This window comes from Neobacillus sp. BP17 (assembly GCF_059579525.1).
This window is the reverse complement of the sequence record NZ_CM184198.1, coordinates 3,935,236-4,050,578: the sequence shown is the minus strand read 5'-3', so window position 1 is coordinate 4,050,578 and position 115,343 is coordinate 3,935,236. Positions and strand designations below refer to the sequence as shown.

The window sequence follows — 115,343 nt, the reverse complement described above, 5'->3', positions numbered from 1 at the left end:
CAACGTCTATCCTTAAGCATTAAAGAACTACTTGAAAAAGAGTATGAGGAAAACCAAGACTATGAACTTCCTGAAGAGTCAAAAGGCTTTCAGCTAGGAGAAGTTATTGGTGATAAATTAAAGAATTTAGGAAAATAATGGTGATATAAGTGTCTAGATCTGAACGAAAATGGGACCATATTCGTTTTGCCCTTGAAAACAGGCAAAATCATTCTTCAGCTTTCGATGATTTTAAATTTATTCACCAGGGCCTACCCGATATCGGTGTATTCGATGTTGCAATAGACCATGAAATTGGCGGACTTTATTTAAGTTCGCCTATTTTTATCAACGCCATGACTGGTGGTGGTGGTGATAAAACATATCGTATCAATAAAGAACTGGCTATCGTCGCTAAAAATACCGGATTAACGATGGCTGTTGGGTCACAAATGGCTGCAATAAAGGATAATTCGCAAAAATACACATATGAAGTTGTACGGAAAGAGAATCCCTCTGGCGTTATCATTGCAAATTTAGGAAGCGAAGCATCAGCAGAGGATGCAAAGGCCGCGATTGATATGATAGAAGCAGACGCTCTGCAAATACATTTAAATGTTATTCAAGAACTAACCATGCCCGAAGGAGATCGCAATTTTTCTGGAGCACTTAAAAGGATTGAAACAATTGTTAAAGAGATAAATGTGCCTGTAATTGTAAAAGAAGTTGGTTTCGGTATGGGGGTTGAGACGGTCAGAAAGCTATCATCCATTGGAGTTAAAGTGGTTGATGTTGGCGGCGCTGGCGGGACAAATTTTGCTGAAATTGAAAATAAACGCAGAGATAAAGCATTATCTTTTTTTAATCATTGGGGAATCCCCACTGGTGTTTCTATTCTTGAGGCATCATCTGTTTCGAAGCATCTTTCAGTTATTGGTTCAGGAGGATTTAAGTCAGGACATGATATTGCAAAAGGATTAGCTCTTGGGGCGAATGCAATCGGCATGGCAGGCTATTTTTTGCCAATCCTTATTAAGGAAGGGATAGAGGTCTTACAACAAGAAATTGAAAACCTTCATAATGAATTGACGATTATCATGACTGCATTAGGTGCAAAAACGATTTCAAATTTAAAACAAGCTCCATTAATTATTTCAGGCGAAACTTATCATTGGTTACATCAACGTGGCATCGATACCAAAGAGTTCGCCCAACGTTCCATAAAATAAAGCTCTCGCAATTTTTTGCGAGAGCTTTATTGTTATTGCTGTCTAGCTCCAGCGCCTTAGCGCATCCGCTTTATTATTTTTTACCATCGTTTAATCCCCGTGCCTCTTCAGGTCCAGATAGCTTCGTGGCACCTGGATAGTGCAATGCCTGATCGCGATCTGATTCCACTCTTCCACTCGCACGTAACTTTTTTTCTTGTCGGTCTTTTCCCATTTAAACACACCTCCTCTTAATAAGATGATTCACACAGAAAATATTATTCAAGGAAGTATGAAAGTACATAAAGATTACCAATAATGAAAATAATAGGAGGTGTATGAGTTGGAAGGAGCAATCTTTTATTGGGTCTTTTGGGGTTTTTGGATCTACTTGACCTTTATTGTGGAAAAGCAAAACCCATATCGATTAAAACTGGCTGCAATAGTATTAATAGTAGTAATATTAACGAATGTCCGGTTTGCTGTAGGAGGGTTTGATATACAGGCAAGCGGGTTATTTATGTTAGGCATTTGTTATTTTTTTATAAACCAAGAAAAACGAGGAGCACTCATTTATTTTTTCATTTGTTCATTCATCATTTCAATTGCCTACGTGACCTTCCATTTATTTGAGATATTTGATCCGGTTTGGATTATTTTTAAAAAGGAATGGATGATGGGGATTACCTTGTGGTATTTAGCCTTATTATTGCAGAAATCTTTAAAAGGGAGATTACTCATCATTTTTGCTGGTGCCATGCAAGGGGACATTTTATATGCGTTTATATTAAATAAATTCGATTTTCCATATGTAATAGGGACGTTTGCATACCTTGATGTTTGCTCACTGACAGCTCTATTACTTACAGGTTGGACCGCGTTAGAAAATCTAGGACCTATCCTCCAAAATCATTTTCATTTTTTGGAAAAAGGGAAGCAAAAATCATCTTGAAAAAGATTTAAAATTCTTGATGTCAGGTTTTCAGAAATCCGCTTTTCGGTTTTTTCCATTGCGGGAAAGGATTAACATTGATAAAATAACATAGTTAGGCCCTTCTAGAACACAGAAGGGTTTCTTTACTTAATAAGAACAAAGGGAATGACCCCTCATTATCGGGGAGGATGCCCCCACTGATGTAATTTTCACTCTATGCTAACATACTAATTCGTATTTAATTATAAGAAAGAAAGGATGGCGATTGTAATTGGTTAAACCTGTTATTGCCATTGTAGGACGGCCCAACGTAGGAAAATCAACAATTTTTAATCGGATTGTCGGCGAAAGAATTTCTATTGTGGAAGACATCCCTGGAGTTACAAGAGATCGTATCTATAGCTCTGGTGAGTGGTTAACACATGACTTCAACCTTATTGATACAGGTGGAATTGATATTGGTGATGAACCGTTTTTGGAACAAATTCGACAACAGGCTGAAATAGCCATTGATGAGGCAGATGTCATTATCTTCTTAACAAATGGACGTGAAGGGGTTACAGCAGCTGATGAGGAAGTGGCTAAAATATTATATCGGTCTAAAAAGCCTGTAGTATTAGCTGTTAATAAAATAGATAACCCAGAAATGCGTGATCAAATCTATGATTTTTATTCATTGGGATTTGGTGAACCAATTCCAATTTCAGGCTCACATGGGCTTGGTTTAGGAGACCTTTTAGATGAGGCTGCAAAACATTTCCCAAAAAACAAGACAGTTGAGTATGGAGAAGATGTAGTAAAGTTTTCACTAATAGGACGCCCCAATGTAGGGAAATCATCATTAGTCAATGCTATTTTAGGAGAGGAACGTGTAATCGTCAGTAATATTGCCGGTACAACTCGTGATGCCGTCGATTCTCCCTATACATATAATGGGGGAAAATATGTCATAATTGATACTGCGGGAATTAGGAAAAAAGGAAAAGTTTATGAAAGTACAGAAAAATATAGTGTACTTCGTGCTTTAAGGGCAATTGAACGTTCTGACGTTGTTCTTGTTGTCATTAATGCTGAAGAAGGCATCATTGAGCAGGACAAAAAGATTGCTGGGTATGCACACGAAGCGGGTAGGGCTGTCGTTATCGTGGTCAATAAGTGGGATGCAATTGAAAAAGATGAAAAAACTATGAAAGAGCTCGAACAAAAAATAAGGGAACATTTCTTATTTCTTAGTTATGCTCCAATTGTGTTTTTATCTGCAAAAACAAAAAAACGTGTTCATACGTTGCTCCCAATGATTAATACCGCTAGTGAAAACCATTCAATGAGAGTTGAAACAAGCGTGCTTAATGATGTGATCATGGATGCAGTCGCGATGAATCCGACACCAACAGACAATGGCAGACGTTTAAAAATATATTATACTACACAAGTGGCAGTTAAACCGCCGACCTTCGTTGTATTTGTAAATGAACCTGAATTATTACACTTTTCATATGAACGATTCTTAGAGAACAGAATCAGAGAAGCTTTTGGATTTGAAGGAACCCCTATCAAAATTTATGCAAGAGAAAGAAAATAAAGATAAGGTGGGTGTGATGTAAAGTGAAGGATACTAAATCAGCAATAGCCGTTATTGGAGCTGGGAGCTGGGGTACTGCTTTGGCAATCGTGCTAGCAGACAATCGGCATGAAGTTCGACTTTGGAGCCATAATGAAGGGCAAATCAAAGAAATTAATGAAGAGCACACCAACAAGAAATACCTTCCAGAGATTGACCTTTCAGAAATGATTGTAGGATACTCATCATTAACTGATGCCTTAGCGGGCGTAGATACACTTATATTAGCCGTCCCGACAAAGGCAATACGTGAAGTAATCGGTAAAATTCGTACTGTACATGCAGAACCATTGACAATTGCGCATGTTAGTAAAGGGATTGAACCTGATTCATTACTTCGCATCTCTGAAATTATTCAAGAGGAAATGCCTAAAGATTTATTAAAGGATGTTGTTGTTTTATCCGGTCCAAGTCACGCAGAAGAAGTTAGCCTTCGCCACCCAACAACGGTTACCGTAACTTCTGAGAATATGGAAGCAGCGGAAAAAATACAGGATTTATTTATCAACAATAATTTTCGTGTTTATACTAATTCAGATGTCATTGGTGTGGAAATTGGTGGTGCATTAAAAAACATAATTGCACTTGCAGCCGGTATTACTGATGGTTTAGGTTATGGTGATAATGCTAAAGCCGCATTAATGACACGAGGGTTAGCAGAAATCGCTCGCCTTGGTACGAAAATGGGTGCTAATCCATTAACATTTTCTGGACTTGCAGGTATCGGTGATTTAATTGTGACATGTACAAGTGTCCATTCAAGGAACTGGAGAGCAGGAAACCTATTAGGTAAAGGGAAAACCCTAAATGAGGTTTTGGACAATATGGGGATGGTAGTGGAAGGTGTTCGAACCACCAAGGCTGCTTATCAGTTGGCCAAAAGGTATGATGTGAACATGCCGATTACCTTTGCCCTATATGATGTCTTATTTAATGGGAAGAGAGCAGCGGATGCTGTAGATGTTTTAATGGCCCGCGGCAAGACGCATGAAATGGAAGATTTGGTTAATGTCTTAGAGGAACGAAATATTGAAGATTAAAAAAATATAGCATAGCGGAGAAATAGGGCCTCATGCTTTGAAAAGTTTTTCTTAAAAATGGGCGTTCGGTGAGACGCTTTGTGTCTAGATTGCATACAATGCAACGAAGCAACCTAGAAGTTATACGCAGGTATGGGTTATTTAGTCGTTAAAGCTGAAGTAAAGAATTCGCCCCTCTTTACTTCAGTTTTTTTTTTTTTTGTTTAAAATTTTTCTAGAAAAGTTATCGCTTGTGATATAATTAATCTTCGAAAAAGGGGGAGTTAAGTTTGTCGCCAGCTATGCTTAAAATGTGGATCTCAATTGCAGGAATGGGTTTTATGTTCTTGGCAATTATCACAATTTATCTAAGTAGATATAAGCTAAAAGGAGTACTCAGAATTGCTACTGCGATTATCGCTTACTTATTAATGATTATTGCCGGAATAACGCTTCTAATTGTTTTTTTCACATAATGGGAGTTAATACATAATAAAAGGTGATTGTATGAAATGGAACGTACTCAGTTGTTTTCTAGTATTTACTGCTCTTTTCCTATCGGGCTGCATGTTTCCCGAAGAGGAATTAGCAAAAAATCAAATCCCATATAAAGATCAAATTTTAGCTGTTCAAACAGCAGTAGATACCTTTAAGGAGGATAATGGCGGGATTCTTCCGATAAAAACCAAAGAAGCAGAAACCCCGATTTATCAAAAGTATCCTATTGATTTTAAAAAAATTACACCAAAATATATCGCTGAGCCTCCTGGTAACGCATACGAAAGCGGTGGGATCTTCCAATATGTCCTTGTGGATGTTGAAACCCAGCCAACTGTAAAATTATTTGATTTAAGAATAACAGAAGCCATACGTGATATTAAATTACGAATCAAAACAAAAGGGTATCCTCCCTATAAAGAACAAATCGCAAAGAATGTTTTTACTCTTGATTATAAACAATTAGGGTATAAAAAACCCCCTTTTGTAGCAAGTCCATTTACAAATCAAAATTTATCCTTTGTCATTACAGGCAGTGCTGAAGTATATGTAGATTATCGCCCCGATTTATATCAAGCCATGGAAAATAAAGATATGAAGGTAAAACCCGGTGAAGATATTCGGCCAATTTTAGTGAAGGATTCCATGTTTGTGCCTGCATATTCCTTACCATATACCTGGGATTCTAAGACGAAAGAACCAGTATTTTTAGAAGAATAAATAGTCATAACCCTTTTCCGATGAAATATATTGTAGGAGAAGGGTTTTTTTTGGCTATTCCCAAAAGAAAACATATATTGAAACCCTCCATAATATCAAATGTTCAGACACTACAGATACAAGAGAACCTAGTGAATTTTTAATAAGGGGGGTAAAAAATTTTTATAAAAGTGTCATAACATTGTAGGACAACATCATAAACATATAGTGTCCAAAAATACCTAAAATGGATGTTTAATCCCACTTTACTCAATGATCGGGAGGGGATCACTTGGAAAAGGTTGATATTTTTAAAGATATTGCCGAGAGAACAGGCGGTGATATTTATTTAGGCGTAGTAGGTGCAGTACGGACTGGAAAATCAACATTTATTAAAAAATTTATGGAGCTTGTTGTTTTACCGAATATAAACAGTGAAGCTGAGAGGTCACGTGCACTGGATGAGTTACCTCAAAGTGCTGCAGGAAAAACAATTATGACAACCGAGCCAAAATTCGTACCAAATCAAGCAGCCACTGTCCATGTTGATGATGGATTAAATGTCAATATCAGGCTAGTTGATTGTGTAGGCTATACGGTGCCAGGCGCGAAAGGCTATGAGGATGAAAATGGTCCAAGAATGATTACCACTCCTTGGTATGAGGAACCAATCCCATTTCATGAAGCTGCTGAAATTGGCACAAGAAAAGTGATCCAAGAACATTCAACTATTGGGGTTGTTGTAACGACTGATGGGACGATTGGAGAAATTCCAAGAAGTAATTATATTGAAGCAGAAGAAAGAGTTATTGATGAATTGAAAGAAGTTGGCAAACCGTTTATCATGGTTGTTAACAGTGCACAGCCATACCATCCAAGCACTGAAACACTAAGATCGAGTTTAGCAGAAAAATATGATATTCCGGTAATTGCTATGAGTGTTGAAAGCATGCGGGACAGCGATGTTCTTAACGTTCTCCGTGAAGCACTCTACGAGTTCCCAGTCCTTGAAGTCAATGTGAACCTGCCAAGTTGGGTGATGGTCCTTAGAGAAAACCATTGGCTTCGTGAAAGCTATCAAGAGGCTGTTAAAGATACTGTAAAAGATATCAAGAGATTAAGAGATGTTGACAGGGTTGTTCAACACTTTAGCGAATTTGAATTCATTGAACGAGCTGGCTTAGCTGGAATTGAAATGGGCTCGGGTGTCGCTGAAATCGACTTATATGCACCAGATGAATTGTATGATGATATATTAAAAGAAATCGTTGGAGTCGAAATTCGCGGAAAAGATCATCTTCTTGAATTAATGCAGGATTTTGCTCATGCAAAAGCAGAATATGACCACATTGCCGATGCACTAAAAATGGTTAAACAAACGGGTTACGGTATTGCCTCACCAACCCTTTCAGATATGAGTCTTGAAGAACCAGAAATTATTCGTCAAGGTGCACGATTTGGTGTAAGGCTGCGAGCTGTAGCACCATCCATCCATATGATAAAAGTGGATGTGGAATCGGAATTCGCGCCAATTATTGGTACTGAAAAACAAAGTGAGGAACTAGTGAGATACCTAATGCAGGATTTTGAAGATGATCCGTTATCCATCTGGAATTCAGATATCTTTGGCCGCAGCTTAAGTTCTATTGTTCGAGAAGGGATCCAAGCAAAGCTTTCATTAATGCCAGAAAATGCACGATATAAATTAAAAGAAACATTAGAGAGAATTATTAACGAAGGTTCAGGTGGCCTAATTGCCATTATACTTTAAGCTATGGACTCCAATTCGGAGTCTTTTTTCTTTGAAAAGAAAGCCTGAATTATGTGACAAATTGCCATTATTTTAAAATATCTACTAAATAGGATCAAATTAAGTAGAATTTTGTTGAAACAAAGAAAAGATTACCATAATTTCATGAATTCTTCTTGATAAGCTGTTTTGATTATGATAATCTTTTAACTGAATTACATTATAGCGTTTGAACCCTTATTTCATAAGGGTTTTTCCTAAAAAAATAGATTCTAGTTACCAATTTAATCATTTATGGTAATTTTGGTAATAAAACCGCGCTATGACGTATAGAAATTAGAAAAATTGTTTAGAAATGTAGATAAGTAATCTTATTTACGAATCTTGATAATTTCTTTGGGAGGAGGTGAATGGCATGAACAAGACAGAACTTATTAATGCAGTTGCTGAAGCTAGCGAACTTTCTAAAAAGGACGCAACTAAAGCAGTTGATGCTGTTTTTGATGCGATTTTAGATGCTTTAAAAAATGGTGATAAAGTACAATTAATCGGTTTTGGAAACTTTGAAGTACGTGAGCGTGCAGCTCGTAAAGGTCGTAACCCTCAAACAGGTGAGGAAATCGATATCGCTGCTAGCAAAGTTCCAGCTTTTAAACCAGGTAAAGCGCTTAAAGACGCAGTAAAATAATTACATAAATTTATTGCTTTAAGCGAATGCTTAAGCAAAAAGGTCATGGCTATGTCCATGGCCTTTTTTCTATTTTTTTTGCTTGAACTTTAATGATTGTGCTAATATGTATTTGTCATATATACTTGACTGAACATTAGGAGGAATTTTTATATGTCACAAGTAAATCGTGCCCAAATTGAAGATGCGGTACGTTTAATATTAGAAGCAATCGGGGAAGACCCAAATCGTGAAGGTCTCCATGACACACCAAAACGTGTAGCAAAAATGTATGAAGAAGTTTTTAGCGGGTTAAATGAGGATCCAAGGAAGCATTTTGAAACAATCTTTAGTGAAGACCACGAAGAGTTGGTATTGGTTAAAGATATACCGTTTTATTCCATGTGTGAACATCATCTTGTACCTTTCTTTGGAAAAGCGCATGTAGCATACATTCCAAGAAATGGTCGTGTGACCGGATTAAGTAAATTAGCAAGGGCAGTGGAAGCAGTAGCAAAGAGACCTCAACTTCAAGAACGGATTACTTCCACGATTGCCGACAGTATGATGGAGAAATTAGAGCCTCATGGGGTCATGGTGGTCGTCGAAGCAGAACATATGTGTATGACTATGCGTGGAGTTAAAAAGCCTGGCTCTAAAACAGTAACCACGGCTGTCCGCGGTATTCTATCAGATGATGCGGTTGCACGGTCTGAAGTGCTCTCGTTAATTAAATATTAGTCCTATTTCTAAGAATATTTGAGGTGTTTATATGGAGAAGAGAGAAAACCAAAACAGTGAGTACGTAGTTATTAAGGCAATCGAAGATGGAGTTAATGTGATCGGTTTAACAAGGGGCTCTGATACCAAATTTCATCATTCAGAGAAGCTTGATAAAGGAGAAGTCCTAATTGCTCAATTTACAGAGCATACTTCGGCGATAAAAATCAGGGGAAATGCTAAAATACTTACACACCTTGGTGAAATTGAAAGTGAAATAAAAAAATAATTCTAATCACACTGTTTTCATCTTATTTCATATTAGCTAAAATGATTATTTTGTGAATATCTGCCTTAAGAATACCTTTTATGTTATAATGGTGTTTGCCTTGTTTTTAGAATGAATGATTAATTATTTTTCATTATTAAAGGCTAAACGGCATGAATTTTACTATGCAAATAGGAAATAAGAATACATAAAGACATTACTAGGGGAAGCAAGGGTGATTTAATTGCTGGACATTCGACAAAAATTCACAAATATTCGAGAGCAGGTCGAACAAAGAGTTTATGATACATATCTGCTCAAATATATTGAGACTCCAATTATTGATGAAGATAAACTTCTTATCCTGGTCTCAATTATGGAACGCCTCGAATTGTCATTCAGCGATATGCAAAATTACGCCTTATCATCAATGTTAATACAAATCGCCCTTGATACACATGAACATATTTCAGATGCATCTGTTGACGAAAAAAATCGTCAATTAACTGTTCTTGCTGGGGATTATTTCAGCGGTCTTTATTATAAACTTCTTGCAGAAGCAGAAGATATTTTGATGATTAAGGCACTTTCAAAAGGAATTAAGGATGTAAATGAAAATAAAATTTCTGTTTATCACCATGAATTTGTTTCAGTTGAGGAATTAATGATAAGCATAAAAAGGATAGAAAGTTCCTTACTAGCTCGTCTTTCTGAGTATTTTAAAGTTGACCTCTGGAACGAATTTCTTGAGAATTTGATGTTGTTTAAACGGTTACTGGATGAAAAGAGTCAATTTATTAAAACAGAAAGATCCGTCTTATTCGAAGCCTTGACCTCAATTGTTTTCCCAATCCATAACTTTAAATTGAAAAAATTATCTAGTGAACAGAAGAGTCATTTATTTCAATATTGTGACCAGTATCTTGAAAGTTCAAAAAAAGTAATAGAAAATGGATTAGAGCAACTTCCTTACTTAAATGAACTGCTTGAAATTAGAATTATATCGCTCTTAAACCAATACCAGCCATATGCGAAAACTTTTGTGGAAGAAGGGTAATAAAAACATGCAGGAATCGAAAGAACAGCGGGTTCACAATGTGTTTGAAAAAATTTCCGATAACTACGATAAAATGAATTCTGTTATCAGTTTCCAACAACACATAAAGTGGCGGAAAGACACAATGAAAAGAATGGATGTAAAGCCGGGCTCACGAGCTCTTGATGTTTGCTGCGGGACCGCTGATTGGACTATAGCATTAGCTGAGGCAGTGGGTCCGACAGGGGACGTTACAGGTTTGGATTTTAGCCAAAACATGCTTAATGTGGGGATTGAAAAGGTTAAGGACCTGGGATTAAAACAGGTGAAATTAGTACATGGTAATGCAATGGAACTCCCTTTTCCAGATAATAGTTTTGATTATGTGACGATTGGTTTTGGCTTAAGGAATGTCCCGGACTACCTGCAAGTATTAAAAGAGATGCATCGTGTTGTAAAACCTGGCGGTATTGCTGTCTGTTTAGAGACATCACAGCCTACTTTAATCGGCTATAAACAGCTCTATTATTTTTACTTTCGTTATATTATGCCGATGTTTGGTAAATTACTCGCAAAAAGTTATCGCGAATATGCATGGCTGCATGAATCAGCACGTGAGTTTCCAGGGATGAAGGAACTTGCTAAAATGTTTGAACAAGCCGGCTTTAAAGATGTAAAATATAAACCATATAGCGGCGGCGCAGCAGCTGTTCATATTGGCAGAAAAAATTAATTTATTGTACTTGAAGACAGGATGAAAAGCTGGGTGAATACAAATGAAATTAAAAATGATGTATTCATTTTTGAATTCGGATATTAACTTGATTGAAAAAAAGCTAGAAGAGACCATACATGCGGAGTCCCTTCTGCTTAAACAAGCTTCTATGCATACATTACAAGCCGGAGGAAAAAGAATTCGTCCTGTTTTTGTTTTGCTTGCTGGTAAATTTGGAAATTATGATATACATGTGATGAAAAATGTTGCTGTTGCCCTTGAATTAATTCATATGGCATCACTTGTCCATGATGATGTGATTGATGATGCGGATCTACGGCGAGGGCAGCCAACCGTGAAATCTAAATGGGATAACAAAATTGCTATGTATACTGGTGATTTTGTTTTTGCTCTTGCGATAGAATTAATGACTAACATTGAAAACCCAATTGCTCATAAAATTTTATCTAATACCATTGTTGAAGTGTCATTAGGGGAAATTCAACAAATAAAAGATAAATATCGATTTAATCAAAATCTCCGAGATTATCTTCGTAGAATTAAGAGAAAGACTGCACTATTAATTGCTGTAAGTTGTCAATTGGGGGCTATTGCTGCTGATGTAGAAGAATCTGTCCATAAAAAACTATACCGTTTTGGTTACTACGTTGGAATGTCATATCAAATTATCGATGATATTTTAGATTTTACATCTACTGAGAAGGAACTAGGAAAGCCGGCAGGCGGAGACTTGCTGCAGGGGAATATTACCGCACCTGCACTTTTTGCAATGGAAAAGGCTGAAATACGCGCAGAAATTGAAAAGGTGCATGAATCCATGACTCCTTCAGAGATAAAGAAGATTATCACTATTATTAAAGACTCAGATGCAATTGAAAAATCAATCGCTCTTAGTGATCTTTACCTTAAAAAAGCTTTGGCTGAATTAGAAGGGTTACCTGCAAATAGAACAAAAAAAACCCTTCATGACTTAGCAAGATTCATTGGGAAACGAAAATTTTAAATCAACTTGTTAAATTTTCGAAAAAATGATAATATTTTTCATGGATTGTTTTCTAAAAAACATTCAATATACATAATAATTTTTATTAGGAGTGGAATTCATGGAAAAAACTTTTTTAATGGTAAAACCTGATGGTGTACAACGTAACCTAATTGGAGAAATCGTCTCACGTTTTGAAAGAAAGGGCTTTCAATTAGTAGGAGCTAAATTAATGAGCATTCCTAATGAACTAGCTGAAGAACATTATGGAGAACATAAAGAGCGTCCATTCTTCGGAGAATTAGTCGATTTTATTACTTCTGGACCTGTTTTTGCAATGGTTTGGCAAGGTGAAAATGTGATTGCTACTGCTCGTCAAATGATGGGTTCTACCAATCCAAAAGATGCTGCACCTGGAACAATCCGCGGTGATTTTGGATTAACAGTTGGGAAAAATGTTATCCATGGGTCTGATTCACCTGCTAGTGCTGAGCGTGAAATTGGCTTATTCTTTAAAGATTCCGGTGTAGTAGAGTACAATAAACTAGTAAACGAATGGATCTACTAATTGAAATAAAAGAAAGGCATTTGTATAAGAAATTATACAAATGCCTTTTTTTATATGAAAAATTTATTCCTTTTTTTCTGAATAGTTATACTATGTTTATTGCGCAGTATATGGTATATTGATACAAAATTCTTTAATGAGTTGAAGGGGGAAAGTAATATGGGAATGAGATATTTAACAGCAGGAGAATCCCATGGGCCGCAATTAACAACGATTATAGAAGGCCTCCCTGCGGGTATGCCAATATTATTGGAAGATATAAATGAAGAATTATCAAGGCGCCAGAAAGGTTATGGGCGTGGAAGAAGAATGCAAATTGAAAAGGATACAGCCCAAATTGTTTCCGGTGTCCGTCACGGGTACACTCTCGGCTCACCCGTTGCATTAGTAGTTCAAAATAATGACTGGAAGCATTGGACAAAGATTATGGGAGCAGAACCTTTAGAAGAAGGACAAGAAGATGAGGTAAAACGGAAGGTAACGCGTGCTCGTCCAGGTCATGCAGATTTAAACGGCGCTATTAAATATGGACACAGGGATATGAGAAATGTCCTTGAACGATCTTCTGCACGTGAAACAACCGTCAGAGTTGCAGCAGGTTCTGTAGCGAAAAAGCTTCTATCATTAGTGGGTGTTGAAATAGTGTCCCATGTGGTTGAAATAGGCGGAATTAAAGCTAGTATTGATCGCTCCATTTCTATTAATGAATTGAAGGAAAAGACAGAACTATCCCCTGTACGATGCGCTGATGCTGCCGTGGAAAGTGATATGATGGCTGCTATTGATGAAGCAAAGAAAAATGGCGATTCAATAGGGGGAGTTGTAGAAGTAATCGCTACGGGTATGCCAGCAGGTGTAGGAAGTTATGTACATTATGATCGTAAATTGGATGGAAAATTGGCAGCCGCTATTATGAGTATAAATGCCTTTAAAGGGGTCGAAATTGGTATTGGCTTTGAGGCTGCAAGGAAACCTGGAAGTGAAGTTCATGATGAAATTGCATGGGACCAAGAAAAAGGTTACTACCGGAAGTCTAATCGACTTGGTGGATTTGAAGGTGGGATGACAACAGGCATGCCGGTTGTGGTCAGAGGTGTAATGAAACCTATCCCAACTTTATATAAACCTCTTATGAGCGTTGATATTGATACAAAAGAGCCGTTTGCAGCAAGTGTCGAGCGTTCTGACAGTTGTGCAGTGCCTGCTGCAGCTGTTGTTGCAGAACATGCGGTGGCATGGGAACTTGCCAATGCTTTGGTTGAACAATTTTATAGTGACCGCTTTGACACTTTTACGAAGGAAATTAAAAGACAGCGGGAATATGCGAGGGAATTTTAATGGAAACCATTCAAATCCATACAGATTCTAAAAATTATAATGTCTATGTGGGAGAAGGGGTAAGGAAAGAAATTGGTCCTTTTTTAGCGAGACATTTTGACGGCCTAACTCGAATATTAATTATTACCGATGAAACGGTTGCAGCGCTTCATCTGGAAAAATTATTGTTTGAGCTGAAATCGTTAAATCCTGTAATTTTTACTGCTCCTAGTGGGGAAAAAGCCAAAACCTTTGAAGTTTACTACGCTGCGCTTTCAACAGCACTTGAAAACAAACTAGATCGGAAATCTGTTATTCTTTCCTTTGGAGGAGGGGCTGTTGGGGATTTGTCAGGATTTGTTGCAGCATCCTTTATGAGGGGCATTCCATTTATTCAGGTGCCGACTACTATATTAGCTCATGACAGTGCAGTTGGCGGCAAGGTAGCCATCAATCATCCGCTCGGGAAAAATATGATTGGGGCTTTCCATCAGCCAGAAGCTGTTTTTTATGATTTAGCCTTCCTTAAAACACTACCAGTTCATGAAATTCGTTCTGGTTTTGCTGAGGTTATTAAACATGCACTTATTGATGATGTCGATTTCTATAATTGGTTAAAAGATAATGTGCAAAACCTTCAAACCTTACCAATGGAGATGTTATCGGAATCTTTAATAAAAGGTATAAGGATAAAAGGTAAAATTGTTGGTCAGGATGAACGAGAAACGGGGATTAGGGCTTTCTTGAATTTTGGCCACACACTGGGGCATGCCATTGAATCGGAGATGGGTTATGGGAACTTTACACATGGGGAAGCAGTGATGATAGGAATGCTTTATGCCCTAAGGCTAAGTAACCAATTACTAGGTCTTAACTTTGATATAAAAGAATTTACAAATTGGATTGAAAGACTAGGTTATGAATCTAAAATTCCAGAAATTCTATCCCATGAAAGATTAATCAACAAAATGAAGCAGGATAAAAAATCAGTTAGGGATGCTATTCACTTTGTTCTACTTGAACAATTGGGTCAGCCTACTGTTAAGGAACTATCTGAAAAAGTACTATACGAACAATTAAACAGTAATTAATAAGGGGGACTTTTCTTGATTAGAGGGGTAAGAGGAGCAATTACGATTGACCAGAATTCCGAAGAGGAAATCATCTCTGCAACAGAAGAACTTTTTGTACGGTTAATTGAAGATAATCATATTCAACCAGATCAAGTTGGGTCAATTTTCATTTCTACAACAGATGATGTTAACGCTGCATTCCCTGCAAGAGCTCTTCGTAAATTTGAGGGGTGGACCTATGTCCCTGTGATGTGTATGCAGGAAATTCCTGTTCCCAATTCGTTAAAGAAGTGTGTCAGAGTCATGATGCATGTGAATACGAACAAGTCACAAGAAGAGATTATTCATGTATACTTAAAAGGTGCAACTGTTCTGAGACCCGACCTTGGCAGCAGTCTAGCAAAATAGGTAAAAACGATAAAGCTGTAATAGAATAACTTATTACGAACGGAGTGAATTAATATGAGATGGAAAGAGCAGTTATTACAACTGACACCTTATCAACCAGGGAAATCAATCGAAGCTGTGAAGAGGCAATATAAACTGGACAAGATAGTAAAGCTGGCATCAAATGAAAATCCTTTTGGATGCTCATCTCAGGCCTTGGATGCACTTCAATCAAATCAAACAAGTTTGGCAATTTATCCGGATGGCTATGCCACTATTTTACGAGAGACCCTTTCAACCTATTTGCAGGTTGATGAAGAAGAATTAATCTTTGGAAATGGCTCAGATAACTTAATTCAAATTATTTCAAGGGCACTGTTACATCCGAATGCTAATACAATTATGGCTACACCTAGCTTTTCACAATATAAGCATAACGCAGTGATTGAAGGCGCGGTCTGCAAAGAAATCCCACTTGTAAACGGAAACCATGATTTAGATTCCATGTTGGCAGCCATTGATGATCAGACCAATGTCATTTGGCTATGCAGTCCTAATAATCCTACTGGTACCTATATACCTGAATCTAAGTTAAACGCCTTTCTTGAAAAAGTTCCTGCTGATATTCTGGTCGTACTAGATGAAGCTTATTATGAATATGTTGTTGCAGAAGATTACTATGATTCCATTAAATTAGCTCAAAAGTATGAAAATTTAATTGTCCTTAGAACTTTTTCAAAAATATACGGTCTCGCTGCCTTAAGAATTGGCTATGGGGTTGCCAATCCTTCAATTATTAAAGCACTTGAACCTGCTCGGGAGCCATTTAATGTTAATTCTTTAGGCCAATTAGCGGCGTCAGCAGCCATAAAAGATCAGCAATTTATTAACAGCTGCAAAGAAAAAAATAGGCAGGGACTAGAACAGTTCTATGAATTCTGTGGGAAGTATGAACTCGATTATTATCCATCACAAACCAATTTTATATTAATTGATTGTAAAACAGATGGGGACGTGGTGTTCCAGAATCTAATGCAGAGAGGCTATATTGTTCGCTCTGGGAAAGCTCTTGGTTTTCCTACAGGGGTTAGAATTACAATAGGGTCATTTGAACAAAATGAAGGTGTTCTCCATGCATTAGGAGAATTTTTATCACAAAAGTAAAACAGTTCTGCTTTGTTTTTAGGGGGAGTTATCATTGAAAGGCCGTGTTTTTGTTATAGGGTTAGGATTAATAGGCGGTTCTCTAGCCCTATGTATAAAAAAGGAACATGAGGATGCAACGATTGTAGGATTTGATATTAATAGTGAACAAGCAAGACTAGCAAAAATGCTTGGGGTTATCGATGAAATAGCTGAAGATATCCAAAGTGGCGCTATTGATGCTAATTTAATTATTATTTCTGCACCTGTAAATGAAACAGAGGAAATTATCAAGTTCCTTGCGGGTCTCCCTCTTCATCCAGAGGTAATCGTGACAGATACAGGTAGTACAAAAAGCAAGATTGTTGGAAGTGCCAAAAGCCTAAAAGAGAGAGGAATCACCTTTATCGGCGGGCATCCAATGGCGGGATCACATAAAAGTGGTGTTTCTGCTGCCAAAGAAATTCTATTTGAAAATGCGTTTTATCTGTTAACACCAAAGGAACATATCGAAGATTCAAAAGTAAAAATATTAAAATCATGGTTAATTGGAACTAAAGCCAAGTTTTTAACTATCACACCAGAAAATCATGATTATCTTACAGGGATTGTCAGTCATTTTCCTCATATCATCGCTGCCTCAATTGTTCGCCAAACTGAAAAGTTAGCTGAAGCAGAGAGTTTAATTCCGCGTCTTGCAGCAGGCGGGTTTAGAGATATTACCCGGATTGCCTCCAGCAGTCCGAAGATGTGGAAAGATATTCTCCTCCACAATCGTGAGATATTAATTGAATTGCTCAATCAGTGGCAAGATGAGATGAATGATGTCAAAATGCTGCTTGAAGATGAAAACAGTTCGGCAATATTTGACTATTTTCACCAAGCAAAACAATTCCGTGATGGTCTGCCTCAAAAAGATAAGGGTGCAATTCCGGCATTTTATGATTTATTTGTTGATGTACCGGACTACCCAGGGGTCGTTTCCGAGATTACTGGTTATTTAGCGAAGGAAGAAATAAGTATCACAAATATTCGAATTTTAGAAACACGTGAAGATATAAATGGTGTCTTAGTAATTAGTTTTCAAACAGAAGAGGACCGTCAAAAAGCGGAACAATGTATTGGCTCCTATTCTAGTTATGCTACATCTATTGGATCTTAAAATGATAAATAAAAAAGGTGATTTTTCATGACGTCTCTAAAACTGAAGACAAACATAACACACTTAAACGGCGAAATAACAATTCCTGGGGATAAATCAATTTCACACCGGTCAGTTATGTTTGGTTCGATTGCTCACGGTGAAACCAAAGTAACCAATTTCTTACCTGGGGAAGATTGCTTAAGCACAATATCGTGCTTTCGAAAACTCGGAGTTACCATCGAAGAATCTGATGGCCAACTTCACATTATTGGAAAAGGATTTGAAGGGTTAACCGAACCAAATGAAGTATTAGACGTTGGTAACTCTGGAACAACAATCCGTTTATTAATGGGGATATTGGCAGGTAGACCATTTTTCTCTTCTCTTGTTGGTGATGAGTCAATCGGTAAACGTCCAATGACGAGGGTAACGAACCCTTTATCGGAATTGGGTGCAAAAATAGATGGTCGTAACAACGGTTCCTACACACCCATCTCTATTCGTGGGGGTGAATTAAAACCTGTAAATTATCAACTTCCGGTTGCAAGTGCACAGGTTAAATCTGCCTTAATTCTTGCAGGCCTGCAAGCAGAAGGTCAAAGTGTGATTATTGAGCCGGAAGAAACTCGTGATCATACAGAAAGAATGATTATTAAATTTGGCGGGGAAATCCACAAGGATAACCAAATGATTATCGTCAATGGCGGTCAAAAACTAGTCGGAACGACAGTCCATGTTCCTGGGGATATATCGTCTGCAGCATTCTTTTTAGTTGCAGGTGCCATAATTCCTGGAAGTGAAGTTGTATTGAAAAATGTCGGGCTGAATCCAACAAGAACGGGAATTATCGAAGTAATGAAAAAGATGGGTGCGGACTTAGAAATTGTCCAGAACGAGGAATCATCATTTGAACCAATGGGGGATCTAATTATTAAGACTTCCAGTCTGAAAGGTACCGTGATTGAAGGAGATTTAATTCCAAAATTAATTGATGAAATCCCAATAATTGCCCTTTTAGCGACCCAGGCAGAAGGTACAACAATTATCAAGGATGCCGAGGAACTGAAAGTAAAAGAAACAAATCGAATTGATACAGTTGTTCATGAGCTAAAAACTTTAGGTGCTAAAATCGAAGCAACTGAAGATGGAATGATTATTCATGGAAAAACCAAATTAGTTGGTGGAACTGTCGCTAGTCATGGTGATCATCGAATTGGAATGATGCTGGCCATAGCTGCACTTCTTTGTGAAGAAAAAGCAGTTCTAGAAAACCCAGAAGCCATTTCCGTTTCATATCCGAACTTCTTTGACCATTTAAATAGTCTTATTAAGTAAAGCTGCATATCGATGCAGCTTTTTCTATTTTATATCCCGAATTGAATGGCATAGTTTTTGGAATTTTCGCATAGCTTGTCTTAAAGAGAATAGTCAAAAAAGAAAATAGGACACAATGAAATGGTGGTGGATAATGTATATTATTGAAAATGCCAATCTCCTAAAAGACAAGCAATTAAAAACTTGTTCACTATTAATACGTAACAATCGAATAGAAAGGATTGACTCGCATTTCAATTATTATCGGTTAATAAGAATGAATGCCGAACCATATATTATGACCCCCACCTATGTTTTATTTAATTCAAATATTCCACAAATTAGGGCCTTTCAAGAATTAAAAAAGTGTTTGACTGAAGATTTTTTGTTGAAAGGTTGCACCACCTTGTTCACCTATGTTAATGTTTCCTACGAAAATGAATTAACCACAAAAATATCTGCGCTTAAAACGGCTCTCTTAAGCAGCCCAATAGACTATCTTATTGGGGTAAGAATACCAGTTCGATTGATTTCTCCATCGTTTATTAGGAAATGTAAGAAAGAAAAAGTACCAGCTATTTTTGTAGACCTTCAATCACATGAAGAATTAGAACAAGTTCCATGGGGTTGGATTAAAGAAGCAATGTTTCCTTTCAGCAGTCCGTTCATCCCAATAATTTCTTCGGTTCACAAGAAGGAAGTGAAGGGTGTTTTGTCGAAATGGAATGGTATCATGAATAGAGAGAATATACCCGCTCTTTATGAAGAAATTGAAGAAAATATCCCATTGGCTGTTTCTGTATTAAATAAAATTGGTGTATATCCGCAAAAAGGTAGTTTAATGTGTGGTACAGAAGTGAGTTATAATTTGTATACAAAAATAAATGAAGGCCAGAATGTTGATGATGTGAATATATTTCATTATCATAGTGATAGACTCGTAGTAACCGTCCACAAGGGGGAGGTTTTACGAGCAAGTGGTAACGTGATATTTAAACCTGGAAATGGAGAACATGTTAGGGTGCGAATCCCATCCTATTTTTCTCTGTCAATCTAGGAGAACGAGAGGTAAGAGTCAATGGAACGAGTGAATAAAATTATTACCATGTTAGAAAATGGTCAACATAATGAGGCCTTAATTGAATATAATGATGTATTACAAAATGGTATGCCCGATGAAAAGTTTCTTCTTAGCGAAGAAATGTATCAATATGGTTTCCTAGAAGAGGCAAAGTCACTAATAGCAAATTTATTAGAAACATTCCCTGAGGAAGGTGAGCTTCTTGTCCTATTAGGTGAAATATTAGTTGAAGCCGGTGAAGACGAAGAAGCAATTCTTGTTCTTGAAAAGATATCAGAACATGATGCGAATTATGGACAATCCCTACTTTTATTAGCCGATCTTTATCAAGTTCAAGGTTTGTATGAAGTTTGTGAAAGAAAACTTTTGAAGGCAAAGGAATTGTTGCCAGATGAAATCATTATAGATTTTGCTTTAGGCGAACTTTACAGTGAACAAGGTGAAGTGACCAAGGCACTGGAAGCCTACGAAAAGGTTTTAAAAGAAGAAAATGAAATAGCTGGTGTAAATATAGATCAACGGATTGCAGATCTCTTAAGTGTATCTGGAATGTTTGAGGATGCATTAGTTTATTATGAAAAGGCAATGAATGAAAAATTAGAGATTAACACTTTATTCGGCTATGGTTTTACGGCACTTCAGGCGGGGTATTACAAGACTGCTATCGTAAAATTCACTGAATTGAAAGAGCTGGATCCGGAATACCATTCTCTATATTTACACCTTGCTTTAGCATATGAAAGGGAGGGAGAACTTGAAAATAGTTTACTTACCATTCAAGAAGGCATAAAACAAGATGAATATAATAAGGAGTTATTTTTCTTTGGCGGGAGAATAGCAAACCAATTAGGAAAAGTGGAAGAAGGAGAACAGTTTTTCCGTGAAGCACTTGCCTTAGACCCAGGATTTATTGAAGCAGCACTTACATTAAATAAACTCTTTTTACTTCAAGAAAGATATGAGGACATCATTGATTTAATTACTGAACTTGATATTAAAGAAGATGAAGAACCCCAACTTTTATGGGATGCTGCAGTAAGCTATCAGAAGTTAGAAAAATTTTCTTACGCATTAGACAAATATGAAAGTGCATATACTTTTTTTAAGAAAAATGAAACATTTTTACAGGATTACGGTTATTTTCTAATTGAAGAAGGAAAAAGTGACCGCGCCGCCGAAATTTTTAAACAGTTGCTAAATGAAGATCCAACAAACGGGGAGTATATGGATTTACTTGAACGTCTTACAGGGTTGAAAGATTAAAAAAAGCTGAATTTGCAGAGGAGGGAAACTATCATGGCAACCCCTGTTTCTGTCAACGAGAAGAAGGACTTTATTCGCTGGTTTTTAAATCATTATCAATTAAAGAGAAGAGAATGTGTTTGGATTCTTAATTATCTAATGAGCCACGATCAATTAATGGAGAAGGTCCATTTTGTGGAGCAAGCACAGTATTGTCCGAGAGGTTTAATTATGTCTACACATTGCGTCGATAAGGTACCATTTAGATTCTATAAAGAAAATGTGATGACTACAGATGCTGAAAAATCCTTTCACGACATTCGCTTAAATCGTGATGAGGATATTTTTATCCAATTAAACTTTCATGCTGCTAATCAGGCACACCAGTATGCTGCGGTTCTTGAAGAGAATTTATACGTTCCCAAACACCTGCAAGTGAATGAGAAGGATGGAATTATTGCAGAACAATTATTGCAGCGCAGTATTGAACATTTTCAACGTGAGAAAATCCTTCAATTAATCGATGAGGCCCTTGATAATCAAGATCGAAAAGCATTTCAAGTTCTTACACAAAAGCTTAATCAGTTAACCATGTCAGAACAAAAAGGAAGCGTGCGATAAGCAGCTTCCTTTTTGTTTGGGATTTTCTAAATATTGCACTATATCTTTTATTGTTTCTGTAGAAAATGATATTATGATAATAGTGAAATCAAAAGGTTGGTGCATAAATATGAAATGGACACCTCAAGATATTGAGACGTATTTGAATGCAAAGGAATATGTAGACACAGCTGTTGTGCCATTACTGGCTGTATCTGTGGGGGGGGAGATGAAACAGTCTGCGACAGCTGCGGAATTTATCACATTACTTACTGGACATCTAGAAAGGCAATTTACGGGAAGATTATTATTATTACCTCCATATACATATTTGAAGTCCAAAAATGGAGAAAATATCATTAGTGATTTGAAGGAATGGGAGGCTAGCCTTCAAAAGGGGGAATTTAAACACATATTTTACATTACATCCGAAATTGATTGGAGATCACGAGAAGAAGAACTTTCTGGAACGATAATATGGCTTCCATCAATCCCGCTGGAACACATGAATGATTCACAGAAAATGGCGGTTGTTGATAGTCAAGTAAAACAATTATTAGACCTTTTTACGCAAAAATGGCATGAAAATGAGTAAAACCACCTTTTAAGCATGTTTTTAAAATAGTATGATATTGACCTAACTTGCAGATTGATATATCATTGTTATGTCCTAGTTTTATATGTGTTTAAATTTGTCCGTCGGACTTAACTTCGTGAATAGAGGGGGGGATATAAGCATGAGTAAGCAACGCGTTTCAAGACGTCAATTTTTAAGCTACACATTAACAGGAGTAGGCGGCTTTATGGCAGCTGGTATGTTAATGCCAATGGTAAGATTTGCAGTTGATCCAGTTTTAAAGGCTGAAGAAGGCGGAGATTTCGTCGCAACAAAACAAAAGGTTTCTGAAATAACTAACGAGCCGGTTCGAGTTGACTTTAGCTTTAAACAAAAGGATGCATGGTATGAGTCAGAGGTTACGGAGACTGCCTGGGTTTATAAGAATGATGCAGGTAAAATTGTAGCCCTTTCACCTGTGTGTAAACATTTAGGCTGTACTGTTAACTGGAATACGGACAAGGAACATCCAAATCAATTCTTTTGTCCATGTCACTATGGCCGTTACACAAAGGATGGAACCAATGTTCCAGGTACACCACCACTTCACCCGCTTGATGTATATCCATTCAAGGAAAAAGACGGTTTTCTTTATTTAGGTAAAGCTGAACCACGGAAGGAGGCGTAACATGTTAAACAAGATTTACGATTGGGTAGATGAACGTTTAGATATTACGCCTTTGTGGCGCGATATCGCAGACCATGAAGTACCTGAGCATGTTAATCCAGCGCATCACTTTTCAGCGTTTGTATACTGCTTTGGAGGTCTAACATTCTTCGTAACAGTCATTCAAATTCTCTCTGGTATGTTTTTAACTATGTACTATGTACCAGATATTAAAAATGCATGGGAATCGGTTTATTATCTTCAAAATGAAGTTGCTTTTGGACAAATTGTACGTGGAATGCATCACTGGGGTGCAAGTTTAGTACTTGTAATGATGTTTTTACATACACTACGTGTTTTCTTCCAAGGTGCTTACAAGAAACCTCGTGAACTAAACTGGGTAGTCGGAGTGCTTATTTTCTTCGTTATGCTTGGCTTAGGATTTACTGGTTACTTATTACCATGGGATATGAAAGCGTTATTTGCAACAAAAGTAGGTCTGCAGATTGCCGAAGCAACACCGTTTATCGGTACACAGGTTAAGGTTTTACTTGCAGGTCATGAACATATTGTTGGTGCCCAAACATTAACCCGTTTCTTTGCGATTCACGTGTTCTTCCTGCCAGGTGCATTGCTTGGATTAATGGGAGCCCACTTCTTAATGATTCGTAAACAAGGTATTTCTGGACCACTATAAAAAACGTTTTTTCACAATCGATGTTTTTTCTACTAACTACGGAAAAAGGAGGGGGATTGCTCGATGCATCGCGGTAAAGGATTAAAGTTCGTTGGTGATTCACGTGTTTTAGCACCTTCTGAACGAAAAAAAATGATTCCGAAAGATTACTCTGAATACCCTGGTAAAACAGAGGCGTTCTGGCCTAACTTCCTTTTGAAAGAATGGATGATAGGAGCTGTATTTCTTGTCGGCTTTTTATGTTTAACTGTTGCCCATCCGGCTCCGCTTGAAAGGATAGCGGATCCGACTGATACTGGTTACATTCCATTGCCAGACTGGTATTTCTTATTTTTGTATCAATTACTAAAATATTCATATGCATCCGGACCGTATACAGTTATCGGAGCTATGATTATGCCTGGACTTGCATTTGGAGGCTTACTATTAGCTCCATTCCTGGATAATGGTCCTGAACGTCGTCCAATGAAGCGTCCGATTGCAACTACAGCTATGCTTTTGGCATTAGCTGCCACCGTATTTTTAACTTGGGAGTCTGTTGCGACACACGACTGGGAACAAGCTGAGCGCCAAGGTAAAATTGTTGAAAAGGTTGATATTGATAAGTCGAGTGCCGGCTACAAAATTGCTAGTGCGAATACATGTATTACTTGTCACGGTGAAGATCTTTCAGGAGGTGCCGGTGCTCCTGCATTAGTTGGAACTGGTCTATCTGCTGAAGAAGTAGCGAAAATTGCTAAAGAAGGTAAAGGTGGAAAAATGCCACCCGGAATCTTCAAAGGTACTGACGAAGAACTTAAAACACTTTCAGAATTTATCTCAGGCCTTGGTAAGTAATAATCGAATTATTGAAAAGCTGACGAACGATCGTCAGCTTTTTTCTTCATGAAAAAAACAATCCTGGAAGGAGCATGCTTGTGAGTTGGATTTATCCTCTCTTGGCCCATAGGTCAATTATAAAGCTGCTATTATTTATAAATATAGCTGGAACTATATATGGGTATTACTGGTATGGGTGGCAACTAAAAGAAACTCCTGCAATTTTCCTCCCATTCGTTCCTGACAGCCCTACTGCTAGTTTATTTTTTGTTTTCGTTTTGATTGCCTTTCTATTACGGAGAAACTGGCCTTTAATAGAGGCTCTTGCGATTGTCACACTTTTTAAATATGGAATTTGGGCAGTGGTGATGAACATTCTAGTCTACTTTGTCCAAGGGGAACTTGATGCAGTTGGCTATATGCTAATATTTTCCCATTTTGCAATGGCTGTACAAGGGATTTTGTATGCTCCATTTTATCGTTTTAAATGGTGGCATTTAATCATCACAGCTGTTTGGACATTACATAATGATGTGATAGATTATGTATTTTTCATGTTGCCGAGCTATCATATGCTTGATCGCTACACTCAGCAAATTGGCTATTTTACATTCTGGCTTTCGATTTTTTCTATTGCCCTTGCTTATTATTTTTCCATTCGGTCAAATCGGTACAAGCTTGAAATAAAATAATCCAAAATGGTCTAACCTTGTCCACCCCTACATACATTTTATTAGTAATGAAAGGGGGGACAAGGATTGAAAATCAAATGGTTATTTTTATTTGCAATTATCATGATGCTTACTCCCACATCTATTTATGCAGAACAACAATCGCCAATGGAGAAGCTTGATGATATTTCAGATGAAGCACTCCAAATGGTGAAGTTTCATAGATATGAAGATGCGAAAAGACTACTTGATTATTTTTCAAATCAGTTCACAAGTATTGCTGGTACGGATCCACCATTAACCATGGATGAAGTGAGAATAATTAACACCTCCCATGATGAAGCAGTGGAAGCGGCAGTTAGTTCCAACATGAAATATGAGGAACGAATAAATAAATTAGTCAAATTTAGACTTGTTATTGATGCGATTGCTACAAGTCATCAACCCCTATGGGTTGAAATGGAAGATCAAATTATGACTGCTTTTCATCAAGCGAAAGATGCGGCTAAAAAAGGTGATTCTGGAAACTTTCATACAAACTTCAATTCATTTTTATCTTTGTACAATGTCATCTATCCAAGTATGAAAATTGATGTATCCGTAGAAAATGTACAAAGATTAGATGCACGGATTGATTTTATAAATGAATACCGTTCCCTAGTAGTAAGTGACACTAAAAGTCAGCAGGAATTGGATAAACTAGATACGGACTTAGTCAAACTCTTTTCTAACATGGAAGAGGATGAGGCAGATCCTAACATTTGGTGGGTTATTATATCCACTGGAAGCATTATTATCATGACATTATCCTATGTGGGTTGGAGAAAATATCAAGGTGACAAGAATCAGAAAAAAGACCGTTCGAAGGATTGATACTAAAAAAGCAATGTCAAACGACATTGCTTTTTTAATCTACTAACGGCATTTTATTTTCGTCAAGGGTAAATCCTTCTCCATGAACATCGTGAACAATAGTAATTGAAACAAAGGCATGTGGATCGACCGAGGTGATTACATTTTTTAACCGAACGATTTCATTTTTAGCCACAACACAATATAAAACCTCACGTTCACTTTTTGTATATGATCCATAACCTTTTAAGGCAGTAACTCCTCGGTCCATTTCCTCCATAATTTTTGCGGCAATTTGTTCGTTTTTTTCCGAAATAATCATTGCCCCTCTTGCAGAATAGGCACCTTCTAAGATGAAATCGATGACTCTTGCACCAATAAAAACAGCAACAAGTGTATACATTGCCTGTTTATAATTTAAATATGTAACTAGAGATAACGCGATAACACATGCATCAAATAAGAACATCGTTTTCCCCATATTCCAGCCTGCATATTTCTGGACGAGCCTTGCAATAATATCGACTCCTCCCGTAGTTCCACCATAACGAAAGATTACTCCTAAACCAACGCCTGTAAAAACCCCAGCAAATAATGCTGCTAATGTTAAATCACTTTCAAGTGGCATATCTATCGCATAGCGTTGAAATATCCATAAAAAAATCGATACTCCTACCGTTCCTATAATGGTATATAAAAATGTATTCCGTCCTAACAATTTCCACCCGATAAAAAAAAGTGGAATATTTAAAAATAAATTTGAATATGACGGATCCCACTTGAACAAGAAATAAAATAATAGAGCAATCCCAGTGAAACCACCCTCAGCCAACTTGTTTTGCATATTAAAATTCACAAGTCCAAACGACATGATTGCAGCCCCTAAAAGGATAAATAATATGTTTTTAAATTTAAGTCCTGATATCATTCATAAACCCCCTCTGCCATAAATTCTCTTATCTGGCGATTTTTATTATATCGAATTAAAAATGCTAGAGCAATGAGTAGTGAAAAAGACTAAAAATAATTGAAAACATTTGTAAAACCGAGATAATTTAGCTAACATAAACAATGAATAAGAAAATGGGCATTAGTATCAATCATATTAACGAGGTGAAGGCAAATTGGCCAATGAAAAGACAATGAAAGAACTTCAGCAAGAAGTAGATTTGTACATTAGTCAATTTAAAGAGGGGTATTTCAGTCCACTGGCAATGCTGGCGCGACTTACAGAAGAACTAGGGGAATTTGCTAGGGAAGTAAATCATTATTATGGAGAGAAACCCAAAAAAACTAGTGAAACTGAAAAAGCGATTGAGGAAGAACTGGGAGACCTTTTATTTGTTTTAATTTGCTTTGCTAATTCCTTAAATATTAGCCTAGAAGATGCACATGATTATGTCATGGAAAAATTTAAAACAAGAGACAAAAATCGTTGGACTAGAATTAACGAAGAAAAAATGGAGTGAATGTGATGGAAAAGATTAAAATTATTATTGCAGGCCCTCGTGGAAGAATGGGGAGCGAAGCTGTAAAGTTAGTCACAAATACTGATAATTTTGAATTAGTTGCTGTTGTGGATCATAAGTATGACGGAATCATGTTAAGCGATTTGGAAGGTTTTCATTCAATACATAATGTGCAAGTTTATTCAAATATTGAAACATGTCTGCAAACAATCCAAGCAGATGTATTAATTGACTTAACCACACCTGAAGTGGGCATGCATCATACCAAAACAGCACTCTCTTACAATGTGCGGCCTGTTGTAGGTACAACAGGGTTTACCGCTGGTGAATTAGAAGAATTAGAGCGTATTTGTCAGGAGAAAGAACTAGGGTGTATTATTGCTCCGAATTTTGCTATAGGTGCGGTTTTAATGATGAAATTCTCTCAAATGGCAGCAAAATATTTTGAGGATGTTGAAATTATCGAATTACACCATGACCAGAAGTTGGATGCTCCGTCAGGAACAGCGGTAAAGACGGCCGAAATGATCTCAACTGTAAGAGAAGCAAAAAATCAAGGCCACCCAAATGAAAAAGAAACAATCGCAGGAGCGAGGGGGGCAAATTTTGATGGGATGCATATTCACTCGGTTCGATTGCCGGGATTGGTTGCACATCAACAGGTATTATTCGGTTCAGATGGTCAGACTTTAACAATCAGGCACGATTCCTACCACCGAGGGTCGTTTATGTCAGGGGTAAAAGTGGCAGTTGAGTCTGTGATGACACATAATGCCTTTGTTTATGGCCTTGAAAATATTTTAGGATAGGAGGAAATATAATGAATATTGCATTAATTGCTCATGATAATAAGAAAAATGATTTGGTGCAGTTCGCTATTGCCTATCAGAATATTTTTTCGAAGCACTCTTTATTTGCTACTGGAACAACAGGGCAAAGAATTAGTGATGCAACAGGATTGAATATTACACGGTTTCAATCCGGACCCCTTGGTGGTGACCAGCAAATTGGTGCGATGATTGCTCAAAATGAAATGGATGCTGTTTTCTTTTTTCGAGATCCATTAACCGCACAGCCGCATGAACCAGATGTTACTGCATTAGTAAGACTATGTGATGTATACTCCATACCCCTTGCAACCAATATGGGAACTGCGGAATTGCTTATAAGAGGTTTAGAACTCGGGCTGATTGAATGGAGAAATATAATTAAAGAGAATGGTGGACATAATGAATAATCAACACCTTCAAGTCCTTGCATTTGGTGCCCATGCAGACGATGTAGAGATAGGCATGGCAGGGACAATCGCAAAATTCACATCTGAGGGAAAACGTGTAGGTATCTGTGATTTAACAGATGCCGACCTTTCTTCAAATGGGAATATAGAGCTCAGAAAGTCTGAGGCGGCAAATGCGGCTGAAGTTCTAAAAGTTTCGTGGCGGTCATCGCTGGGTTTTCCGGATAGGGGCTTGTACCTTAATGAAGAATACATAAGAGAAATTGCAAGGGTAATAAGAATAAAAAAGCCTCAAATCGTGTTTGCGCCTTATTTTGAAGACCGTCATCCAGACCATGGAAATTGTGCTAGTTTAGTGGAAGAAGCAGTTTTTTCAGCTGGAATCCGAAAATATGAAACAGCTGGAAATGAACCTGCTCACCGAGTGGAAAGAGTTTATTTTTATATGATTAATGGTTTTCACAAACCTGATTTTGTTATCGATATTTCTCAATACATAGATTTAAAGCTCGAAGCATTAAGGGAGTATAAGAGCCAATTCCAGCAAACAGAAGAAACCCACAATACTCCACTTGTTAATGGGTATATTGAAACTGTCGAGGCAAGGGAAAGAATGTTTGGCAAGCTTGTTGGTGTTACATTTGCTGAAGGGTTCAAAACGAAAGTTCCCATTCTTTTGAATCGAGATTTGATAGGAGAATAACCATGAGGAAATTAAAAATTGGAATTACTTGCTATCCAACAGTAGGTGGTTCAGGGGTGGTAGCAACGGAATTAGGAAAAATGCTGGCTGAAAAAGGTCATGAAATTCATTTCATTTCATCAAGCATCCCTTTTAGGTTGAACAAAATTTATCATAATATTTATTATCATCAAGTTGAAGTGAATCAATATTCCTTATTTCAGTACCCACCCTACGATATTGCTTTAGCAAGTAAAATGGCGGAAGTTGCTAATCGGGAAAAATTAGATCTACTTCACGTTCATTATGCTATTCCTCATGCGGTTTGTGCTATATTAGCCAAGCAAATGAGTCACCGAGATTTTAAAATTGTCACTACCCTGCACGGAACAGACATAACCGTTTTAGGGTATGATCCTTCGTTGACAGATGCAATTAAATTTGGAATAGAAAAATCTGATGTGGTAACTGCTGTATCGAATTCGCTTGTGAATCAAACTTATGACCTCATCAATCCTGATAAAACAATCGAAACTGTCTATAATTTTATTGATGACCGCGTCTATAAAAAAACTGATGCACATGGTTTAAAGTCAGATTTTGAAATAAGGGAAAACGAGAAGGTAATCATACATGTTTCAAATTTCCGTCCAGTAAAGCGCGTAAAAGATGTAGTAAAATCTTTTTCAAAGATTGCATCTGCAATGCCTGCAAAATTACTATTGGTCGGTGATGGTCCCGAAATGACTATCGTTTGTAAGCTCGTCAGAGAGTTGGGCTTGGAAGATCAAGTCATTTTTCTTGGTAAACAAGAGAGTTTAGAGGAATTGTACTCTATTAGTGATTTAATGTTGTTATTATCAGAGAAAGAAAGCTTTGGACTTGTTGCACTAGAGGCGATGGCATGTGGTGTCCCTTGTATCGGGACGAATGTTGGCGGTGTTCCAGAGGTTATTAATCATGGTGTCAATGGATTTATTTGTGAAGTAGGTGACATAGAGGATATTTCTAGTAGAGCATTAGCAGTTTTAAATGATGCGAAGCTTCATCAGCAATTTTCTCTACAGTCCATTTACACAGCAAAAACAAAATTTAAAGCAGATCAAATCGTTGAACAGTATGAGCAAATATATTTTAATATACTGAATTAAGGTGAAGGAAATGACAGACCCATTCTTAACTGCAATTCCTGTCTTAGAAAAGTTAGAGGATGCCGGTTATGAGGCCTACTTTGTTGGCGGATCAGTTAGAGATTTTCTTTTAAATAGAGAGATAAATGACGTGGATATTGCGACAAGTGCAACTCCAGATGAAGTGAAAAAAATCTTTCCAAAAACAGTAGATATTGGAATAGAACATGGAACAGTTCTAGTCCTGGTTACTAATGGGGCATATGAAATTACTACCTTTAGGACAGAATCGGAGTATGAAGATTATCGTAGACCTAAAGAGGTTACGTTTATTCGGAATTTAAAGGATGATTTGCAGCGCAGGGATTTTACAATGAATGCAATTGCAATGGACAGAAATCGGAAACTGATTGATCCTTTTAACGGATTTTTAGCTATACAGAATAAATTAATTCAGACAGTCGGAAGTCCAAGTGACAGGTTCCAAGAAGATGCCTTAAGAATAATGAGGGCCGTACGGTTTGTAAGTCAACTTTCATTTCAAATAGAAGCGGGAACTATCACCGCATTAGCCAATCAGGTTCATTTACTTGAGAAAATTGCTGTGGAGAGAAAAAAAACAGAGTTCGAAAAACTGTTAATCGGTAAAAACAAACAAACCGCGTTAAATATCCTTCTAGATACAAGCATTTTTTTATATTTGCCTGGTTTAAAAGGAGAGAGGAAGTCTTTAGAGAAACTGATTCGCTTTGAAAGTATCCCTCTTAATATTAATGAAATGTGGTCATTATTAATTTTCTGTTTACAGTTTAAAGAAAAAGAGATCGAGGTATTTCTAAAAGACTGGCGGCTTTCAATTAAGGAAATAAGAGAAATTGGACGAACGGTCCATTTCTTATATAAAAGACTTGAACAAGAATGGTCTATTTATGATCTCTATGCTGCAGGTCGTGATACAATCCTTTCAACAGAAAGACTCTACCTTGTGATTAACCAAATAAAGGATATTCAATCAATTGAACATTGGGAAAAAATGTATGATTCTCTTCCGATTAAAGATCGTTCAGAAATAAATGTATCAGGAAATGACTTAATGGATTGGTTCAATAAAAGAGGCGGACCATGGCTAAAGGAAACCCTATTAGACATTGAAAATAACATCTTATCTTGTCAACTTCCTAATAACAAAGAAAAAATCAAGGAGTGGCTAATGAAGTGCAATCAGAAATAAGAAAAGAATTAATTGATGCCTTTACAAATGCCGGAGATGCCTTTTTGTCAGGTCAATATCTAGCTGAACTCATTGGCTGCTCTAGGACGGCAGTTTGGAAGCATATAGAGGAACTAAGAAAAGAAGGCTTTGAATTAGATGCAGTTAGAAATAAGGGTTATCGGATTCTAAAGACCCCAGAAAAAATAACTGCCGATGAAATAAGACTTGGTTTAACAACCCACTTTATGGGGAGGAATATCCATTATGAGGAGACTGTTGAGTCAACTCAGAAGATAGCCCATCGCATGGCTTCTGAAGATGCACCAGAAGGAACGGTCATCATTGCAGAAGAGCAGTTGTCAGGCAGGGGAAGAATGGCCCGTAAATGGCATTCTCCAAAATATTCAGGGATTTGGATGAGCATGATCCTGCGCCCCAATATACCTCTTAGTAATGCGCCACAATTGACATTATTAGCTGCAGTTTCCATTGTTCAAGCCATTGAAGAAATGACAGACTTAGTCCCAGATATTAAATGGCCTAATGATGTTCTAATTAGCGGAAAAAAAGTCACTGGTATATTAACTGAGCTACAAGCTGAGGCCGATCGAATTCATTCCATTATTATTGGAATTGGTATCAATGTGAATCAAAAGTTAGAAGATTTCCCAGCAGAAATTCAAGATATTGCTACGTCCCTTTTTATTGAGAAAAAAGACACTGTCTCGAGAGCGGAATTAATTAGAACGATCCTAAAGAACTTTGAAAATTTGTATACAATGTATCTGGAACAGGGCTTCTTGCCAATAAAGCTTTTATGGGAAGGTTATGCCAGCAGTATCGGCAAGTACATAAAAGCGAGAACATTGACAAATACCATTGAAGGTATTGCACTAGGTATCACAGATGATGGTGTGTTGAAACTGGAGGATCAGACTGGATTCATCCACCATATTTATTCAGCGGATATTGAGTTATAAGGCTTGAACTTTTCGAGAAATTTGCTATAATTCATTCCAATGGGCAGTATCCATAGTGAACTGCACCTAAATGAAGTAACCAACAATTAAAAAAGGTTTCTGCCTAGATCCGTTTACGGACCGGGACAGAGGGATGAAGCTTGAATTGAGTAATAGGGATCCTCTGCCTTCAGAAGGATCTTTTTATTTGCTCTTCGAAATCTTCATATCCCCTCTCCCAACAAAAAAGGAGGGAAAAATGGATGAAGCAAGCAACTGATTTTTTAAAAATGAAGGAAAAAAATGAAAAAATAGTCATGTTAACAGCGTATGATTACCCCTCTGCTAAACAAGCAGAAGAAGGTGGAGTTGACATTATTTTGGTGGGTGATTCCCTTGGTATGGTTGTCTTAGGGTATGACTCGACCATACCGGTGACACTTGAAGACATGATCCATCATACGAAAGCAGTAAAACGAGGTGCAAAGGATACATTTATTCTCGCGGACTTGCCATTCTTAACCTATCATTTATCCGTCCGTGATACATTAATGAATGCAGGCAGACTCATTCAAGAAACAGGCGCACATGCGGTGAAACTTGAGGGTGCAGATGATGTCCTAGAAAAAATAACTGCTCTAACGAAAGCAGGCATCCCTGTGTGTGCTCATTTGGGGTTAACTCCACAATCCGTTGGTGTATTAGGCGGGTATAAAGTACAAGGGAAAGATGCTGAGGCAGCAAGGAAATTAATAGATGATGCGAAGAAATGTGAACAAGCAGGAGCTTTCGCCATCGTTCTTGAATGTGTCCCAAAACAATTGGCTGAAGAAATTACACAAAGTCTTTCAATACCTATCATTGGTATTGGTGCCGGGATTGATGTGGACGGTCAAGTGCTCGTGTATCATGATATTCTTGGTTATGGTGTTGAGCGTGTACCGAAGTTTGTGAAACAATACCATTCCGTAAATCCATTTATGCTTGAATCTATTCAAGCTTATGCAGCAGATGTTAAAAATAAACAGTTTCCAGAAGATAAGCATTCATTCACAATGAAGGAGCAGGAACTGAAAGGGCTTTATGGAGGTATAAAATGAAGGTAGTTACCACAATTAAAGACATGCAAGAGTTAATTTTGAAACAAAAGTCCCAAGGAAAATCGATTGGCTTTGTTCCAACGATGGGTTTTCTGCACGAAGGACATTTGACGCTTTTAAATAGAGCTAGAAAAGAAAATGATATCGTCGTCCTTAGCATTTTTGTTAATCCGTTGCAGTTTGGTCCGAAAGAGGATTATGCTGAATATCCCCGTGACTTTGAGCGTGACCGTGCATTGGCTGAAAGTGAAATGGTAGATTTTCTGTTTTATCCAAGTGTAGAAGAAATGTATCCGACCAGCCCTTCAGTCAAAGTTACCGTACAGGAGCGCACAGATGTATTATGTGGAAGTTCACGCCCTGGCCATTTTGATGGCGTTGCAACAGTTATAACAAAATTCTTTAACATCATTATGCCAACACGTGCTTATTTTGGGAAAAAAGATGCCCAGCAAGTTGCGGTTATTGAAGGGTTAATTTCAGATTTTAATATTCCTGTAAATCTGGTAGCAGTAGATATTGTCCGAGAAAATGATGGACTGGCTAAGAGTTCTCGAAATGTTAATCTCTTGCCGACAGAAAAAAAAGAAGCACCTGTTCTTTATCAAAGTCTTCAAGCAGCAAATGCAGCGATTGATAAAGGAGAGAGAGATCCTATTAAAATAATTGATATGATTCGCGAAGTGATTGGCAATGAATCATCGGGTGTAATTGATTATGTCCAAATCTACTCCTATCCACAATTAAAACCATTGGAAAAATTAGAGGGTACAATTATTATTGCTCTCGCTGTAAAATTTACGAAGGTTCGTTTAATAGACAACATCATTACAAAAATAGATTGATAGGTAAGAGGAAATGGAGGAAGAGGATATGTTTCGCAACATGATGAACGGAAAGATCCACCGTGCCACAGTTACTGAGGCAAATTTAAATTATGTAGGAAGTATCACAATTGATGAAGATATTTTAGATGCAGTTGGAATGATTGCTAATGAAAAGGTTCAAATTGTTAATAATAATAATGGTGCACGCCTAGAGACTTATATTATTCCAGGTGAAAGAGGCAGTGGAGTTATTTGTTTAAATGGTGCTGCCGCCCGTCTTGTTCAAAAAGGTGATATCGTGATTATCATATCCTATGCGTTGATTGCTGAAGAAAAAGTAGCAGCACATAAACCAAAAGTGGCGATCATGGATGAAGGTAATCGGATTAAAGAACTGATCCATGCTGAACCAGCACTAACGATTATGTAATCCCCGTTTAGGGGATTTTTCTTTTTTAACGAGGGTTTTATATAATATATGTAGTAACAATAATCAAAAAGTTTGTGGTAGAATCAAAAGCTTATAGTAGTGTATACTTGTGTATACTTTTTCTTTTAAAGATTATGTGATACCGTTTGAATGAACGAAGGTTTGGGGTGTTAAAATAAATGTTAAATAAATTTGTCGTAATCGACTTGGAAACAACGGGAAACATTCCAAAAAAGGGTGATAAAATCATTCAATTTGCAGCTGTGGTCATTGAAAATGGGAAAATCACAGAAAAGTTTTCATCACTCATTAATCCCAAAAAATCCATCCCCATATTTATTGAAGAATTAACGGGTTTAAATGATGATATGGTTAAAGATGCGCCGCTTTTTTCCGAAATTGCGGAAAAAGTCATGTCTTTACTGGACGGGGCCTATTTTGTTGCACATAATGTTTTGTTTGATTTGTCCTTTCTTCAAGAAGAATTAATCCAAGCGGGCCAAGAAGGGTTCTTCGGTCCTGTTCTAGATACGGTTGAAATGGCTAGAATTCTTTATCCCACGGCAGATGGTTATAAGCTATCTGATTTAGCGGAGAGAGAAAAATTGAATCATGATCGCCCCCATCAAGCAGATAGTGATGCACAGGTTACAGCTGAGCTTTTACTGATTCTTTTAGAAAAATTGGCATCATTACCACTCACAACATTAAAACAGCTTGCACATTTATCAGGCGGATTGAAAAGCGACCTACAACAGCTGCTTGATGAATTACTGATTAATAAAGAAGAAACTGTCGAAGGCTTATCTGAGACATTGGAGATATTTAGGGAACTTGCTTTAAAAAGGATTCCAGACCAAATTAGGCTCCCTGCTGAAGAGAAAGAATATCATTTCCCTGCATCTGAGGCTGAAAAAATCAGAATGGTCAGTCAGGCATTTAAAGCTTTCGAGCAAAGAACGGGTCAATTTACCATGATGGATACAATCTATCAGGCTTTTCAAAATGAAAAACATGCTGTGATTGAGGCTGGTACAGGTGTAGGAAAGTCACTGGGCTATTTGCTGCCAAGTGCTTACTTTTCTAAGAAGAATAGGCTTCCAATCGTTGTAAGTACACATACTATCCACTTGCAAGAACAGATTTTAAAAAATGAAATACCGCTCTTGTCTAAACTTTTGCCCTTTCCATTAAACACTGTATTACTTAAGGGAAGAAATCATTATATTAGTTTAGAAAAGTTTCACCAGACGCTGGCAGATGATAACGATAATTACGATACCGGTTTAACAAAGATGCAAATTCTTGTTTGGCTGATTGAAACAGAAACAGGTGATCGGGATGAGTTAAACCTTTCAAGTGGCGGTCAAATTTTTTGGAATAAAATAAAGAATGAACCAGGAATTTTTTTACAGGACGAAGCGTGGCAAGAAAGAGATTTTTATTTAAGGGCAAAAAGAAAAGCGGAAGTTGCTGATATTATTATTACAAATCATTCTTTATTATTAAGTGATATTAAAGGTGAAGTGGCGATCCTGCCTGAATTCTCTTATGCCATTATTGATGAAGGGCATCATTTTGAGAAAGCCGCTAGTCAGTTTTTTGGACATACATTGGATTATTTATCGACCCGTCTCCTATTAGGTCAATTTGGACTGTATGAACAAAAACAGCTCTTTTATGATTTGGAAATGCTGCTGGATTCTGTACCAAGTAAAAATGAAGCCAGGACCAACACTACTAAGTTAAATCAACTTATGACAGATCTTACGTTTGAAATGGACGAATTTTTCCAATTGATTGCTCTTTTTGCGAGAGCCAAGATGGCGAATAAAAAAGGAGTTAATCGTGCCAAAATTCGCTTTTCACCCAATGACGAAGCAAGAGAAAAAAAGGCATTGATTCATAGTGCTGAGAGATTTGCCTTTTTACTAAAGGACCTTGATTCAGAAATTAGTGAACGGCTTGAATGGTTAAAAAATGCGAGTACTTCTTTTTCACGGATAGAAGAAAATAAATTGGAAGAAATCCTTCAATTTCAAAGCGAATTAGCAGATCTTAGAGATACGGTTACTAATTCCTTTCTTAAAAAAACGAATGATGTAAAATGGATTGAAATAGATATACGCTCACCGCAAAATGTTACTACCTTTATGGTTCAGCCAACATCCGTAGCAGGGAAGCTAAATGAACAATTCTTTCAATTAAAAAAAGCGGTAGTATTTACTTCAGCAACGTTGACTGTAAATAAATCATTTGATTATTTTATAAAGGAAATGGGTCTAGACCCTGAATCTACGGTCCAATTAAATATCCCGTCTCCATTTGCATATAATCAACAGGTGCAGCTTTTAATTCCTGAGGACTTACCAGAAATTAATACAGTTTCTTTAGATGATTATGTAATTTCAATTACGGAGCATATCATAACAATAGCTGAAGCAACTAATGGGAGAATGCTGCTTCTATTTACCGCCTATGACATGTTAAAGAGAACCTATGAATTAATCAAAGAGAGTGGTTTTTTACATGATTATGCAATGATTGCCCAAGGGATAACTAGTGGAAGCAGAACAAGACTAACCCGAAACTTTCAACGCTATGATAAGGCGTTATTGTTGGGGACAAGCAGTTTCTGGGAAGGTGTAGATATACCTGGAGAGGACTTGTCCTGCCTTGTTATTGTTAGACTTCCATTTAGCCCGCCAGATGATCCTTTAACAGAGGCGAAATGCCAGTTAATCGAAAAACGCGGGGGGAATTCCTTTTCAGAATACTCCCTTCCAGAAGCAATTCTCCGTTTTAAACAAGGTTTTGGGCGCCTTATTCGAACAGAAAGTGATCGAGGTATCATTGTGGTGTTTGATAAAAGAATTGTAACCACCAAATATGGGAAGGCCTTTTTGAAATCTATACCTCCCGTTCCTATTAATCGAGGAAAGATGGATGAATTAGTTGAAATTATCCACTCGTGGTTATGATTTGAGAGACATCAGTCAACTTAATCTGGATAAAAATTGGTAAATAAACACATCCTTAATATAGGAGGTGTGTCATGAGAACCTTACTAATTATCTTGTCATTATTTATTCAAACGACGCTCATGGTAGAGGCATCAGAGCCTTCATTAAATAATATTGAAAATATTAATTTAAATATTAAGGACCATGAAGTTGCAGTCACTTTTCTGGGTTTGTCGGAAGGGGAAGCAACACTGATTCAAGGCGCAAATAACGAGAATACCTTGATCAATACCGGAGGGAAAGAAACTGCTGCTGAATTAGAGGGTTGGCTATTCCTTTATGATGTAAAAGAGATTTCTAAATTAATCCTTACACATAACGGAACAGAACTTTCTAAACAACAATTAAATCGTCTAATCTCGAAATATAATATTAAAGAAATTATTTCAACACCTAAATTCTCTGCTAAAGTCAAAAAGGAACTAGATTCAACAAATAAGCCTGCAGTTGTCTCATGGGGGCAGGGTACAAAGAGGCCAATTCTGCCTGAGATGACTGCTGAAGTTCAATTTGTGGGAAATGATACGAATGAAGGTATGGATTTAACACTTGATTTTTTTAATCATCGAATATTCCTAATGACTTCATTCACGCCAAGGGCAGAAGAGACACTCTTGGAGAAAAATCTAGAGAATATTAATGTGTTTAAAATCCCTAATGGTGCACCGGAAGACTCTTTATCTGAGAAATTAATTCAATATCTAAATCCGCAAATTTCAGTCCTTTTTGCACCAGAAGAAGAGACGCATGATCCAGATATACTGGTTGATCTTCACGAAACTTGGTCAGAAATTTATTCAACGAAAAAACATGGAACTATAACAATAAAATTCACCGATTCAAATTATGAAATCATAACCATTCCGATTGAATCAGATGAATAAAATTTAATTAAAAAAATCATAGCATCTTTGACCCGCTTTTTGCTTCCACCTGTTATAATAATGGATAAGATTTATCAAATAATGTAGATAAACAGGAAAATATTGGAGGATAACGGATGGAAAGTAAAATAGAAGTTTTATCAACAGTGAAAATCCAACACAGTCCGGATCTGTATAAAATTGTTGATGCCCTTAATCGAACCTTGAAACAGGAAGACCTTATGTTTGGACTTGCACTGGATCAAGCAAATCAAAATACAGCGATTTTTACGATTTATCGTACATAAAGAAGTGAATTAGTAATGAAAAAGTGGATTATTGTTCTTTCAATAATAGTATTAGCCTTTTGTGGGTTATTGATAAAAGTTTATTTATCAGCATTGGATCCCGTGAAAACTGCAGAGACAAAAGCTGTCTCACGTGCTCAAGAGAAAATTTCACTAAAGGAAGTAGAAGATTTTCATATTTATAATGGTATTGAAACGATTAATGTCATTGAGGGGAAAAGTAAAAATGGTGACAAAATTATCGTATGGATGCCTGAGAAAAGTAAGGAAATTATCGTAAGAAAAGCTAAGAATGGGTTAACAAAGGAAGAAGCAATTCAAAAACTTCAACAAGAGAAAAGCCCGAAGAGGATTATCTCTGTTCGTCTCGGTATGGAAAAGAATATCCCACTTTGGGAAATTTATTACCGTTCTAATAATAATTTAATAAATTATTACTATGTTCACTTTGATACAGGTGAATGGCTAAAAAAAATTGAAAACCTATAAATAGATGGAGAGCGGAGGAATTGAAATGGTAGTGGAATTAGCTAATCGTGTAAAAGCACTTACACCTTCAACGACATTAGCGATTACAGCAAAAGCAAAAGAACTAAAGGAACAAGGGGAGGATGTTATCGGTCTAGGTGCTGGTGAGCCTGACTTTAATACCCCACAACATATTTTAGATGCTGCATTTCAATCAATGAATGAGGGGCATACGAAGTACACCCCTTCAGCCGGCTTGCCTGCATTAAAGAAGGCAATTATTAAGAAATTTGTTGAAGACCAGGGACTAGCTTTTAATCCTAATGAAATCATTGTTGGAAATGGCGCGAAACATGTCCTTTATACTTTGTTTCAAGTGATTTTAAATGATGGTGATGAGGTCATCATTCCAACCCCATATTGGGTCAGTTATCCAGAACAAGTAAAATTAGCTGGTGGAGTCCCAGTTTATATTGAGGGATTTGAGGATAATCAATTTAAAGTGACACCAGAACAATTAAAAAAGGCAATTACGAAGAAAACAAAAGCTGTTATTATTAATTCACCGAGTAACCCTACTGGAGTCCTATATACAGCTGAAGAACTTTTGGAAATAGGCAAAGTTTGCCTTGAGGAGAACATTCTCATTGTTTCAGATGAAATATACGAAAAGCTAGTTTATGGAGAAAATAAACATATTTCAATTGCTCAACTTTCTCCTGAATTAAAAGAGCAAACGATTGTTATTAATGGCGTTTCCAAGTCACATTCGATGACTGGTTGGAGAATAGGGTATGCAGCTGGAAATAAAAAAATTATTGAAGCGATGACAAACCTTGCAAGCCATAGTACATCTAATCCAACAACAACTGCCCAATATGCAACAATTGCTGCTTATACTGGTTCACAACAGCCAGTTGAAGAAATGAGGAAGGCATTTGAAGAAAGATTAGAAATTATTTTTACAAAGCTTGTTGCAATTCCAGGTGTGACATGTGTAAAACCACAAGGAGCTTTTTATCTTTATCCAAATGTAAAGAAAGCAGCAGAAATAACTGGGTACCAGAATGTGGATGCTTTTGTAGAGGCACTACTCGTGGACGCTAAAGTTGCAGTAATTCCTGGGTCAGGATTTGGAACGCCTGATAATATTCGTCTTTCCTACGCAACATCTTTAACATTGTTAGAAAAGGCAGTGGAGAGAATCCACCAATTTGTGGTTTCAAAGTCAAGTATGGTCAATCATTAATTATTTTGGCTGTGTTAAAGATTAATGTTGATTTTGACACTCTGTTGATTGGAGTGGAAGGCACGAAGACTCCTGCGGGAGTACGGGGCAGGGGAGACCCCGCAGGAGCAAAGCGACGAGGAGAAAGAAATGCGGAAGCGCCTTGTTCAGCCCCGACAAGCGCTGGAGGTCCTGTCGTTGAAGTCGTTCTTTGACTTCAGCGGCAGGACCGAAGCGACCTCGAGGGGCTAGGCGCTGTAGCTGGACAGGCTCCCCGGCACGCCCGCGAACCGCTTGTGCCTGGAACGGAAATCAACAGACAAGTTTAACACAGCCATTATTTTAAAAAGTCTGCGAATCGCTGCAGGCTTTTTGCTTTTAGTTACCAAAGATGGATGCCGTATACTCTTACTCGGATAGAATGTTCATGATATACTTAACAGGAGGTGTCCTGAATATGAAAACAAACTTATTAGCATGGATTCAAGAAGGAAACATTACTGTTCCTACATTATTATTTTCTGAATATCGCAATTTAAATTTAAATGAATATGAACTTGTTCTTTTATTAAATATTCTCACTTATTTAGAAAAAGGTCATGAATTCCCTACTCCGGATGAGCTTTCAGCAAGAATGACGATAACTATTTCTGAATGTAATGAAATGCTCAGGAGACTGATTCAAAGAGGCTTTATTCAAATCACCGATGGATATAATCATGATGGTATTCGATATGAGAAGTATTCCATTGAGCCTTTATGGGAAAGACTGATAGAACAGTTCTTAATAAATAATAAAATGAATAAAGATTCGGACAAGAAAGCTGATGAAACAGATCTTTATACATGTTTTGAAAAGGAATTCGGACGTCCGCTTTCTCCGTTTGAATGTGAATCACTTGCAATGTGGATGGATGATGACCATCATGACCCAATGATCATAAAAGCGGCTTTACGTGAAGCGGTAATGTCGGGGAAATTAAATTTCCGCTATATTGATAGAATTCTCTTTGAGTGGAAAAAGAGTGGAATAAAAACAATTGAGCAGGCCAAAAACCATGGTCTTAAATTTCGTCAAAAGCAAACACAAAAGGGAAGTATCAAAGACGAACCACACCAACCAACTGTCCCTTTCTACAACTGGTTAGAACAATAAATTCGAAGAGCGAGAGACATATCTCTCGTTTTATTTCATTTAAATAGAAGTAGGTGAAAGGTATGCTAAATAACAGCCAAATCCGTTATTGCCTTGATCAAATAGGCGAAATGTTTCCCGATGCCCACTGTGAGCTTAACCATTCGAATCCATTCGAACTGGTCATTGCTGTTGCACTATCAGCGCAATGTACCGATGTCCTTGTAAATAAAGTAACCAAATCATTATTTGAAAAATATAAAACACCCGAGGATTACCTAGCTGTTCCACTTGAAGAATTACAAAACGATATTCGTTCGATTGGCCTTTACCGGAATAAAGCTAAAAACATCCAAAACCTTTGTCGAATTGTATTAGAAGAATATAACGGTGATATCCCAACAGACCGTGATGAGTTAACAAAACTGCCTGGTGTTGGCAGGAAAACAGCGAATGTTGTGGTGTCGGTTGCTTATAATATACCCGCAATTGCAGTAGACACACATGTGGAAAGAGTTAGTAAACGATTAGGTATCTGCAGGTGGAAAGATTCTGTCCTTGAAGTGGAAAAAACATTAATGAGGAAAATTCCAAAAGAAGAGTGGTCACTCACACACCACCGCCTGATTTTTTTTGGGCGTTATCACTGTAAGGCACAAAATCCACAATGTCCAAACTGCCCTTTATTAGAGCTCTGCAGGGAAGGAAAAAAGAGGATGAAAGGGCAGGTCGCAAGCAATGGATAAAAAGGAAGTGGAGATTTCCAACCTTCTGACAGAATGGAAAAATAGTAAATTGCAATTGGAAGTACTATTTCGGGAACGTGAGTATAAAAATACAAAATTGTTGATGGATAAGGGGATTCAATTGTTTATTCAATTTCTGGCTTGGTCCAATGATTTGCCAGTTGCTTTGAATGAATCGCTTAATTTTAAACAATTAGAGTTTAAGCCGGTTAATGTTGAGGAACGATTGGCCTTTATTACCTCAAGGCCAGCATTATATCATTCTTATCGACAACTATCAGAGTTGATGATGGAACAGGAAAAATTGTTTGTAAAGAGAAACATATTAAAAAAAGCGTCTAAACCAAATGGTTAGACGCTTTTTAATGTTTTCTGATTGCTATTTAGCCAGGAGTCCCTGCAGCTGGCTGCTCTCCTGTCCCACTGTCAACTGGGATATCTGGTGGGGCGGTTCCTTCTCCATTTCCTTGTTCCCCGCCGTTGTCACCAGTGCCATCACCTGTACCAGTCCCGTTGCCAGTCCCGTTCCCGTTGCCAGTCCCGTTCCCGTTGCCAGTCCCAGTCCCGTTGCCAGTTCCGTTACCGTTACCATTACCGTTACCGTTACCGTTACCATTACCGTTACCATTACCATTACCATTACCATTACCATTACCATTACCATTACCATTACCATTACCATTACCTGGTGGGGTGGCTGGCTCATTACCCGTGCCAGGGTTAGTTTCTTGGGCAGGAATTTCAATGGTTGCCGTTACGGGATCGCTTTGTCTATCTCCACTAATCGCAATAATGGTGAAGGAATACTTCGCCCCCGGTACTGCTGGAATAATTAATGAAGTCTCTGATTGAGTATATTGTTTCTGTTCTGTACCACTAGACACTGTAATAGAGAAAGTAACATTGGATTTTTTAGAGTGCTTCCAAGATAATCCTATCGTATTACTTGCCTGATCATAGTTTGCTTTTAGATTTTTTGGAGCAGCTAGTTTGTCATACTTTGTGGAAACTCGATTAGGTGAGTGACCCTTCACAGCATACTCTGTAATAATTTGACTTGATGGTGTGTATTGACTTGCTAAAACTGGAGGCATTGAGCCTCTCTCAATCCTTACTCTTTGAACGCTGCTAGGCATTTTAAAGTCAGGTGTATCTGTATCCCTAGATACATGTTCCATGACGTTTTTAAAAATTAATTGGGCTAAACGTTGATTATTTCCAACTGCATTAATAGGGGTACTCCGGTCTTTATAACCAGTCCAAATAGATGCAGTGTAATTGGTCGTATAACCCGTGAACCATGCATCAGGAACGGATCTGCTGCTTGGAATATTCCATTTTTGAATTTCTTCATCTGTATAGTTAGTTGTACCTGTCTTACCGGCTATATCAAGTCCAGGAACATCCGCTCTTGTGCCTGTACCAGGATAATCGAGGACACTTTCCATCATACTTGTTATCATAAAAGCAGTAGAGTCTTTCATTACCACTTTCGGTTCTGGAGCAGTGCTTATCACAGTACCATCACGGAGTTTGATTTTCCTAATTGCATGAGGTTTTGTATAAATGCCTTTATTACCAAATGCACTGTAGGCACCTGCCATTTGCAGCGGTGATACACCCGTTTTAAAACCACCAATCGCATAAGATTCAAAAATTTCCTTTAAAGGGATACCTAAATCCACTGCAAAGTCTTTTGCTTTATCAAGGCCAACTTGTTGCAATGCTTGAACAGCAGGTGAATTTCGTGATAATTGCAATGCTGTTCTGATAGTCATAGCTCCCTTATAGCTTTGGTCCCAGTTCCCAAACTTTTTCCCAGAAGAATAAGTAATAGGCTTATCTTCTATCATTTGATAGGTTCCCCAGTTTAAATACTCAATTGCAGGAGCATAATCAAGAATGGGTTTGATAGTTGATCCAGGTTGACGCTGGGTATCAATTGCATAGTTAAATCCCCGTTTGACTTTTTGATTTCTACCGCCCCCAATGGCACGGATTTCACTCGTTTTCGTATCCAGAAGTGCTACTCCAGCTTGGAACTCATCATCCGGATAGTCGATCACATCATCTTTGTTAAGGATATCCTCAACATAAGATTGTGCATTCGGATCAAGTGTTGTATGAATGGTTAAGCCATCAGTAAAAATATCAAAATCAGATGTTTCTTTCACTTCATCAATTACTGCATCGACAAATGAATCAAAAGGTTTCTCTTTAACCTTTCGTTCTTTTTCATTTAATACGGTATCTTTAACTGATACTTTTTTCGCATCTTCCATGGCTTGTTTCGAAATAAATCCATGCTGGTGCATTAATGTTAAGACGATGTTGCGTCTTTTTTGAGCTAATTCAGGATGGTAGAAAGGATTATAATTATTGGGACTTTGCGGCATCCCAGCAATTTGGGCCGCTTCTGAAAGTGTTAAATCCTTTAATTCTTTTCCATAGAAAATCTTTGCAGCCGTAGCAATCCCATGACTATTTTCAGAAACATACACTTTATTTACATACATTTCGAAAATTTGGTGCTTTGTATATTGCTGTTCCAATTGATAGGATAGCCAGGCTTCTTCAACTTTTCGCTTTAAAGTTTTTTCTGGGGTTAAAAATGAGTTTTTAACTACTTGTTGTGTAATGGTGCTGGCACCCTCAGAACCAAAGCCATGTTTGATATTTGCGAGGACAGCCCCTCCTAATCGAATCGGGTCAATTCCATGGTGCTTGTAAAAACGATAATCTTCTGTTGCTAAGATCGCATTTTCGACTACCTGAGGAATATCTTTATAGTTTACATATTCCCGATTAACAGCACCCACTTCTGTTACAAGTTTGTCATCTTTATCTAAAATCTTCGAAGGGATTGGATCTTTTAATAATTTCGGGTCAAGTACGGGAGCATCCTTAACTAAGTACGCGAAAGTACCCACACCAGCCAGTATACCAATAATACCAAGGGCTACTATTGTTAGAAAAATTTTCTTTACAAGCCCCCCAGATTTTTTCTTGGCTTTTGGTTTACCTTTAGTTTGGATTTTCTTTCTGCGCTCCTCTCTTGATTGGTATTGTTCAGACATTGTAATATTCCTTCCTTTCGAGCCTAATCTCAATTGTAGAGCTTATCTATTATTTTAATATAGTCAATTCGGGGTTGAAAACCAAGTGGAATCAGGTACCCCTTTTGTTCCACTTCTTCTTTCGTGATTGATTTTCTTCCGCCATTTGTCATTCGCTCCCAAAAAGTTAACAAGTGCTTTGATTCAAGTAAGAAAACTTGCTCAAACTTTGTAAAACGGAGGATAACAAAACATATACCACCTTGATAAAGCACTTCTTCCATATGCTGTATCTGGTGTTGATGAAAATTCTTTAATGGAAATGAGGTAGGATTTTGTGTTTCCTTTGCTTCGAAGTCAATATACCTTCCTTTATAAACCCCATTATAATCCGTCGTAGATGCTAACTTAAAATAAGCTTCCTTAATCACAGCTGCACTCCGATTTGGATAATCAACTTGGACTATTTGAACAGGTGTTGGTTTCTTATGAATAACGGCTATCTTTCTCTCCCGGTAATATTCATTTGTTTCATTTAAATCTTCTTCCAGCGTCATACCTCTGTTACTATAAGAATCATTTTTCCTTTTTTTACTGGTACTTTCTGTGTCTGCGTCAAGGGCTTTAGGTATGTACCTTTTTCCGTTTGGATAGTTAAAATTCATCTTTTACACCTCTCAAGCTATTCCTTATCATACCAAATCTTAGCGAGATTGGGGTGTATAAAATACTTTTGCATACAAAGGCTAATAACAATTGTAACGATAATTCCAAAATTATACATGATGCATTTTTCATAAAGGAACTAAACGCTAAAATTGTACTAATAATCTATTAAAAAACACAAGGGAAGATGAATATGAATCATCTTACAATACAGGAACAAACAATCATTCGTCAAATTCAAGCAGAAACGAAGAAGAAAAATGTCGATAATATCTCAAGGACAGAAGCTTATTTATCTTATTTTAAAAAAAATCCTGATATCAGTTGGGCTTTTTTAGCAAGTATGGTTTCAAGAAATGGTGGATGGAATATGTGTGACCTGCAAGGCTCCATCTTTCCTCAATTAATCACAGATATGACGAGAAAACAGCTTTTTCTTACCTATGAACGGGCAAATTGGCTTATTTTTAATGATGTCTATCCTCAGTTGTTGGTCTATCAATATTCGACGAAAATGAATCGACAAATGTTTCATTTACTTCCTTATTTTCATGTATCAGCGTTTATACAAAAAGAATGGTATCGATATTGGAAAGAAAACGATAAGAATAGACTAACCACTTGTTTAATCATAAATGAGCAAAATGTCATTCAAACTCCTGTAATTGACCATCCTGTATATAAAAAAAAGATTTTCAAATCAAAGCTTTTTTCTTTTCAGGATTGGCTGCATTTCAGCTGCGTTTTGTTTCCAACATGCGGAGGAGAATTATACGGCGCTAGTGTCAATGGTTTCAAATCATTATCGAAACGAATCAATCTAGGTAAACGACTAGCCAGTATTCTTTTTCACCCGAGACTATTTCCTTACTTTTTTGAGTTTGCAGAGAAAACGCCTCATACTGGTTCAAGATATGATTATGAACAATATTTTAAAATAAAATCAGGTCAAAAAACACCGATTTTACGAGCAACCTTTCCAATTATAGAGCATAATCAACATAAATTTGAAGATTGGAGTTTGCGTCGAAGGGTCCCCCCTAGTTGGATGTATTTTCCGGTAGACAATCGTCACCCCATTCATCTGACAGATTGGTACTTTTCAAAATCAAATCAACTTCAGTTAATACTAGCGCTCCAAAAAACCTTGCAGTTAAAAAAGTGGAATTAGAAAAAGCAAGGGAAACCCCCTTGCTTTTTTGGGTATTATTCAGCCGGACGGTTTTCACCAACAAGCTTTTTATCACCATAGCCTGTCTTTTTTACTTCATCAGCTGGTCTTGATTGTTCCTTTTTATTTTGATTTTTATTTTTTGGCATTAATTGCACCTCCAATAATAGAATGTGCGCTTTTTTAATTTTCATGCAGGTTAAGTGGTGTCGAAACCTTAAGGGAAAAATGCCATTTTACCACTACCTTTGGCGAATAGAAACTAGTTTTGTCAAGGCAGAAGGAAGCAAAAAAGAGAAGGAGAATTATACTAAATAGAAAATGCTGGGAGGGGTTTGATTGATGAATAAGCCATTGTCCGATAAAGAAAAGTTGATTTCAATGCTTACGGAAATATATGATCAATTAGAAGACTTGGAAGTGGTGCTAGAAGCATCCTTCTCAGACCTGCGCAAAAGTTTAGATCAGGAAGAACAGGATAAGATAATGGAATCCAAACAAAAACTATTTGGACTAGAAAAAACAATGGAAAAAGTTAACTCTATTTCAAACGTAGAAATAGCAGGAGAGCCATACAACTTGAATTGGGCTTTTAATTGCCGTTAAAATAACAATATCAATGAAAGTAGCATGGAAAAAAACTTCATGCTGCTTTTTTATTTTTGGGTTATGTTAAAACTTATTAATGATTTTGGCACCCTGTTGAATGGAGAGGAAGGCACAAAGACTCCTGCGGGAGGACGGGGCAGGGGAGACCCCGCAGGAGCCCAGCGACGAGGAGGCTCGCCGGACCGCCCGCGGAAAGCGAAGTGCCTGGAGCGGAAATCAACAGGCACATTAACAGAGCCTATTTTTTGGGAGGAAGGGTTTTTTCGAGATGTCTGAAGAAATTATTGATTTAACAGAAAAACTATTAGCTTTTAACAGCTTATTCATGAAGTATTATCAAGAGGGGCGGACAACAGGGACTAAGTATGATTTTCATGAAGTCATAAAGCCATTTGCAAATGAAGTAAAGGAGATAAATGACCAATGGAAACTGGCGATGAAGAGGTGGCTTTCAGACTCAGACCATAAACATCTTCATTTAAAGCAAGTTGACACCACTTCTGAACATATTGATCAACTTTCAATCCAAGCCTTTTTCCCAGAGACCAGTAGAACAAGGTTTATTAATGCCAATCGCACGGTTGAATTTTTCCTTTTAGAAATATTAAAAGAGTTAAAAAAATAGAAAAGAGATGCATTTGCATCTCTTTGATGAGTATTAAGAATGTTCGATGAGGGAGTTTTCATTATCCGTTTCAGGTATGACTGCGCCTTGTTTTTCAAGCTCACAGACTAGAAGACGATATTCTTTAATATTTATATCGTTATGAATATACGCTTTCTTAGCAAAATCCATTAATGCATTTACATCATCAGTTGTATAATCCCTGCTTTGAATAAATTTGCTTTTTAATTCGCGAATGTCCATCTATTAGCTCCTCCTTCATCCTTTTTTCTATCGTAACACGAAAGTGATGATTTTCTAGTTTTTAAAATATTTAAACTTTAGACAAAATTCTTGTCATTATGACATTGGGAATCTTTTCAGGAGGAATCACCATTCCTTCCTTTTCTTCATAAAGTGTAGTAGATAAAATGCGGAGGAGATGTTTGCCCATGTTTGGAAAGAAAAGACCAACCAATTACTACTTCAATAATGGATATCCGGGGCAAATGATGCACCAAGGTCCAGTTGGTCAACAAAGAAATCAGCAGCATTTTACTAGTAATCCACCATACTTATATCAAGCACCACCTCAAAACTTTGATTGGACATTATACCAACAACAAAATCCACCAAACCCACCAAACCCACCAAACCCATATTATCAGCAAGCCTATCCGCCTTATATGCAAAACTATCAACCTGGCCATGTTCCACAAGGTTCTTTTAATAACCAGTCTTTTTCACAAGGGGATTCGCAATTCCTATTCCAAAATCCATTGCAACCTCAGGAAAAAATGGTTCAAAAACCACAGTATATGCCAATGAATGGTTATCCAGCGATGAATCCATATCCTAAACAAAGTGCAATCCCGAAACAGGCGGGAGGAGTCCAGTCCTTTATGAACTCTTTTAAGTCCCAGGATGGATCGGTAGATATTAATAAAATGGTTAACACTGCTGGGCAAATGATGAATGCTGTTAGTCAAGTAAGTTCACTTGTCAAAGGATTTGGTGGAATATTTAAAGCATAAGGAAAGACGGCTCGTCAGGAAGCCGTCTTTTTATTTGGAGAAATATAGATGTTTACTCCTCAATTTCAATCATTTTCCCTTTTTCCTGTGGAATTCGGACTTTTAATAAACCATCACGATAGGAAGCTTTGACATTTTTTTCGTTAATTGTGTGTGGAAAGGAAATAGTTCTGGATGATTTTTGTTGTAAGTATTTTCGCCGATAAATCTGGTTATGCTCATCTTCGGCTGTTTCAAGTTCTTTATTTTCTACAGAAATAGTCAAATAATTACCTGAGATATTTAATTGAATCTGCTCCCGTTTAACCCCAGGCAGTTCAGCTGAGATGATATATTCGTTACCTGTTTCAAGTGTGTCAACATGGAAGTTTGCCCCTGGTGGAAATGGACTTTTGAAAAAATCATCAATTGACTGTAAAAAGCCCTTAATCGGTTTTTCATGGAAAAATTCGTTCATCGTTTTCATTAAATCACCAAAAGAATCAGTTCTAGGCTTTTTTGAATTTTTATCATTCGGCACCAAAGATGACATATGGATTCCCTCGCTTTCCAGTTTTTCACTTGCCAGTATATGCGAATATAACTGGGTATGTGCCGTCATATTTTATCCTTGGGATTCAGGTAATTCAAATTGGTCCAAAAACGCCTGAATTTATAAATAAAAACCGCAGCCGATATGCTGCGGTTTTTTTCATATGATAAGAAGGTATAATTTTTTGAACTTAGATTACTGTCTTGCTCCAGCGCCCTAGCGGCTAGTGTCCTTCGCTCTCCGCCCTACGATAAGTCAACATCGAATCGCTAACGCTCTTCGTGTTTCCTTTATCTCAGTTGGAGCGCTCCAGGCCATACGTCGCTGAACAGGGCGCTTGCGCTTTTCTTATATTAAATGAATTTCTTCCATTAAAATTTTAATATCTACTATCATGTTGCCTTCATCATCTACTTCAATTAATTCATCTTTTTTCATTTTTGTCAGTGTTCTGCTAATGGTTTCCCTAGTAGTCCCAATCATATTAGCAAGATCCTTGTTCGTAAATTCCGATTTTAAGAGGATTGTCCCATCTTCTTGTTCTTTTCCATGATTTTGGGCAAGGCGTATCAGAAGTTTTACTATTTGCTCATATGTATTATTGAGAATTTGCTCTTCTAAACGGTTTTGTAAATCAACGATTTTTTCACCCAAAACTTTAAACACTTTAATACATAACTCGGGGTTATCAATTAAAACCGTTTCAAATTTTGAAATTGGAATGGCAATAAGTGTTGATGACTCAAGTACTTCCGCATAGGCAGGATAATCACCTTTTCTGAAAAAGCCCACATGCGGAAACATCTCCCCTTTTTTGGCAATTGCAACAATTTGTTCTTTGCCATTAATGTCACTTTTGTAGATTTTGATTTTTCCGTCATAAATGAAATAGACATTTTCAAGCGGGTCACCTTGGAGAAATACATGGCTTTGCTTTTTCCATTCTCTGGAGATGGCGATATCAGTGATTTTCGTTAATTCAAAATCATTCAATTCTCGAAAAAGAGTAAAATCAGCAAGCACCCTTTTTATTTCTTCTATTTTCATTAGATTCACCTTCACAGTCATAGTCAGTTATTATCTATTGTAACAAAAATTTTAGAAATAGTTTATGGTATTAATAAATGTTAAAAAATAGATGGAACATTTTATAGTAGAGGAAAAAGATACCACCGGAATAAAAGCAGAAATTAATTATTTATACTTTTGTTACGAACGTTCATTCGATAGAATAGAAGTAATGAGGTGATAAGCATGAAGTTAAGAAAAACCCTACAAGAAATTTTAATTGATTTACAAATAAATGATCAATTCAAGGACAATATCGTCACTTGGCACACAATAGATGAACAGCAGGCCCAAACAGTACCTCTTCCCAATGACCTGCATCCAGTATTAAAATCTACGTTATTTGAAAGGGGAATAGAGCAGCTGTATACACATCAAATAGCTTCTTATGAAAAAATTATGGAGCGAAAGAGTATTGTTGCAGTTACTCCTACAGCTTCAGGGAAAACCCTATGCTATAATCTTCCAGTCCTACAAACAATCCTAGAAAATCCAAGTGCACGCGCACTTTATATGTTTCCTACTAAAGCACTGGCACAGGATCAAAAGAGTGAAATTAATGAAATTATTCAAGCAGCAGGAGTAGACATCAATAGTTATACGTACGACGGAGATACGCCAGCAAATATTCGTCAAAGAGTCAGACAAGCAGGACACGTGGTGATTACTAACCCAGATATGCTCCATTCAGCGATTCTGCCGCATCATACAAAATGGGTTTCCTTGTTTGAAAACCTTAAATTTGTTGTCATAGATGAACTTCATACGTATCGCGGCGTATTTGGCAGCCATGTAGCAAATGTAATTAGAAGGCTAAAACGCATTTGTAAATATTATGGGAGTAACCCTGTATTCATTTGTACATCCGCAACGATAGCGAACCCACTAGAGTTAGCCGAAACTCTTACAGAGGAAAAAATGCACCTGATTGATAACAATGGAGCCCCAAGTGGTACAAAGCACTTTCTCTTCTATAACCCGCCTATCGTAAACAAGCCGTTAAACATTAGAAGAAGCGCCACGCTAGAGGTGCGGAAAATTGCTGGCGAACTATTAAAAAATAAAATTCAAACAATAGTCTTTGCCAGAAGCAGAGTAAGAGTCGAAATTATTTTAACCTATTTGCAAGAATTAGTGAAAAACCAATTGGGTGCAAAGTCTATAAGAGGCTACCGAGGTGGATACCTTCCTACTGAACGAAGGAAGATTGAAAAAGGTCTTCGTTCAGGTGAGATTTATGGCGTAGTCAGCACCAATGCTCTAGAACTAGGAGTAGATATTGGACAATTGCAAGTATGTATTATGACTGGCTATCCAGGTACTATTTCCAGTGCTTGGCAGCAAGCGGGAAGAGCCGGAAGAAGACATAGTGAAGCTCTGGTAATAATGGTAGCTAGTTCTAGTCCGCTTGACCAATATATTATCCAGAACCCTGAATACTTTTTTAATAAAAGCCCTGAAACAGCTAGAATCAATCCTGATAACCTAATAATTTTAATAGATCATATGAAATGTGCTGCATATGAACTCCCTTTTAAAGCAGGTGAACAATTTGGCAGTGTCGAAACAGAGGAATTGTTAGAATACTTAACCGAGGAACGTGTTCTTTATCATAATAGCGGCAAGTGGTATTGGATGAATGATTCCTTCCCTGCACATAACATTAGTTTACGATCGGCATCACAGGAAAATGTCATCATTGTTGACCAATCAGATGTGGCCAATGTCAAAGTTATAGGTGAAATGGACCGCTTTTCCGCGATGACACTTCTCCACGATGAAGCCATTTATTTGCATCAAGGTACACAATTCCAGGTGGAAAAACTTGATTGGGAAGAGAAGAAAGCTTTCGTAAGGGAAGTAGATGTAGACTATTTTACTGATGCAAATCTAGCGGTTCAATTAAAAGTACTGGAAGTGGACAAACTTCAAACATTGGATGAAGCTGAATTTGGCTATGGGGATGTAAGTGTACGAGCCATGGCAACCATTTTTAAAAAAATAAAATTTGAAACACACGAAAACATTGGGTCGGGACCAATCCATTTGCCGGAAGAGGAACTGCATACCAGTGCAGCTTGGATCTCCTTAAACCAGCCATTGTCAGAGCTGGGCCATGAGAGACTCGAACAGGGGCTTGTAGGGACGGCCCATGCACTAAACCATATTGCCCCCTTATTCGTAATGGCCGACCCACAGGATATTCATGTCATACCGCAGGTAAAGGCAGACCATAACGAAAAGCCAACCATTTTCTTTTATGATCGCTACCCAGGAGGGGTCGGATTAAGCGAGAAAATACACACGGGAATGTCAGAAGTATTTGCGGAAACAAAGAAAATGATTACGGGATGTCACTGTGAATGTGGCTGCCCGTCTTGTATTGGGACGGACACGGTTAGTGAGGCAGCTAAAAAGGATGTCTTAAAAATAATTGAAGCATTTTTAAAATCCTCAAAATAGGGGGAAGGAAGATTAGCGATGTCGTTAAAAAATAAATTAAATCGTCTAAAGCCACATCTTTCTGCTGGCGGAACTTCAGAAAAAATTTTCATTCCTCCACAATCCGCTAGCATTGAGGTTCCCTTCAAGGAGAAATGGGAGCAAGCAAACGTGTTTCCTTATTATTTCGACGAGAATTACTGTTTAATAAGAGAAGTAAAATATCCACTCTCGCACCAGCATGGGCATTACTGTTTTCGTGATTTCCTCGCTGCAGTCGACATTTGGAACAACCAGCCCGTTAATCATCCATTATCGGCCGAGGGACACCAAGCTGACGAATTATTCTTTTTTGATACCGAAACAACGGGTCTCGGAGGAGGTGTAGGAAACACCATTTTCCTTCTTGGATATGCGAGTATTTCGGGAGATTCCCTTGTTTTGAGACAACATATTTTACCAAACCCAGGAGCAGAAGTCCCTTTATATCAAAGCTTTCTAGAGAAAATCAATTATAAAACATTAGTGACCTACAATGGGAAGTCATTTGATTGGCCGCAGGTAAAAACAAGGCATACCTTAGTTCGAGAACATGTACCCAAACTGCCGCAGTTTGGTCATTTTGATTTGTTCCATGCCGCACGGAGACTTTGGAAGCATAAATTAGAACGCTTGAAATTAGCTGTGGTTGAGAAAGAGGTTCTTGGTGTGGAAAGAGTTGATGACATTCCGGGCTTTTTAGCTCCAATGATTTATTTTGATTTTATTGAGAGTAAACAACCTGATGGGATGATGGGTATTCTAAAGCATAATGAAATTGATATTTTATCGCTTGTTACCTTATACACTCATATCACGTTTCAGCTTTGCGGGGTGGATATCGATCAAACAAGGTCGGAGTCTTTTGAGGTCGGGCGCTGGTTCGCATCTTTAGGGGAAAGAAATCAAGCCGAGAAAGTATTAAGCAAACTTGTAAATGGCAGTGATATGACATCCTATCAAGCTAAATTTTCTTTGGCTTTACAACGCAAAAAGGAAAAAGATTGGGTAAAAGCAATGGAGCTGTATTCAGATGTCACCGATTCTGGTGATAATCGGCTGATGTTGGAAGCCTGCTTAGAACTCGCAAAAATTCATGAACATAGAATAAAAGATTATGAACTTGCCATAGATTACTGTCAGAAAGCGATCATGCTCGTGTCTCGATCGGAACAAACTGCCGTAATTTCAGGTCAATGCAGTCTAGAACAACTTCAGTTCAGGCTTCAGCGGTTAGAAAGGAAAATGGAAAAATAACTGAAAAACGATTGATTATTATAACGTTCACATTTTTGTCAAAAAAACTTTGTAATTTGTTTGTAAAACCAGCATTTCCATATTGTTAAACAACGTTAAAAGTTGTAAAATTTGAAATTGGATTGAAAAAAATGAAATACAAAACATTTGGAGCTGGTAATATATGTACAAGGCGATTTTATTTTTATTTTTTGTTGTCGTATGTTTGACTGCAGTTATTTTTACAAGTTTAAAAGATAGCTTTTATTCTTTTCTATAAAAAAAGCATATGCCTAGTGTGTATAGTTCAGAAGCTAGGCAGTTTTACATATATAAATAGAAATCAAGAAAATGAACTGTTCTCAAGGAAAAATAGGTATTTTCATTAGTACAAGAGTAATCCCTTCAACATAGGCTGTAATGTAAACAAAATACTGAAGGGAGATTATCATATGTATCTTGGAACTAATTTTATGCCGCCTGTTATTCATCCGACTCAACAAATTGTGAACCATACGTTTTCAACAACAGTGGTTCCCCATATTCACCCTGTCCACACAACTACGGTGAATCATCATCTGTTTCAACACAAACATTTTTGCCCGCAAACTGCATCATGCGCTGAAGAGGTATGCAACCAGCAAATTAATTGCTGTAACCCATGTGCTGCTCCAATGCCAGCGACTTTACCTGCTGCAAATGCTTTGCCAAATGCTTTGCCAGGAGGTCCAGGATTTGGCCCAGGAATGGGAGGTCCAGGATTTGGTCCAGGAATGGGAGGTCCAGGAGGCCCAGGATTTGCACCAGGACCATTTATGGGACCAAGACGCTAATATCAAAACGGCGATTACAGGGGCTTTTCAGCCCTTGTTTTTTATTTATTTTTACTACATGATATGCTATTCTTGTCCAAATGTTTGTCCATTTTAAAAAATTTTTTCATTGAGGAGAACATTTTAGATGAAAGTTTTAGCCATATCCGGTTATAAACCGTTTGAATTGGGGATTTTTAAGAATGATCATCCATCGGTTTTATTTATTAAGGCTGCGATAAAGAAATCGTTACTACCAATGGTGGAAGAAGGATTAGAATGGGTACTGATCAGTGGTCAGTTAGGCGTGGAACTATGGGCTGCTGAGGTTGTTTTTGAATTACAGATGGAATTTCCTGATTTAAAACTTGCGGTAATTACTCCATTTCTAGACCAGCAAGCATCATGGAAAGAGAATAACCGGGAATGGTATGAATCGATCCTGGCACAAGCGGATTTCATTGATTCTGTTACGAAAAAGGGCTATGAAAAACCATGGCAATTTCGCTTAAAAAATCAATTTTTTATTGAAAAAAGTGAAGGGCTCCTCCTTCTTTATGATCAGGAAAAGGAAGGAAGTCCAAAATATCTTTATGAAATGGCTTTGGAATACCGAAAAAAATATTCATACTCTATTGAACTTATAACATTTTATGATTTACAGATGATCGTGGAAGAAGAACAGATGAAACTGTCTGATTTTTAAGTTTTAGTCATTTTTACAGTTTTTATTCCATATATTGAATTGTTTTAAAAATCATAATACTTTCAATACAAATGAAAATTGACAAAACTACATATTTTTGAAAAAATAATAGGTAGTGATTGGCGAATACTGAGGTGAATGGAATGCTGTCAGATAAAGTAAAATTAACAGCCAAGGATATTTTAGAAAAAGAGTTTAAGTCTGGAGTACGCGGTTATAAACAAGAAGATGTTGATAAGTTTTTAGATTTAATCATTAAAGATTATGGAACTTTTCATCAGGAGATTGAAGATCTTCAACAGGAAAATCTTCGACTCCGGAAACAGCTTGAGGAAACTTCCAAAAGACAGCCAGCAGCACAACCTGCAGGAACAACGAATTTTGATATCTTGAAGCGCTTATCCAATCTTGAAAAACATGTTTTTGGTAACAAGCTTTACGATTAACAAAAAATAGGAAGATTTCCTGTTAATAACCATTGAATTACCAGCGTGAAATACATATAATAAATTGTATTCATTAATAACGTTCGGGTAATCGCTGTAAGATGCATTTGCATTCTTGCAGAGGAAAGTCCATGCTCGCACGAGCTGAGATGCTCGTAGTGTTCGTGCCTAGTGAATTCATAAGCTAGGGCAGTTGGGGCTAGCATCCAACTGACGGCCGGGAAAATACCTAAGTCCTTTTGGGATATGGTATGAATACCTATAAAAGTGCCACAGTGACGTAGTCTTTCCAGAAATGGAAAGGGTGGAACGGGTAAACCCCACGAGCGAGAAACCCAAATAATGGTAGGGGCACTTTCTCTGAGGAATTGAACAAGGAGAAGGACAGGCTCAAATTTGAGTCTGTAGATAGATGATTACCACCTAAGTACGAGACACACCCGTGTCGTTTGTAGTACACTGGTACAGAACATGGCTTACAGAACGTTATTAATGGGAATGAATGCTGGATATAAACGGCTCTCCTAATAAGGAGAGCTTTTTATTGTTATTAATCAGCAAACTGCATTCAAAAACTACTTTTTGTCAATAATGAAATCCATATACATACAAATGAAATGAATTAAGGGTGAAGAAATGGGAAAATATCAAATAATAGCTACTGCAGCCATGGGACTGGAGGCCTTAGTTGCCAAAGAAGTCCGGGCATTAGGATATGACTGTGAAGTTGAAAATGGAAAGGTCACCTACATAGGGGATGAATCTGCTATTGCCCGCAGTAATTTATGGCTTCGAACGGCAGATCGAATTAAGATTAAAATCGGAGAATTTAAGGCATACACCTTTGATGAATTATTTGAAAAAACAAAGGCCCTGCCATGGGAGAAATTTTTACCCGAAGATGCTGAATTTCCCGTTGTGGGAAAATCAGTGAAGTCAAAGCTCTTTAGTGTATCTGATTGTCAGGCCATCGTGAAGAAAGCTGTTGTGGAACGGATGAAACAACACTACAAGCGAAGTACTTGGTTTGAAGAAAACGGTGCCTATTATCGGATCGAAGTAGCCTTACTAAAAGACGTTGCTACCATTACCATTGACACGAGTGGTCAAGGGCTGCATAAACGCGGTTATCGAGTGGATCAAGGTGAGGCGCCTCTAAAGGAAACCCTTGCAGCTGCGCTAGTTCTACTCACTAATTGGAAAGCAGACCGTCCCTTTATGGACCCTTTCTGTGGTTCTGGAACGATTCCTATTGAAGCGGCAATGATCGGGCAAAATATTGCTCCAGGCTTTAACAGGGAATTTGTGTCGGAACGTTGGAATTGGATCCCGGCGAAAGTTTGGGATGATGCTAGAAATGAAGCTGAGGACTTAGCAAATTACGACCAGCCCTTAGATATTTTAGGGACAGATATCGACCATAGAATGGTGAAAATTGCCCAAGACAATGCGTTTGAGGCTGGATTTGGGGATTTGATCCATTTTAAGCAAATGCAGGTTAGAGACATTTCTACCAATAAGCAATACGGTGTCATTGTTGGGAATCCCCCTTATGGTGAAAGACTTGGGGAGAAAAAAGCAGTCGAACAAATGTATAAAGAAATGGGCGAGGCATTCAACGCACTTGATACATGGTCTAAATATATCTTAACTTCCAACGAGCAGTTCGAACAATTTTATGGTAAGCCCGCGACAAAAAAGAGAAAACTATTTAACGGCTTTATTCGTACGGATCTTTATCAATATTGGGGAAAAAGACCGCCGCGTCAAGATGATTTAAATCAAGACAAGTAATTCAAATGAAACATTATTTTTGTTGGAACACATGAAAGTTTTTGGGGAGGGTACCATGCAAAAACGCTTGCCATTTGAAATTGCAAAAACGGAGTCTTTTTATGAAAAATTGGGTGAATGGATCGGAGACTTATTCTATGATATATTGCCCGAAGCAGGCTTCGAATTAAGAGATGAACAGATATATATGGCTTTTCAACTTGAAAATGCCTTTAAAGATAAAAAAGTAATGTTTGCTGAAGCAGGAGTTGGTACGGGGAAAACAATCGTTTACTTGCTTTATGCGATCATGTATGCTCGCTATACGAATCGCCCGGCTGTCATTGCCTGTGCAGATGAGACTTTAATTGAGCAGTTGGTGAAAAAAGAGGGAGATATCGCAAAGTTAGAGAAGGTCCTTGGACTCGATATCGATGTCCGCTTGGCTAAATCTCGAGATCAGTACCTATGTTTAAAAAAGCTGGATCAAACGAAGAACAATGACTTTTCCGATGAGATTGCAAGTATATATGAAAACCTGCCTGATTTCGTTCATTCTGTTGGCTCCATGCAAACTTTTGAAAAATATGGCGACAGAAGGGATTATCCAACATTATCTGATGAGAAGTGGAGTGAAGTTAGCTGGGATGCTGTCCAGGATTGTTTTTCATGTGAGAAGCGGCACCGCTGTGGGTTGACCCTACACAGAGAGTATTACCGCCACTCTGAGGATTTAATTATCTGTTCCCATGATTTTTATATGGAACATATTTGGACAAAAGAATCGAGGAAGCGTGAAGGACAGCTGCCGTTATTACCCGAACATTCTTCCGTTGTTTTTGACGAAGGGCATCTTCTTGAATATGCGGCACAGAAAGCATTAAGCTACCGTTTTACTGATTATACCTTAGAAACACTGCTTACAAGACTAATGGAAAATGAAGTCCGAGAAAAGACCTTATATAAGATAGAAGAGGCTTTATTAGATAATGAAGCATTTTTCGATGGAATTTCACAATTCTCCTCCCTTTCACAGGGGTCTGAAAAACAAATGATTACTAAGCACCCATTAGTATTGAAGACATGCAGAAAGCTTTTGTCCACTCTCCAATTCTTAGAAGAGGAATTAGTATTTGAAAGTGAGTTATATGTTATAAATGAATACGATTTGAAAATTGTAGAGGAATACCTGGAACAAATTACTTATTCTTTATCACTTTTTCTTCAGGAGTTAAATGGAATTACTTGGTTCGAAGAAAAAGGAGGAGAACGGACACTAGTGATTATGCCAAAAATGGTTGAAGAAGTAATGCGGGAAGAAGTGTTCACACAGAAAAAACCGTTTATTTTCTCTTCTGCAACGCTTGCAAATCAAAAATCGTTCGATTATATTTCAGCGAGTCTTGGTGTTGATGACTATCTTTCGTTCTCAGTGTCATCTCCTTTTGATTATGATGATAAGATGGACATTTACCTGCCTGCCTTTAAACAAGCAGACATGGACGGAAAAATTGACTATATTTTAAAGGGAATTCGCGAATCAGAGGGGCGTGCATTAATTCTTCTCAATAATAAAGAGGAGTTAGCATATCTTAAGAAAAATCTTTCTGGAGAAGTCCCATATCCTATTTATTTTGAAGGCGATGAAGAAATTAGCACACTTGTTTCTAAATTTCAGAATGAAGAACATGCGATTCTTTGTTCCATCCATCTATGGGAAGGCCTCGATATTCCAGGAAGATCGCTTGAAAATGTGATGATCTTTTCACTTCCATTTCCACCGAATGATCCTGTCTTTACCGCAAAAAAAGCGGGTGTGGAAAATCCGTTTACGGAGGTTGAACTACCGTATATGCTCCTTCGCTTACGTCAAGGTGTGGGACGCTTGATACGGAGTGAACAGGATCAAGGGGCAGTTCATATTATGGTAAATGAACATATTGACCCAGATGTATTAGAGAGGGTTAAAGAAGTTTTGCCTACTGAACCTAAAGCATGATAAAAAACGGAAGCACCGTAAAGTGTGCTTCCGTTTTTATATATTATCTTCCTAATAATTTGAGTCCTTCAGAGGTCATTTTATCCGGAGACCATGCTGGTTCCCAAACCAGATTTACATCTACTTTTTTTGTTTCTTCAATCCCCTCAACACTGTATCGCACCCCGCTTGTTATGCTGTCATGGAGCGGGCAGCCTGGCGTCGTTAAGGTCATCGTAATTGTAACATCATTCGACTCTGTAATCTCAATATTATAAATTAATCCGAGGTCGACTACATTTATATTTAATTCTGGATCGTAAACACTTTTTAATGCACTTAAAATTTTTTCTTTGATATTCATCATAAACACCTCACTATTTTTTTAAAACGTGCAGGATACTGAATGCAATAATAATAAATATAATCGACAGGATGGTCTGACCGATATTAAACAAAACAGTTATATGAAAGGTTAAGGCACAAAAGACTGACAAAATCGCTGCAATAAATATTGAAAACAAGGGGGTAACAATTTTTTCATTCATCATTTCTTTTAATGAAGGGACCTTGTTTTTTCCAATTTCTTTACTATATTTAAATGTCCACCAAAGAAATGGAACGATTTTATATAAATAACTAACGATACTTAAGACGATCCAGAGTAATAAATAGGCGTAAACAAGAGCTCCTATAAGGTTCGTGAATCGATGATTCCATAGCAGGATAAATGCTGCCAAATGAATCAAATTCCCCAATCCAATCGCAACAAGTGCGAACGTAAATGGTTTATCTAATGTCTTTTTCAATCGTTTTTTGATAATAAGGCTAATATGCAAGCTAAAAATAGTAAAACCAACTAAAAGTAAAAAGAATCCAATTTTCAATAGCAGACTGTTATTGGTAAAGAATGAAATTAATGATAGGACAAGACCAGAAATATAAAACGTAAATACATATTTTGCTTGGACCATCGGAAAACCATGGGATAAGGAAAACATCGGCACCATCTTGTAAGAGAATCCGAAAATTAACAGTGTAAACCAGCCTGTAATCCCCAGTAATAAATGGGCTTTAAAGATGGATTGATAATATTCCCCAGCAAAACCTGTTTTTAAACAATATATTAGGGTAATCCCTAAGGAACTGGTAATAAATAAACAAACAAGCGCGGAACCTACAAAAGCAGTAAGAATAGTTGGTTTTGCTTGTGTTTTAAGGGTCATAAACATTTGGAATAAGAACATTAAAATCCCAAGCAGCATGAGGATGCCGGGCAGCATCGCATTTTGCGGCGACCAATATAACATCCCTGAAAATGAAACAATTCCAACGGCTGTTATGAAGAATTGAATAAATCCGAATGTTTCATTCCATATTTTAGTTAGGAAAGCAACTGGTACCAATTGATACATCGATCCCATGGCAGCCATTAATGACCAGCCTAAAACTAATAAATGGGCTGAAGACCAGATCACAGGAATTCTAAAAGTCCCTGAAGCTATTAATTGACCATTGACTAATAGGAGAATTTGCGAAAGTACTAATGCAATTAAACTAAACAAAATAAATGAAAATGGAAGTTTAATATTTGTTTCACTTCCCATATTTTGAGGAAGCATGATTATTCACCCCGCTTACCGGAAGATTTCAATTTTAAAACTTCCGTCACTTTGTTGTTCTGTTCGTTGTTGATAACCCAATTCCTCAAGTTGCTCATAGAGAAACATGGGCCTTCTATCATTAATTATTGTTAATGTTTGATTTTCTCCGAGGGTTTCCAAGGCGGCTAAGGTCCGCATCATAGGTTGTGGCGGTTCTAAACCGCGATTATCTAAAATCATACAATTTCCCCTTCTTCCTTAAGCTTTTTTTGTGAAAGTTACTTTCCAATGCTTATGATCAATTTCTTCTTCCTCGTGGGTAAAGCCTTTCGCCTTTAATACCGTGAAGAGTGGTGAGGGTTTAAAAGGGGCATGTAGGATAAAGATATCATTTCCTTTTAGCTCCTTAATTGCCTCCATAATTTTTTGGAAGGGTTCTATTTTATTTTTTAAATCTTCTCTTACATCTAGTTCAATAATTTTCTGTTCCATTGTATTACATCTCCCTATATATAAATGAAATCTATTTATTAATAGAACAATTCCTGTTGAAGTGCATCCCGGTCGATAAGGTAATACCCCTCCTCGTCGAGTGTAATAAAGTTTTTCTTTTTCACTTGATTAATCGTCCTGCTTACCGTTTCTCTTGAGGTACCAATCATATTAGCTAATTCACGATTGGTAAACTGTGTGGTGAGTCTATAACGGCCATCAATCATTTCTCCATTAGATTTACAAAGCCTAACCAGCAGTAAAATAATTTGTTCAAAAGTATTATGAAGTACCTGTGCTTCTAATCTTCCTTGTAAATCTACTATTTTTTCTCCCAATACTTTAAAGAGTTTAATACAAAGTTCTGGATAGGTAATGAGAATTTCTTCAAACTTATCAATCGGAATGATAATGAGATTAGCATCCTCCATTACTTCAGCATGGGCTGGAAAATTGCCCTTTCTGAAAAATCCTGCATGTGGAAACATTTCACCAGGCTCAAGGACGGAAATTAGTTGTTCTTTACCTGATAGGTCTGTTTTGCAAATCTTAATCTTTCCACTATGAATAAAAAACACGCGGTCAAGTGGATCGTCCTGCATAAAAACATACATCTTATGTTTATAAAACCGAGTTTGTGCAATCTTCACGATTGGCTTCAGTTCTTCTGCTGACAATTCCTTAAAGATGGGGACAACAGATAATCTATTCACAATGTCTTCTTGTCTCATTAACATCACCTTCGTATTAGTAATTATGATTTAGTTAGATTGTAGCAATGTTTTACAAGTAATAATGTGACCTCCATCATAGTTAACTAGTTTTTATGAAAATTATTCTCAGTCTAACAGGTGTGTGGCAAATATCACAGGAAAAGGATGAAATGCTTCACTTTGTGTCAGACTTGTGAAAGTTACAATACGAAAGGTAATGAAACACGAAAGGATGAAGGGTTATGGAAATACAACGAGGAACACCACCAAAAAAAGTGGTGAAGGCGAATAAAAATGCATTGCTTAAATCAGTATTAGTGATCACAATATTGCTCAGCTTCACTGTTTTACTAGTTGGGGGATATTGGATTTTTAAAGAACAGGCACCAAGACCTGTCGAAGTAACTAATCAAAAAGGTGAAGTTCTATTTACAAAAGAATCCATCATGGGTGGACAGGCCGTTTTTCAAAAGTACGGATTAATGGATTATGGTACTGTTTTAGGTCACGGTTCATATATGGGTCCCGACTATACGGCTGAAGCTTTAAAGCTATATACTGAGGGAATGCAAGACTTTAGGGCAAATGAACAATATAGTAAAGACTATGCTTCTTTAAATGATGATGAAAAATCAGCAATTAAAAATAAAGTAATCAAAGAAATGCGGAAAAACCGTTATGACTCAAGCAGCGATACCATGAAGTTAACAAATGCACAGGCGTTTGGACTTGAAAGAGTTAGAGAGTACTATAAAGAGATATTCACTAGAGGTGACGGCTGGGGATTAAAGCCAAATCTAATTAAAGAAGGCGACATGCCTAAAACAGATCGTGCGTATGTTGCAAAAGGCGACCAAATTACTCAAATATCAGATTTCTTCTTCTGGACTGCCTGGCTTTCAAGTACGGTTCGTGAAGGTGATAAAATTACTTATACGAATAATTGGCCATATTATGAAGACGCGGGCAACCAATTATCCTTTTCAGCCGTTTGGTGGAGCGGGGCAAGCATTACATTATTTGTATTAATGGTAGGAATTATCCTATTCGTGTTCTACCGTTATAATTTTGGAATGCAGGAAGCGTATAAAGAAGGTAATTTCCCGCAGATTGATCTACGAAAAATGCCAGTGACAAGTTCACAAGTGAAAACAGGGAAATACTTCGTGATTGTTGCTGCTTTATTCTTTGTACAATGTATGTTTGGGGCTTTACTAGCTCACTATTATATCGAACCAGATAGTTTCTTCGGAATGAAGTGGATTCATGATATTCTTCCATTTAATATTTCAAAAGGTTACCACCTGCAGCTGGCTATTTTCTGGATAGCTACAGCCTGGCTTGGAATGGGAATTTATGTTGCACCGCTTGTTGGCGGGTATGAACCTAAGAAACAAGGTCTATTAGTAGATATTTTATTCTGGGCACTGGTTGTTCTTGTTGCCGGAAGTATGGTTGGAGAATGGCTTGGTGCAAATGGTTATTTAGGAAACAAGTGGTTCTTATTTGGACATACAGGTTGGGAATATATTGAACTAGGACGTGTTTGGCAGCTCATTCTCATTGTGGGGATGCTTATCTGGCTGTTTATTGTTTATCGTGGAGTCAGGGCAGGTCTTAAGCGAGAAACAGATAAAGGTGGACTCATTCACCTATTATTCTACTCAGCGATTGCTGTACCAGCTTTCTATATTTTTGCCTTATTTATCAACCCAGGTACCAGCTTTACATTTGCCGATTACTGGCGCTGGTGGATTATCCACTTATGGGTAGAAGGTATTTTTGAAGTGTTTGCAGTTGTAGTTATTGGTTTCTTATTGGTTCAACTGGGCCTCGTAACGAAGAAATCTACCGTAAGACAACTTTATTTCCAATTGATCCTTCTCTTGGGCAGCGGGGTAATCGGAATCGGGCACCATTATTACTACAATGGTTCTGCAGAAATTTGGCTGTCTCTCGGCGCTGTATTCTCTGCATTAGAAGTTATTCCGTTAACATTGTTAATCCTTGAAGCATATGAGCAATACAAAATGATGCGTGAGGGTGGAGTAAATTTCCCTTACAAAGGAACATTCTGGTTCTTAATCTCAGTTGCCATTTGGAACTTAGTCGGTGCAGGTGTGCTTGGCTTCTTGATTAACCTACCTGCCGTCAGCTATTTCGAACATGGACAATTCTTAACCCCAGCACACGGCCATGGTTCGATGATGGGGGTATACGGTATGTTCGCATGTGCAGTACTCCTTTACTCCTTAAGAAATATTGTAAAACCAGAAGCATGGAATGATAAATGGATTAAAATCAGCTGTATCTTGTTAAACATTGGACTCGCAGGAATGGTGTTCCTATCCTTACTTCCAGTCGGATTCATCCAAATTAAAGAAGCATTTAATCATGGATATGCAGCATCTCGTTCAGCATCTTTCTTACAAAAGGATATTGTTGAAACATTATTAACTTGGCGCGCGGTGCCTGACACCATATTCTTAATTGGCGTAGTGATATTGTTAGTATTCTGTATTAAGGCGATCTTTAATTTGAGAAAGCCAACACATAAAGAAGGAGAAAAGCTTCCAGTTAAAGATTTATCCATAGATGAAGAGTAACCATTAAAAATCCGCAAAGGTCAGCTTTGCGGATTTTCTTTGCTCTTTTTCTCAAAACACTCAAAACAATAGATTTCTTTCTCCTCTGTATGGATCCCGTTAAAAAAACCATCCAAACAATAGATTTCTTTACTACAGCATGTGCACTTTCCAATGAGTTCCTTCATTGTCATCCCCCCGTTTAAGCAAAATCATGTTTTTGGTGTGATGCCTCTCACTAAGTTTTCATACAGGTTTTAATATAATAGAGAAGTTAACAAATTAATAGGAGTGATAATAATGCAAACATACGCAAAAGTTATCAATGTACCAGATTTCCCACCACGTGAGAAACATCCTACCATTTTTAATGGTTTTGACGAACTAGCATCTGGTGAAACGATGATGATTGTCAATGACCACGATCCAAGACCATTGTTATATCAATTCATGATGGAAAGACCGGAGCAATTTTCTTGGGAGTACCTTGAAGAAGGTCCAGAAACTTGGAGAGTAGCTATTGCTAAAAAGTAGTTCCCTCAAAAATTAATTTCAATTAAACCTGATTTACTTAACCATTGCTAAATTTTCCAATCTATTTATTTTCCAGGATTCATCCTCTTTTCCCTATATTTCTATTTTACAACAGAATTTCTTTCTGTTGTTTTTTTATTCCGATGGTTATAGCCATTTACCTATTTTTCTGAATAATGTGTTAAAATTTAAATGGGAATCTAAAGGGGGATATGGAATGAATAAGCAGCTACTAGAAAAAGAGTTTTTGGAATACGTGAAAAAGATGTCAGCCTATAATGAAGCATTAGGATTAATATATTGGGATTTAAGAACAGGGGCTCCCAAACAAGGTGTGGAGCGACGGTCTGAAGTGATTGGAATGCTTTCCTCGGAAGTATTTAAAATGTCTACCTCTGAGGAAATGGCTGCATATATAGCAAGTTTAGGAAAACAGCCATTGTCCGAAAGAACTAGAAAAATTCTCGATGAGTGCAAAAAAGAATATGAACGAAATAAAAGAATCCCCGCTGAGGAGTATAAAGAGTTTGTCATTCTCCAATCTAAGGCTGAAAGTGTTTGGGAGGAAGCGAAAGAACATTCAGATTTTGCTTTGTTCAGTCCTTACTTAGAAAAACTGGTTGCTATGACTAAGAAATTCGTAGGTTATTGGGGGCATGAACAAAACAAATACGATGTGTTATTAGATATGTATGAGCCTGGTATGACGATGAATGTATTAGATCAAGTATTTGCGGAACTAAGGGAGAAAATTGTGCCTTTAGTCAAACAAATTTCAGAGTCGTCAAACAAACCTAAAACTGATTTTCTATTTAAAAAATTTCCTAAGGAAAACCAACGTGAATTGAGTTTAAAAATTCTTGAAAAAATGGGTTATAATTTCAAAGCAGGCCGTCTGGATGAAACGGTTCATCCTTTTGCAACAGGATTAAACCCTGGTGATGTCCGTGTGACCACAAATTATAATGAAAACGACTTTCGTACTGCCGTTTTTGGGACGATACATGAAGGTGGTCATGCTTTATATGAACAGAATATTTCTAAATACTTAATTGGTACACCGCTTTGCACGGGTACCTCTATGGGGATTCATGAGTCGCAGTCCCTTTTTTATGAGAATATCCTGGGAAGAAGCTTTTCATTTTGGAAAAATAATTACCAACTGCTGAAAGACTATGCAACTGGACAATTTGACCAAGTGGAAATTGAAGATTTTTATCGTGCTATTAATGAATCGAAACCATCATTCATTAGAATTGAAGCGGACGAACTAACATATCCGCTCCATGTGATCATTCGTTATGAAATTGAAAAAGGGTTATTTAATGATGAAATTGCTGTGAAGGACTTACCAAAGATATGGAATGATAAGTACGAAGAGTATTTAGGCATTCGTCCTGAAAATGATGCATTGGGTGTGCTGCAGGACGTCCATTGGGCGGGAGGCAGCTTTGGTTACTTCCCTTCCTATGCCTTAGGGTATATGTATGCAGCACAATTTAAGCAGAAAATGGTCGAAGATCTACCGAATTTTAATCAATTAGTCGAAGAGGGGAACCTTATTCCAATCAAAGAATGGCTGACAGCTAATATCCATCGATACGGTAAAATGAAAAAGCCGCTAGAAATCTTACAGGATGTTACCGGAGAGGGGGTAAATCCCCAATATTTAATTGATTATCTATATGAGAAGTTTGGAACGGTATATAGATTAAATTAATGAGAAAAGACTTCAATCGAAAAGATTGAAGTCTTGTTTCATTATTAATATTTTGCTTTGAGAATTGTCCAGCTCCAGGGAGCTTGCGCTTTTCTTACTTACCATTTACTCCAGGTCTGGAATCCTTTTGAGCCTGGAGGGGAGTTTTGAATAATATCGATAAATGGAATCGTGTAAGCGAAAAGAATTAAGGCTGCGGCAATTCCTAGCCATAATTTCCAGTTTTCAAATACCATTGGTGTTTTTTCCTCAAGATTCTCAGCTACCGCTACAGGGAATTCTTCTTCCCCTTTAGGAGCAAAGAAGGCAAGATTGATGAATATGATAATCATCAGAATAATTCCTAGGAATAAAATTGTTCCACCCACTGCTTGTGCAATTTGATATGGAACCCATTCAGCTGCTTGTTTGGCTCCACCGTAAGTAGAGTAAGCAGAACGTCTTGGTCCGCCTAAAAGGCCTTGGAAGTGCATGGCACCCGACATGAAGGCCATTCCAATGAACCATACCCAAGCTTGGATGATACCTAATTTATTCATAGCTTTTGTTAATTTGCGGCCGGTTAAATGTGGAACAAGCCAATAAGAAATCCCAAAGAACGTTAACACAACGGATGTTGCCGCAGTTAAATGGAAGTGACCAGTTACCCAAATGGTGTTATGCACCACTTGGTCCATTTGGTTGGAAGCGTTAATGATCCCACCAGCACCAGCAGGAATAAATGAAGCCATCCCAATAAATGGAACAGTAAACCTAGCGTCATTCCAAGGCAGAACTTTAAACCAGCCAAAAAGGCCTGTTGCTCCTTTTGAGCGACCATATCTTTCAAACGTAGCGAATAACGAGAAAGCAGTCATTAACGATGGAATAATAACCATGAATGTTAAGATAACCTGTAAGAACTTCCAAGCAGGGTCAATCCCTGGCTCTGTTAATTGGTGGTGAAAACCAACTGGAATCGAGAAGAGCAGAAACAAAATAAATGACAAGCGTGCCAATGAATCAGAGAAAATTTTTCCACCGATAATTTTCGGGATAATCGCATACCAGCACATGTACGCAGGTAAAAGCCAGAAATAAACGAGTGGGTGACCAAAATACCAAAATAAAGTCCGACTTACTAATACATCAACAGTATCCACTAATCCAAGCGACCAAGGAAGTAATTGGAACAATACCGTTGCTGCAACGCCCAATGTAGCAATAATCCACATGACAGTATTTATTACAGCCATAAAACTCAATAATGGACTTGGCTGACCTGGATTGTTTTTCCGCCATTTTGCATAGGTCATGATTTGAGCCGAACCATCAATCCAGCTTCCAATTACTACAAACGTTAAACCTAAGTAAAAAATCCAATGTGCTTTTAGTGGTGCATAAAAAGTGTAAAGTACTGAAGCTTCTTTAAGTAAAACCATGGTTGCTGCCATTAAAGTTCCTACTAACATTATCCAAAAACCGATCCAGCCAGTTCGGCGGGCAGCAATTGAATGACCTCCAGTGGTTCTGCTTACCGCAGCATATTGAAATCCCATAATAAAAAACGTCGTTAAAACCAATCCCATTAACACACCATGGACAGTAAGGATTTGGTAATAATCAATGCCCCATGGAAGCTCCCATTTTCCGGAACGGACAAGGGTTTGTAATAGCCCCATTAAACCTCCAAGTGCAAGAGCAGAGAAGGCAACAAAAAAATGCGCCATTGAAAGCTTTGCATCTCGCGGGTCCACTTTTACTTTCGTTGTTATGGAGTTAGTCATTATTTTTTCACCTCAATCATCGAACTCATTAAATGATGTCCAGCACCACAATATTCATTACAAACAATTAAATATTCTCCTGCTTTATCAAATGTTGTCGTATATTCACTGACATAACCAGGCTCCAGCATCATGTTGATATTTGTTCCCGCAACCTCAAAGCCATGGACGACGTCTTTGGTTGTAGCAATAACTTTCACCTTTGCTCCAAGTGGTACTTCCACTTTTACTGGATTATAGGAGAAAGCCGAAGCAACATAGACTAACTCATAGTCCCAATCTTTCCCTTCAACCTTATGTAATCCCGGTTTATCAAAGGGTTTCGTTTGATCGACCTTATCTACATTAATCGTCGTTAAACAGCTCGGCGGCTTGTTGCCAAGATAGAACGCGCTTACACCTACAGTTGTTAAGAAAACAACCAGAGCGCCAATTCCAAAGGTTAGCCAAATTTTTTCGAATTTATGCATATGCATAATCTTTTCCCCCTTCAATCATTAAAAACGATCAACAAATAAGTAATAGACACTTACCCAAGTAACAACAATAAAAGCTCCTAATAAGAAAACGGACGCTAATGTCCCTTTAAGAGAAGAGCTGTCTTCAATTTCTGTTTTATTGTTTGTTTTAAGTTCCGCCTTCGCCATCCCCCGCACTCCCTTCAGAGTAATAAAATAATTGATTAGTTCTCTTTCATAATACAAAACAATTGTGATGAAAAAATAACAAATATCATAGTTCACGAATTGTTCATTCCTTAGGTATCTACTATGTTAATATTATAAAATTGATATAACAGTGATTTATATCACAATCACCCCAGGGTATTTGTGAATAAAATGTGAACTATCACACTTCCTCTGTGATAAAAGTAATTGAATAATCCTTCATAAACGATAAAAAGATATCTTTTGGAATCAATGTCACACTCTCGAAGTTCGAAAATATGATAATAATAAATCTTATTTTCCTCTAGAAAAGAGTGGATTTTTGTGGAAAAATATTATTGCGAACGATGTCGTCTCTTGTATGACAATGTGGAAATTTGTAAAATTTGTGGAACTGTAGTAAAAAATAAAATTAAGATTGAAGTTCAAAAGCAGCCTGATAAAAATTAGATCAAGAAAAGCATATTTCTTGCTTTTCTTTAGGAAGTTGAAATTGGAAAACATTAGCTAATGAACGAAATTAGCATCCATTATATAATTTAAGAGCACAGCAACAACCTTCAAAACGTTTGCTCCCTTATAGAGAAACTTCGGTTTCTCCCTTAAAGGGGGCTTTTTTTTATGTGCTGACCTTTCTGCATAAATATCTTCAAGCTGGAAAAAATACCCTTACATAGCTCGAAGGAGATAAGATATGCCGACGATAATTTCAGTTGCAGAGGTAACGCCGCCATTTGAAGTAAACCAAAATCAAGCATCGGAGTTTGCCCGCGAGCTGTTTTCCGATTCTTTTAAGGACATTGAAAGACTTTTACGCGCCTTTCAAAATGGCCAAATTGAAAAAAGGCATTTTGTAAAAAATATTGATTGGTTTAAAGAAGATAAAACGTTTGAAGAAAAAAATACGGCTTATATTGAGTCAGCGGTTGAACTTGGAAGAGAAGCAATCGAGAAGTGTTTATATAATTCTGATTTCTTAACAAGGGAAATCCCTTATCAGGAGATTGACGCCATTTTTTTTATTTCAACCACCGGAATTGCTACTCCAAGCATCGAAGCGAGAATTATGAACTTACTTCCCTTCCTGCCTCATACTAAGAGGGTTCCAATATGGGGACTTGGTTGTGCAGGTGGTGCTGCAGGGTTATCAAGAGCCCGTGAATACTGCCTTGCTTTTCCGAAAGCAAAGGTACTTGTACTCTCTGTGGAACTTTGCAGCTTGACCTTTCAACGTAATGATCTATCGAAAAGTAATTTCATAGGTACATCCTTATTTGCTGATGGTGTTGCCTGTGCGTTAGTTTGCGGTGATGATTCAAATTATTGTGAATACAGAAAGAAGAAGACCTCACCCTTCATTATTGCAACTCAGTCAACACTTATGCCGGATTCCTTAGATGTGATGGGATGGGATATAAAGAGTAACGGGTTATATGTCGTTTTTTCTCGCGATATTCCTCATATAATTGAAAATTGGCTGAAGCCGAATGTAACCGAGTTTCTAGTAGAAAATCATGTAGAACTTGAAACAATTAACTATTTTATTGCCCATCCAGGTGGAAAAAAGGTAATCGATGCTTATGTAAAATCATTAGAAATTCCTCCCACAATGACAAAGGTTTCACTTGATGTGCTAAAACAGTTTGGAAATATGTCTTCAGCGACAATCCTTTTTGTGCTGAAACGATTCATGGAGAAAGAAATTCCAAAAGGTGCCTATGGTCTTGGTACTGCTCTTGGGCCAGGGTTTAGTTCAGAACTGCATTTAATGAGGTGGAGGTAAATGGAGGGATTTCTTGTATTCGAAATCATCATTGGCTTCATTATTTTTCAACGTGTGGTTGAACTTTGTATCGCAAAACGGAATGAAAAATGGATGAAGAACCAAGGTGCTATCGAATTTGGTAAAAAACATTATCGATTGATGGTTTTGATGCATGTACTGTTCTTTATTTGCCTAGTTGCTGAAAAAGTTTATGGGAATAGGGAACTCTCTTATTTTTGGCCGATCCTCTTATCAATTTTCTTATTGATGCAAATCATGAGGATTTGGGTGATTATTTCACTTGGAAGGTATTGGAACACGAAGATAATTGTTTTGCGAGATGCAAAGGTGATAAAAAAAGGTCCTTATCTTTATATCAGACATCCCAATTATTTTGTGGTTGCGATGGAAATAGCTGTGGTACCTTTATTATTCAACTGCTATATAACGGCGTGCCTCTTTACTATCCTAAATAGCATTATCCTTATAGTTCGGATTACTGAAGAAGAAAAAGCGCTTATGGAACTGACGGAATATGAAGGGATATTTCAGGATCGTAATCGTTTTCTCCCTAAAGTTGTTAAAAAAGTGTGACAATTTGATTAGGACTATTGAAAATGATTATCACCTATGTTAAAATTTGATTAACAATGAAAATCATTCTCAACAACCTTGATAAGGAAGGTGTTACATATGGCTTTTGCTTTAGTTGGCGGAACGGTTATTATTTATGCATTTGTCATGAAGCACGTGTTAAAAAATGTTACCCATTAAAAATAAATATCTACTTTTTTGAGCCAAGGCCGGTAACCTTGGCTTTTTGTCGTTTTTGGGAAAAATTTGTTTTAAGAAAAAATGTATCAGGATAGGAAAAGTTTGAATTATCGTATAAAATAAAAAATATTACAAAGTTGTTAAGGGGAATAAGTAATGGTAAAAATAGCGAACCAAGAAGAAGCCATCCAGACATTGAAATCGAAGATCGTTTCAATCTATGAATATTTAATGAATCAAGAGGATTTTGAACATGCAAAAAAAATTAAACAATTAGCCAAAAAGTTAGAGAACAGAGAGTTTCTAATAGCTTTTTGCGGTCATTTTTCTGCAGGGAAATCGACAATGATTAACCAACTAGTGGGTGAAAAATTACTGCCATCGAGTCCAATTCCTACTAGTGCAAACTTGGTGAAAGTAAAAGCAGGGGAAGAATACGCCAAAGTCTTCTTCAAAAATGAAACACCTCGTTTATATTTAGCTCCTTATGATTATGAATTAGTAAAGAATTATTGTAAAGACGGCGATCAAATTGAAGAAATCGAAATAAGTCACAGTGATACGGGTCTGCCCGAACATACTGTCATTATGGATACACCTGGCATTGATTCAGCTGACGATGCCCACCGAATTGCAACGGAGTCGGCCATCCATCTTGCTGATTTGATTCTTTATGTAATGGATTATAACCATGTCCAAGCAGAGTTGAATTTTTTATTTACAAAAGAATTGACTGAAGCAGGGAAAGAAGTTTACTTAGTCATAAACCAAATTGACAAACACAATGATGAAGAACTAAGTTTTCTGGAGTTTCAAAACAGTGTGGAAGATTCGTTTGCATCATGGGGGGTTAAACCAGCAAGAATATTTTATACTTCATTGAAGCATGAAACCCATCCCTTCAATGAATTTCACGATCTTCAAGGTTTTATTAGAGAAAAATTGTCCTCTAAAGATCAATTATTAGTTCCATCCATATTTCAATCTTTGAAGAAAATTACACAGGATCATATCCAGCAAAGGCATATATTAGATCAAGAGAATTTGGCACCTATTCTGGCGATTCTTGATGAATTATCTGATGAAGAAAGAAGTACATTGTCCAATGCTGCCGAAGAAGCGGTAGGTAACCTCAAGACATTAAAAGATGGGGTGGCCGGAACTGAAAAGGAATTTGATCATCAAATTGCCCAAATCCTTAAAAACGCCTATCTGATGCCCTTTCCAACCAGAGAATTGGCTGAAAGTTATTTGGAATCATGTCAGCCAGAATTTAAGATTGGATTTTTGTTTTCTAAGCAAAAGACAGCAGAAGAGAAAAAGGTAAGGCTGGAACGTTTTCAGCATGATATTCTTGATAAAACGAAAGCTCAGTTAGAATGGCATGTCCGCGAATTTTTACTGAGCACATTAAAAGAAACTGGACTTGATGAGGGGGAACTGCTGGGATTGGCACAATCTTATTCCATCAATGTTCCCACAAGTCTCTTAACAGAAGCAGTAAAGCCCGGTGCACGAGTATCTGGTGAATATGTATTACATTATACAGAAGATGTGGCCAATGAAATTAAAAAACTGGCACGAATCCAACTCACGACTTTTAAAGAGGAGTTTCTAAAAGCATTAAAGGAACGAACCACCAAACTAATAGGGAAGTATGAACAAGAACTAAAAAGCACGGATCGATATGTTAAGGCATTAACAGAATTAAAAAAATCGCAGCAGAAAATTACCTTGATGGAAACAAAAATCGAAGAGTTATTAACATCGGATGTTGTGCAGCAAGAAGATAGTTATCATCTTTTTGAACAGGATGAAGAAGAATTTGAGGTGGTCAGAGCTCAGCCAAACACAAGCACTGATTCAACTGTCACCAAAACTTCTAAGCCTGAACCCTTTGAAAAATCCATATTTAAGGAAACGGAAGTAAATTCATCGAAAGACCATTTAATTAAAACCGTAGAGCGTCTCAGCCTAACTTCAACATTAATCAAAGACATTCCTGGGTTTCAAAAGCTCTCAACGGAATTAGCGGAAAAAGCAGAAAGACTTGCAAACAAAGGGTTTACCGTCGCATTATTTGGTGCTTTCAGTGCAGGCAAATCATCCTTTGCCAATGCACTTATGGGTGAAAAGGTATTACCTGTTTCACCAAATCCTACCACGGCTGCAATTAATAAAATTAAACCAGTTACGGAAAATCATCCTCATGGAACAGTGCTTGTTAAATTTAAAGATGCCTCAGCCATGCTGGAGGATGTTAATCGTTCCTTAAAAGTATTTGAACACCATGTTGCAGATTTGGAAGGTGCATCCAAGCAAATAGATCAGATTATGCTTCAAACAGGTCAAGAAGGTGGAGTTTTAGAAAAGACCCATTATGCCTTCTTGCAGGCATTTATGAAAGGCCATGCATCATATGGGAATTTGTTAGGAACTGTTCTCGAAACGGATGTTACTGAATTTAGCGAGTTCGTCGCAAAAGAAGAAAAATCTTGCTATGTCGAATGGATCGAGCTCTATTATGATTGCGAGCTAACCCGAAAAGGCATCACACTTGTTGATACACCTGGAGCAGATTCAATCAATGCTCGTCATACGGGTGTAGCCTTTGATTATATTAAAAATTCAGATGCGTGTTTTTTTGTTACGTATTACAACCATGCATTTTCTAAAGCTGACCGTGAATTCTTAATCCAACTTGGACGTGTGAAGGAATCATTCCAAATGGATAAAATGTTTTTTATTATCAATGCCATCGATCTTGCTGAGAGTGAGGAAGAGAAGGAATCGGTGATTGATTATGTTGAGGATCAACTTAGCAAATATGGGATAAGAAATCCGCATCTTTATCCTGTGTCTAGTTTATTAGCCTTAAAGGAAAAAACGGATGCTAATCAACAATTGGATTCAGGTTTGAATAAATTTGAACAGGCGTTTTATCGCTTCATTACCAATGAATTAACAGAAATGGCTATCTCCTCAGCGGAAAAGGAAGTAACTCGTGTCCATGATTTAATCACTAATCTGATTCAAAGTTCGCGCGAAGATCAATCGGTAAAAGAGAAAAAACGGGAGGATATAAGAAACCAGCAAGCGCTAATTCAAGAGTTATTTACAAACCAAACAGTTGGAAATTTACAAAACCGTTTGCATCAAGAAGCAGATGAGCTGGTTTATTACATTAAGAAACGGGTATTTTTACGCTTCGGGGATTTCTTTAGGGAGTCATTTAATCCAAGCTCTCTCAGGGACGATGGACGTAATTTAAAAAAAGTTTTACAAGGTGCGTTGGATGAATTTCTCGAAAGTCTAGGGTTTGATTTTGCTCAAGAAATGAGAGCAACTACTGTACGTATTGAGCGCTTTACTGAAAAGCAGATGTCTGATTTCCAATCAAGTCTTATCAGGAACTTACAGGAAATTAATTCAGACCTTTCTTTTTCACCATTTGAAATGGAGCATAAAGAAACAATTGAATTTCCAAATGCCTTTAAAAATGTAAATAAACAAGTATTTACGAAAGCAATGTCTTATTTTAAAAATCCAAAATCCTTCTTTGAAAAAAATGAAAAGAAACAAATGAGTGATGAGCTTTATCAAGTGTTAGATATACCAGCAGAGGAATATTTAGCAGAAGAAGCGAAACGATTAAATAGTCACTATAGCAATGAAATCACAAAGGAATTCGATCGTCTATTAGAAGAAATGAACGCGCAAGTAAATGATTTTTATTTAAGTCATCTTTCTGCCTTAGACGGTGGAATCCCCATTGAATTTTTAAAGGATATCCAATCAAAGCTGGCATAATAGTTCTAAGTTTATATATCAAAATCGAGGAGGACGCTCTAGTGAAATATATTAAAGATCAGGAATGGGTCTTGAAAAGCTTAAATGAGAATCATGTCAGGATCATCGATTGCCGATTTTCATTAGCCGAACCAGAAAAAGGCAAGCAAGAATACTTACAAGACCATATTCCAGGAGCAGTGTTCTTTGATTTAGAAAAAGATCTGTCCAGTCCAAAACAAACCTATGGCGGCAGGCATCCAATGCCAGTGCTAGAAGAATTTATCTCCAAACTTGAGAATGCAGGGATTGATGAAAACAAACTTGTAGTGGCCTATGATAATGGTGAAGGCGCGTATGCTGCCCGTTTTAGCTGGATGCTTCAATACCTCGGTCATGAAAATGTCTATGTGCTTGATGGTGGATATAAAGCTTGGGTAGAAGCATCTTATCCTGTAACCAAGGAAATTCCTGTCTTTGGAAAAACTGAATTCCATTTCCGGGTTCAACCTGAATTGCTGGCAACAACGGAAGAGGTAAGAGAAGTAGTTGAAAAACAGTTAACCAATAAAATGCTAATCGATTCGCGGGAAGAAAAACGCTTTTTAGGTATAGAAGAACCAATTGATAAAAAAGCTGGGCATATTCCTGGTGCAATCAATTTGCCATGGATGGAAGGATTAAGTGACAGTCATTATAAGCCTGTTGAGAAACAGAAACAAAGGTTCGAAAATCTCGACCCTTCTAAGGAAATAATTGTATATTGTGGATCAGGGGTAACAGCTGCCCCTAATTACTTGGCCTTAAGAGAAGCTGGTTTTGAGAGAGTAAAGCTCTATGTAGGAAGTTTTAGTGATTGGATCTCATATGAGGATAATAAGATAGAATAATATTTTGGGGCAACTTATGTTATAATGGAAATCGTGTTGTTTTTAAACACCCAAATAAGGAGGTCCAAAATGACGAATCAAAAACCTTCACTGATGCTTGTTGATGGAATGGCCTTGCTTTTCCGTGCTTTTTACGCTACCGCAGTTACTGGACAATTTATGATAAATTCAAAAGGAACACCCACGAATGGAATTCATGGCTTTGTGAAGCATTTATTCACGGCTGTAAATTCTTTCAAGCCCACACATCTTGCCGTTTGTTGGGATATGGGAAGTAAGACCTTCCGTACTGAATTGTTTTCTGATTATAAAGGGAATCGTGGAGAAGCTCCGATTGAGCTTATTCCGCAGTTTGATTTAGTAAAAGAGGTGGTGGCCTCTTTTGATATCCCAAATATCGGACTAGCTGGATACGAAGCCGATGATTGCATTGGAACCATTGCCAATCAATCGAAAGATTATGCTCATGTCTCGATTTTAACGGGTGATCAGGATATGCTTCAGCTGCTTGATGACAGTATTTCCGTAATTTTGTTGAAAAAGGGCTATGGGAATTATCTTGTTCATACGCCAGAAACCTTTTTGGAAGAGAAGGGGATTACTCCTCGGCAAATGATCGATTTAAAAGCTCTAATGGGTGATACTAGTGATAATTATCCTGGTGTAAGAGGGATAGGAGAAAAGACAGCTCTAAAGCTCTTAAAGGAGTTCGAACATGTTGAAGGTATTATCTCCAATTTAGATCGCTTGTCCAAATCAAATAAGACTAAAATTGAACAGGATTTAGAAATGCTCCATTTATCGAGACTACTTGCTGAAATAAAATGTGATGTTCCCGTAAGTTGTGCCTTAGATGAGGCGGGCTTAAGAATTGAAAAAGAAAAAGCATTGAATAAGTTAATGGAATTAGAACTTCGAGGATTGCAGCGCCTACTGCCAATAGACGAAGTTTTTGTTTCCTGAAAAAATGAGGTTGTCTATTTGAGACGACCTCATTTTTTTTAGATTAGTGGATAAGGTATGCCGGAATTTCCGCTTTTTATTTTGTATTTTTCTTTTTAGCGGCATTTTCTAATTTGCTTTTCGGTTCTTCGGCAAACTCGGCATCTTGACCATATCCTTGAGGATTAACCCCTGGTGCTTTCACGCCGCGATTTGCTTGACCATTTTTACCCATAATCGTTCACCTCCCACTTTTTTAGTATTTCCTGTTGGAATAATAAAACTCAGGAATTCGAACAATAGTAGCAGGGGTGATTTAATGAACAAAGGTGTTTATTTAGCGCTTTTTAGCATCGGACTAGCACAAGGAATGAAAATTCCGCTTCACTATATAAAAGAGAAAGAATGGCGCCCTGAACTATTCTTTGGAACTGGCGGGATGCCTAGTTCCCATTCAGCCGGGGTTTCTACTTTAACAACCTATATTGCCATGCAGCGTGGCCTGCCAACCTTTGATTTTGCCCTATCCCTTATCTATGGATTAATTGTCATGTATGATGCACAAGGGGTTAGAAGGCAAACAGGTGAATTGACCTTAAAGGTTAATTCCATGAATGAATTAATTGAAAAAATTAATAAAGAGGATAGCGTTGAATTTAAACAGGAATCTCCAAAAAAGTTAAAAGAGATGTTAGGTCATGAACCGGAAGAGGTTGTTGGCGGAGCTATCCTAGGTGTTTTGGTGGGAGTCATTGGTCACTTATGTACAAAAAAGAATAGAAAATTATCAAAATTTAAGTTAAGATTTTAAAGGGATGTTTAGAGTTTGTTGGGAGAGGGATGGCAAAGTCAGTGGGAACAGTCGAAGATTATTTGCATCACCTGAAAGGAAAGGGTTTTCAATTCCAAGAGGATGCAATTGGGTTTATCTTCTTTGGGAAGCACTATACAAACGCTTCAGATGAAATGATCAATACGGCCATTGAGATGACTCTTAAAGCACAAAGAAGTTTTGATGGAAGTTTTTATGTATCATTATTGGAAACCTTAATTTCAAACAAAATCAGCACTAGAAAAGAAGCGATTCAATTTGTTAAAGAAAAGGAACTATTAGCGATATAAACATGAGAAAACTCCCTTTTTAAAAGGGAGTTTTTTCATGAAACTTTATCTTCAATACTCTTACTTCTTTTAAGAAAAGCAATTTTTTGGGTGGGGAGTTCAGCAAATATCATGCCTGCAAAAATTAGGAAACAGCCTATTAAAGCACTATAGGATAATCGTTCTTGTGCCCAATAAAACCCCGTAATCGCAGCAAACACTGGCTCCATTGCAAAAATCAAGGCTACCCTTGTTGCTGAGGTATACTTTTGGAAATTGGTCTGAATTAAAAAGGCAAGCGCCGTCGCGAACAAGCTCGTGATGATTAGGGCAATAAGCACCTCTTGTCTAAATAGTATTTCGGGATTAAAAGACTTCCTCCAATCTTCAAAAAGGAAGGAGGATACGATTGAAAAAAAAGCTACAGTTGTAATTTGGATAATCGTTAACAGCAGTGTTGGATATTTATTGCTAAATTTACCAGTATAAATAATTTGAAGCGCGAAACTGATCGCACAAATGAAGACGAAGCCATCTCCCTTATTCAATGCAATTACATCAGTCATTGTCAGCAGAAATAAGCCAATCGTTGCTGTCAGCACACCGAAAACAGCATTTCTGGTGGGATACTGCTTTAATAACATCATCGAAAATAATGGGACGAGGACAACGCTTAGCCCTGTTATAAATCCTGCTTTAGAAGAAGTAGTATATAATAGCCCAATGGTTTGGGTAGCATACCCAAGAAATAACCAAAATCCGATGAAAACACCGGATAAAAGTAACTTTCTATCCAATTTTTTTAACTGCCCTTTGTCAAATAGGAAAAGGCAGAGAATTAATATTATGGCTGCAGCAAGAAAGCGAATGCCATTAAAGGAAAATGGTTCAAGGAAATCAATAGCATTTTGAACTAATACAAACGTTGTACCCCAAATAATGGTGACAAGGAGCAAACTTAAATCAGCAAATAAAGGTTTTTTCATGAGTTTCATTGCTCCCCGGGAAGATTTTTTCGAATCGCCTGCCGTGCTAATTCATCTGCAACTTTATTTTCAGCACTCGGAATCCATTTCATAAAAAATAAAGGAATTTGTTTGGTTAAATGTAATGCGTGTTCAAGTAATGGTGTGTAAAGCTTATTTTTAACAAACTCTTTTTCAACGGCCTGATTTACTAATTGAGAATCCGTTCGAAAAGACAAAACGGAATCCTGAACCCCTTTTTCTAAACATATTTCTAATGCTTTAATAAATGCATGATATTCTGCTTCATGATTTGACATGTTTCCAAGGGGAATGGAATATTTTTCAGTAATGCCATTTCCTTTAATAAAAATCCCGGCTCCGCTTGGTCCAGGATTTCCAGCACTTGCCCCGTCAATATATACTTCAATCAATTCTGTTTCCTCCATATGTGTACTAATGAAAGTTTATCATATTTCTTTTAAGGCAGAAAATATTTATTCTTATAACAACTATGAAGAAGTGGGTATGATAAGAATATATCAGAATAGGTTAGGATGAAGTGGTAAAATTGCCGAATAGGAATCGATTATTTTAAATGCCATTGAATTCTTTAAAGAAAGGTTGAAGACATTGAAATATCGGTTAGAGTGGATGTATAAAACAAAAACTAATGAAAAGGTACAGTTTTCCTCTGAATTGGTATCAGGTGAAACAGCGATACAAATCGGCGAAGAGCTTGAAAGTACTGGCAAAATATCGGATTTGTTTTTTTATGATGAGAAAGGTACCTCTTGGATCTTAAAGGAAATGAAAAAGTTGATGACTGAAATTGAAGAAGATCCACATGAAATAACCGTTTACTTTGACGGGGGTTTTCAAAAGGAAACAAATCAAGCAGGTCTTGGTGCAGTTATATTTTTTAAACAGGGAAGGAAGAAATATCGTATTCGAGCGAATGAGCGAATAGATGAATTAGAGACAAACAATGAAGCAGAATATGCTGCTTTTTATTATGCCTTGAATATTTTAGAAGATTTAGGGGTACATCATCTATCTTGTGAATTTAAAGGGGACTCCCAGGTTGTGTTAAAACAATTAGAAGGGGAGTGGCCATGCTATGAAGATACACTTAACAGCTGGCTTGACCGAATTGAGGGGAAAATTAAAGAGTTAGGTTTAATCCCAAAATATACGACGATTAATAGAAAAGATAATAAAGAGGCAGATAAACTGGCAACACAAGCATTAGCAGGAAAAGAAATATTTGCAAAAACATTAATTCTTTAGGAAATGGGTGGGAAACTGTTGTGAAGGAAATCAACAGAAGAGAATTATTGAGTCATGTCGAATCTTTAATGGCTCATTACTGTGAAGGCTGCTTTTTACATCAACATATAAAAAAAGAAGGCGGGCGAAGATCAGCACACCGGTTTTGCATTTCCCAGTGTACAGTAGGGGAACAACTCCAGGAGTTTGGGAAAAAATTAAGTTAATTCAATCACATAGTTCCTGCAAAAATATAAAGGCTGACGATATTCGTCAGCCCAAATTGGTTAATTTAGATTATAGTTTTACAACGTTAGCTGCTTGTGGTCCACGGTTTCCTTCAACGATTTCAAAAGAAACTTCTTGGCCTTCTTCTAAAGATTTGAAGCCTTCGCCAGTGATAGCGCTGAAGTGTACGAATACATCGTCGCCGCCTTCTACTTCAATAAAACCAAAACCTTTTTCATTGTTAAACCATTTAACTTTACCGTTTTGCATTTAATTCTTCCTCCTAAGCCTTTTCAAGCCACCCTTATGGTGCCAAAGATAAATATTATCATGTAGACAATCTGCACTAGTAAAATAATGCATATAGTAGATACATGATGCTTTAAATATACAATATTGAAAATTTACAGTCAAGGAAGGACTTAGGTTTTTTAGTGTATTTTTCATAGATTCTATGAAATTATTTAGATAATCGTTAGCAGGCACTAACATAAAACTACTTTTGCATCATATGTTTAAATAACCAATATACATGCAGGAGGCAGATACCATGTACCGATTTTCTATTGAAAGTGCGGAATGGATATTAAGATTTTCACCGCAAGTTTATATTGATTCAGTCGAAAAACAGGCGATATTAATGGCTCTGCTTCATATCGGTGCTGATTTAAGTAAATATTCTCATGGAAGTGCCTTTATCATTTTTACGAAAAAAGTTGGTGCGATAGTTTTCGAAGTTGAGAGAATTCCATCTTTAATATTAACAGTTTCAAATATTATCCCTGATGACAATTGGTATGATCATCCAAAGATTACCACGTTAAAACAAATAATGTAATGTTCCTCCAGGGTGGCCATAAAAATGGCCATCCTTTTATTTATTCTCCAGCCGGCGCATTTGTCATCATTTTGTCAAGGAAAATAACGGATGCCTAGTATTTTATCTCTTTACTAACGATGGATTTAATGGGTAAAATGGACTTCGGGATGCTTGTAAAAAAGGGAGCAATCACATGAAATTAATTATTGCCGAAAAGCCGGATCAAGGTTCGACCTTAGCATCAATCTTTAAACATAAAAAACAAAATGGTTTTATTGAAATTTTTTCAAATGATGTTTTTCCAGAGGGAGCCTATGTCACTTGGGCCATTGGACATATATGCCAATTAGTTTCGCCTGAAAAATATCAACAAGGTTGGAAAAAATGGTCTTTAGATCATTTGCCAATGATCCCCGAACAGTTTGAATACGAGGTAACAAAGGATAAGGCAAAACAATTTGCCATCATTAAGAAATTGGTCTCAGACCGAAGGGTTACTGAAATTATTCATGCAGGTGATGCGGGGCGCGAGGGTGAGCTAATTATCCGCAATATCCTCAGGCTGACTAAATGTCACAAACCCATGAAAAGGCTGTGGATTTCTTCGTTAACCGCCAACAGTATTCGAGAAGGTTTTCAGAAACTCTTGGATGAACAACAGACAAGGAGTTTATATTTTGAAGCCTATACCAGGGCTTGTGCTGACTGGGTGGTAGGTATGAATGCTTCACGGCTCTATAGCCTCTTATTGCAAAAACAAGGATTTTCCGATGTGTTTTCAGTTGGGCGTGTGCAAACCCCAACCTTAGCGTTAATTGTTAAAAGAGAACTAGAAATAGAGAACTTTAAGTCTGAACCTTTTTGGGAGGTTCTAGCACATTTTAATATGGACGGAAAAAAGTACACAGGAAAATGGCAGAATGATGGCGAAACCCGAGTAAACAAAAAAGAGTTAGCAGAAAAAGTTGCGGCTTTTTGCAAGAATAAACCCGCTGAGGTTAATGAGGTTCAATCAGAAAGAAAAGAATTTCTCCCTCCACTCTTATACAATCTTTCGGCTCTCCAAGCTGAAGCGAATAAACGGTATAAGTTTTCTCCAAAGAAAACTCTCGATGTTATGCAAAAGCTCTATCAAAAAGGAAATGTTTCATACCCTCGTTCCGATTCACGGTATGTAACGAAAGAGGAAGCTAATACTTTCCCAGAAATTTTAAACAAATTAAGTCATTTGAAAGATTATGAAAGCTTCTTTCCTTTGCCAATAGAATCGATTTCAGAAAACAAACGCTATGTAAATGAAAAAAAGGTCACGGACCACTATGCAATTATTCCAACGGAACAAATCCCAAATGCGGAACGGCTTACTCCAGATGAAAAGAAAATTTATGATTTAGTCGTAACAAGTTTAATAGCTGCACATTACAATAAGGCGATTGCGGAATATACTACTGTAACAACATTGGTAGATAGCAGGGCGGCATTTATCTCAAAAGGAAAGGTACAAATTGAAGAAGGCTGGCGAAAGGTACTGAAACCAAAAGATAATGATGATGAGCCTGCACTGCCAAAGTTAACAGAAGGTGAGCAAGGTAAAACAGATAAAGTGGAAGTGAAAGAAAGTAAAACTCAGCCTCCAAAACGTTATACCGAAGGTCAATTGATTACGTTAATGAAAACAGCAGGTAAGCATATTGATGATAAGGAACTTGAAAAAATTCTCACTAAAACTGAGGGTCTTGGCACGGAAGCGACGAGAGCAGGCATCATTACGATGCTAAAGGATCGCTTATATATTGAGGTCAACAAAAATTTAGTCTATGCCACAGCAAAGGCCAAAATCTTGATTGAAGCCATCGGCAAGGAGATTTTAGCTTCACCAGAGATGACCGCCAAGTGGGAACAGAAATTGAAGGAAATTTCCGAAGGATCTGCTGCGCCAAAACATTTCATGGAGCAAACGAAAAAGATGGTTTTTCATTTAATTTCGTCTAGTATAGACCAAGCGGCAAATTGGTCGTTTTCAGATGAAATGCGTGAAAATTTTGCACCAGGGAAGCAAAAGGGAAGAAAACAGTCATATACCAAACTAGGGCCTTGTAAAAAATGTGAGGGGTCTATGGTGGACAAGGGCAGTTTTTACGGCTGTTCCAATTACCAAAAAAATCATTGTGATTTTACTATATCTAAGAAGATTTTAGGTAAAAACATTACGCAAAAGAATATTAAGCTTCTTTTATCAGAAGGGAAAACAGAGCCGATTGAAGGGTTTGTTAATAAAGATAAAACTTTTAATGCCCGGCTTTATATAGACGAATCTGAAAAAAAGGTCAAATTTTTATTTGAACAAACGCCTCAAAATAAGGAAGTAATTATAGATAATTGATAAAGAGCCTTGTCACTATTTTTTTCTTATAGTACACTTTTAGTTGAGTAATTTTTTTGGAGGGTATGGGATGCCAACACCAAGTATGGAAGATTATATTGAACAAATATATATATTGATTGAAGAAAAAGGATACGCTCGGGTTTCAGATATTGCCGAAGCGCTGTCTGTACATCCCTCCTCAGTAACGAAAATGGTGCAAAAGCTTGATAAAGATGAGTACTTAGTTTATGAAAAATATAGAGGTCTTGTGTTAACAACAAAGGGTAAAAAGATTGGTAAACGCCTTGTCTTTAGACATGATTTGCTAGAACAATTCCTAAAAATCATTGGTGTAAAAGATGAAAATATTTATAACGATGTCGAAGGGATTGAGCACCATTTAAGTTGGGATTCCATCGATCGGATCGGTGACTTGGTTCAGTTTTTTGAAGAGGATCAAAAGCGAATTGATGCATTAAATGAAATTCAAAAACAGAATGAAAATGAATAATAAAGCACCTAGCGGAATTACGCTAGGTGCTTTTAATATAAATCAGGGAATTGGTCAAAAGATTGGCTGCTCTCTGGTATTAAAGACATTTTCCCGTGTTCCTCAATCGCCTGGACCCCTTGGATTAGACCCTCTTCGGCCTCTTGTAACGCTTTTCGATACGAGATGATTCTACCCTCAGAAGTAACGAAGTTAATAATATCACCATTGTAATTGCGATGAAGTGCGACGATTGATTCCATCAAAACTCTCCCTTTTAGCTATTTTTTGGTTCTCTTACTTTTTCTATATTCTTTCTATTTTTACAAAAAATAAACTAAAAAAAGCATCGGAGGTTTAATTTCCGATGCTTTCTATTAACCCCAAAAAAAAGGAGTTTCTTGGTAGACATAATAATTGAGCCAGTTTGAAAAGAATAAGTGGCCATGGGACCGCCAGCGATTTATAGGAGGTTGCGTTGGATCATTATTTGGGAAGTAGTTTTCGGGAATATGGATTTCAAGCCCCTTCTTCACATCCCTTTCGTACTCCTGGGCAAGAGAATCTGATTCATATTCTAAATGTCCGGTAATCATCACATGCTTTCTGTCTTGCGATGCAATTAATAAGGCTCCTGCATCCTCGGAAGCAGCTAATAATTTTAATTGTGAATTCTTTTTAATTGCTTCAATCGAAACATCTGTATAACGAGAATGTGGCGCGTAAAACTGATCATCAAAACCACGCAGCAAAATATCATTTTGTTCAAAAATCCGGTGGGCATAAATGCCGGAGCATTTTCTTTGTAATTCAAATTTCCCAATTCCGTAATGATAATGTAGTGCAGCTTGGGCTCCCCAACAAATATGTAGCGTCGAAGTGACATTTTCATTGGCCCAATCCATTATTTCTGTTAACTCTGACCAATATTTCACTTGATCAAATTCTAACAGCTCCACCGGGGCACCAGTAATAATCATCCCGTCAAATTTCAGGTTCTTCACTTGTGAAAAGGTCGTGTAAAATTGTTCGAGATGCTGTTTACTCGTATGGGTGGATTCATATGAATTCGTTTTTAAAAAGTTTACATTTACTTGTAAGGGTGAGTTTCCTAATAATCGTAAAAGCTGTGTTTCTGCTCTTTCTTTTTCAGGCATTAAATTCAGAATAAGTATATTTAACGGTCGGATATCCTGAGCAATTGCACGTTCATTGTCCATGATGAAGATATTTTCTGTTTCAAGAATTTCCCTTGCTGGGAGAAGTTTTGGAATGTTAATTGGCAAGTGACCATCCCCTTTTTCTGGTTTAATTTCAGGTGTTTTACTTCATACTACATCCATTAATATAACTACTATATACGACAAAATGTCAATGAATATTTAAAATATTTAATAATAATATTATAAACATTATTGTAATTTCAGAAAAGATAATAATTTGTTCATAATTGGCAATCGGATTGAAAGCGCTTTTTTGATACAATGAAACCGTAGGTCAATTCTAATGCTGAATGCGGGGGATAAAGGTGGTATTGAAAACAATAGTGAAATCAGACATTGAAATTGCACAAGACTCAAAGATGAGACCGATTGTTGAAATTGCCGAAAAAATTGGTCTAGAAGCGGATGATTTAGAGCTCTTTGGTAAATACAAGGCCAAAATTTCTAACGAAGCTCTTGCTAAACTGAGTACAAAGGAAAGTGGGAAAATCATCCTTGTCACTTCTATTAATCCAACACCGGCTGGCGAAGGAAAGTCGACCGTGACGGTTGGGCTAGCCGATGCTTTTAATAAGATTGGTAAAAAAACAATGATTGCCATAAGAGAGCCTTCCCTAGGTCCTACAATGGGTATTAAAGGCGGTGCGACTGGTGGTGGGTACTCACAAGTACTGCCAATGGAAGATATCAATTTACACTTTACTGGAGATCTTCATGCGATAACGACTGCAAACAATGCCCTCGCAGCATTAATCGACAATCATCTCCAACAAGGTAACGAACTTAACATTGATCAACGTAGAATTGTCTGGAAACGGGCGGTCGATTTAAATGACAGAGCCTTAAGAAAAGTAATCATTGGACTTGGCGGTCCTCTTCAAGGAGTGCCGCGGGAAGATGGTTTTGATATTACGGTCGCATCAGAAATTATGGCGGTTCTATGTTTAGCTGCAGACTTAAAAGATTTAAAGTTACGGTTATCACGGATGGTGGTTGCTTATAATTTTGATAAGAATCCGGTGACTGTTGGAGACCTAGGGGTGGAAGGTGCATTAACATTATTGTTAAAAGATGCGGTTAAACCCAACCTTGTACAAACAATTGAACACACGCCAGCACTAATTCATGGCGGTCCATTTGCTAATATCGCCCATGGATGTAACAGTGTAATTGCTACAACCACAGCAGCTAAATTAGCGGATTATGTTATTACAGAAGCAGGGTTTGGTGCTGATTTAGGCGCAGAGAAATTTTTACATATAAAATCGAGAAGTGCGGGTATTAAACCGGAAGCTGTTGTTATTGTTGCAACGATTCGTGCCTTGAAAATGCATGGTGGTGTAGCGAAGAGCGAGTTAGCAAATGAAAATATTCCATCATTAACGCTGGGCTTTGCGAACCTAAAGAAACACATTGAGACCATTCAGAGCTTCGGATTACCAGTTGTTGTGGCCGTTAACCAATTCATCACGGATACCAAGCAGGAGGTAGAAACATTACTTGAGTGGTGTAAAAGGGAAAATGTGCCTGTTGCCTTAACTGAAGTGTGGGAAAAAGGTGGAGCAGGCGGGATTGATTTAGCTAATACGCTTTTAGCTGTCATGGACAAGGAAAAAAATAATTTTAAACCGCTATATGACTTATCTGATCCGATCGAGAAAAAAGTTCGAACGATTGTTCAAAAAGTTTATGGCGGAAGCGATGTTGAATTTTCATCAAAAGCAAAAAAACAGTTAATTGATTTTGAAAAGTTTGGCTGGTCCCATTTGGCCGTTTGTATGGCGAAATCTCAGTATTCTTTATCTGATGATCCATCAAAGTTAGGCAGGCCATCGGATTTCAGTGTGACAGTCAGGGAATTAAAACCTTCAATTGGGGCCGGATTTATTGTTGCCTTAACAGGAGATGTCATGACGATGCCAGGTTTGCCAAAAAAACCAGCAGCTTTAAATATGGATGTCGATGGAAACGGGAATGCAATCGGGTTATTTTAAGAGGAGAGTCAAAAGTTTATGTTTGATCCAACCGCATTTGATAATATGAAAGTAGTGATTGAAGGGGCTCTTTATGATCTGGATATTAGTGGAGAAATCGTTATTACCGATCGAAACGATTCCGTTAATATGGCTAAAATGTCGCGAAAATTTGACATGACATTTCGATTACCCGAAAAAAAGGTAAAAGCAACAATTGAACTGAAATCAGGTCTGGTTAATTTAGCAGCCGAGCTTTTACCATCTATACAATCAGAGGAGCAGGCAGGATGTATGTTAAGTCTGAAATTTATTGCAGCCAAAGAGGAATCGGACTTAGACTATTCCGCACTCAAAGCCCTTCTATTGGATATTTGGGGACCGACCAGAATAATAAATCAAAATGTTCTCTATGACCCGTTAAGTATTGACCCAGCTCATTCTCTTATAATAACGATTGAATTTGACAGACTGATTCATGAAGACCAAATTGAGGACTTAGTCGAAATGACGGAGTTTATTATCACAACGTTAAAGAGACTAAACGAGGAAATTAGTTGAAAATCCAAAACCAGCTTTTTATATTGGAAGCTGGTTTTGTTATTGTTCCTATAATATTTACAATATTCTAATTTTTATGTACGATTAATTTACATACTTATTTAAAATGATTAAAAAGGGGAGATGACGTTGGTCAAAACGGCATGGGTTACAGATAGCACTGCCTATTTAGACGATGAATTAAGAAATCATCCGGATTTATATACAATACCCTTAACAATTTTACTTGATGGAGAGGAATATTCAGATGGGATTGACTTAACACCTGCCCAATTATTTGATCGCTTAAAGCAGCTTAAAAATCCTCCAAAAACATCACAGCCTTCTATTGGGGCATTTCAGGCACTATACGAAAAATTGTCAGCGGATTATGATCAAGTGGTTGCCGTACTTTTATCTGGAAAGTTAAGTGGTACGGTATCTTCAAGTGAGCAGGCAGCAAAATTGGTAGATATTCCGGTTACCACGTTAGATTCTAACATTCTTACTTATCCGATGACAGCCTTGCTTAAAAAGGGAATAGCCTTACTAGAAGCTGGTGCTAGTCTTGAATCGGTAGTCAATCAACTTGAAACAATTAAGAAAACGAACGAGACATATGTGCTTGTAGGCAGTTTAGAACAACTCCACCGAAGTGGCAGAATGTCAGGCTTGAAATTCTTTCTTGGCAGTATGCTTAATGTTAAACCAATTATATCCATCGTAGACGGAGCATTGAATGTAAAAGAAAAAGCAAGAAGCGAGAAAAAGGCGAAAGAGAAAATATTGGATTATTTACGATCATCCTACGAGCAGCATTACTTTAAAGAAGTATATATTTTATATGGATTACATGAGGAACAGGCTTCCAATTGGGAAAATGAAATCAAAAAGGAATTTCCTGAATTAGAGATAGTACATTGCCCCTTAGGAGCGGTAATCGGTGTACATGCAGGTGAAAATACGCTGGGGATTAGCTGGCACAATGGGTTGAAATAACTTTTTCTTGAACGGAGCATACTAATTTTGCATTTAATTTTAAATGAGAGGAAGATGCACAATTAGTAAGCAGGGTAGACAAAATGCGAATCAAACAAGAGAGCAAATTGAAAAACAAGACAAACGAAATGATATCGAACTCGGCAGTGAATTTCAGATTGGTAATACCAAATCGCAAAGTCAGAAAAAAAGTGGACGTCAAGCAAATAAAAAATAATCCCGTTTCTTCGGGGTTATTTTTTATTTGTTTTTCATGATAAAATAGCAAGGGTGAAAGTGGGTGTTCGAGAAAATGAAAAACCAAATGATAGAACAAACAGAAAATTATGTCCGCAATGAATTAGGGGAAGATGCTACTGGCCATGATTGGTTTCATGTGGACCGTGTTCGAAGAAATGCCCTACATATTTGCAAGGAAGAAACGGCAGGAAATCCGTTCATTATTGAAATGGCGGCCCTCCTCCATGACATATCAGATGAAAAGCTTAATGAAAGCTGTGAAAAAGGGGAAGAAAAACTGGAATCCTTTTTACAAACCTTACCGCTGACAGATAATGATAAAAGACATATAAAACAAATTATCGCAACGATTTCCTTTAAGGGTGGACAATCGACAACACTGTCCACGATTGAAGCAAAAATTGTTCAGGATGCTGACCGTTTAGATGCGATTGGAGCCATTGGGATTGCTAGGGCGTTTGCCTACGGCGGCAAAAAAGGGCAATCCATCTATGACCCGAGCATTTCAGTAAGAAATGAAATGACGGTAGAAGAGTATCGAAAAGGGAAATCAACAAGTGTTCATCATTTTTACGAAAAACTGCTTAAATTGAAAGACTTACTAAATACAGAAACGGCACGAAAAATGGCAGAAAGTCGTCAACAAATGATGGTCACATTTTTAGGACAATTTTACCAAGAATGGGATGGACAAGTATGAAAATGCTCACAGTTGAAAATGTTTCAAAAACATATGGGGAAAAACAACTCTTTAATTCTATTTCCTTTACAATTGGGGAAAAAGAACGCGTCGGTTTAATCGGGGTCAATGGGACCGGTAAATCATCACTTTTAAAAATTATTGCGGGACTAGATACACCGGACGAAGGCAAACTCATCACGAGCAAAGATTATTCAATCACATTTTTAAACCAGCAACCGGAATTAGATGGGGATAAAACCGTCCTTGAACAAGTCTTTGCCGGGGAAGCACCCATTTTAAAACTGATGCGCTCCTATGAAAAAACTTTATTGGACCTTTCCGCTTCACCAAATGACACAAAAGTGCAAGAAGACCTTTTTCGTTTGCAAAAGCAGATGGATGCACTAAATGCCTGGGATGCCAGCACGAATGCCAAATCAATATTAATGAAATTAGGAATAGAAGATTTTACAAAAAGAATTGGTGAGATGTCCGGTGGTCAGAAGAAGCGTGTCGCATTAGCACAAGTTTTGATTGCTGAACCAGATTTACTTATTTTAGATGAACCAACCAACCATCTAGATTTTGATTCAGTGAAGTGGCTGGAAGAGTACTTAAGCAGATATAGCGGGTCGATTTTGCTTGTCACACATGACCGTTACTTTTTAGACCGAGTGGCCAATCGGATGTTTGAACTAGATGGCGGTCAAATATATAGTTATAAAGGCAATTATGCGGCCTTTTTAGAAGCAAAAGCGATTCGTGAAGAGAATGAGGCAGCGACTTTTGAAAAAAGAAAAAATCTTTTCAGAAGAGAACTTGAATGGATCAGGCGCGGTGCAAAAGCGAGAACAACAAAACAAAAGGCTAGAATTCAACGATTCGAAGAGCTCGATGATAAGGTTTCAAGTGGAAAGCCAACCGCTGAGAAACTTGATATCACTTTAAATGGCAGCCGATTAGGCAAACAGGTTTTCGAATTGAAGGGTGCATCCAAGCGATTTGGACCAAAAACGATCTTACATCACTTTGATTTGCTTGTGAAGCCTGGGGATCGAATAGGTATTATCGGGAAAAATGGGACAGGTAAATCAACACTGTTAAATATTCTTGCTAAACAAATCCCGCTTGATGAAGGGGAATTCATCATGGGGCAGACCGTGAAAATTGCTTATTATACCCAGGAAAGCGAAGACATGGATGAAAATAAGCGGATGATTGAATACATTAAGGAGACAGCCGAAGTGGTAAACACATCGGATGGGAAAACAATCTCAGCGGCCCAAATGCTCGAACGCTTTTTGTTTCCGCCATTTACGCACGGAACACCAATCCGCAAGTTATCGGGTGGAGAAAAACGACGTTTGTACTTATTGAAAATACTAATGACAGCACCAAATGTGCTTCTATTGGACGAACCTACCAATGACCTTGATACACAGACACTGACCGTTCTTGAAGATTATTTAGAGGATTTTCCAGGAGTGGTGATTACAGTTTCCCACGACCGCTATTTCTTAGATAAGGTAGCTGAGCAGCTTCTCGTTCTACAAGGGGAAGGGGCAATCGAATCCTTTTATGGAAATTATACAGAGTATCTTGAAAAGGAAGCAGCATTAGAGGCACAAAAAACAGTCACTGTTACCGCTAAGCCAACAAAACCAATTGAAAAAGAAAAAAAGAAAAGAATGACCTATTCAGAGAAAAAAGAATGGGAATCCATTGATGAAGACATCGAGACAACCGAAGCCCGCTTGGAAGAAATAGCTTCTGAAATGGCAAAGACAGGCAGTGATTTTACCAAGGCACAAGATTTAATGAAGAAAGAAACTGAATTGAACGAGAAACTCGAGCATTTAATTGAGCGCTGGTCATACTTGGCCGAACTTGCGGAAAAGGAATGAGGTGGTCGTGTTGAGAATTAAGGCTATTGAACCAACGCCAAGTCCAAATACAATGAAAATCATACTAGATGAAGAACTTCCCATGGGGAAAAGCCATAATTATAAAAAAGAAACTGCTGCCGATGCACCAGCTAGGATTCAAGCCATCCTTCAAATTGATGGTATAAAAGGTGTTTATCATGTAGCAGATTTCCTTGCCATTGAACGAAATGCGAAATATGATTGGAAGGAATTATTGCCGCAAGTACGCCAAGCATTTGGAGAAAAAGCTGAGGAAATTAAACGAAACAATCAGATCAACGAACATTTTGGTGAGATCAAAGTTGAAATCCAAATGTTTAAAGATATACCCATCCAAGTAAAGTTGACGGACGGCACAACTGAAAAGCGGTTTGGCATGCCGGAATACTTTTTAAACGCTAGAGAACGGGCACAGCTGCCTGATGACCATTATCTTTTACTTAGAAAGTGGCAAAATCAAGGCGTCCGCTATGGAGATTTTGATCAGATCGGCCAGGAAGTGGTGGACGAACTAATTGCCGCCTATCCTGAGGTACGGCTTGAAGAATTGGTTGCAAAAGCTCAATCAACGGATCCTAAGCCGGAACAAAAATATAGTAAAAAACGCAAAAAAGTATCGGTAGAAGAGTTAAATCATCCGGATTGGCAAATTCGCTATCAGGTTCTGGAACAAATGGATGACCCTGAATTAGAGGATTTACCTGTCCTTGAAAAAGCATTATCCGACGAAAAGGCTTCGATCCGAAGGTTAGCAACCGTTTACCTCGGTATGATCAAGGAAAAGAAAGTACTGCCATTACTATATAAGGCACTGAAAGATAAAACGGTGACTGTTCGCAGGACGGCAGGTGATTGTCTATCAGATTTAGGCTTTTCGGAAGCCACAGACGAAATGATGCAGGCATTACAGGATAGAAGCAAGCTTGTCCGCTGGCGGGCAGCTATGTTTTTATATGAAGCAGGCGATGCAAAAGCACTTCCAGCATTAAAAGCTGCCGAAAATGATTCGGAGTTTGAAGTCAGTTTGCAAATAAAAATGGCAATCGAAAGAATAGAAGGCGGCTCAGAAGCAAAGGGTTCTGTTTGGAAGCAGATGACGGAAGCCAGGAAGAGCGTTGAATAAAATTGCAAATAAGCAGTAGATTAGGTATTCTAAAGTGTATGAACCGAAACGGAGTGATTAAAATTGTCAAATGCATATGAAGAATATATGAAACAAATGGTTTTACCGATGCGTGAAGAATTAACAAGAGCTGGTTTTGAAGAGCTCTCAACAGCACAAGAGGTAGAACAATTTATGGAAAATGTGAGTGGTACAACGCTTGTTGTCGTAAATTCCGTATGCGGTTGTGCGGCTGGGTTGGCTCGTCCTGCGGCAACTCAAGCTGTCCTAAATAGCGAGAAAAAACCGAATCATATCGTAACCGTGTTTGCTGGACAGGATAAAGAAGCAACCGCAAAAATGCGTGAGTATTTTGAAGGAATTGAACCATCATCTCCTTCAATGGCATTATTAAAAGATAAACAAGTTGTTCATTTTATTCCAAGACATGATATTGAAGGAATGCCGATGGAATCAGTAATGCATAATTTACTTGGGGCATTCGAAGCCCATTGTTAATTATTAATTAGGATGTCAGCCGACATCCTCTTTGTGCGACGGGCAGTCGCGTAGAGTGTTGACTCAGTCGACACTCTTCTTTTTCATTATCTGAAAGAGACGTCATCTCGGTGAAACGACTTGGTGAGGATAATGAATAGGAATCCCAGATGGTGAAAATCCATACCCAAGGAGACTGACCTAGCTTGGGAAGCTTAATCTAGGGCAACACCGTGAGGTGTTGTCTGAAGGAGATGCGGAAAGTCGAGAGACCCGTAAGCGAATAGGTAGACCCTAATGCAATAAGTGTGAAGCACGGCGGCGAGATAAGTTGGCGACTTTTCGAAGAGTAAGGAAGCCCACTCAGGAGACATTTTCCTCAGAAGTCAGAACGAGAAAATGTAACTTATAGCGTGATGGTGCAGGGTATGCTTAGAAGGGAAATGCGATGACCCCGTGAGGACTCCACCTTACCGAACAGGCAGGGTTCTAGTCTATAAGGGTAATCCGAAGTGACAAAGAACAGGTGGAGTAGTCAGACATTCTCATAGTACGGGAGTAACTTGATGACCAGAACATCGAGTGAACGGAAGGGGAATAACCTATGGCTCCAAGCCATGAACAAGATGTAATGCCAACAATCATGTTACTGCGGTAAAACCGTTTGAATGTACATCAAGGAAAGGCGTGGAATATGCAATGAATCAAGAGTGGAAAATGAAATTACATAGTGTATATGGACAACTCTTATTTGACCGTAAATTAACCGAAAGTTTTCTTAAAGTAAAAGAAAACAAAGGTGTAGGTGGGATTGACGGAGAAACCATTGAAAGTTATGAAGCTAAATTAGATGAGAACATTCAAATCCTCCTTAACAAATTAAGGGCAAAATCGTATCAACCTCAACCAGTAAAAAGAGTATACATTCCCAAGAAGAATGGTAAGAGGCGTCCTCTTGGAATCCCTACGATAGAAGACCGTATTGTGCAACAGAGTGTGGTAAACGTATTACAACCAAAATTCGAAGATATGCTCTTTCACAATTGGTCAGTGGGTTACCGTCCAAATCGTGGAGTCAAACGAGCGTTACAATTAATTTTATGGAACATAGAATCTGGTTATAATCATATTTACGATTGTGATATTAAAGGATTCTTTGATAACATACCTCATAATAATCTCCTTCTAGTATTAAGGAAATATGTATCGGACCGTACGGTCCTTAATATGATTGAGAAATGGCTCAAAGCTGGGCATATGGAAGAGGGGAAAACCATTCATTCTGATTACGGGACACCTCAAGGTGGTGTCATTTCACCTCTCCTTGCCAATGTCTATCTAAACGAAATGGATTGGGAATGGGATTTAAACGGGATACGATTTGTCCGTTATGCAGATGATTTTCTACTATTTGCTAAAACAAAAGAGGATATTAAGAAGGCTGCCGTAATAACCAAGGATAAGTTAAAAGAACTCGGACTAGAAATTTCTAAAGAAAAGACAAAAATAGTAGATTTTAAGAAAGACGATTTCGATTTTCTTGGCTTTACATTTCACCATTGGAGAGAAGGAAAGAAAGACAAAAAGCCTGTCTTTCATGTAACACCAAAGGAAGAATCCATTAAAGACTTTCGTCTTAAGATAAAGGAAAAGACACGCAAAACACTTACATTGAGTAAGGAAGAGTGGATTGAACGTGTTAACCCTATAATCAGGGGGAAAGTCAATTACTACCTAACTGTAGTTGATGCAGTAAAAGGAAATATAAAATTAGGGATTTCAAACCATTGTATTACAAGGTGGGTTCGAAGAACCCTTTCTTCTCTAGATGGTTACATAAGAAAAAGACTAAGGGTGGCTTTTATTCATAATCATCCCTCGCAAAGAAAAGAGAGGAAGATGCGTAGTCTTTGGAGTAAAGCCTTCTTTCTCAAAATTAATCTGATTCCCACATATTGGCTCTATTTAAATAAAGCATATGGGTACACAAAGGAACAGTATTTAAACGAAATGACTAGTAAAGCAAAAAGGGACCTTCAAAACAGCATCAAACGTTCAAAAGCAAAAGGTGAGGAATATTATTCTCCTCACCGACTTCAAAAGATGCAAAATGCCTGGAACGCATCCTCTTGATAAACATTGTAACATTTGGTAAGCCGTATGCCTTAATAGGGCACGTACGGTTTGATAAGGGGGAAGCCTTGAGAAAGGTTTCCCTACTTTATTTTTTTTTGTGTTGAAGACGGAAATTTTTCCAATTATATGAAAAAAGCAGTATAATATTTTTATAGTAACTAATTTGAAATAATAATAGAAAATTGATAAAGAATAAGGTGATTAATAATGAATAATTGGGTCCGTAAAACGTTATTTGTACTAGTATCCGTTTTAACATTTGGACTTGTTACACCAACACAATTAATGGACCATATAAAAGCAGAGAATTTCACCGATCTTGATACGTTTGAATCGCCGTCAACAGAAAATGCATATGGACAACTGAACAATTTTGAGGAAGAATCCGAGTTTAATAGAGACAAATTTATAGAAGATCTGATGAAACAAGCAGAAATCCAGTCTTATCAGAAATTTGGTACCAAAATAAAACCTGTCATCGAAAATGAATTCAAAGAAATTATTTTACCGAATATCGAAAGTGCGCTTGAGGATATGGCCATTCAATTTCCTGAAGAAGATTTAAAAAATCTCACTATTACAGAACAACCCGGAGCAGGCCATTCGGAGAAAATATTTAATATTAAAAATCGAGGTACTGATAAAGATGTCCTTCGTTTCCATGTGAGACGGGATAATCCGCCACAAGAAGGCTACTGGTTTAATTTTCATTATCACACCTATCACGATGATTTTCAGAACCACCATGAATTGGGCGCCATTTATTGGGCTAAAAATACACCACCCAAATGGATGAGTTAAGTGATTTGCTAATAAGCACAAAAAAAATTTATTATAATAATTGAAACCTTTTTATGACAAACTCGTAAATAGACTATTACTTAAATTGGAGGAATGAAAAATGGCAGTAAGTTTATCAAAAGGTCAGAAAGTTGATTTAACAAAAACCAATCCAGGATTAACAAATGTGGTCGTTGGACTAGGTTGGGACACGAACAAATATGATGGCGGCAATGATTTTGACCTAGATTCTTCCGTTTTCTTATTGGGGGAAAATGGGAAAGTAACGAATGAAACTGACTTTATTTTCTATAATAATCCTCAAGGGGCAAATGGTGCTGTAGTACATACTGGTGATAATCGAACAGGCGCTGGCGATGGTGATGACGAGGGTGTAAAAGTAAATCTTACAACGATTCCTGCTAATATTCAACGCATTGCTTTTACTATTACAATTCATGATGCCGATAGCAGAAACCAAAACTTTGGACAGGTTTCAAATGCCTATGCCCGTATCTATAATGAAGCTAATGGGGAAGAATTGATTCGCTATGATTTAGGTGAGGACTTCTCGATTGAAACAGCCATTGTTGTCGGTGAATTATATCGCCACAATGGTGAATGGAAGTTCAGTGCCATCGGCAGCGGTTATCAAGGCGGATTAGCAGCACTTGCTACAGACTTCGGCTTACAAATTGGTTAATTATTAATTGTAAAAGATCCAGTTTGATACTGGGTCTTTTTACAAAAACTTTCTTAACAACTTGGGAGGAATTATTCTAAATGTCAGTTATTAATCATATCTTGGACACATATGCACAATTTTTTGATTTAGATATGTGGGGTAAGATATTAGTAGATCCGGTCAGCTGGGGACTTATTGGAACACTTATTATTTTAGAAGGTTTGCTTTCTGCAGATAATGCTCTTGTTTTAGCCGTAATGGTGAAACACTTGGAGCCTCAAAAGCGGAAAAAAGCTTTGTTTTACGGTTTATTAGGAGCATATATATTCCGATTTATCGCAATTGGAATTGGAGTATACTTAATCAAGTTTTGGGTCATCAAAGCTCTTGGGGCTGCGTATCTTGCTTGGTTAGCGATTAAGTATTTCATCGATAAGCGAAAAGGCGATACTGGTCATGATGAAGAGGAAGCAGAAGGAATTAATCAAGGTGGCTTACTAATCCGTTTATTTGGTACTTTCTGGGGAACCGTAGCAGCTGTTGAATTAATGGATATTGCTTTCTCCGTCGATAGCGTTCTTGCTGCATTTGGGGTCAGCAACCAAGTTTGGATTCTGTTTGTAGGTGGTATCCTCGGTGTGTTAATGATGCGAGGTGTCGCTGGTGTATTCCTTACCTTAATTGACAGAATTCCAGAACTTGAAACCACTGCTTATATCTTAATCCTGATTATTTCTATTAAGATGGCATTAACTTTACCGTTATTTAACATTCATATTGAATCATTACATTTCTTTATCATTCTCGCTATAACATTTGGCGCTACCTTTATTGTTCACTTCATGAATAAAAAGAAAGAAGCCAGTAAACAAAACCAATCATAAACTATTGATTAAAAAGGGGAGCTGACGAGAGTCCGTCTCCTCTATTTTTTAGCTTTAAAAGAGGAGAAATTGGTTATGGAATTTTTTACATACTTTTACGAGGATGAAATTAAACGCTTCTTCTATCAAAAACCGCAGACATTTACTAAATATTCTAACCTCGAACTCCTATCCTATGGTTTGGGAGCTACTCTTTATATGCCAGCAACACGCCCTAATATTCATCAAGAAATATTATCTAAAAAGCATGAAGGATTAACCTCTCTTGTCATCGACTTGGAAGATGCCGTAGGGGATCACGAGGTAATGGATGCGGAGGCAATGCTCATCCATGAGTTGGTAATGTTACATGCAGAAATGAATAAGGGATTCCTAAGCTATAGGGATCTCCCACTAATGTTTATCAGAATTCGAAATCTCGAGCAGTTTAAAAGGGTAACCGGTCAATTAACTGATGCCATTCATCTTCTAACAGGGGTAGTGCTTCCAAAATTCAGCGCCGAAACAGGTGAAGAACTATTATTAGAGGTAAGTCGAGTTCATACTAAGCAGCATCCATTTTATGCTATGCCGGTTTTGGAGACAGCTAAGGTCATCCAAAAAGAATCAAGAATGGAAGAATTAATAAGTATAAAAAACCTGCTTGATCGCTTCAAGGAACATATTCTAAATGTCCGGATTGGGGCGACCGATTTTAGTGGATTATATGGAATACGCCGAAGTGCAGATACAACGGTGTATGATATTGCTGTTTTGAGAGATTGCATTTCTGACATAATCAATGTCTTTCAACGTTTTGACAGTCCTTACGTTGTTTCTGGTCCTGTCTGGGAGTATTTTTCTTCGAAAAAAAGAATGCTCAAACCACAGTTAAGGCAAACCCCTTTTCGTGAAAGGTATGGCGATGAAGGGCTGAAATGGCGGGCGAGGTTAATTGATGATCATATGGATGGATTAATTCAGGAAATCCTCATGGATATCGCAAACGGGCTAACTGGAAAAACGATCATCCATCCCACACATATCAAAGTCGTTCAAGCCCTTAATGTGGTTTCCTACGAAGAATTCATTGATGCCAGCAATATCATTGCAGCAGCAACAGGGGAAATTGGTGTAATGAAAAGTAATTTTGAAAATAAAATGAATGAGATTAAACCTCACTATTATTGGGCTAAGAAAACCATCTTAAAATCAAAGTTATACGGGGTGCTGCATGAAGAATTCACAACCATCGACCTTATCAAAAAAGAAGTATACGTATAATATTTTAGAATCGATTGAAACCGAGATAGAAGTGACTAAAAATCCGTATGAGTTATCCATCCAAGAGTTATTTACCATGGCGGCAAGGATAAATAAGAAGCGTTCGTTCCTTTTCGTAAGTAAGGTGCTTGGTAAACATATCCCGATAAATCCCCATAAAGGGCTGTTGACTGCTGCCCTCCTAGGTGCCAGATATTTAGAAATGGTTCAGGGAATCAAATATGTAGAAACGGAGAAACTATTAACCTCATTTTATAGAGAAGAAATATACAAGAGTAGGGCGTTTATTCCTACACATGTTAGTCCAGTTGTGATTGGCTTTGCTGAAACGGCCACAGCGCTGGGGCATGCCTTCTTTGATTGTTTTCAAAACGCCGAATATTTCCATACCACTCGGGAAGAAATCAAGCAGATGAGACCGGAAATTACCTTTGAAGAAGAGCATTCTCATGCAACATCCCACCGCTGCTATATTCCGTTAGAGATGATTCAAAATGAACGAGAAATAATCCTTGTTGATGATGAATTGACCACTGGTAAAACGGCCTTAAATATTATCAAATCCATTCATAATAAATTCCCGAGACGTGTTTATACGATCGTTTCCATTTTGGATTGGCGTTCAGAACAAGATCGAAAAAGATTTCAACAGTTTCAACAGGAACTTGGTATAAAAATTAATGTCGTAAGTTTGATAACGGGTAAGGTACAGGTGAAGCAGATGCGAGAAATAGCAAACCACTCGCCAATCACCGAAAGGAAAAAGTATGCCAAGGCAACCGTAGAATGGGTTGACATATCTTCTTTTTTTTCGAAAACAACCTTATCAGTGGATAACCCAATGAATCAATCAGCATTTATTTACGAAACAGGTCGATTTGGTCTGAGTAGTTCAGAAAATAATAATCTTCACCATATAGCCTCTCTAGCTGCGGCGAAATTGAATCAAAAAAGATCGGGGAATAAGACTCTTTGCTTAGGAACGGGAGAGTTTATGTATCTTCCCATGAAACTCGCATCTCTCATGGGCAATGGGGTATTTTATCAATCGACCACCCGCAGCCCTATCTTCATCGAAAACAAAGTGGGTTATGGGGCAAGGTTCGGTGTATCTTTTCCAAATCCGGAAGCCCTATCGATTACACACTTTGTTTACAACATCCCTCCAGGATTCTACGATGAATTATTTGTTTTCATGGAAAGAAAAGTAGAATTAGAGAGTTTACAGCCGCTTCTGAAAGAACTAGAGAAATTACAAATAAAGATGATTAGGCTCGTCTATTTTTCTAATAATCGAGGGGAACAAAATGAAAAGCACAACCAATAAACCAGCAAGCATCGGAAGTTATAAAGCGGAGGACGTTCAATTTCTATTAAAGGATTTAAGTGAGATTTCTCTAGAGGATACCACAGAGAATCGAGAAATGAAGGTTCAATCAGGTGTTCACTACAGTGAATCGTTACCTATCGAGTACCAGCCGCCAAATGCCTATGTGGAATTATTCTGGTCCACTCTCAAGGAGTATAAGAAAAAAGTGGCCTTATGCATTGGGATTGTGGCCGAACGAATCTATCAATCGAAAGGTGATAAGACTGTGCTCGTGTCCCTTGCACGTGCAGGAACACCGGTTGGAATTTTGATAAAAAGATATATACACTTGAACTACCATGTTTCAGTGCCGCATTATAGTATATCTATCATTCGTGATAGAGGGATCGATGAAAATGCCTTGAATTACATTTTAACTCAACACCCTAATGCTGAAATTCAGTTTGTTGATGGATGGACAGGTAAGGGGGCCATTTCGAAAGAATTGACAAAAGCCTGTCACGAGTACAAAAAAAAATACGGGGTCTCACTGGATGACACATTGGCAGTTATTGCTGATCCCGGCTACTGCACGACATTGTTTGGAACAAGGGAAGATTTTTTAATCCCAAGCGCTTGTCTTAACTCAACCGTATCTGGGTTGGTAAGCAGAACCGTTTTAAATGATCTATATATCGGCAAGGATGATTTCCATGGAGCTAAGTATTACCAGGAATTGATTCCCATCGATGTTTCAAATCAATATATTGATTTGATTAGTAAGGAATTTGGAACCATTTCTGTGGAAGCTGCTGAGGTCGCTCGAAACATGGTTGACGAAAGAATAGAAACGGGATTCCTAGGGATGGAGGACGTCAAACGAATTCAAACTGAATTTGGAATTGGGAGCCCTCATTTTATTAAACCAGGGGTTGGCGAAACAACGAGAGTATTACTTCGCAGGGTTCCATGGAAAATTCTGATGCGTGATCCTTCAAGTCCATTCGTCAAACATATTCTTATGCTCGCAGAAGAAAAGGGAGTAGAAGTCGTACCATATCCAAACTTAAAGTATTTATGCTGCGGCTTAATTAAATCGGTTAAGGAGAGTAATGTATGATTTTTGCATCTGACCTTGACCGTACATTGGTTTATTCAAACCGGGCGATTGAGGATCTAGGTAACGATGATCCAAGCCTTCTTAAACCAGTTGAAAGAAAAGACGATAACTGGGTTGCCTATATGACTGAAACATCCTTTTCAGCATTAAAAGAGTTAGCAATGAATAGTTTATTTATTCCAGTTACCACAAGGACAACGGAACAATTTAACCGTTTTCATATTTTTAAGGATGACATTGCAATTAAATATGCAATCACTTCAAATGGGGCCAATATCATTTATCAGGGTATGTTGTTGAAAGAGTGGTCAGCACATATTATCAACCGTATGACGGAGGAATCAGTTACCCAAAAGGAACTGCTTGCTAAGTTAAAAAAGGAAAGTTTTCAATTTGATGGGCAAATGAAGCAGGCAGAAAATTTATTTTTCTATTTCATCTTAAACAGTCTTCCACCTGCTTCTGATCTCCAAGTGATTCATAAAGTGGCAGTTCTAAATGGATGGAGAATCTCCTTACAAGGGAGAAAACTCTACTTTATCCCTCGAGCAATTAGCAAAGGAGACGCACTTGAATATATCTCAAAACGAGAAGGAATGAAAGTAATTGCTGGTGCGGGGGACTCCATACTAGATTGGGACTTTCTGAAAAACTGCCACTATCGTTTTGTCCCGGCCCACGGGGAACTGGCAAGGGTGTCAGGCACCAATGATTATACTCTGACAAAAAATAAGGGGATCGGTGCAGGGGAGGAGATTATCCTGCAATTTCTACAACTGCTTCGTCTTACAGTTTAATTTTTTTCTCTTTTCGGGTAATAACGAAAAAATAAACACAGGAAAATAAACTATACGTTCCTAAGCAGAATAGGACTGACAAGGCTAATGATTGCAATATTGGAGATAGTAGAAACGTAAAGATGAAACTGAAAACAAATAAATCTAGATAAACAAAAACATCTGAAACCATTACATCCATAACGGTATCCAATTCCTCTTGTATCTGCTCCATCCGCGGCCGCTTATATAAAAAACGCATTTGAGTCACCTACTTTAGTGTGAGTACTCAATAGTATGTAAGGACAAGGAAAAAGGTGAAGAATTAGGGAAATACATGTTGTATGAAACATTTTTTAAGGAGTTTCGTATAAACAAATGAACCAATTAAATAACTGTGATATGATGTTATGGAAACCTTACATAATTTTCTAAACGCTTGAAAAAAAAGCTTTCGCTTCTAGAGGGAAGGGATTATGAATGAATCCATCATATAATCAGTTAAAGGCCCAACCTGTCGCCCTTTCATATGAAAATTGGCAGGCTTTGCTGAAGAAGCCACTGCCAGAGCGGCCATTTTATTCATTAGAAAATGGCACCATTCACATTGGGCAAGTAATTGGGAAGTTCCTTGGAATACCTATTGACCAGGACCACTATTATAACCAGCTCTTTGATTATGTGAATATTCCAGAATGGAATCTGCATTTATTAAGTGAAGAGTCACTGGATAAAACGATTAATAACCACCACTTTCAATCCATTCAAAAAGTTATCAATATCCATCGAGAACAAAGGCTGTCCATCAACCGATTTACAGCTTTTCTTGAAGGGGAACAGCTATTGTTGAAATCCAGGGTCCCAGTTATTCATCGGAAACTGCGCGAAGCGATGATTGCAACATTAGAGATGTTCGCGAAGATTGAAAAAGACGGTTTAGTCAACCATGATTTAAGACGGGTCCTGGTTGATCTAGTGAAATGGTCTATCAATCATTTAGAGCCAGTTTTGGAAAAGTGCGATCCACAAAAAGAAATGCCAAAATTTTTGTGGTATGGCGATTTTAAGAAAAGTCATCAATATTTTTTATATTATTTAATAAAGCTAGGCTGTGATCTGGTCATTTTCCACCCAGAAGGTAAGGATATCTTAGAAGGGATGATGAATGAGCCGATATTCTCTCATGGATACCCTAATCGGATCCCTGCAGAACCATTCCCTAAGGCAAAGCGCACGCGTAAAGCAACGGTTGCTTACCGAGCCTCTAAAGAACTTGAGACCATTTTAAACCAAGAGGGTTCTGGCCTTTACAAGCCATGGCAATTAAGGGATTACACACCGTCTTCAATTACGTTAAAAACCACGTATGATGAACTTTTTATCCTTGGCAAAGAAATAGCAATGATTCGGCCTGATTTTGAGGTAGGGAACGGACAAGTTAAAATTCCTTCCATCTTTGCTAAGGTTCAGGGAGTGAGTAAGAATCGTAAAGAGTACTGGGACCGCTTGCAATCACTGAGTGAATTAGAACATAGTTTACTGATTCGACGTTTGCCAATCACGATGGAAAGCACGAGTGACTTTCGCTTTCATTATCGAAATGCCCACGGTAAGGACGGCTTGATTAACCCTGAAATCATGATGAAGTCACATTATTGGCCCTACTCATTCCTTTCCACCGGCTTACAAAAAGGAATTGCTAACGCAGTCAGAAGAATATGTAATAAACCAGGTTTAAAGCCCCTGCCAACGGAAACGATAGAAGACGTAAAAATGTATTTATTTACCCAGGCCTTGTTTATGCCTAAACCGATTATTCAGTTGATTGAGAAATTTGACTACTCCCAACATGTTCCGAAGTTAATCATTTTCAATAATGAAATGGCCGGTATGCTGTCAAGATCTGATGCAGCTCTGCTTTTACTTTTAAATCAATTTGGGATTGATATCATCCTGTATAATCCTCCTGGCCATAATGATATTGAAAATTTTCTTGACGAACGGTTATTTGATAAGCATTGGCTCGAAGATGTTGTTTTTGAATTGGAGTTTAAGGAACCCTCCATTTTCAAAAAAGGGCTTTTCCAAGGAATCTTAAAAAATTTAAGGGGAGATTAATAAGTGAATCTTACGCCTAATCCATCAAGCAGCTTAACGCCAGCAGGTGCAGATGACATCCTTACAGAAACAAAAGTCTCTGACATTAAACTTGCGCTTCGAAAAGAACCTGAAATTCAAAATTTGGCCCGGACGATTGATGAACGTGACCAAATTCAAGTGTTAGAGTTTGGGAAGGAACCTGCTGTTCAAATTTCCCGTTTTTCTGACCAGATATTAAATAATATGCGGACAACGAAAGTAGAGGACTCAGGGGAACTTCTTAAACAACTGGGCCGCATCATGGATAAGTTTGATGCAAAGGACTTTCAAAAGACGTCAGGCGGACTTTTCGGAAAGCTTTTCAAAAAGGGTGAAAAGATGGTCGAAAAGCTGTTCGGCAAGTACCAAACGATGGGGTCTGAAATTGATAAGGTATACATAGAAATATCCAAATATCAGCATGAAATGGTTGATTCAACCAATATGCTTGAACAAATGTATGAGCAAAACTATCAATACTATTTGACACTTGAAAAATATATTGTTGCGGGTGAAATAAAAGTAGAGGAATTAAAGAATAATCAACTTCCACAGCTTGAAGCCCGGACAGCAGCCGGGGATCAGATGGCCTCCATGCAATTGGACTCGCTCAAAAATGTGATTGAGTTATTGGAACAGCGCATCTATGATCTGGAAATGGCAAAAATGGTGGCTCTGCAAACTGCTCCTCAAATTCGCCTTTTACAAAGAGGAAATACAAAACTGATTGGCAAAATTAATTCGGCATTCGTCACGACCATTCCGATTTTTAAGAATGGGTTAATTCAAGCGATGGCAGCAAAAAGACAAAAGCTAGTGGCTGATTCGATGAGTGAATTAGACCGCAGGACAAACGAAATGCTTCTTAAGAATGCGCAGAACATTTCGCAGCAAAGTACCGATATTGCGAGATTAGCTGGTGGTCCAAGTATTAAAATTGAGACGATTGAAGAATCGTGGAACATTATCATAAAGGGTATGCAGGAAACCAAGGCTATTGAAGAAGAAAATAAACGAATGCGGGCTGAAGGCACCAAACGTTTAGAGCAGCTGCAAGATAACTTTAAAAAATTGAAACAATCTTAATATAAAAATTTTTAATAGGAGTGATTAAATTGGCTATCAATTTACAAAAAGGTCAGCGTGTGGATTTAACAAAAAGCAATCCGGGATTATCTAAAATCATGGTCGGTTTAGGATGGGATCCAGTTCAAAGCGGCGGTGGCGGCGGCTTATTCGGAGGTTTGTTTGGCGGCGGCAGTGCAGCTAATGTGGACTGTGATGCCTCAGTAATTATGCTGGGCGCAAACGATAAGCTTCAAAACAACAAGGATGTTGTATACTTTGGAAACTTGCGAAGCAACGATGGCAGTGTACAACACTCAGGAGATAATCTAACAGGCGATGGTGACGGCGATGACGAGCAGGTAATGATCGATTTAAGCCGTGTTCCGGCCAATATTCAGAAACTTGTTTTCGTTGTAAATATTTATGACTGTGTTAAGAGGAAGCAGCATTTTGGAATGATTAAAAATGCATTTATCAGGGTCGTAAATCCAGGAAATAATCAAGAGTTACTTCACTACAACCTAACAGACAATTACAGCGGTTTAACTTGCCTTGTGACAGGAGAAATCTATCGTCACGGCAATGAATGGAAGTTTGCAGCTATTGGAAGTGGGACAAATGCAGCAAGCCTTAGTGAAGTCGTTCGTTCCTTTAGTTAAGTATCGTTAAAACGTTCGAATAGAGGTGATTCCTTATGGGCATTAACTTGTCTAAAGGGCAAAGGATTGATTTAACAAAAACAAACCCAGGCTTAACGAAAGTAATAGTGGGCCTAGGCTGGGATACAAATCGTTATCATGGCGGAAATGACTTTGACTTGGATGCATCGGCGTTTTTAGCTGATGCGAATGGAAGAGTCGTTAACGATTCGGACTTTATTTTTTACAATCAACTCGTCCACCCTTCAGGTTCGGTTGAACATACAGGAGATAATCGAACAGGTGAAGGTGACGGCGATGATGAACAGATCAAGATTGACTTCAGTAAAGTTCCATCACATATACAGCGAATCGCCATTACAGTAACCATTCATGATGCGGATGCAAGATTTCAGAATTTCGGTCAAGTTTCTAACGCTTTTGTCCGTCTTGTTGATGAAGAAACGGAGAATGAGGTATTGCGCTTTGATCTTGGCGAGGACTTTTCCGTCGAAACAGCTGTGGTATTTTGTGAACTTTATCGTCATAATGGTGATTGGAAATTTAACGCAATTGGCAGTGGTTTTGCTGGTGGATTAGCAGCCCTTTGCCGAAATTATGGTTTAGAAGTGTAACTTGAAGAAGCTGCCGTTATGGCAGCTTCTTCCCTTTTTTTATCCAGTAATTCCATATAATTTTCTGAAACCGCATTCGTGTTCCCATGTTATAATTCAAGTAATCTATGAATGACAAGGGGATGATAGGGTGCGAAAAACTATCGTTTCAGTATTAATCGCTGGTTTGTTTCTATCATCAATCACTACTTCGCAGGCTTCTGGTGCCGGTGTTTTGCTTGGTGATTATTCTACGAATTCTCTGCTCTACCAATCACTTAAAGTCAATCAATCATTATCACTCCTCGATCAAATTATTGTCTTACCTAAGCAAGGTTTTGATCAAAAAGAAGCAGCAGAAATAATTAACCGAATTGACTCGATTCCTGACTCTATATTAGAAAAAATAATTAATAACGGAATCAGCATGAAATTATTTACTGGAAAACTTACGGATAATCCAACGGCAAGTCACCTGAAAGGGAAAATTCCTAGGGGGTATACCAATAATGTAACCTGGGATGATGTCCCTGGAATTGGTGGTTCTAAAGTGGTATTAGTTAAAATCGGTGCGAGCGATAAAGGACAAGGACACGGTTCGATAAATTTAGAATTACATGAACTGGCGCATTCCATCGATCACTATGTGTTCAATGAAATTAGTGGTTCGAAAGAATTTATGAATTTGGTGGAAAATGAACATGAACAATTATTTCCAGGAAACAGCTATTTTCAATATCCAGAGGAATATTTTGCAGAGTCATTCGCGCTGTACTTTTTAAATTCTGATTCAAAAGAACTATTACGGATGAAAGCACCGAAAACATTTCAATTTATGAAACAGCTATCGCTTCACTAATTAGATTTTGATTGTTAAAATAGATGAATATGTGCAGATAAGGGAGTTGTCCGGGATGAAGCAATATTTAGATTTATGTAAGCATGTCCTTGAAAATGGAAACGAAAAGGGCGACCGAACAGGTACGGGCACGATTAGCACCTTCGGTTACCAAATGAGATTTAATTTAGCGGAAGGCTTTCCGCTCATGACTACGAAAAAACTGCATTTAAAATCAATAATCTATGAACTACTTTGGTTTTTAAACGGAGATACCAACGTTGGATATTTACAGGAGAATGGCGTCCGTATTTGGAATGAGTGGGCCGATGAAAACGGTGAATTGGGTCCGGTCTATGGCCACCAATGGCGATCATGGACAGGGGCTGACGGTAAAACTGTTGATCAAATTAGCGAACTCATCGACCAAATCAAAACAAATCCTAATTCCAGAAGACTTCTGGTTAATGCTTGGAATGTGGCGGAAATTGACAACATGGCGCTGCCACCGTGCCACTGCATGTTCCAATTTTACGTGGCAGACGGTAAATTGTCCTGTCAGCTGTACCAACGGTCAGCAGATGTCTTTCTTGGCGTTCCGTTTAACATTGCATCCTATGCGCTTCTAACAATGATGATCGCCCAAGTATGTGACCTAGAACCAGGCGAATTTATCCATACATTCGGTGATGTTCATATTTATCAAAATCATCTCGAACAAGTAAAGTTACAAATGGGGAGAGAGCCTCGTGCTTTGCCTGTCCTGAAAATAAATCCGTCCGTTAAAGATATCTACTCTTTTGAGTATGAAGACTTTACACTTGAAGGCTATGACCCACATCCACATATAAAAGGAGTGGTGAGTGTATGATTTCCTTTATCGTCGCAATGGACGAAAATAGAGTGATTGGGAAAGATAATCAACTTCCTTGGCATTTACCTGAGGATTTAAAGTTCTTTAAGCGGGTTACAATGGGCCACCCCATTGCGATGGGAAGAAAAACGCATGAATCCATTGGCCGTGTTCTTCCAGGCAGAGAGAATATTGTGATTACCCGCCAAGCTGATTACCACAGTGAAGATTGTACGGTTATTACCTCCGTTGAGGAGTTTGTCAAGTATTGCCAGAAGGAAAACGATGAAATCTTTGTGATTGGCGGAGCAGAAATATTCAAAGAGACATTCAGTGCTGCTGACCGGCTCTACATTACGCTTATTCATGATAAATTTCCAGGCGATACATTTTTTCCTGAGTTTGATTCAAGCGAATGGGAATTAGCTTCTCTTGAAAAAGGCCTAAGAGATGATAAAAATCCGTATGATTATGAGTTTAGAATATATAATCGAAAGTCTAATGTGTAAATAACAATTAAATGATTGACTTCATTAGTTGTAATTGTTAAATTGTCAGTAGTAATTTATAATGTGATAAGAAACACTAAATATTACAATGATGTTTAGTTGATATTGTGAAATTACTATGAATTATTGATGATAACTTACCTAAATTGAATTTTAGGTAATATAATCATAGTAGCAATAACATAACAATTAAAGGGGCTGTACATCCATGTTTTCAAATATCGGAGTACCCGGATTGATTTTGATTTTAACACTTGCATTAATTATTTTCGGACCTAAGAAACTTCCAGAAATCGGACGTGCTTTCGGACAAACCTTAAAGGAATTTAAAAAGTCTACTCGTGAACTCACAGATGATGTAATGAGCGACATTGATGAAGAAAAGAAAAACTTGACTAAATAAGGTGTGAGATTTCCGTCTTACGCCTTTTCTTCTTTATAAATATCCTTTTGACTAAGGAATTTCATGGTACATTTCGTATATAATCATAACTGAAGTTGTTTTACCTAGAGTACAAGCACGTGCTCTTTTTTAATCTTTTGATAATGGCAGGGGAAGTACATGGATGATAGAGAATTAAATTTAGTGGATCATTTAGAAGAACTGCGCAAACGGATTATTATTTCTGCACTTGCCTTTGTAGTTTTTTTTATTGTCGGTTTTATTTATGTTGATGATATCTATAAATGGTTTGTTGGAAATGAAAAATTACTAGTTCTCGGCCCTAGTGATATTATGTGGATCTATTTTATGCTGGCAACCGTAATTGCCGTGGCAGGAACCATTCCTGTCCTCGCCTTACAAATTTGGCTGTTTGTCAGACCAGCATTGAAACCGAATGAAAGAAGAATAACCCTTTCCTATGTTCCAGCTTTATTTTTCTTATTTATTATTGGACTAGCCTTTGGATATTTTGTCATTTTCCCTATGGTGTTAGACTTTTTAGTGAACATAGGTAAAGATATGTTTGTCACAAACTTCACAGCCGAAAGATATTTTAGTTTTATCTTAAACATGACGCTGCCATTCGGGGTATTATTTGAACTTCCAGTTGTTGTTATGTTTTTAACTTCGCTGGGTATTATCAATCCGTTTGTTCTTTCAAAAATTCGTAAATATGCTTACTTCGTGCTTATTATTATCGCGATCGTCATCACGCCACCAGACTTTATGTCTGATTTTGTGGTAACCGTACCACTTTTATTGCTTTATGAAATCAGCATTAATCTATCAAAATTTGTTTACCGTAAACGGTTGAAAAAGCAGCAAGAAGAGGAAACAGAAGAAATGGTTGAAGCGTAAATAAGCTGGAATAGCAAAAAGTGAGCCCTCATTTCAATAGGAATGGGGGCAATTTTTTAGCAATTGTTCAGTTCTTTCATCCAGGACTGAAATTTAAAGTAGTTACGGTTTTCATGAAAGTCTTCTATTTTAACCAACCTTGATGAGAAAACCAGCCCATCATATTGACCTGTTTTTATTATTGGGTAATAACTAATGACTATTAAAAAATTCATAAATATTTCTCATTCCAAGCAGAATAAGACACATTTCGAACCGCATTGGGTGTATAATATACACAAACGGGTGAAAAAGAGGATTGATATTTTGTTATTCAAGAGCCTAGAGTTCAAAAATGATATTGGACAGAAGGTTAAAATTATTGAAATTCCTGTATTGGAGGAAGATAGCGCTTATAAATTTATGATCCAAGTCCGTTTACAGACGTATGTTACGTCGCTCTACGAGGAAAAAAGCTTGAAAAAATGCTATTCCTTTAAAGATTATTTGAAAAAGATCATGAAATGGCCTGATTATGAACGCTTGTTTAAAATAGGAGAATTAAAGAATAACGCTTAATGCATTCAGAGCATCGCAGGGATTCCCCCAGCGGTGCTTTTTAATTTTAGGCTGTGTTAAAGGTTAATGTTGATTTTAGCACTCTGTTGATTGGAGTGGAAGGCGCGAAGACTCCTGCGGGAGTACGGGGCAGGGGAACCCCGCAGGAGCAAAGCGACGAGGAGGCTCCCCGGCACGCCCGCGGAAAGCGAAGTGCCTGGAACGGAAATCAACAGACAAGTTTAACACAGCCTAATTTTAAAAAATCATCAAAAGTGATGTATGTTATTCCTTTCCACTGCACTTAACTGTATAATACAAAGCAGTACTGGTAGGGAAGTGACTTTTTTGAGAAAAATTAAAATTGTAACCGATTCAACAATGGACATGCCATTAGATATAGCCGAAAAACTTGATATTGTAGTAGTACCATTGTCCGTAACTATAAATGGAGAATCATACTTAGATAGAGTAGACATAGATGTGGCTGAATATATTCAAGTGATGAACCAATCTAACGAATTACCTAAAAGTTCGCAGCCGTCGGCTGGAACCTTCCTTGAAGTGTACGACCGGCTCGGAGATGAAGGATATGAGGTTTTATCGATCCACATGACAGGCAAAATGAGCGGTACCGTTCGTTCAGCTGAAAGCGCTGCACAGATGACAAAAACTAAAGTCACGGTTGTTGACTCGAAGTTTATTTCGTTGGCGCTCCAGTTCCAGGTTAAGGAAGCAGCGGAAATGGCGAAGCAGGGAAAGAGTATTGAGGAAATTCTATCACGCCTAGACAAGATACGTGAAAATACTAAACTTTATATTATGGTCGATACACTTGAAAACATGGTGAAGGGCGGCCGAATTGGAAAAGGGAAGGCATTTATTGGCTCGTTATTAAATATCAAGCCGATTGCCTCCCTTGAAGGGGCTGAATACAACCCCGTTGCCAAGGTTCGAAGTCATTCGCAGGTGGTTAAATACTTGGCTAAACAATTTACGGAAGATGTGAAAGAGAAAACCATTCTTGGTGCAGGCATTGTTCATGCCGAAGCGATTGAACTATCTTCTAAACTAAAAGCAGCAATCTCAGAATTAACAGGCTATCAGGATCTTTCAATTGATTATACAGGTCCTACCATTAGTACCCATACTGGGCCTGGTACAATCGCTTTAATGTATTATTTTGAATAAATTTATCAAACGAAGGGTGTCAGGCACCATGTGAATTTTTTCGCATGGTGCCTGACACCCTTCTGTTTTTTTCTTTTGGATAATATTAGTTGTTCTGGTAAAGATAAAAAAAATTGAATGGTTAAGGTGTTGCTTATGTTTAAGCGGAAATCGGAAAATAAACGATCAGAGGATAAGAAACCGCATAGTTTAAATGTGGATGATCTTAAGAAAGAATTGGAAACAGCGATAGGCGATTGTTCAGATCTGAATTTTCGAACCTTAAATAAAAATGGGAAGAAAATTGTCTATTGCTTTTTAAGCAGCCTCATTGATAAAACAAGCTTTGATGAATTTCTCTTGTCACCTGTCCAGCAAAGTACACAAAATGAATGGACAACGGAAAGTCTTGCACAGATTCTCCCGATTGCTGAACTTTCGGTTGCTAATCAATTAAAAGAAGTTGTTTCCTCCTTAATAGAAGGAAAATCGTACATTTATATCGATGGTGAACCTTATGGGATACTTGCCAATGTCGGTTCAACTGTGGAAAGATCCCTTGAAAAGGCAGAAACCGAGTCACTTGTTTATGGGCCAAAGATTTCTTTTACCGAATCTCTAATTGGTAATTTAAATATTATTAGGAGTAATTTAAAAGATCCACAATTGTGTATGGAAGATATCACAATTGGAAAAAGAGTTAAGACCCCTGGAAAACTTGTCTATGTTAAGGATATCGCAGATGAAGAAAATGTGAATACCTTTCGGCAGAGGGTTACGGATTTAGAATATGATTACATACCGGATACGACGGTCTTAGG

The 115,343-nt window shown here is 37.6% G+C and carries 123 protein-coding genes and 1 other RNA gene (2 of these 124 only partly in view); 102 read left to right on the top strand and 22 right to left on the bottom strand.

Translation table 11 applies throughout. The features are described from left to right. Positions 1-138 carry the final stretch of a 30S ribosomal protein S1 gene (gene rpsA, locus AC4QJR_RS19700; protein ID WP_496523940.1) on the top strand. The gene continues 1,002 nt to the left of window position 1, outside the view, so 138 of the gene's 1,140 nt are visible here — the last part of the coding sequence; the start codon falls outside the window, past its left edge; it ends in the stop codon at positions 136-138. A gap of 11 nt (positions 139-149) precedes the next feature. Beyond that, positions 150-1,208, top strand: a complete 1,059-nt coding sequence (gene fni, locus AC4QJR_RS19695) for a type 2 isopentenyl-diphosphate Delta-isomerase (protein WP_496523939.1) — start codon at positions 150-152, stop codon at positions 1,206-1,208. A 73-nt stretch (positions 1,209-1,281) separates the two neighbouring features. Here the strand turns inward: fni and AC4QJR_RS19690 are convergent, their stop codons facing one another. Beyond that, positions 1,282-1,422, bottom strand: coding sequence for a YpzI family protein (locus tag AC4QJR_RS19690; RefSeq protein WP_098574813.1), 141 nt, complete (start codon positions 1,420-1,422; stop codon positions 1,282-1,284). 108 nt (positions 1,423-1,530) lie between these two features. Here AC4QJR_RS19690 and AC4QJR_RS19685 point away from each other — a divergent pair, with 108 nt between their 5' ends. From AC4QJR_RS19685 to ypjB, 28 genes are all read left to right on the top strand, one after another. Continuing rightward, entirely contained in the window at positions 1,531-2,139 is a 609-nt protein-coding gene (locus AC4QJR_RS19685; RefSeq protein ID WP_098574812.1) for a YphA family membrane protein, read from the top strand. Positions 2,140-2,392: 253 nt separating this feature from the next. Next, on the top strand, positions 2,393-3,703 hold the full coding sequence (der, locus tag AC4QJR_RS19680) for a ribosome biogenesis GTPase Der (protein WP_098574811.1): 1,311 nt from the start codon (positions 2,393-2,395) through the stop codon (positions 3,701-3,703). A gap of 23 nt (positions 3,704-3,726) precedes the next feature. After that, complete coding sequence (locus AC4QJR_RS19675; protein WP_375375047.1) at positions 3,727-4,782, top strand: NAD(P)H-dependent glycerol-3-phosphate dehydrogenase; 1,056 nt, start codon at positions 3,727-3,729, stop codon at positions 4,780-4,782. 269 nt (positions 4,783-5,051) lie between these two features. Continuing rightward, entirely contained in the window at positions 5,052-5,237 is a 186-nt protein-coding gene (locus tag AC4QJR_RS19670; protein WP_098574809.1) for a DUF2768 domain-containing protein, read from the top strand. Between the two features lie 31 nt (positions 5,238-5,268). Then, positions 5,269-5,979, top strand: a complete 711-nt coding sequence (locus AC4QJR_RS19665; protein ID WP_496523938.1) for a YphF family lipoprotein — start codon at positions 5,269-5,271, stop codon at positions 5,977-5,979. 271 nt (positions 5,980-6,250) lie between these two features. Next, positions 6,251-7,729, top strand: a complete 1,479-nt coding sequence (gene spoIVA / locus AC4QJR_RS19660; RefSeq protein WP_098574807.1) for a stage IV sporulation protein A — start codon at positions 6,251-6,253, stop codon at positions 7,727-7,729. 394 nt (positions 7,730-8,123) lie between these two features. Further along, positions 8,124-8,396 carry an HU family DNA-binding protein gene (locus AC4QJR_RS19655; RefSeq protein WP_026563932.1) on the top strand — a complete coding sequence of 91 codons (273 nt, stop codon included), beginning with the start codon at positions 8,124-8,126 and terminating at the stop codon, positions 8,394-8,396. A 153-nt stretch (positions 8,397-8,549) separates the two neighbouring features. Then, positions 8,550-9,116 (top strand): GTP cyclohydrolase I FolE, encoded by a 567-nt coding sequence (gene folE / locus AC4QJR_RS19650; protein ID WP_098574806.1) that lies wholly within the window; start codon positions 8,550-8,552, stop codon positions 9,114-9,116. Positions 9,117-9,147: 31 nt separating this feature from the next. Further along, entirely contained in the window at positions 9,148-9,384 is a 237-nt protein-coding gene (gene mtrB / locus AC4QJR_RS19645; RefSeq protein WP_026563930.1) for a trp RNA-binding attenuation protein MtrB, read from the top strand. A gap of 223 nt (positions 9,385-9,607) precedes the next feature. Further along, complete coding sequence (locus tag AC4QJR_RS19640; RefSeq protein WP_496523937.1) at positions 9,608-10,420, top strand: heptaprenyl diphosphate synthase component 1; 813 nt, start codon at positions 9,608-9,610, stop codon at positions 10,418-10,420. A 7-nt stretch (positions 10,421-10,427) separates the two neighbouring features. After that, entirely contained in the window at positions 10,428-11,132 is a 705-nt protein-coding gene (locus AC4QJR_RS19635) for a demethylmenaquinone methyltransferase (RefSeq protein ID WP_375375045.1), read from the top strand. A gap of 43 nt (positions 11,133-11,175) precedes the next feature. Then, positions 11,176-12,138, top strand: a complete 963-nt coding sequence (gene hepT, locus AC4QJR_RS19630) for a heptaprenyl diphosphate synthase component II (RefSeq protein ID WP_496523936.1) — start codon at positions 11,176-11,178, stop codon at positions 12,136-12,138. A gap of 100 nt (positions 12,139-12,238) precedes the next feature. Next, positions 12,239-12,685: a nucleoside-diphosphate kinase gene (gene ndk / locus AC4QJR_RS19625; RefSeq protein ID WP_026563926.1), complete on the top strand. Its 447-nt coding sequence runs from the start codon at positions 12,239-12,241 to the stop codon at positions 12,683-12,685. 165 nt (positions 12,686-12,850) lie between these two features. Then, the gene (gene aroC / locus AC4QJR_RS19620; RefSeq protein WP_496526715.1) at positions 12,851-14,023 is read left to right on the top strand and encodes a chorismate synthase; all 1,173 of its coding nucleotides are present in this window, start codon (positions 12,851-12,853) and stop codon (positions 14,021-14,023) included. Then, a complete protein-coding gene (gene aroB, locus AC4QJR_RS19615) occupies positions 14,023-15,093 on the top strand; it encodes a 3-dehydroquinate synthase (protein ID WP_496523935.1) in 1,071 nt (356 codons plus the stop codon). The genes aroC and aroB overlap by 1 nt, the downstream gene beginning before the upstream one ends. A gap of 15 nt (positions 15,094-15,108) precedes the next feature. Beyond that, positions 15,109-15,483, top strand: a complete 375-nt coding sequence (gene aroH / locus AC4QJR_RS19610; RefSeq protein WP_098574801.1) for a chorismate mutase — start codon at positions 15,109-15,111, stop codon at positions 15,481-15,483. Between the two features lie 54 nt (positions 15,484-15,537). Next, the gene (gene hisC / locus AC4QJR_RS19605; RefSeq protein ID WP_496523934.1) at positions 15,538-16,626 is read left to right on the top strand and encodes a histidinol-phosphate transaminase; all 1,089 of its coding nucleotides are present in this window, start codon (positions 15,538-15,540) and stop codon (positions 16,624-16,626) included. 34 nt (positions 16,627-16,660) lie between these two features. Continuing rightward, entirely contained in the window at positions 16,661-17,767 is a 1,107-nt protein-coding gene (locus tag AC4QJR_RS19600; protein ID WP_496523933.1) for a prephenate dehydrogenase, read from the top strand. A 27-nt stretch (positions 17,768-17,794) separates the two neighbouring features. Continuing rightward, positions 17,795-19,084 (top strand): 3-phosphoshikimate 1-carboxyvinyltransferase, encoded by a 1,290-nt coding sequence (aroA, locus tag AC4QJR_RS19595; RefSeq protein WP_098574798.1) that lies wholly within the window; start codon positions 17,795-17,797, stop codon positions 19,082-19,084. A 133-nt stretch (positions 19,085-19,217) separates the two neighbouring features. Further along, positions 19,218-20,120 (top strand): hypothetical protein, encoded by a 903-nt coding sequence (locus tag AC4QJR_RS19590; protein WP_496523932.1) that lies wholly within the window; start codon positions 19,218-19,220, stop codon positions 20,118-20,120. 21 nt (positions 20,121-20,141) lie between these two features. Further along, a complete protein-coding gene (locus tag AC4QJR_RS19585) occupies positions 20,142-21,407 on the top strand; it encodes a tetratricopeptide repeat protein (protein WP_496523931.1) in 1,266 nt (421 codons plus the stop codon). A gap of 33 nt (positions 21,408-21,440) precedes the next feature. Further along, on the top strand, positions 21,441-22,007 hold the full coding sequence (locus tag AC4QJR_RS19580) for a ReoY family proteolytic degradation factor (RefSeq protein WP_098574795.1): 567 nt from the start codon (positions 21,441-21,443) through the stop codon (positions 22,005-22,007). A 109-nt stretch (positions 22,008-22,116) separates the two neighbouring features. Continuing rightward, on the top strand, positions 22,117-22,581 hold the full coding sequence (locus AC4QJR_RS19575; protein WP_098574794.1) for a YpiF family protein: 465 nt from the start codon (positions 22,117-22,119) through the stop codon (positions 22,579-22,581). 142 nt (positions 22,582-22,723) lie between these two features. Then, the gene (locus tag AC4QJR_RS19570) at positions 22,724-23,230 is read left to right on the top strand and encodes a QcrA and Rieske domain-containing protein (protein WP_098574793.1); all 507 of its coding nucleotides are present in this window, start codon (positions 22,724-22,726) and stop codon (positions 23,228-23,230) included. 1 nt (position 23,231) lies between these two features. After that, complete coding sequence (gene qcrB, locus AC4QJR_RS19565; protein WP_026563914.1) at positions 23,232-23,906, top strand: menaquinol-cytochrome c reductase cytochrome b subunit; 675 nt, start codon at positions 23,232-23,234, stop codon at positions 23,904-23,906. A 63-nt stretch (positions 23,907-23,969) separates the two neighbouring features. Continuing rightward, positions 23,970-24,743 (top strand): menaquinol-cytochrome c reductase cytochrome b/c subunit, encoded by a 774-nt coding sequence (locus AC4QJR_RS19560; protein ID WP_098574792.1) that lies wholly within the window; start codon positions 23,970-23,972, stop codon positions 24,741-24,743. 80 nt (positions 24,744-24,823) lie between these two features. Continuing rightward, on the top strand, positions 24,824-25,417 hold the full coding sequence (gene lhaT, locus AC4QJR_RS19555; protein WP_496523930.1) for a lipoprotein heptaprenylglyceryl N-acetyltransferase LhaT: 594 nt from the start codon (positions 24,824-24,826) through the stop codon (positions 25,415-25,417). A gap of 66 nt (positions 25,418-25,483) precedes the next feature. Continuing rightward, a complete protein-coding gene (gene ypjB, locus AC4QJR_RS19550; RefSeq protein WP_496523929.1) occupies positions 25,484-26,269 on the top strand; it encodes a sporulation protein YpjB in 786 nt (261 codons plus the stop codon). A 34-nt stretch (positions 26,270-26,303) separates the two neighbouring features. On the opposite strand, the gene AC4QJR_RS19545 is transcribed toward ypjB, so the two are convergent. Continuing rightward, positions 26,304-27,176 (bottom strand): YitT family protein, encoded by an 873-nt coding sequence (locus tag AC4QJR_RS19545; RefSeq protein ID WP_098574790.1) that lies wholly within the window; start codon positions 27,174-27,176, stop codon positions 26,304-26,306. A gap of 214 nt (positions 27,177-27,390) precedes the next feature. Between AC4QJR_RS19545 and AC4QJR_RS19540 the strand changes: the two genes are divergently transcribed. From AC4QJR_RS19540 to AC4QJR_RS19455, 18 genes are all read left to right on the top strand, one after another. After that, positions 27,391-27,717 (top strand): nucleotide pyrophosphohydrolase, encoded by a 327-nt coding sequence (locus AC4QJR_RS19540; protein WP_496526714.1) that lies wholly within the window; start codon positions 27,391-27,393, stop codon positions 27,715-27,717. A 5-nt stretch (positions 27,718-27,722) separates the two neighbouring features. Further along, positions 27,723-28,526: a 4-hydroxy-tetrahydrodipicolinate reductase gene (gene dapB, locus AC4QJR_RS19535; RefSeq protein WP_098574788.1), complete on the top strand. Its 804-nt coding sequence runs from the start codon at positions 27,723-27,725 to the stop codon at positions 28,524-28,526. Between the two features lie 11 nt (positions 28,527-28,537). Continuing rightward, positions 28,538-28,954 carry a methylglyoxal synthase gene (gene mgsA, locus AC4QJR_RS19530; RefSeq protein WP_098574787.1) on the top strand — a complete coding sequence of 139 codons (417 nt, stop codon included), beginning with the start codon at positions 28,538-28,540 and terminating at the stop codon, positions 28,952-28,954. Beyond that, the gene (bshB1, locus tag AC4QJR_RS19525; RefSeq protein ID WP_496523928.1) at positions 28,947-29,657 is read left to right on the top strand and encodes a bacillithiol biosynthesis deacetylase BshB1; all 711 of its coding nucleotides are present in this window, start codon (positions 28,947-28,949) and stop codon (positions 29,655-29,657) included. Before mgsA ends, bshB1 begins: the two co-directional genes overlap by 8 nt. Positions 29,658-29,659: 2 nt before the next feature. Further along, positions 29,660-30,787, top strand: a complete 1,128-nt coding sequence (gene bshA / locus AC4QJR_RS19520) for an N-acetyl-alpha-D-glucosaminyl L-malate synthase BshA (RefSeq protein ID WP_496523927.1) — start codon at positions 29,660-29,662, stop codon at positions 30,785-30,787. Between the two features lie 10 nt (positions 30,788-30,797). Further along, entirely contained in the window at positions 30,798-31,997 is a 1,200-nt protein-coding gene (locus AC4QJR_RS19515) for a CCA tRNA nucleotidyltransferase (RefSeq protein ID WP_496523926.1), read from the top strand. Further along, positions 31,982-32,959 (top strand): biotin--[acetyl-CoA-carboxylase] ligase, encoded by a 978-nt coding sequence (locus tag AC4QJR_RS19510; protein WP_098574783.1) that lies wholly within the window; start codon positions 31,982-31,984, stop codon positions 32,957-32,959. Before AC4QJR_RS19515 ends, AC4QJR_RS19510 begins: the two co-directional genes overlap by 16 nt. Positions 32,960-33,201: 242 nt before the next feature. Beyond that, positions 33,202-34,038, top strand: a complete 837-nt coding sequence (panB, locus tag AC4QJR_RS19505; protein WP_098574782.1) for a 3-methyl-2-oxobutanoate hydroxymethyltransferase — start codon at positions 33,202-33,204, stop codon at positions 34,036-34,038. After that, on the top strand, positions 34,035-34,883 hold the full coding sequence (panC, locus tag AC4QJR_RS19500; protein ID WP_496523925.1) for a pantoate--beta-alanine ligase: 849 nt from the start codon (positions 34,035-34,037) through the stop codon (positions 34,881-34,883). Before panB ends, panC begins: the two co-directional genes overlap by 4 nt. A 28-nt stretch (positions 34,884-34,911) precedes the next feature. Continuing rightward, on the top strand, positions 34,912-35,295 hold the full coding sequence (panD, locus tag AC4QJR_RS19495; RefSeq protein ID WP_098574780.1) for an aspartate 1-decarboxylase: 384 nt from the start codon (positions 34,912-34,914) through the stop codon (positions 35,293-35,295). 179 nt (positions 35,296-35,474) lie between these two features. Further along, the gene (dinG, locus tag AC4QJR_RS19490; RefSeq protein WP_496523924.1) at positions 35,475-38,276 is read left to right on the top strand and encodes an ATP-dependent DNA helicase DinG; all 2,802 of its coding nucleotides are present in this window, start codon (positions 35,475-35,477) and stop codon (positions 38,274-38,276) included. Positions 38,277-38,350: 74 nt separating this feature from the next. After that, entirely contained in the window at positions 38,351-39,202 is an 852-nt protein-coding gene (locus AC4QJR_RS19485; RefSeq protein WP_496523923.1) for a ComEC/Rec2 family competence protein, read from the top strand. 116 nt (positions 39,203-39,318) lie between these two features. Further along, positions 39,319-39,489: a YpmA family protein gene (locus AC4QJR_RS19480; RefSeq protein ID WP_098574777.1), complete on the top strand. Its 171-nt coding sequence runs from the start codon at positions 39,319-39,321 to the stop codon at positions 39,487-39,489. A gap of 15 nt (positions 39,490-39,504) precedes the next feature. After that, complete coding sequence (locus AC4QJR_RS19475; RefSeq protein WP_496523922.1) at positions 39,505-39,978, top strand: cell wall elongation regulator TseB-like domain-containing protein; 474 nt, start codon at positions 39,505-39,507, stop codon at positions 39,976-39,978. Positions 39,979-40,009: 31 nt separating this feature from the next. Further along, positions 40,010-41,206 carry a pyridoxal phosphate-dependent aminotransferase gene (locus AC4QJR_RS19470; protein WP_496526713.1) on the top strand — a complete coding sequence of 399 codons (1,197 nt, stop codon included), beginning with the start codon at positions 40,010-40,012 and terminating at the stop codon, positions 41,204-41,206. A gap of 436 nt (positions 41,207-41,642) precedes the next feature. After that, positions 41,643-42,341: a DnaD domain protein gene (locus AC4QJR_RS19465; protein WP_496523921.1), complete on the top strand. Its 699-nt coding sequence runs from the start codon at positions 41,643-41,645 to the stop codon at positions 42,339-42,341. 62 nt (positions 42,342-42,403) lie between these two features. Continuing rightward, positions 42,404-43,066 carry an endonuclease III gene (gene nth, locus AC4QJR_RS19460; protein WP_496523920.1) on the top strand — a complete coding sequence of 221 codons (663 nt, stop codon included), beginning with the start codon at positions 42,404-42,406 and terminating at the stop codon, positions 43,064-43,066. Continuing rightward, positions 43,059-43,421, top strand: a complete 363-nt coding sequence (locus AC4QJR_RS19455; protein ID WP_496523919.1) for a YpoC family protein — start codon at positions 43,059-43,061, stop codon at positions 43,419-43,421. Before nth ends, AC4QJR_RS19455 begins: the two co-directional genes overlap by 8 nt. 28 nt (positions 43,422-43,449) lie before the next feature. Here AC4QJR_RS19455 and AC4QJR_RS19450 read toward each other — a convergent pair whose 3' ends face one another. Then, positions 43,450-46,143 carry a PBP1A family penicillin-binding protein gene (locus AC4QJR_RS19450; RefSeq protein ID WP_496523918.1) on the bottom strand — a complete coding sequence of 898 codons (2,694 nt, stop codon included), beginning with the start codon at positions 46,141-46,143 and terminating at the stop codon, positions 43,450-43,452. A 29-nt stretch (positions 46,144-46,172) separates the two neighbouring features. Further along, the gene (gene recU, locus AC4QJR_RS19445; protein ID WP_251456928.1) at positions 46,173-46,787 is read right to left on the bottom strand and encodes a Holliday junction resolvase RecU; all 615 of its coding nucleotides are present in this window, start codon (positions 46,785-46,787) and stop codon (positions 46,173-46,175) included. A 194-nt stretch (positions 46,788-46,981) separates the two neighbouring features. On the opposite strand from recU, the gene AC4QJR_RS19440 reads away from it, so the two are divergent. The 3 genes from AC4QJR_RS19440 to AC4QJR_RS19430 all read left to right on the top strand — a co-directional run bounded on the left by AC4QJR_RS19440 (position 46,982) and on the right by AC4QJR_RS19430 (position 49,193). Beyond that, positions 46,982-47,959 (top strand): DUF2515 domain-containing protein, encoded by a 978-nt coding sequence (locus AC4QJR_RS19440; RefSeq protein ID WP_496523917.1) that lies wholly within the window; start codon positions 46,982-46,984, stop codon positions 47,957-47,959. A 342-nt stretch (positions 47,960-48,301) separates the two neighbouring features. Then, positions 48,302-48,565 carry a hypothetical protein gene (locus AC4QJR_RS19435; RefSeq protein WP_375375021.1) on the top strand — a complete coding sequence of 88 codons (264 nt, stop codon included), beginning with the start codon at positions 48,302-48,304 and terminating at the stop codon, positions 48,563-48,565. Between the two features lie 271 nt (positions 48,566-48,836). After that, positions 48,837-49,193, top strand: coding sequence for a DUF1798 family protein (locus AC4QJR_RS19430; protein ID WP_098571174.1), 357 nt, complete (start codon positions 48,837-48,839; stop codon positions 49,191-49,193). A gap of 33 nt (positions 49,194-49,226) precedes the next feature. Here AC4QJR_RS19430 and yppF read toward each other — a convergent pair whose 3' ends face one another. Continuing rightward, entirely contained in the window at positions 49,227-49,436 is a 210-nt protein-coding gene (gene yppF / locus AC4QJR_RS19425) for a YppF family protein (protein WP_098571175.1), read from the bottom strand. Between the two features lie 188 nt (positions 49,437-49,624). Between yppF and AC4QJR_RS19420 the strand changes: the two genes are divergently transcribed. Further along, complete coding sequence (locus tag AC4QJR_RS19420) at positions 49,625-50,206, top strand: YppG family protein (RefSeq protein WP_496523916.1); 582 nt, start codon at positions 49,625-49,627, stop codon at positions 50,204-50,206. Between the two features lie 52 nt (positions 50,207-50,258). On the opposite strand, the gene AC4QJR_RS19415 is transcribed toward AC4QJR_RS19420, so the two are convergent. Beyond that, the gene (locus AC4QJR_RS19415) at positions 50,259-50,738 is read right to left on the bottom strand and encodes an Hsp20/alpha crystallin family protein (protein WP_098571214.1); all 480 of its coding nucleotides are present in this window, start codon (positions 50,736-50,738) and stop codon (positions 50,259-50,261) included. Positions 50,739-51,086: 348 nt separating this feature from the next. Further along, positions 51,087-51,785 carry a Crp/Fnr family transcriptional regulator gene (locus AC4QJR_RS19410; RefSeq protein WP_251456913.1) on the bottom strand — a complete coding sequence of 233 codons (699 nt, stop codon included), beginning with the start codon at positions 51,783-51,785 and terminating at the stop codon, positions 51,087-51,089. 207 nt (positions 51,786-51,992) lie between these two features. On the opposite strand from AC4QJR_RS19410, the gene AC4QJR_RS19405 reads away from it, so the two are divergent. The 8 genes from AC4QJR_RS19405 (at position 51,993) to AC4QJR_RS19370 (ending at position 61,259) form a co-directional block, all read left to right on the top strand. Beyond that, entirely contained in the window at positions 51,993-54,269 is a 2,277-nt protein-coding gene (locus AC4QJR_RS19405) for a DEAD/DEAH box helicase (RefSeq protein ID WP_496523915.1), read from the top strand. Between the two features lie 18 nt (positions 54,270-54,287). Further along, positions 54,288-55,544 (top strand): ribonuclease H-like domain-containing protein, encoded by a 1,257-nt coding sequence (locus AC4QJR_RS19400; RefSeq protein ID WP_496523914.1) that lies wholly within the window; start codon positions 54,288-54,290, stop codon positions 55,542-55,544. A gap of 431 nt (positions 55,545-55,975) precedes the next feature. Further along, positions 55,976-56,356: a CotD family spore coat protein gene (locus AC4QJR_RS19395; RefSeq protein WP_496523913.1), complete on the top strand. Its 381-nt coding sequence runs from the start codon at positions 55,976-55,978 to the stop codon at positions 56,354-56,356. Positions 56,357-56,483: 127 nt separating this feature from the next. Further along, positions 56,484-57,041, top strand: coding sequence for an SLOG family protein (locus AC4QJR_RS19390; RefSeq protein ID WP_098571180.1), 558 nt, complete (start codon positions 56,484-56,486; stop codon positions 57,039-57,041). A 143-nt stretch (positions 57,042-57,184) separates the two neighbouring features. Continuing rightward, positions 57,185-57,487 (top strand): cell division regulator GpsB, encoded by a 303-nt coding sequence (gene gpsB, locus AC4QJR_RS19385; RefSeq protein ID WP_026563881.1) that lies wholly within the window; start codon positions 57,185-57,187, stop codon positions 57,485-57,487. A 79-nt stretch (positions 57,488-57,566) separates the two neighbouring features. Then, positions 57,567-57,971, top strand: an RNA gene (gene rnpB / locus AC4QJR_RS19380) — RNase P RNA component class B. 152 nt (positions 57,972-58,123) lie between these two features. Further along, positions 58,124-59,281: a THUMP domain-containing class I SAM-dependent RNA methyltransferase gene (locus AC4QJR_RS19375; protein WP_496523912.1), complete on the top strand. Its 1,158-nt coding sequence runs from the start codon at positions 58,124-58,126 to the stop codon at positions 59,279-59,281. Between the two features lie 55 nt (positions 59,282-59,336). Continuing rightward, positions 59,337-61,259 carry an ATP-dependent DNA helicase gene (locus AC4QJR_RS19370; RefSeq protein ID WP_098571182.1) on the top strand — a complete coding sequence of 641 codons (1,923 nt, stop codon included), beginning with the start codon at positions 59,337-59,339 and terminating at the stop codon, positions 61,257-61,259. Positions 61,260-61,302: 43 nt separating this feature from the next. Here the strand turns inward: AC4QJR_RS19370 and AC4QJR_RS19365 are convergent, their stop codons facing one another. From AC4QJR_RS19365 to AC4QJR_RS19345, 5 genes are read right to left on the bottom strand one after another with little or no spacing between them, the layout of a single operon-like run. After that, the gene (locus AC4QJR_RS19365) at positions 61,303-61,602 is read right to left on the bottom strand and encodes a metal-sulfur cluster assembly factor (protein WP_098571183.1); all 300 of its coding nucleotides are present in this window, start codon (positions 61,600-61,602) and stop codon (positions 61,303-61,305) included. Between the two features lie 13 nt (positions 61,603-61,615). Next, positions 61,616-62,860 carry a hypothetical protein gene (locus AC4QJR_RS19360; RefSeq protein WP_496523911.1) on the bottom strand — a complete coding sequence of 415 codons (1,245 nt, stop codon included), beginning with the start codon at positions 62,858-62,860 and terminating at the stop codon, positions 61,616-61,618. Between the two features lie 15 nt (positions 62,861-62,875). Further along, complete coding sequence (locus AC4QJR_RS19355; protein WP_496523910.1) at positions 62,876-63,082, bottom strand: DUF2249 domain-containing protein; 207 nt, start codon at positions 63,080-63,082, stop codon at positions 62,876-62,878. A gap of 18 nt (positions 63,083-63,100) precedes the next feature. After that, positions 63,101-63,334: a DUF2249 domain-containing protein gene (locus AC4QJR_RS19350; protein WP_098571186.1), complete on the bottom strand. Its 234-nt coding sequence runs from the start codon at positions 63,332-63,334 to the stop codon at positions 63,101-63,103. Positions 63,335-63,372: 38 nt separating this feature from the next. Continuing rightward, entirely contained in the window at positions 63,373-64,065 is a 693-nt protein-coding gene (locus tag AC4QJR_RS19345; protein WP_496523909.1) for a Crp/Fnr family transcriptional regulator, read from the bottom strand. Between the two features lie 224 nt (positions 64,066-64,289). On the opposite strand from AC4QJR_RS19345, the gene AC4QJR_RS19340 reads away from it, so the two are divergent. The 3 genes from AC4QJR_RS19340 (at position 64,290) to AC4QJR_RS19330 (ending at position 68,886) form a co-directional block, all read left to right on the top strand. Beyond that, positions 64,290-66,653, top strand: a complete 2,364-nt coding sequence (locus tag AC4QJR_RS19340) for a nitric-oxide reductase large subunit (protein ID WP_496523908.1) — start codon at positions 64,290-64,292, stop codon at positions 66,651-66,653. A 279-nt stretch (positions 66,654-66,932) separates the two neighbouring features. Continuing rightward, positions 66,933-67,166 (top strand): DUF2249 domain-containing protein, encoded by a 234-nt coding sequence (locus AC4QJR_RS19335; protein WP_098571189.1) that lies wholly within the window; start codon positions 66,933-66,935, stop codon positions 67,164-67,166. A 217-nt stretch (positions 67,167-67,383) separates the two neighbouring features. Next, positions 67,384-68,886: a carboxypeptidase M32 gene (locus AC4QJR_RS19330; RefSeq protein ID WP_496523907.1), complete on the top strand. Its 1,503-nt coding sequence runs from the start codon at positions 67,384-67,386 to the stop codon at positions 68,884-68,886. A 98-nt stretch (positions 68,887-68,984) separates the two neighbouring features. Here the strand turns inward: AC4QJR_RS19330 and AC4QJR_RS19325 are convergent, their stop codons facing one another. From AC4QJR_RS19325 to AC4QJR_RS19315, 3 genes are read right to left on the bottom strand one after another with little or no spacing between them, the layout of a single operon-like run. Continuing rightward, positions 68,985-70,652, bottom strand: a complete 1,668-nt coding sequence (locus tag AC4QJR_RS19325) for a b(o/a)3-type cytochrome-c oxidase subunit 1 (protein ID WP_496523906.1) — start codon at positions 70,650-70,652, stop codon at positions 68,985-68,987. Further along, on the bottom strand, positions 70,652-71,128 hold the full coding sequence (locus tag AC4QJR_RS19320) for a cytochrome c oxidase subunit II (protein WP_026563869.1): 477 nt from the start codon (positions 71,126-71,128) through the stop codon (positions 70,652-70,654). The genes AC4QJR_RS19325 and AC4QJR_RS19320 overlap by 1 nt, the downstream gene beginning before the upstream one ends. Positions 71,129-71,149: 21 nt before the next feature. Beyond that, positions 71,150-71,299 (bottom strand): cytochrome c oxidase subunit 2A, encoded by a 150-nt coding sequence (locus AC4QJR_RS19315; RefSeq protein ID WP_251456888.1) that lies wholly within the window; start codon positions 71,297-71,299, stop codon positions 71,150-71,152. A gap of 715 nt (positions 71,300-72,014) precedes the next feature. On the opposite strand from AC4QJR_RS19315, the gene AC4QJR_RS19310 reads away from it, so the two are divergent. The 5 genes from AC4QJR_RS19310 (at position 72,015) to AC4QJR_RS19290 (ending at position 79,501) form a co-directional block, all read left to right on the top strand. Continuing rightward, entirely contained in the window at positions 72,015-73,103 is a 1,089-nt protein-coding gene (locus tag AC4QJR_RS19310; RefSeq protein ID WP_496523905.1) for a type III polyketide synthase, read from the top strand. Beyond that, positions 73,104-73,679: an isoprenylcysteine carboxyl methyltransferase family protein gene (locus tag AC4QJR_RS19305; RefSeq protein ID WP_496523904.1), complete on the top strand. Its 576-nt coding sequence runs from the start codon at positions 73,104-73,106 to the stop codon at positions 73,677-73,679. Between the two features lie 336 nt (positions 73,680-74,015). Further along, positions 74,016-77,669: a dynamin family protein gene (locus AC4QJR_RS19300; protein WP_496523903.1), complete on the top strand. Its 3,654-nt coding sequence runs from the start codon at positions 74,016-74,018 to the stop codon at positions 77,667-77,669. Positions 77,670-77,710: 41 nt separating this feature from the next. Beyond that, positions 77,711-78,538, top strand: coding sequence for a sulfurtransferase (locus AC4QJR_RS19295; protein WP_496523902.1), 828 nt, complete (start codon positions 77,711-77,713; stop codon positions 78,536-78,538). Between the two features lie 69 nt (positions 78,539-78,607). Continuing rightward, positions 78,608-79,501, top strand: a complete 894-nt coding sequence (locus AC4QJR_RS19290) for a 5'-3' exonuclease (protein WP_496523901.1) — start codon at positions 78,608-78,610, stop codon at positions 79,499-79,501. Between the two features lie 76 nt (positions 79,502-79,577). On the opposite strand, the gene sspL is transcribed toward AC4QJR_RS19290, so the two are convergent. Continuing rightward, positions 79,578-79,715 carry a small, acid-soluble spore protein L gene (sspL, locus tag AC4QJR_RS19285; RefSeq protein ID WP_026563862.1) on the bottom strand — a complete coding sequence of 46 codons (138 nt, stop codon included), beginning with the start codon at positions 79,713-79,715 and terminating at the stop codon, positions 79,578-79,580. Between the two features lie 84 nt (positions 79,716-79,799). Here sspL and AC4QJR_RS19280 point away from each other — a divergent pair, with 84 nt between their 5' ends. Further along, the gene (locus AC4QJR_RS19280; RefSeq protein ID WP_496523900.1) at positions 79,800-80,291 is read left to right on the top strand and encodes a divergent PAP2 family protein; all 492 of its coding nucleotides are present in this window, start codon (positions 79,800-79,802) and stop codon (positions 80,289-80,291) included. Between the two features lie 29 nt (positions 80,292-80,320). Further along, positions 80,321-80,602, top strand: a complete 282-nt coding sequence (locus AC4QJR_RS19275; RefSeq protein ID WP_257148371.1) for a DUF6123 family protein — start codon at positions 80,321-80,323, stop codon at positions 80,600-80,602. Between the two features lie 35 nt (positions 80,603-80,637). On the opposite strand, the gene AC4QJR_RS19270 is transcribed toward AC4QJR_RS19275, so the two are convergent. Further along, entirely contained in the window at positions 80,638-81,567 is a 930-nt protein-coding gene (locus tag AC4QJR_RS19270; protein ID WP_496523899.1) for a DMT family transporter, read from the bottom strand. A 5-nt stretch (positions 81,568-81,572) separates the two neighbouring features. Next, positions 81,573-81,980: a reverse transcriptase-like protein gene (locus AC4QJR_RS19265; RefSeq protein WP_496523898.1), complete on the bottom strand. Its 408-nt coding sequence runs from the start codon at positions 81,978-81,980 to the stop codon at positions 81,573-81,575. A 199-nt stretch (positions 81,981-82,179) separates the two neighbouring features. On the opposite strand from AC4QJR_RS19265, the gene AC4QJR_RS19260 reads away from it, so the two are divergent. Then, positions 82,180-82,836 carry a reverse transcriptase-like protein gene (locus AC4QJR_RS19260; RefSeq protein ID WP_098571202.1) on the top strand — a complete coding sequence of 219 codons (657 nt, stop codon included), beginning with the start codon at positions 82,180-82,182 and terminating at the stop codon, positions 82,834-82,836. 20 nt (positions 82,837-82,856) lie between these two features. Next, on the top strand, positions 82,857-83,042 hold the full coding sequence (locus AC4QJR_RS19255; protein WP_496523897.1) for a zinc-finger domain-containing protein: 186 nt from the start codon (positions 82,857-82,859) through the stop codon (positions 83,040-83,042). Between the two features lie 70 nt (positions 83,043-83,112). Here the strand turns inward: AC4QJR_RS19255 and cspD are convergent, their stop codons facing one another. Beyond that, the gene (gene cspD / locus AC4QJR_RS19250; RefSeq protein WP_026563856.1) at positions 83,113-83,313 is read right to left on the bottom strand and encodes a cold-shock protein CspD; all 201 of its coding nucleotides are present in this window, start codon (positions 83,311-83,313) and stop codon (positions 83,113-83,115) included. A gap of 280 nt (positions 83,314-83,593) precedes the next feature. On the opposite strand from cspD, the gene AC4QJR_RS19245 reads away from it, so the two are divergent. From AC4QJR_RS19245 to mntR, 3 genes are all read left to right on the top strand, one after another. Further along, positions 83,594-83,881 carry a hypothetical protein gene (locus AC4QJR_RS19245; protein ID WP_496523896.1) on the top strand — a complete coding sequence of 96 codons (288 nt, stop codon included), beginning with the start codon at positions 83,594-83,596 and terminating at the stop codon, positions 83,879-83,881. Between the two features lie 175 nt (positions 83,882-84,056). Continuing rightward, positions 84,057-86,246 carry a DNA topoisomerase III gene (locus AC4QJR_RS19240; protein WP_496523895.1) on the top strand — a complete coding sequence of 730 codons (2,190 nt, stop codon included), beginning with the start codon at positions 84,057-84,059 and terminating at the stop codon, positions 86,244-86,246. Positions 86,247-86,316: 70 nt separating this feature from the next. Continuing rightward, a complete protein-coding gene (gene mntR, locus AC4QJR_RS19235) occupies positions 86,317-86,739 on the top strand; it encodes a transcriptional regulator MntR (RefSeq protein ID WP_026563854.1) in 423 nt (140 codons plus the stop codon). Between the two features lie 32 nt (positions 86,740-86,771). On the opposite strand, the gene AC4QJR_RS19230 is transcribed toward mntR, so the two are convergent. Next, positions 86,772-86,981: a DUF3892 domain-containing protein gene (locus AC4QJR_RS19230; protein ID WP_251456872.1), complete on the bottom strand. Its 210-nt coding sequence runs from the start codon at positions 86,979-86,981 to the stop codon at positions 86,772-86,774. A gap of 114 nt (positions 86,982-87,095) precedes the next feature. After that, on the bottom strand, positions 87,096-88,004 hold the full coding sequence (gene metA / locus AC4QJR_RS19225; protein WP_098571207.1) for a homoserine O-acetyltransferase MetA: 909 nt from the start codon (positions 88,002-88,004) through the stop codon (positions 87,096-87,098). A gap of 227 nt (positions 88,005-88,231) precedes the next feature. Here metA and AC4QJR_RS19220 point away from each other — a divergent pair, with 227 nt between their 5' ends. The 15 genes from AC4QJR_RS19220 (at position 88,232) to AC4QJR_RS19150 (ending at position 104,874) form a co-directional block, all read left to right on the top strand. Further along, positions 88,232-89,935 (top strand): formate--tetrahydrofolate ligase, encoded by a 1,704-nt coding sequence (locus AC4QJR_RS19220; protein WP_496523894.1) that lies wholly within the window; start codon positions 88,232-88,234, stop codon positions 89,933-89,935. Positions 89,936-89,953: 18 nt separating this feature from the next. Beyond that, positions 89,954-90,475, top strand: coding sequence for a hypothetical protein (locus AC4QJR_RS19215; RefSeq protein ID WP_098571209.1), 522 nt, complete (start codon positions 89,954-89,956; stop codon positions 90,473-90,475). Positions 90,476-90,604: 129 nt separating this feature from the next. Continuing rightward, positions 90,605-91,453, top strand: a complete 849-nt coding sequence (locus AC4QJR_RS19210; protein ID WP_496523893.1) for a DegV family protein — start codon at positions 90,605-90,607, stop codon at positions 91,451-91,453. 292 nt (positions 91,454-91,745) lie between these two features. Then, positions 91,746-92,393 carry an HD domain-containing protein gene (locus AC4QJR_RS19205; protein WP_496523892.1) on the top strand — a complete coding sequence of 216 codons (648 nt, stop codon included), beginning with the start codon at positions 91,746-91,748 and terminating at the stop codon, positions 92,391-92,393. Then, on the top strand, positions 92,390-94,279 hold the full coding sequence (locus tag AC4QJR_RS19200) for an ABC-F family ATP-binding cassette domain-containing protein (RefSeq protein ID WP_496523891.1): 1,890 nt from the start codon (positions 92,390-92,392) through the stop codon (positions 94,277-94,279). The genes AC4QJR_RS19205 and AC4QJR_RS19200 overlap by 4 nt, the downstream gene beginning before the upstream one ends. Before the next feature lie 10 nt (positions 94,280-94,289). Then, a complete protein-coding gene (locus tag AC4QJR_RS19195; RefSeq protein ID WP_496523890.1) occupies positions 94,290-95,423 on the top strand; it encodes a conserved virulence factor C family protein in 1,134 nt (377 codons plus the stop codon). Between the two features lie 63 nt (positions 95,424-95,486). After that, the gene (locus AC4QJR_RS19190) at positions 95,487-95,921 is read left to right on the top strand and encodes a BrxA/BrxB family bacilliredoxin (protein WP_098571941.1); all 435 of its coding nucleotides are present in this window, start codon (positions 95,487-95,489) and stop codon (positions 95,919-95,921) included. Between the two features lie 678 nt (positions 95,922-96,599). After that, positions 96,600-98,033, top strand: a complete 1,434-nt coding sequence (ltrA, locus tag AC4QJR_RS19185) for a group II intron reverse transcriptase/maturase (RefSeq protein ID WP_496523769.1) — start codon at positions 96,600-96,602, stop codon at positions 98,031-98,033. Between the two features lie 210 nt (positions 98,034-98,243). After that, entirely contained in the window at positions 98,244-98,837 is a 594-nt protein-coding gene (locus tag AC4QJR_RS19180; RefSeq protein ID WP_098571942.1) for a YpjP family protein, read from the top strand. 100 nt (positions 98,838-98,937) lie between these two features. Continuing rightward, on the top strand, positions 98,938-99,519 hold the full coding sequence (locus AC4QJR_RS19175) for a TerD family protein (RefSeq protein WP_026563843.1): 582 nt from the start codon (positions 98,938-98,940) through the stop codon (positions 99,517-99,519). Positions 99,520-99,599: 80 nt separating this feature from the next. After that, positions 99,600-100,385, top strand: a complete 786-nt coding sequence (locus tag AC4QJR_RS19170) for a TerC family protein (protein WP_251456857.1) — start codon at positions 99,600-99,602, stop codon at positions 100,383-100,385. Positions 100,386-100,460: 75 nt separating this feature from the next. Beyond that, positions 100,461-101,648: an HpcH/HpaI aldolase/citrate lyase family protein gene (locus tag AC4QJR_RS19165; RefSeq protein WP_496523889.1), complete on the top strand. Its 1,188-nt coding sequence runs from the start codon at positions 100,461-100,463 to the stop codon at positions 101,646-101,648. Continuing rightward, positions 101,599-102,975, top strand: a complete 1,377-nt coding sequence (locus AC4QJR_RS19160; RefSeq protein WP_496523888.1) for a phosphoribosyltransferase family protein — start codon at positions 101,599-101,601, stop codon at positions 102,973-102,975. The genes AC4QJR_RS19165 and AC4QJR_RS19160 overlap by 50 nt, the downstream gene beginning before the upstream one ends. Further along, complete coding sequence (locus tag AC4QJR_RS19155; protein ID WP_098571946.1) at positions 102,956-104,077, top strand: cysteine protease StiP family protein; 1,122 nt, start codon at positions 102,956-102,958, stop codon at positions 104,075-104,077. The genes AC4QJR_RS19160 and AC4QJR_RS19155 overlap by 20 nt, the downstream gene beginning before the upstream one ends. Continuing rightward, positions 104,074-104,874 carry an HAD family hydrolase gene (locus AC4QJR_RS19150; protein WP_098571947.1) on the top strand — a complete coding sequence of 267 codons (801 nt, stop codon included), beginning with the start codon at positions 104,074-104,076 and terminating at the stop codon, positions 104,872-104,874. The genes AC4QJR_RS19155 and AC4QJR_RS19150 overlap by 4 nt, the downstream gene beginning before the upstream one ends. Here the strand turns inward: AC4QJR_RS19150 and AC4QJR_RS19145 are convergent. Continuing rightward, positions 104,864-105,115 (bottom strand): hypothetical protein, encoded by a 252-nt coding sequence (locus tag AC4QJR_RS19145; RefSeq protein WP_098571948.1) that lies wholly within the window; start codon positions 105,113-105,115, stop codon positions 104,864-104,866. The two genes, AC4QJR_RS19150 and AC4QJR_RS19145, sit on opposite strands and share 11 nt — an antisense overlap. A gap of 218 nt (positions 105,116-105,333) precedes the next feature. On the opposite strand from AC4QJR_RS19145, the gene AC4QJR_RS19140 reads away from it, so the two are divergent. From AC4QJR_RS19140 to AC4QJR_RS19085, 12 genes are all read left to right on the top strand, one after another. Then, positions 105,334-106,971 (top strand): YceG family protein, encoded by a 1,638-nt coding sequence (locus AC4QJR_RS19140; RefSeq protein WP_496523887.1) that lies wholly within the window; start codon positions 105,334-105,336, stop codon positions 106,969-106,971. A gap of 3 nt (positions 106,972-106,974) precedes the next feature. Beyond that, entirely contained in the window at positions 106,975-108,078 is a 1,104-nt protein-coding gene (locus AC4QJR_RS19135; RefSeq protein ID WP_496523886.1) for a toxic anion resistance protein, read from the top strand. Positions 108,079-108,107: 29 nt separating this feature from the next. After that, positions 108,108-108,719: a TerD family protein gene (locus AC4QJR_RS19130; RefSeq protein ID WP_098571951.1), complete on the top strand. Its 612-nt coding sequence runs from the start codon at positions 108,108-108,110 to the stop codon at positions 108,717-108,719. Between the two features lie 35 nt (positions 108,720-108,754). Beyond that, on the top strand, positions 108,755-109,333 hold the full coding sequence (locus tag AC4QJR_RS19125; protein ID WP_375374983.1) for a TerD family protein: 579 nt from the start codon (positions 108,755-108,757) through the stop codon (positions 109,331-109,333). Positions 109,334-109,463: 130 nt separating this feature from the next. After that, positions 109,464-110,171: an anthrax toxin lethal factor-related metalloendopeptidase gene (locus tag AC4QJR_RS19120; RefSeq protein ID WP_496523885.1), complete on the top strand. Its 708-nt coding sequence runs from the start codon at positions 109,464-109,466 to the stop codon at positions 110,169-110,171. Between the two features lie 55 nt (positions 110,172-110,226). Then, positions 110,227-111,021 (top strand): thymidylate synthase, encoded by a 795-nt coding sequence (locus AC4QJR_RS19115; RefSeq protein WP_098571954.1) that lies wholly within the window; start codon positions 110,227-110,229, stop codon positions 111,019-111,021. Then, the gene (locus tag AC4QJR_RS19110; RefSeq protein WP_496523884.1) at positions 111,018-111,512 is read left to right on the top strand and encodes a dihydrofolate reductase; all 495 of its coding nucleotides are present in this window, start codon (positions 111,018-111,020) and stop codon (positions 111,510-111,512) included. Before AC4QJR_RS19115 ends, AC4QJR_RS19110 begins: the two co-directional genes overlap by 4 nt. Before the next feature lie 208 nt (positions 111,513-111,720). Next, entirely contained in the window at positions 111,721-111,915 is a 195-nt protein-coding gene (locus tag AC4QJR_RS19105) for a twin-arginine translocase TatA/TatE family subunit (RefSeq protein WP_098571956.1), read from the top strand. Between the two features lie 159 nt (positions 111,916-112,074). Then, on the top strand, positions 112,075-112,815 hold the full coding sequence (gene tatC, locus AC4QJR_RS19100; protein WP_098571957.1) for a twin-arginine translocase subunit TatC: 741 nt from the start codon (positions 112,075-112,077) through the stop codon (positions 112,813-112,815). 306 nt (positions 112,816-113,121) lie between these two features. Next, on the top strand, positions 113,122-113,373 hold the full coding sequence (locus tag AC4QJR_RS19095) for a DUF2535 family protein (RefSeq protein ID WP_098571958.1): 252 nt from the start codon (positions 113,122-113,124) through the stop codon (positions 113,371-113,373). Between the two features lie 327 nt (positions 113,374-113,700). Then, on the top strand, positions 113,701-114,543 hold the full coding sequence (locus AC4QJR_RS19090) for a DegV family protein (RefSeq protein ID WP_496523883.1): 843 nt from the start codon (positions 113,701-113,703) through the stop codon (positions 114,541-114,543). Positions 114,544-114,678: 135 nt separating this feature from the next. Next, positions 114,679-115,343 carry the beginning of a spore germination protein gene (locus tag AC4QJR_RS19085; protein ID WP_496523882.1) on the top strand. 853 nt of this gene lie beyond the right edge of the window, so the window shows 665 of its 1,518 coding nt (coding positions 1-665); the start codon lies at positions 114,679-114,681; the stop codon falls past the right edge of the window.

Bases quoted from the DNA above. Each gene is read 5' to 3' on its own strand.
- AC4QJR_RS19690 (WP_098574813.1), bottom strand. From the start codon at position 1,422: ATGGGAAAAGACCGACAAGAAAAAAAGTTACGTGCGAGTGGAAGAGTG.
- AC4QJR_RS19665 (WP_496523938.1), top strand. From the start codon at position 5,269: ATGAAATGGAACGTACTCAGTTGTTTTCTAGTATTTACTGCTCTTTTC.
- AC4QJR_RS19655 (WP_026563932.1), top strand. From the start codon at position 8,124: ATGAACAAGACAGAACTTATTAATGCAGTTGCTGAAGCTAGCGAACTT.
- folE (WP_098574806.1), top strand. From the start codon at position 8,550: ATGTCACAAGTAAATCGTGCCCAAATTGAAGATGCGGTACGTTTAATA.
- mtrB (WP_026563930.1), top strand. From the start codon at position 9,148: ATGGAGAAGAGAGAAAACCAAAACAGTGAGTACGTAGTTATTAAGGCA.
- AC4QJR_RS19635 (WP_375375045.1), top strand. From the start codon at position 10,428: ATGCAGGAATCGAAAGAACAGCGGGTTCACAATGTGTTTGAAAAAATT.
- hepT (WP_496523936.1), top strand. From the start codon at position 11,176: ATGAAATTAAAAATGATGTATTCATTTTTGAATTCGGATATTAACTTG.
- ndk (WP_026563926.1), top strand. From the start codon at position 12,239: ATGGAAAAAACTTTTTTAATGGTAAAACCTGATGGTGTACAACGTAAC.
- aroC (WP_496526715.1), top strand. From the start codon at position 12,851: ATGAGATATTTAACAGCAGGAGAATCCCATGGGCCGCAATTAACAACG.
- aroB (WP_496523935.1), top strand. From the start codon at position 14,023: ATGGAAACCATTCAAATCCATACAGATTCTAAAAATTATAATGTCTAT.
- hisC (WP_496523934.1), top strand. From the start codon at position 15,538: ATGAGATGGAAAGAGCAGTTATTACAACTGACACCTTATCAACCAGGG.
- aroA (WP_098574798.1), top strand. From the start codon at position 17,795: ATGACGTCTCTAAAACTGAAGACAAACATAACACACTTAAACGGCGAA.
- AC4QJR_RS19590 (WP_496523932.1), top strand. From the start codon at position 19,218: ATGTATATTATTGAAAATGCCAATCTCCTAAAAGACAAGCAATTAAAA.
- AC4QJR_RS19585 (WP_496523931.1), top strand. From the start codon at position 20,142: ATGGAACGAGTGAATAAAATTATTACCATGTTAGAAAATGGTCAACAT.
- AC4QJR_RS19580 (WP_098574795.1), top strand. From the start codon at position 21,441: ATGGCAACCCCTGTTTCTGTCAACGAGAAGAAGGACTTTATTCGCTGG.
- AC4QJR_RS19575 (WP_098574794.1), top strand. From the start codon at position 22,117: ATGAAATGGACACCTCAAGATATTGAGACGTATTTGAATGCAAAGGAA.
- AC4QJR_RS19570 (WP_098574793.1), top strand. From the start codon at position 22,724: ATGAGTAAGCAACGCGTTTCAAGACGTCAATTTTTAAGCTACACATTA.
- qcrB (WP_026563914.1), top strand. From the start codon at position 23,232: ATGTTAAACAAGATTTACGATTGGGTAGATGAACGTTTAGATATTACG.
- AC4QJR_RS19560 (WP_098574792.1), top strand. From the start codon at position 23,970: ATGCATCGCGGTAAAGGATTAAAGTTCGTTGGTGATTCACGTGTTTTA.
- AC4QJR_RS19545 (WP_098574790.1), bottom strand. From the start codon at position 27,176: ATGATATCAGGACTTAAATTTAAAAACATATTATTTATCCTTTTAGGG.
- AC4QJR_RS19540 (WP_496526714.1), top strand. From the start codon at position 27,391: ATGAAAGAACTTCAGCAAGAAGTAGATTTGTACATTAGTCAATTTAAA.
- dapB (WP_098574788.1), top strand. From the start codon at position 27,723: ATGGAAAAGATTAAAATTATTATTGCAGGCCCTCGTGGAAGAATGGGG.
- mgsA (WP_098574787.1), top strand. From the start codon at position 28,538: ATGAATATTGCATTAATTGCTCATGATAATAAGAAAAATGATTTGGTG.
- bshB1 (WP_496523928.1), top strand. From the start codon at position 28,947: ATGAATAATCAACACCTTCAAGTCCTTGCATTTGGTGCCCATGCAGAC.
- bshA (WP_496523927.1), top strand. From the start codon at position 29,660: ATGAGGAAATTAAAAATTGGAATTACTTGCTATCCAACAGTAGGTGGT.
- AC4QJR_RS19515 (WP_496523926.1), top strand. From the start codon at position 30,798: ATGACAGACCCATTCTTAACTGCAATTCCTGTCTTAGAAAAGTTAGAG.
- panB (WP_098574782.1), top strand. From the start codon at position 33,202: ATGAAGCAAGCAACTGATTTTTTAAAAATGAAGGAAAAAAATGAAAAA.
- panC (WP_496523925.1), top strand. From the start codon at position 34,035: ATGAAGGTAGTTACCACAATTAAAGACATGCAAGAGTTAATTTTGAAA.
- panD (WP_098574780.1), top strand. From the start codon at position 34,912: ATGTTTCGCAACATGATGAACGGAAAGATCCACCGTGCCACAGTTACT.
- dinG (WP_496523924.1), top strand. From the start codon at position 35,475: ATGTTAAATAAATTTGTCGTAATCGACTTGGAAACAACGGGAAACATT.
- AC4QJR_RS19485 (WP_496523923.1), top strand. From the start codon at position 38,351: ATGAGAACCTTACTAATTATCTTGTCATTATTTATTCAAACGACGCTC.
- AC4QJR_RS19480 (WP_098574777.1), top strand. From the start codon at position 39,319: ATGGAAAGTAAAATAGAAGTTTTATCAACAGTGAAAATCCAACACAGT.
- AC4QJR_RS19475 (WP_496523922.1), top strand. From the start codon at position 39,505: ATGAAAAAGTGGATTATTGTTCTTTCAATAATAGTATTAGCCTTTTGT.
- AC4QJR_RS19465 (WP_496523921.1), top strand. From the start codon at position 41,643: ATGAAAACAAACTTATTAGCATGGATTCAAGAAGGAAACATTACTGTT.
- nth (WP_496523920.1), top strand. From the start codon at position 42,404: ATGCTAAATAACAGCCAAATCCGTTATTGCCTTGATCAAATAGGCGAA.
- AC4QJR_RS19455 (WP_496523919.1), top strand. From the start codon at position 43,059: ATGGATAAAAAGGAAGTGGAGATTTCCAACCTTCTGACAGAATGGAAA.
- AC4QJR_RS19450 (WP_496523918.1), bottom strand. From the start codon at position 46,143: ATGTCTGAACAATACCAATCAAGAGAGGAGCGCAGAAAGAAAATCCAA.
- recU (WP_251456928.1), bottom strand. From the start codon at position 46,787: ATGAATTTTAACTATCCAAACGGAAAAAGGTACATACCTAAAGCCCTT.
- AC4QJR_RS19440 (WP_496523917.1), top strand. From the start codon at position 46,982: ATGAATCATCTTACAATACAGGAACAAACAATCATTCGTCAAATTCAA.
- AC4QJR_RS19435 (WP_375375021.1), top strand. From the start codon at position 48,302: ATGAATAAGCCATTGTCCGATAAAGAAAAGTTGATTTCAATGCTTACG.
- AC4QJR_RS19430 (WP_098571174.1), top strand. From the start codon at position 48,837: ATGTCTGAAGAAATTATTGATTTAACAGAAAAACTATTAGCTTTTAAC.
- yppF (WP_098571175.1), bottom strand. From the start codon at position 49,436: ATGGACATTCGCGAATTAAAAAGCAAATTTATTCAAAGCAGGGATTAT.
- AC4QJR_RS19420 (WP_496523916.1), top strand. From the start codon at position 49,625: ATGTTTGGAAAGAAAAGACCAACCAATTACTACTTCAATAATGGATAT.
- AC4QJR_RS19415 (WP_098571214.1), bottom strand. From the start codon at position 50,738: ATGTCATCTTTGGTGCCGAATGATAAAAATTCAAAAAAGCCTAGAACT.
- AC4QJR_RS19410 (WP_251456913.1), bottom strand. From the start codon at position 51,785: ATGAAAATAGAAGAAATAAAAAGGGTGCTTGCTGATTTTACTCTTTTT.
- AC4QJR_RS19405 (WP_496523915.1), top strand. From the start codon at position 51,993: ATGAAGTTAAGAAAAACCCTACAAGAAATTTTAATTGATTTACAAATA.
- AC4QJR_RS19400 (WP_496523914.1), top strand. From the start codon at position 54,288: ATGTCGTTAAAAAATAAATTAAATCGTCTAAAGCCACATCTTTCTGCT.
- AC4QJR_RS19395 (WP_496523913.1), top strand. From the start codon at position 55,976: ATGTATCTTGGAACTAATTTTATGCCGCCTGTTATTCATCCGACTCAA.
- AC4QJR_RS19390 (WP_098571180.1), top strand. From the start codon at position 56,484: ATGAAAGTTTTAGCCATATCCGGTTATAAACCGTTTGAATTGGGGATT.
- gpsB (WP_026563881.1), top strand. From the start codon at position 57,185: ATGCTGTCAGATAAAGTAAAATTAACAGCCAAGGATATTTTAGAAAAA.
- AC4QJR_RS19375 (WP_496523912.1), top strand. From the start codon at position 58,124: ATGGGAAAATATCAAATAATAGCTACTGCAGCCATGGGACTGGAGGCC.
- AC4QJR_RS19370 (WP_098571182.1), top strand. From the start codon at position 59,337: ATGCAAAAACGCTTGCCATTTGAAATTGCAAAAACGGAGTCTTTTTAT.
- AC4QJR_RS19365 (WP_098571183.1), bottom strand. From the start codon at position 61,602: ATGAATATCAAAGAAAAAATTTTAAGTGCATTAAAAAGTGTTTACGAT.
- AC4QJR_RS19360 (WP_496523911.1), bottom strand. From the start codon at position 62,860: ATGCTTCCTCAAAATATGGGAAGTGAAACAAATATTAAACTTCCATTT.
- AC4QJR_RS19355 (WP_496523910.1), bottom strand. From the start codon at position 63,082: ATGATTTTAGATAATCGCGGTTTAGAACCGCCACAACCTATGATGCGG.
- AC4QJR_RS19350 (WP_098571186.1), bottom strand. From the start codon at position 63,334: ATGGAACAGAAAATTATTGAACTAGATGTAAGAGAAGATTTAAAAAAT.
- AC4QJR_RS19345 (WP_496523909.1), bottom strand. From the start codon at position 64,065: ATGAGACAAGAAGACATTGTGAATAGATTATCTGTTGTCCCCATCTTT.
- AC4QJR_RS19340 (WP_496523908.1), top strand. From the start codon at position 64,290: ATGGAAATACAACGAGGAACACCACCAAAAAAAGTGGTGAAGGCGAAT.
- AC4QJR_RS19335 (WP_098571189.1), top strand. From the start codon at position 66,933: ATGCAAACATACGCAAAAGTTATCAATGTACCAGATTTCCCACCACGT.
- AC4QJR_RS19330 (WP_496523907.1), top strand. From the start codon at position 67,384: ATGAATAAGCAGCTACTAGAAAAAGAGTTTTTGGAATACGTGAAAAAG.
- AC4QJR_RS19325 (WP_496523906.1), bottom strand. From the start codon at position 70,652: ATGACTAACTCCATAACAACGAAAGTAAAAGTGGACCCGCGAGATGCA.
- AC4QJR_RS19320 (WP_026563869.1), bottom strand. From the start codon at position 71,128: ATGCATATGCATAAATTCGAAAAAATTTGGCTAACCTTTGGAATTGGC.
- AC4QJR_RS19315 (WP_251456888.1), bottom strand. From the start codon at position 71,299: ATGGCGAAGGCGGAACTTAAAACAAACAATAAAACAGAAATTGAAGAC.
- AC4QJR_RS19310 (WP_496523905.1), top strand. From the start codon at position 72,015: ATGCCGACGATAATTTCAGTTGCAGAGGTAACGCCGCCATTTGAAGTA.
- AC4QJR_RS19305 (WP_496523904.1), top strand. From the start codon at position 73,104: ATGGAGGGATTTCTTGTATTCGAAATCATCATTGGCTTCATTATTTTT.
- AC4QJR_RS19300 (WP_496523903.1), top strand. From the start codon at position 74,016: ATGGTAAAAATAGCGAACCAAGAAGAAGCCATCCAGACATTGAAATCG.
- AC4QJR_RS19290 (WP_496523901.1), top strand. From the start codon at position 78,608: ATGACGAATCAAAAACCTTCACTGATGCTTGTTGATGGAATGGCCTTG.
- sspL (WP_026563862.1), bottom strand. From the start codon at position 79,715: ATGGGTAAAAATGGTCAAGCAAATCGCGGCGTGAAAGCACCAGGGGTT.
- AC4QJR_RS19280 (WP_496523900.1), top strand. From the start codon at position 79,800: ATGAACAAAGGTGTTTATTTAGCGCTTTTTAGCATCGGACTAGCACAA.
- AC4QJR_RS19275 (WP_257148371.1), top strand. From the start codon at position 80,321: ATGGCAAAGTCAGTGGGAACAGTCGAAGATTATTTGCATCACCTGAAA.
- AC4QJR_RS19270 (WP_496523899.1), bottom strand. From the start codon at position 81,567: ATGAAAAAACCTTTATTTGCTGATTTAAGTTTGCTCCTTGTCACCATT.
- cspD (WP_026563856.1), bottom strand. From the start codon at position 83,313: ATGCAAAACGGTAAAGTTAAATGGTTTAACAATGAAAAAGGTTTTGGT.
- AC4QJR_RS19245 (WP_496523896.1), top strand. From the start codon at position 83,594: ATGTACCGATTTTCTATTGAAAGTGCGGAATGGATATTAAGATTTTCA.
- AC4QJR_RS19240 (WP_496523895.1), top strand. From the start codon at position 84,057: ATGAAATTAATTATTGCCGAAAAGCCGGATCAAGGTTCGACCTTAGCA.
- mntR (WP_026563854.1), top strand. From the start codon at position 86,317: ATGCCAACACCAAGTATGGAAGATTATATTGAACAAATATATATATTG.
- AC4QJR_RS19230 (WP_251456872.1), bottom strand. From the start codon at position 86,981: ATGGAATCAATCGTCGCACTTCATCGCAATTACAATGGTGATATTATT.
- AC4QJR_RS19220 (WP_496523894.1), top strand. From the start codon at position 88,232: ATGCGGGGGATAAAGGTGGTATTGAAAACAATAGTGAAATCAGACATT.
- AC4QJR_RS19215 (WP_098571209.1), top strand. From the start codon at position 89,954: ATGTTTGATCCAACCGCATTTGATAATATGAAAGTAGTGATTGAAGGG.
- AC4QJR_RS19205 (WP_496523892.1), top strand. From the start codon at position 91,746: ATGAAAAACCAAATGATAGAACAAACAGAAAATTATGTCCGCAATGAA.
- AC4QJR_RS19200 (WP_496523891.1), top strand. From the start codon at position 92,390: ATGAAAATGCTCACAGTTGAAAATGTTTCAAAAACATATGGGGAAAAA.
- ltrA (WP_496523769.1), top strand. From the start codon at position 96,600: ATGAATCAAGAGTGGAAAATGAAATTACATAGTGTATATGGACAACTC.
- AC4QJR_RS19180 (WP_098571942.1), top strand. From the start codon at position 98,244: ATGAATAATTGGGTCCGTAAAACGTTATTTGTACTAGTATCCGTTTTA.
- AC4QJR_RS19175 (WP_026563843.1), top strand. From the start codon at position 98,938: ATGGCAGTAAGTTTATCAAAAGGTCAGAAAGTTGATTTAACAAAAACC.
- AC4QJR_RS19170 (WP_251456857.1), top strand. From the start codon at position 99,600: ATGTCAGTTATTAATCATATCTTGGACACATATGCACAATTTTTTGAT.
- AC4QJR_RS19165 (WP_496523889.1), top strand. From the start codon at position 100,461: ATGGAATTTTTTACATACTTTTACGAGGATGAAATTAAACGCTTCTTC.
- AC4QJR_RS19160 (WP_496523888.1), top strand. From the start codon at position 101,599: ATGAAGAATTCACAACCATCGACCTTATCAAAAAAGAAGTATACGTAT.
- AC4QJR_RS19155 (WP_098571946.1), top strand. From the start codon at position 102,956: ATGAAAAGCACAACCAATAAACCAGCAAGCATCGGAAGTTATAAAGCG.
- AC4QJR_RS19150 (WP_098571947.1), top strand. From the start codon at position 104,074: ATGATTTTTGCATCTGACCTTGACCGTACATTGGTTTATTCAAACCGG.
- AC4QJR_RS19145 (WP_098571948.1), bottom strand. From the start codon at position 105,115: ATGCGTTTTTTATATAAGCGGCCGCGGATGGAGCAGATACAAGAGGAA.
- AC4QJR_RS19140 (WP_496523887.1), top strand. From the start codon at position 105,334: ATGAATCCATCATATAATCAGTTAAAGGCCCAACCTGTCGCCCTTTCA.
- AC4QJR_RS19125 (WP_375374983.1), top strand. From the start codon at position 108,755: ATGGGCATTAACTTGTCTAAAGGGCAAAGGATTGATTTAACAAAAACA.
- AC4QJR_RS19115 (WP_098571954.1), top strand. From the start codon at position 110,227: ATGAAGCAATATTTAGATTTATGTAAGCATGTCCTTGAAAATGGAAAC.
- AC4QJR_RS19110 (WP_496523884.1), top strand. From the start codon at position 111,018: ATGATTTCCTTTATCGTCGCAATGGACGAAAATAGAGTGATTGGGAAA.
- AC4QJR_RS19105 (WP_098571956.1), top strand. From the start codon at position 111,721: ATGTTTTCAAATATCGGAGTACCCGGATTGATTTTGATTTTAACACTT.
- tatC (WP_098571957.1), top strand. From the start codon at position 112,075: ATGGATGATAGAGAATTAAATTTAGTGGATCATTTAGAAGAACTGCGC.